The 115,343-nt window shown below is 44.2% G+C and carries 113 protein-coding genes, 4 tRNA genes, 3 rRNA genes and 1 pseudogene (2 of these 121 cut by a window edge); 40 read left to right on the top strand and 81 right to left on the bottom strand.

The annotated features are described in order from the left end of the window. From nuoG to AOT82_RS12200, 8 genes and pseudogenes are all read right to left on the bottom strand, one after another. On the bottom strand, positions 1–790 hold the 5' end (the start) of the coding sequence (gene nuoG / locus AOT82_RS12235) for an NADH-quinone oxidoreductase subunit NuoG (RefSeq protein ID WP_071003283.1). The gene continues 2,279 nt to the left of window position 1, outside the view; 790 of the gene's 3,069 nt are visible here — the first part of the coding sequence; its start codon is at positions 788–790; the stop codon falls past the left edge of the window. A gap of 10 nt (positions 791–800) precedes the next feature. After that, a complete protein-coding gene (gene nuoF / locus AOT82_RS12230; RefSeq protein WP_071003281.1) occupies positions 801–2,225 on the bottom strand; it encodes an NADH-quinone oxidoreductase subunit NuoF in 1,425 nt (474 codons plus the stop codon). After that, positions 2,222–2,731 carry an NADH-quinone oxidoreductase subunit NuoE gene (gene nuoE, locus AOT82_RS12225; protein ID WP_058024550.1) on the bottom strand — a complete coding sequence of 170 codons (510 nt, stop codon included), beginning with the start codon at positions 2,729–2,731 and terminating at the stop codon, positions 2,222–2,224. Before nuoE ends, nuoF begins: the two co-directional genes overlap by 4 nt. Positions 2,732–2,898: 167 nt before the next feature. Further along, positions 2,899–4,674, bottom strand: a complete 1,776-nt coding sequence (gene nuoC, locus AOT82_RS12220; protein WP_071003280.1) for an NADH-quinone oxidoreductase subunit C/D — start codon at positions 4,672–4,674, stop codon at positions 2,899–2,901. 143 nt (positions 4,675–4,817) lie between these two features. Beyond that, positions 4,818–5,486 carry a NuoB/complex I 20 kDa subunit family protein gene (locus AOT82_RS12215; protein ID WP_058024548.1) on the bottom strand — a complete coding sequence of 223 codons (669 nt, stop codon included), beginning with the start codon at positions 5,484–5,486 and terminating at the stop codon, positions 4,818–4,820. Between the two features lie 137 nt (positions 5,487–5,623). Continuing rightward, entirely contained in the window at positions 5,624–6,247 is a 624-nt protein-coding gene (ndhC, locus tag AOT82_RS12210; RefSeq protein WP_071003278.1) for an NADH-quinone oxidoreductase subunit A, read from the bottom strand. A 666-nt stretch (positions 6,248–6,913) separates the two neighbouring features. Continuing rightward, positions 6,914–7,297, bottom strand: a pseudogene (locus tag AOT82_RS12205) (transposase family protein); the annotation flags it as partial. Between the two features lie 8 nt (positions 7,298–7,305). Beyond that, a complete protein-coding gene (locus AOT82_RS12200; RefSeq protein ID WP_071003275.1) occupies positions 7,306–7,746 on the bottom strand; it encodes an IS5/IS1182 family transposase in 441 nt (146 codons plus the stop codon). A gap of 179 nt (positions 7,747–7,925) precedes the next feature. Between AOT82_RS12200 and AOT82_RS12195 the strand changes: the two genes are divergently transcribed. The 6 genes from AOT82_RS12195 (at position 7,926) to AOT82_RS13965 (ending at position 15,271) form a co-directional block, all read left to right on the top strand. Next, on the top strand, positions 7,926–9,959 hold the full coding sequence (locus tag AOT82_RS12195) for a UvrD-helicase domain-containing protein (RefSeq protein ID WP_071003273.1): 2,034 nt from the start codon (positions 7,926–7,928) through the stop codon (positions 9,957–9,959). A gap of 120 nt (positions 9,960–10,079) precedes the next feature. After that, positions 10,080–11,471, top strand: coding sequence for a magnesium transporter (gene mgtE / locus AOT82_RS12190; protein WP_167669402.1), 1,392 nt, complete (start codon positions 10,080–10,082; stop codon positions 11,469–11,471). 126 nt (positions 11,472–11,597) lie between these two features. Next, entirely contained in the window at positions 11,598–12,062 is a 465-nt protein-coding gene (dut, locus tag AOT82_RS12185) for a dUTP diphosphatase (RefSeq protein WP_071003269.1), read from the top strand. 177 nt (positions 12,063–12,239) lie between these two features. After that, positions 12,240–14,096 carry a phosphomannomutase gene (locus AOT82_RS12180; RefSeq protein ID WP_071003267.1) on the top strand — a complete coding sequence of 619 codons (1,857 nt, stop codon included), beginning with the start codon at positions 12,240–12,242 and terminating at the stop codon, positions 14,094–14,096. 74 nt (positions 14,097–14,170) lie between these two features. Further along, positions 14,171–15,073 (top strand): acetylglutamate kinase, encoded by a 903-nt coding sequence (gene argB, locus AOT82_RS12175; RefSeq protein WP_071003266.1) that lies wholly within the window; start codon positions 14,171–14,173, stop codon positions 15,071–15,073. A gap of 24 nt (positions 15,074–15,097) precedes the next feature. After that, positions 15,098–15,271, top strand: coding sequence for a hypothetical protein (locus AOT82_RS13965; protein ID WP_197496697.1), 174 nt, complete (start codon positions 15,098–15,100; stop codon positions 15,269–15,271). A gap of 85 nt (positions 15,272–15,356) precedes the next feature. Here AOT82_RS13965 and AOT82_RS12170 read toward each other — a convergent pair whose 3' ends face one another. Beyond that, on the bottom strand, positions 15,357–15,728 hold the full coding sequence (locus AOT82_RS12170; protein ID WP_071003264.1) for an arsenate reductase: 372 nt from the start codon (positions 15,726–15,728) through the stop codon (positions 15,357–15,359). A gap of 236 nt (positions 15,729–15,964) precedes the next feature. Here AOT82_RS12170 and leuS point away from each other — a divergent pair, with 236 nt between their 5' ends. From leuS to AOT82_RS12155, 3 genes are all read left to right on the top strand, one after another. Further along, complete coding sequence (gene leuS, locus AOT82_RS12165) at positions 15,965–18,652, top strand: leucine--tRNA ligase (RefSeq protein WP_071003262.1); 2,688 nt, start codon at positions 15,965–15,967, stop codon at positions 18,650–18,652. 50 nt (positions 18,653–18,702) lie between these two features. Beyond that, entirely contained in the window at positions 18,703–19,416 is a 714-nt protein-coding gene (locus tag AOT82_RS12160; protein ID WP_083328947.1) for an LPS-assembly lipoprotein LptE, read from the top strand. A gap of 160 nt (positions 19,417–19,576) precedes the next feature. Beyond that, complete coding sequence (locus AOT82_RS12155; RefSeq protein WP_071003260.1) at positions 19,577–20,662, top strand: DNA polymerase III subunit delta; 1,086 nt, start codon at positions 19,577–19,579, stop codon at positions 20,660–20,662. 343 nt (positions 20,663–21,005) lie between these two features. Here AOT82_RS12155 and AOT82_RS12150 read toward each other — a convergent pair. Continuing rightward, positions 21,006–22,081 (bottom strand): IS3 family transposase gene (locus AOT82_RS12150; RefSeq protein WP_379542921.1). Its coding sequence is split into 2 segments (ribosomal slippage): positions 21,006–21,860 and positions 21,863–22,081, totalling 1,074 coding nucleotides; the frame shifts between segments, so codons are not numbered across the junction. 40 nt (positions 22,082–22,121) lie between these two features. Here AOT82_RS12150 and AOT82_RS12140 point away from each other — a divergent pair. The 4 genes from AOT82_RS12140 to AOT82_RS12125 all read left to right on the top strand — a co-directional run bounded on the left by AOT82_RS12140 (position 22,122) and on the right by AOT82_RS12125 (position 26,180). Continuing rightward, on the top strand, positions 22,122–23,432 hold the full coding sequence (locus AOT82_RS12140) for an efflux RND transporter periplasmic adaptor subunit (RefSeq protein ID WP_071003258.1): 1,311 nt from the start codon (positions 22,122–22,124) through the stop codon (positions 23,430–23,432). Between the two features lie 250 nt (positions 23,433–23,682). After that, positions 23,683–25,632 (top strand): MacB family efflux pump subunit, encoded by a 1,950-nt coding sequence (locus AOT82_RS12135; RefSeq protein ID WP_071003781.1) that lies wholly within the window; start codon positions 23,683–23,685, stop codon positions 25,630–25,632. A 194-nt stretch (positions 25,633–25,826) separates the two neighbouring features. Next, a tRNA-Lys gene (locus AOT82_RS12130) sits at positions 25,827–25,902 on the top strand. A gap of 202 nt (positions 25,903–26,104) precedes the next feature. After that, positions 26,105–26,180, top strand: a tRNA-Lys gene (locus AOT82_RS12125). Positions 26,181–26,254: 74 nt separating this feature from the next. Here the strand turns inward: AOT82_RS12125 and AOT82_RS12120 are convergent. Together AOT82_RS12120 and AOT82_RS12115 are read right to left on the bottom strand one after the other, a co-directional pair. Then, positions 26,255–27,043, bottom strand: coding sequence for an MBL fold metallo-hydrolase (locus tag AOT82_RS12120; protein WP_071003256.1), 789 nt, complete (start codon positions 27,041–27,043; stop codon positions 26,255–26,257). A gap of 254 nt (positions 27,044–27,297) precedes the next feature. After that, the gene (locus tag AOT82_RS12115) at positions 27,298–29,385 is read right to left on the bottom strand and encodes a catalase (RefSeq protein ID WP_071003254.1); all 2,088 of its coding nucleotides are present in this window, start codon (positions 29,383–29,385) and stop codon (positions 27,298–27,300) included. A gap of 414 nt (positions 29,386–29,799) precedes the next feature. On the opposite strand from AOT82_RS12115, the gene AOT82_RS12110 reads away from it, so the two are divergent. After that, the gene (locus AOT82_RS12110) at positions 29,800–30,591 is read left to right on the top strand and encodes a dienelactone hydrolase family protein (RefSeq protein ID WP_083328945.1); all 792 of its coding nucleotides are present in this window, start codon (positions 29,800–29,802) and stop codon (positions 30,589–30,591) included. A 98-nt stretch (positions 30,592–30,689) separates the two neighbouring features. On the opposite strand, the gene AOT82_RS12105 is transcribed toward AOT82_RS12110, so the two are convergent. From AOT82_RS12105 to AOT82_RS12055, 11 genes are all read right to left on the bottom strand, one after another. Next, the gene (locus tag AOT82_RS12105; protein ID WP_083328944.1) at positions 30,690–31,349 is read right to left on the bottom strand and encodes a DUF938 domain-containing protein; all 660 of its coding nucleotides are present in this window, start codon (positions 31,347–31,349) and stop codon (positions 30,690–30,692) included. A 67-nt stretch (positions 31,350–31,416) separates the two neighbouring features. Further along, the gene (locus AOT82_RS12100; RefSeq protein WP_071003252.1) at positions 31,417–31,878 is read right to left on the bottom strand and encodes a flavodoxin family protein; all 462 of its coding nucleotides are present in this window, start codon (positions 31,876–31,878) and stop codon (positions 31,417–31,419) included. Between the two features lie 4 nt (positions 31,879–31,882). Further along, entirely contained in the window at positions 31,883–32,296 is a 414-nt protein-coding gene (locus AOT82_RS12095; RefSeq protein ID WP_071003250.1) for an OsmC family protein, read from the bottom strand. A gap of 15 nt (positions 32,297–32,311) precedes the next feature. Continuing rightward, positions 32,312–32,773 carry a hypothetical protein gene (locus AOT82_RS12090; protein WP_071003248.1) on the bottom strand — a complete coding sequence of 154 codons (462 nt, stop codon included), beginning with the start codon at positions 32,771–32,773 and terminating at the stop codon, positions 32,312–32,314. A 291-nt stretch (positions 32,774–33,064) separates the two neighbouring features. After that, positions 33,065–33,178 (bottom strand): 5S ribosomal RNA (gene rrf / locus AOT82_RS12085). A gap of 162 nt (positions 33,179–33,340) precedes the next feature. Further along, positions 33,341–36,199: ribosomal RNA gene (locus AOT82_RS12080) — 23S ribosomal RNA — on the bottom strand. 351 nt (positions 36,200–36,550) lie between these two features. Further along, a tRNA-Ala gene (locus tag AOT82_RS12075) sits at positions 36,551–36,626 on the bottom strand. 96 nt (positions 36,627–36,722) lie between these two features. Beyond that, positions 36,723–36,799 (bottom strand) — tRNA-Ile (locus tag AOT82_RS12070). Positions 36,800–36,872: 73 nt separating this feature from the next. After that, a 16S ribosomal RNA gene (locus AOT82_RS12065) occupies positions 36,873–38,411 on the bottom strand. The 16S, 23S and 5S rRNA genes sit together here with 2 tRNA genes alongside, the layout of an rRNA operon. A 1,008-nt stretch (positions 38,412–39,419) precedes the next feature. Further along, positions 39,420–40,223, bottom strand: a complete 804-nt coding sequence (pssA, locus tag AOT82_RS12060) for a CDP-diacylglycerol--serine O-phosphatidyltransferase (protein ID WP_071003778.1) — start codon at positions 40,221–40,223, stop codon at positions 39,420–39,422. Between the two features lie 148 nt (positions 40,224–40,371). After that, on the bottom strand, positions 40,372–41,259 hold the full coding sequence (locus AOT82_RS12055; RefSeq protein WP_071003246.1) for a 23S rRNA (adenine(2030)-N(6))-methyltransferase RlmJ: 888 nt from the start codon (positions 41,257–41,259) through the stop codon (positions 40,372–40,374). A 140-nt stretch (positions 41,260–41,399) separates the two neighbouring features. Here AOT82_RS12055 and AOT82_RS12050 point away from each other — a divergent pair, with 140 nt between their 5' ends. The 3 genes from AOT82_RS12050 (at position 41,400) to AOT82_RS12040 (ending at position 45,898) form a co-directional block, all read left to right on the top strand. Further along, a complete protein-coding gene (locus tag AOT82_RS12050) occupies positions 41,400–42,155 on the top strand; it encodes a 2OG-Fe(II) oxygenase (RefSeq protein ID WP_071003244.1) in 756 nt (251 codons plus the stop codon). A 61-nt stretch (positions 42,156–42,216) separates the two neighbouring features. Beyond that, positions 42,217–43,434, top strand: coding sequence for a succinyl-diaminopimelate desuccinylase (gene dapE, locus AOT82_RS12045; RefSeq protein WP_071003242.1), 1,218 nt, complete (start codon positions 42,217–42,219; stop codon positions 43,432–43,434). A 277-nt stretch (positions 43,435–43,711) separates the two neighbouring features. Beyond that, complete coding sequence (locus AOT82_RS12040) at positions 43,712–45,898, top strand: TonB-dependent receptor family protein (RefSeq protein ID WP_071003240.1); 2,187 nt, start codon at positions 43,712–43,714, stop codon at positions 45,896–45,898. Between the two features lie 383 nt (positions 45,899–46,281). Here the strand turns inward: AOT82_RS12040 and AOT82_RS12035 are convergent, their stop codons facing one another. From AOT82_RS12035 to AOT82_RS12010, 6 genes are all read right to left on the bottom strand, one after another. Next, the gene (locus AOT82_RS12035) at positions 46,282–46,785 is read right to left on the bottom strand and encodes a GyrI-like domain-containing protein (protein WP_071003238.1); all 504 of its coding nucleotides are present in this window, start codon (positions 46,783–46,785) and stop codon (positions 46,282–46,284) included. A gap of 170 nt (positions 46,786–46,955) precedes the next feature. Continuing rightward, positions 46,956–47,165, bottom strand: a complete 210-nt coding sequence (gene iscX, locus AOT82_RS12030) for a Fe-S cluster assembly protein IscX (RefSeq protein ID WP_071003236.1) — start codon at positions 47,163–47,165, stop codon at positions 46,956–46,958. A 134-nt stretch (positions 47,166–47,299) separates the two neighbouring features. After that, complete coding sequence (locus AOT82_RS12025; RefSeq protein WP_071003234.1) at positions 47,300–47,836, bottom strand: acyl-CoA thioesterase; 537 nt, start codon at positions 47,834–47,836, stop codon at positions 47,300–47,302. Positions 47,837–48,008: 172 nt separating this feature from the next. Continuing rightward, complete coding sequence (locus AOT82_RS12020; protein WP_071003231.1) at positions 48,009–49,409, bottom strand: NAD(P)(+) transhydrogenase (Re/Si-specific) subunit beta; 1,401 nt, start codon at positions 49,407–49,409, stop codon at positions 48,009–48,011. After that, positions 49,406–49,744 carry a proton-translocating transhydrogenase family protein gene (locus AOT82_RS12015; protein ID WP_058024937.1) on the bottom strand — a complete coding sequence of 113 codons (339 nt, stop codon included), beginning with the start codon at positions 49,742–49,744 and terminating at the stop codon, positions 49,406–49,408. The genes AOT82_RS12020 and AOT82_RS12015 overlap by 4 nt, the downstream gene beginning before the upstream one ends. A gap of 97 nt (positions 49,745–49,841) precedes the next feature. Further along, positions 49,842–50,996 carry an NAD(P) transhydrogenase subunit alpha gene (locus AOT82_RS12010; RefSeq protein ID WP_071003229.1) on the bottom strand — a complete coding sequence of 385 codons (1,155 nt, stop codon included), beginning with the start codon at positions 50,994–50,996 and terminating at the stop codon, positions 49,842–49,844. A 478-nt stretch (positions 50,997–51,474) separates the two neighbouring features. On the opposite strand from AOT82_RS12010, the gene yaaA reads away from it, so the two are divergent. After that, positions 51,475–52,287, top strand: coding sequence for a peroxide stress protein YaaA (gene yaaA, locus AOT82_RS12005; protein ID WP_071003227.1), 813 nt, complete (start codon positions 51,475–51,477; stop codon positions 52,285–52,287). Positions 52,288–52,586: 299 nt separating this feature from the next. On the opposite strand, the gene AOT82_RS13700 is transcribed toward yaaA, so the two are convergent. Together AOT82_RS13700 and AOT82_RS13695 are read right to left on the bottom strand one after the other, a co-directional pair. Further along, the gene (locus tag AOT82_RS13700) at positions 52,587–52,985 is read right to left on the bottom strand and encodes an EamA family transporter (RefSeq protein WP_197496695.1); all 399 of its coding nucleotides are present in this window, start codon (positions 52,983–52,985) and stop codon (positions 52,587–52,589) included. An 89-nt stretch (positions 52,986–53,074) separates the two neighbouring features. Continuing rightward, a complete protein-coding gene (locus tag AOT82_RS13695) occupies positions 53,075–53,506 on the bottom strand; it encodes a hypothetical protein (protein ID WP_083328941.1) in 432 nt (143 codons plus the stop codon). A gap of 147 nt (positions 53,507–53,653) precedes the next feature. Here AOT82_RS13695 and AOT82_RS11995 point away from each other — a divergent pair, with 147 nt between their 5' ends. Continuing rightward, positions 53,654–54,109 (top strand): Lrp/AsnC family transcriptional regulator, encoded by a 456-nt coding sequence (locus tag AOT82_RS11995; protein WP_071003225.1) that lies wholly within the window; start codon positions 53,654–53,656, stop codon positions 54,107–54,109. Positions 54,110–54,431: 322 nt separating this feature from the next. Here AOT82_RS11995 and AOT82_RS11990 read toward each other — a convergent pair whose 3' ends face one another. The 3 genes from AOT82_RS11990 to groES form a co-directional block, all read right to left on the bottom strand. Continuing rightward, entirely contained in the window at positions 54,432–55,124 is a 693-nt protein-coding gene (locus AOT82_RS11990) for a hypothetical protein (protein WP_071003224.1), read from the bottom strand. A gap of 156 nt (positions 55,125–55,280) precedes the next feature. Further along, a complete protein-coding gene (gene groL / locus AOT82_RS11985; RefSeq protein WP_071003223.1) occupies positions 55,281–56,930 on the bottom strand; it encodes a chaperonin GroEL in 1,650 nt (549 codons plus the stop codon). A gap of 123 nt (positions 56,931–57,053) precedes the next feature. After that, on the bottom strand, positions 57,054–57,344 hold the full coding sequence (gene groES / locus AOT82_RS11980; RefSeq protein ID WP_058024926.1) for a co-chaperone GroES: 291 nt from the start codon (positions 57,342–57,344) through the stop codon (positions 57,054–57,056). A 457-nt stretch (positions 57,345–57,801) separates the two neighbouring features. Between groES and AOT82_RS11975 the strand changes: the two genes are divergently transcribed. Then, complete coding sequence (locus AOT82_RS11975) at positions 57,802–58,557, top strand: DUF3108 domain-containing protein (RefSeq protein ID WP_071003777.1); 756 nt, start codon at positions 57,802–57,804, stop codon at positions 58,555–58,557. Positions 58,558–58,695: 138 nt separating this feature from the next. Here AOT82_RS11975 and AOT82_RS11970 read toward each other — a convergent pair whose 3' ends face one another. Together AOT82_RS11970 and wrbA are read right to left on the bottom strand one after the other, a co-directional pair. Then, complete coding sequence (locus AOT82_RS11970) at positions 58,696–59,184, bottom strand: hypothetical protein (protein ID WP_071003221.1); 489 nt, start codon at positions 59,182–59,184, stop codon at positions 58,696–58,698. Positions 59,185–59,276: 92 nt separating this feature from the next. Continuing rightward, on the bottom strand, positions 59,277–59,894 hold the full coding sequence (gene wrbA, locus AOT82_RS11965; RefSeq protein ID WP_071003219.1) for an NAD(P)H:quinone oxidoreductase: 618 nt from the start codon (positions 59,892–59,894) through the stop codon (positions 59,277–59,279). Positions 59,895–60,182: 288 nt separating this feature from the next. On the opposite strand from wrbA, the gene AOT82_RS11960 reads away from it, so the two are divergent. The 4 genes from AOT82_RS11960 (at position 60,183) to AOT82_RS11945 (ending at position 68,049) form a co-directional block, all read left to right on the top strand. Further along, on the top strand, positions 60,183–61,754 hold the full coding sequence (locus tag AOT82_RS11960; RefSeq protein WP_071003217.1) for a YihY/virulence factor BrkB family protein: 1,572 nt from the start codon (positions 60,183–60,185) through the stop codon (positions 61,752–61,754). Positions 61,755–61,920: 166 nt separating this feature from the next. Next, positions 61,921–64,737 (top strand): M66 family metalloprotease, encoded by a 2,817-nt coding sequence (locus AOT82_RS11955; protein ID WP_071003215.1) that lies wholly within the window; start codon positions 61,921–61,923, stop codon positions 64,735–64,737. Between the two features lie 327 nt (positions 64,738–65,064). After that, the gene (locus AOT82_RS11950; RefSeq protein ID WP_227517149.1) at positions 65,065–66,636 is read left to right on the top strand and encodes a DUF2254 domain-containing protein; all 1,572 of its coding nucleotides are present in this window, start codon (positions 65,065–65,067) and stop codon (positions 66,634–66,636) included. A gap of 138 nt (positions 66,637–66,774) precedes the next feature. Further along, on the top strand, positions 66,775–68,049 hold the full coding sequence (locus AOT82_RS11945; RefSeq protein ID WP_071003211.1) for a cation:proton antiporter: 1,275 nt from the start codon (positions 66,775–66,777) through the stop codon (positions 68,047–68,049). 88 nt (positions 68,050–68,137) lie between these two features. Here AOT82_RS11945 and AOT82_RS11940 read toward each other — a convergent pair whose 3' ends face one another. The 3 genes from AOT82_RS11940 to AOT82_RS11930 all read right to left on the bottom strand — a co-directional run bounded on the left by AOT82_RS11940 (position 68,138) and on the right by AOT82_RS11930 (position 71,022). After that, entirely contained in the window at positions 68,138–68,623 is a 486-nt protein-coding gene (locus AOT82_RS11940; RefSeq protein ID WP_227517148.1) for a DUF2127 domain-containing protein, read from the bottom strand. 55 nt (positions 68,624–68,678) lie between these two features. Then, on the bottom strand, positions 68,679–69,773 hold the full coding sequence (locus tag AOT82_RS11935; protein WP_071003776.1) for a dihydroorotase: 1,095 nt from the start codon (positions 69,771–69,773) through the stop codon (positions 68,679–68,681). A 175-nt stretch (positions 69,774–69,948) separates the two neighbouring features. Then, positions 69,949–71,022 carry an aspartate carbamoyltransferase catalytic subunit gene (locus AOT82_RS11930; RefSeq protein WP_071003207.1) on the bottom strand — a complete coding sequence of 358 codons (1,074 nt, stop codon included), beginning with the start codon at positions 71,020–71,022 and terminating at the stop codon, positions 69,949–69,951. A gap of 385 nt (positions 71,023–71,407) precedes the next feature. Here AOT82_RS11930 and AOT82_RS11925 point away from each other — a divergent pair, with 385 nt between their 5' ends. Further along, a complete protein-coding gene (locus AOT82_RS11925; protein ID WP_071003205.1) occupies positions 71,408–72,391 on the top strand; it encodes a class 1 fructose-bisphosphatase in 984 nt (327 codons plus the stop codon). A gap of 93 nt (positions 72,392–72,484) precedes the next feature. Continuing rightward, positions 72,485–73,294, top strand: a complete 810-nt coding sequence (locus AOT82_RS11920; protein WP_071003204.1) for a TrmH family RNA methyltransferase — start codon at positions 72,485–72,487, stop codon at positions 73,292–73,294. 46 nt (positions 73,295–73,340) lie between these two features. Here the strand turns inward: AOT82_RS11920 and AOT82_RS11915 are convergent, their stop codons facing one another. Further along, positions 73,341–74,273, bottom strand: coding sequence for a DMT family transporter (locus tag AOT82_RS11915; protein WP_071003202.1), 933 nt, complete (start codon positions 74,271–74,273; stop codon positions 73,341–73,343). 219 nt (positions 74,274–74,492) lie between these two features. Between AOT82_RS11915 and AOT82_RS14290 the strand changes: the two genes are divergently transcribed. After that, positions 74,493–74,840 (top strand): LysR family transcriptional regulator, encoded by a 348-nt coding sequence (locus AOT82_RS14290; RefSeq protein ID WP_197496677.1) that lies wholly within the window; start codon positions 74,493–74,495, stop codon positions 74,838–74,840. Beyond that, the gene (locus AOT82_RS14285) at positions 74,819–75,373 is read left to right on the top strand and encodes a LysR substrate-binding domain-containing protein (RefSeq protein ID WP_197496794.1); all 555 of its coding nucleotides are present in this window, start codon (positions 74,819–74,821) and stop codon (positions 75,371–75,373) included. Before AOT82_RS14290 ends, AOT82_RS14285 begins: the two co-directional genes overlap by 22 nt. A 125-nt stretch (positions 75,374–75,498) precedes the next feature. On the opposite strand, the gene AOT82_RS11905 is transcribed toward AOT82_RS14285, so the two are convergent. The 3 genes from AOT82_RS11905 to AOT82_RS11895 form a co-directional block, all read right to left on the bottom strand. After that, positions 75,499–76,431 carry an electron transfer flavoprotein subunit alpha/FixB family protein gene (locus tag AOT82_RS11905; RefSeq protein ID WP_071003199.1) on the bottom strand — a complete coding sequence of 311 codons (933 nt, stop codon included), beginning with the start codon at positions 76,429–76,431 and terminating at the stop codon, positions 75,499–75,501. A gap of 151 nt (positions 76,432–76,582) precedes the next feature. Further along, positions 76,583–77,332, bottom strand: a complete 750-nt coding sequence (locus AOT82_RS11900) for an electron transfer flavoprotein subunit beta/FixA family protein (RefSeq protein ID WP_071003197.1) — start codon at positions 77,330–77,332, stop codon at positions 76,583–76,585. Positions 77,333–77,809: 477 nt separating this feature from the next. After that, the gene (locus AOT82_RS11895) at positions 77,810–78,373 is read right to left on the bottom strand and encodes a DUF421 domain-containing protein (RefSeq protein WP_083328939.1); all 564 of its coding nucleotides are present in this window, start codon (positions 78,371–78,373) and stop codon (positions 77,810–77,812) included. 272 nt (positions 78,374–78,645) lie between these two features. Between AOT82_RS11895 and AOT82_RS11890 the strand changes: the two genes are divergently transcribed. The 8 genes from AOT82_RS11890 to AOT82_RS11855 all read left to right on the top strand — a co-directional run bounded on the left by AOT82_RS11890 (position 78,646) and on the right by AOT82_RS11855 (position 85,255). Next, positions 78,646–79,974 carry a tyrosine-type recombinase/integrase gene (locus AOT82_RS11890; RefSeq protein WP_071003194.1) on the top strand — a complete coding sequence of 443 codons (1,329 nt, stop codon included), beginning with the start codon at positions 78,646–78,648 and terminating at the stop codon, positions 79,972–79,974. 179 nt (positions 79,975–80,153) lie between these two features. Continuing rightward, positions 80,154–81,509, top strand: a complete 1,356-nt coding sequence (locus AOT82_RS11885; RefSeq protein WP_071003192.1) for a coiled-coil domain-containing protein — start codon at positions 80,154–80,156, stop codon at positions 81,507–81,509. A gap of 133 nt (positions 81,510–81,642) precedes the next feature. Beyond that, entirely contained in the window at positions 81,643–81,870 is a 228-nt protein-coding gene (locus AOT82_RS11880; RefSeq protein ID WP_071003191.1) for a helix-turn-helix domain-containing protein, read from the top strand. 3 nt (positions 81,871–81,873) lie between these two features. Further along, the gene (locus AOT82_RS11875) at positions 81,874–82,182 is read left to right on the top strand and encodes a helix-turn-helix domain-containing protein (protein ID WP_071003189.1); all 309 of its coding nucleotides are present in this window, start codon (positions 81,874–81,876) and stop codon (positions 82,180–82,182) included. After that, the gene (locus tag AOT82_RS11870; protein WP_071003187.1) at positions 82,166–82,441 is read left to right on the top strand and encodes a hypothetical protein; all 276 of its coding nucleotides are present in this window, start codon (positions 82,166–82,168) and stop codon (positions 82,439–82,441) included. Before AOT82_RS11875 ends, AOT82_RS11870 begins: the two co-directional genes overlap by 17 nt. Continuing rightward, complete coding sequence (locus tag AOT82_RS11865; RefSeq protein ID WP_071003185.1) at positions 82,434–82,709, top strand: hypothetical protein; 276 nt, start codon at positions 82,434–82,436, stop codon at positions 82,707–82,709. Before AOT82_RS11870 ends, AOT82_RS11865 begins: the two co-directional genes overlap by 8 nt. Continuing rightward, entirely contained in the window at positions 82,696–82,887 is a 192-nt protein-coding gene (locus AOT82_RS11860; protein WP_071003183.1) for a hypothetical protein, read from the top strand. Before AOT82_RS11865 ends, AOT82_RS11860 begins: the two co-directional genes overlap by 14 nt. Before the next feature lie 109 nt (positions 82,888–82,996). Next, on the top strand, positions 82,997–85,255 hold the full coding sequence (locus AOT82_RS11855) for a YfjI family protein (RefSeq protein WP_071003181.1): 2,259 nt from the start codon (positions 82,997–82,999) through the stop codon (positions 85,253–85,255). A 1,557-nt stretch (positions 85,256–86,812) separates the two neighbouring features. Here AOT82_RS11855 and AOT82_RS11850 read toward each other — a convergent pair. The 5 genes from AOT82_RS11850 to AOT82_RS11830 all read right to left on the bottom strand — a co-directional run bounded on the left by AOT82_RS11850 (position 86,813) and on the right by AOT82_RS11830 (position 91,565). After that, complete coding sequence (locus AOT82_RS11850) at positions 86,813–87,025, bottom strand: cold-shock protein (protein ID WP_071003179.1); 213 nt, start codon at positions 87,023–87,025, stop codon at positions 86,813–86,815. A 369-nt stretch (positions 87,026–87,394) separates the two neighbouring features. Then, positions 87,395–87,727 carry a hypothetical protein gene (locus AOT82_RS11845; RefSeq protein WP_227517147.1) on the bottom strand — a complete coding sequence of 111 codons (333 nt, stop codon included), beginning with the start codon at positions 87,725–87,727 and terminating at the stop codon, positions 87,395–87,397. A gap of 352 nt (positions 87,728–88,079) precedes the next feature. Then, a complete protein-coding gene (gene ilvC, locus AOT82_RS11840) occupies positions 88,080–89,096 on the bottom strand; it encodes a ketol-acid reductoisomerase (protein WP_058025375.1) in 1,017 nt (338 codons plus the stop codon). A 139-nt stretch (positions 89,097–89,235) separates the two neighbouring features. Beyond that, the gene (gene ilvN / locus AOT82_RS11835) at positions 89,236–89,733 is read right to left on the bottom strand and encodes an acetolactate synthase small subunit (protein WP_071003178.1); all 498 of its coding nucleotides are present in this window, start codon (positions 89,731–89,733) and stop codon (positions 89,236–89,238) included. Beyond that, positions 89,733–91,565, bottom strand: a complete 1,833-nt coding sequence (locus AOT82_RS11830) for an acetolactate synthase 3 large subunit (protein ID WP_197496793.1) — start codon at positions 91,563–91,565, stop codon at positions 89,733–89,735. The genes ilvN and AOT82_RS11830 overlap by 1 nt, the downstream gene beginning before the upstream one ends. 837 nt (positions 91,566–92,402) lie before the next feature. Here AOT82_RS11830 and AOT82_RS11825 point away from each other — a divergent pair. Further along, positions 92,403–92,900, top strand: a complete 498-nt coding sequence (locus AOT82_RS11825; protein ID WP_071003176.1) for a hypothetical protein — start codon at positions 92,403–92,405, stop codon at positions 92,898–92,900. Positions 92,901–92,918: 18 nt separating this feature from the next. Here AOT82_RS11825 and AOT82_RS11820 read toward each other — a convergent pair whose 3' ends face one another. After that, positions 92,919–94,742, bottom strand: a complete 1,824-nt coding sequence (locus AOT82_RS11820) for a bifunctional ADP-dependent NAD(P)H-hydrate dehydratase/NAD(P)H-hydrate epimerase (RefSeq protein ID WP_071003174.1) — start codon at positions 94,740–94,742, stop codon at positions 92,919–92,921. A 236-nt stretch (positions 94,743–94,978) separates the two neighbouring features. Here AOT82_RS11820 and queG point away from each other — a divergent pair, with 236 nt between their 5' ends. After that, positions 94,979–96,142, top strand: a complete 1,164-nt coding sequence (gene queG / locus AOT82_RS11815) for a tRNA epoxyqueuosine(34) reductase QueG (RefSeq protein ID WP_071003172.1) — start codon at positions 94,979–94,981, stop codon at positions 96,140–96,142. Positions 96,143–96,281: 139 nt separating this feature from the next. Here the strand turns inward: queG and lysM are convergent, their stop codons facing one another. The 6 genes from lysM to AOT82_RS11785 all read right to left on the bottom strand — a co-directional run bounded on the left by lysM (position 96,282) and on the right by AOT82_RS11785 (position 100,760). Continuing rightward, on the bottom strand, positions 96,282–96,791 hold the full coding sequence (lysM, locus tag AOT82_RS11810) for a peptidoglycan-binding protein LysM (protein ID WP_071003170.1): 510 nt from the start codon (positions 96,789–96,791) through the stop codon (positions 96,282–96,284). Positions 96,792–97,049: 258 nt separating this feature from the next. Further along, positions 97,050–97,286 (bottom strand): acyl carrier protein, encoded by a 237-nt coding sequence (gene acpP / locus AOT82_RS11805; protein WP_071003168.1) that lies wholly within the window; start codon positions 97,284–97,286, stop codon positions 97,050–97,052. 264 nt (positions 97,287–97,550) lie between these two features. Beyond that, positions 97,551–98,279, bottom strand: a complete 729-nt coding sequence (gene fabG, locus AOT82_RS11800; RefSeq protein ID WP_058025367.1) for a 3-oxoacyl-ACP reductase FabG — start codon at positions 98,277–98,279, stop codon at positions 97,551–97,553. Further along, a complete protein-coding gene (fabD, locus tag AOT82_RS11795; protein ID WP_071003166.1) occupies positions 98,276–99,244 on the bottom strand; it encodes an ACP S-malonyltransferase in 969 nt (322 codons plus the stop codon). The genes fabG and fabD overlap by 4 nt, the downstream gene beginning before the upstream one ends. 423 nt (positions 99,245–99,667) lie before the next feature. Further along, a complete protein-coding gene (gene rpmF / locus AOT82_RS11790) occupies positions 99,668–99,850 on the bottom strand; it encodes a 50S ribosomal protein L32 (RefSeq protein WP_057758809.1) in 183 nt (60 codons plus the stop codon). Positions 99,851–100,166: 316 nt separating this feature from the next. Next, positions 100,167–100,760 (bottom strand): YceD family protein, encoded by a 594-nt coding sequence (locus AOT82_RS11785; RefSeq protein WP_071003164.1) that lies wholly within the window; start codon positions 100,758–100,760, stop codon positions 100,167–100,169. A 182-nt stretch (positions 100,761–100,942) separates the two neighbouring features. Between AOT82_RS11785 and AOT82_RS11780 the strand changes: the two genes are divergently transcribed. Both AOT82_RS11780 and AOT82_RS11775 read left to right on the top strand, forming a co-directional pair. Then, positions 100,943–101,686: an elongation factor P hydroxylase gene (locus AOT82_RS11780; RefSeq protein WP_071003162.1), complete on the top strand. Its 744-nt coding sequence runs from the start codon at positions 100,943–100,945 to the stop codon at positions 101,684–101,686. A 232-nt stretch (positions 101,687–101,918) separates the two neighbouring features. Continuing rightward, positions 101,919–102,539, top strand: a complete 621-nt coding sequence (locus AOT82_RS11775; protein ID WP_071003160.1) for an L-threonylcarbamoyladenylate synthase — start codon at positions 101,919–101,921, stop codon at positions 102,537–102,539. 202 nt (positions 102,540–102,741) lie between these two features. On the opposite strand, the gene rplQ is transcribed toward AOT82_RS11775, so the two are convergent. The 26 genes from rplQ to rplD all read right to left on the bottom strand — a co-directional run. Then, complete coding sequence (rplQ, locus tag AOT82_RS11770; RefSeq protein WP_025644362.1) at positions 102,742–103,101, bottom strand: 50S ribosomal protein L17; 360 nt, start codon at positions 103,099–103,101, stop codon at positions 102,742–102,744. A 19-nt stretch (positions 103,102–103,120) separates the two neighbouring features. Beyond that, positions 103,121–104,128, bottom strand: coding sequence for a DNA-directed RNA polymerase subunit alpha (locus AOT82_RS11765; protein WP_071003158.1), 1,008 nt, complete (start codon positions 104,126–104,128; stop codon positions 103,121–103,123). A gap of 81 nt (positions 104,129–104,209) precedes the next feature. Then, on the bottom strand, positions 104,210–104,851 hold the full coding sequence (gene rpsD, locus AOT82_RS11760; protein WP_025644367.1) for a 30S ribosomal protein S4: 642 nt from the start codon (positions 104,849–104,851) through the stop codon (positions 104,210–104,212). A 48-nt stretch (positions 104,852–104,899) separates the two neighbouring features. Then, positions 104,900–105,289, bottom strand: a complete 390-nt coding sequence (gene rpsK, locus AOT82_RS11755; protein WP_025644368.1) for a 30S ribosomal protein S11 — start codon at positions 105,287–105,289, stop codon at positions 104,900–104,902. A 20-nt stretch (positions 105,290–105,309) separates the two neighbouring features. Continuing rightward, complete coding sequence (gene rpsM / locus AOT82_RS11750) at positions 105,310–105,666, bottom strand: 30S ribosomal protein S13 (RefSeq protein WP_025644369.1); 357 nt, start codon at positions 105,664–105,666, stop codon at positions 105,310–105,312. Positions 105,667–105,930: 264 nt separating this feature from the next. Continuing rightward, on the bottom strand, positions 105,931–106,047 hold the full coding sequence (rpmJ, locus tag AOT82_RS11745; RefSeq protein WP_025644371.1) for a 50S ribosomal protein L36: 117 nt from the start codon (positions 106,045–106,047) through the stop codon (positions 105,931–105,933). Between the two features lie 31 nt (positions 106,048–106,078). Continuing rightward, entirely contained in the window at positions 106,079–107,410 is a 1,332-nt protein-coding gene (secY, locus tag AOT82_RS11740; protein WP_197496792.1) for a preprotein translocase subunit SecY, read from the bottom strand. Positions 107,411–107,429: 19 nt separating this feature from the next. Beyond that, positions 107,430–107,870, bottom strand: a complete 441-nt coding sequence (gene rplO / locus AOT82_RS11735; RefSeq protein WP_025644375.1) for a 50S ribosomal protein L15 — start codon at positions 107,868–107,870, stop codon at positions 107,430–107,432. After that, positions 107,870–108,049: a 50S ribosomal protein L30 gene (gene rpmD, locus AOT82_RS11730; RefSeq protein ID WP_071003155.1), complete on the bottom strand. Its 180-nt coding sequence runs from the start codon at positions 108,047–108,049 to the stop codon at positions 107,870–107,872. The genes rplO and rpmD overlap by 1 nt, the downstream gene beginning before the upstream one ends. 20 nt (positions 108,050–108,069) lie before the next feature. Then, on the bottom strand, positions 108,070–108,585 hold the full coding sequence (gene rpsE, locus AOT82_RS11725) for a 30S ribosomal protein S5 (protein WP_071003153.1): 516 nt from the start codon (positions 108,583–108,585) through the stop codon (positions 108,070–108,072). Between the two features lie 2 nt (positions 108,586–108,587). Beyond that, a complete protein-coding gene (gene rplR / locus AOT82_RS11720; RefSeq protein ID WP_058025568.1) occupies positions 108,588–108,938 on the bottom strand; it encodes a 50S ribosomal protein L18 in 351 nt (116 codons plus the stop codon). Between the two features lie 11 nt (positions 108,939–108,949). After that, complete coding sequence (rplF, locus tag AOT82_RS11715) at positions 108,950–109,483, bottom strand: 50S ribosomal protein L6 (RefSeq protein ID WP_071003151.1); 534 nt, start codon at positions 109,481–109,483, stop codon at positions 108,950–108,952. Positions 109,484–109,659: 176 nt separating this feature from the next. Next, the gene (rpsH, locus tag AOT82_RS11710) at positions 109,660–110,058 is read right to left on the bottom strand and encodes a 30S ribosomal protein S8 (protein ID WP_058025570.1); all 399 of its coding nucleotides are present in this window, start codon (positions 110,056–110,058) and stop codon (positions 109,660–109,662) included. Positions 110,059–110,069: 11 nt separating this feature from the next. Continuing rightward, on the bottom strand, positions 110,070–110,375 hold the full coding sequence (rpsN, locus tag AOT82_RS11705) for a 30S ribosomal protein S14 (RefSeq protein ID WP_058025571.1): 306 nt from the start codon (positions 110,373–110,375) through the stop codon (positions 110,070–110,072). A 12-nt stretch (positions 110,376–110,387) separates the two neighbouring features. Then, on the bottom strand, positions 110,388–110,924 hold the full coding sequence (gene rplE, locus AOT82_RS11700; RefSeq protein WP_057758706.1) for a 50S ribosomal protein L5: 537 nt from the start codon (positions 110,922–110,924) through the stop codon (positions 110,388–110,390). A 21-nt stretch (positions 110,925–110,945) separates the two neighbouring features. Next, the gene (gene rplX, locus AOT82_RS11695) at positions 110,946–111,263 is read right to left on the bottom strand and encodes a 50S ribosomal protein L24 (RefSeq protein WP_058025572.1); all 318 of its coding nucleotides are present in this window, start codon (positions 111,261–111,263) and stop codon (positions 110,946–110,948) included. An 8-nt stretch (positions 111,264–111,271) separates the two neighbouring features. Continuing rightward, positions 111,272–111,640: a 50S ribosomal protein L14 gene (rplN, locus tag AOT82_RS11690; RefSeq protein ID WP_010196702.1), complete on the bottom strand. Its 369-nt coding sequence runs from the start codon at positions 111,638–111,640 to the stop codon at positions 111,272–111,274. A 183-nt stretch (positions 111,641–111,823) separates the two neighbouring features. Beyond that, complete coding sequence (gene rpsQ / locus AOT82_RS11685) at positions 111,824–112,099, bottom strand: 30S ribosomal protein S17 (protein ID WP_021813375.1); 276 nt, start codon at positions 112,097–112,099, stop codon at positions 111,824–111,826. Then, positions 112,096–112,293, bottom strand: coding sequence for a 50S ribosomal protein L29 (rpmC, locus tag AOT82_RS11680; protein ID WP_025644397.1), 198 nt, complete (start codon positions 112,291–112,293; stop codon positions 112,096–112,098). The genes rpsQ and rpmC overlap by 4 nt, the downstream gene beginning before the upstream one ends. Next, positions 112,293–112,706, bottom strand: a complete 414-nt coding sequence (gene rplP, locus AOT82_RS11675; RefSeq protein ID WP_025644399.1) for a 50S ribosomal protein L16 — start codon at positions 112,704–112,706, stop codon at positions 112,293–112,295. Before rplP ends, rpmC begins: the two co-directional genes overlap by 1 nt. Positions 112,707–112,709: 3 nt before the next feature. Then, positions 112,710–113,438: a 30S ribosomal protein S3 gene (gene rpsC, locus AOT82_RS11670; protein ID WP_058025573.1), complete on the bottom strand. Its 729-nt coding sequence runs from the start codon at positions 113,436–113,438 to the stop codon at positions 112,710–112,712. Positions 113,439–113,441: 3 nt separating this feature from the next. Next, complete coding sequence (rplV, locus tag AOT82_RS11665) at positions 113,442–113,771, bottom strand: 50S ribosomal protein L22 (RefSeq protein ID WP_058025574.1); 330 nt, start codon at positions 113,769–113,771, stop codon at positions 113,442–113,444. A gap of 10 nt (positions 113,772–113,781) precedes the next feature. Beyond that, the gene (rpsS, locus tag AOT82_RS11660) at positions 113,782–114,057 is read right to left on the bottom strand and encodes a 30S ribosomal protein S19 (RefSeq protein WP_010196682.1); all 276 of its coding nucleotides are present in this window, start codon (positions 114,055–114,057) and stop codon (positions 113,782–113,784) included. Between the two features lie 12 nt (positions 114,058–114,069). Next, positions 114,070–114,897 carry a 50S ribosomal protein L2 gene (rplB, locus tag AOT82_RS11655; RefSeq protein ID WP_058025575.1) on the bottom strand — a complete coding sequence of 276 codons (828 nt, stop codon included), beginning with the start codon at positions 114,895–114,897 and terminating at the stop codon, positions 114,070–114,072. Positions 114,898–114,908: 11 nt separating this feature from the next. Then, positions 114,909–115,259 (bottom strand): 50S ribosomal protein L23, encoded by a 351-nt coding sequence (rplW, locus tag AOT82_RS11650; RefSeq protein ID WP_071003149.1) that lies wholly within the window; start codon positions 115,257–115,259, stop codon positions 114,909–114,911. Beyond that, positions 115,256–115,343, bottom strand: the final stretch of a protein-coding gene (gene rplD, locus AOT82_RS11645) for a 50S ribosomal protein L4 (RefSeq protein ID WP_058025577.1). 515 nt of this gene lie beyond the right edge of the window; the window shows 88 of its 603 coding nt (coding positions 516–603); its start codon lies beyond the right edge, outside the window; its stop codon occupies positions 115,256–115,258. Before rplD ends, rplW begins: the two co-directional genes overlap by 4 nt.

Below are 115,343 nucleotides of genomic sequence, written 5' to 3'. Positions count from 1 at the left end.
AGTAACGGTTTACTTCGCCGTTATAGCGGTTTTCGATGCGGCGCAATTCACCATATCTCTCACCCGGTGAGATATTACAACCTGCTGAGCAACCATGACAGATGCTTGGTGCGTACTGCATATCCCATTTGCGGTTATAGCGTTCAGAATGCGTTTTATCGGTAAATACACCCGTTGGGCATACTTCGGTTAAGTTGCCTGAGAACTCGCTTTCAAACTGACCATCTTTATCACGGCCAAAGTAGACGCGATTGTTTGAGCCATAAACACCCAAATCTTCGCCGCCTGCGTAGTCTTTATAAAAACGGACACAACGATAGCAAGCGATGCAACGGTTCATCTCATGGGCGATAAATGGCCCAAGCTCTTGGTTATGATGGGTGCGTTTGGTAAAGCGATAGCGACGACGGCTATGACCTGACATATAAGTCATGTCCTGCAAATGACAATGTCCGCCTTCTTCACAAGTTGGACAGTCATGTGGATGGTTGGTCATGAGTAGCTCAACCATCGACTTGCGGAATGCTTTGGCTTCATCGTCAGTCACGGAGATGTACATATCATCGCCAGGGGCGACCATACATGACATGACGAGACGACCACGACCTGCTTCCATATCGTCTTTATTCTGGAATTGCTTGACCGCGCACTGACGGCACGAGCCTACTGAGCCTAGGGCTGGATGATAACAAAAATACGGCACATCAATGCCGAGTGATAAGCAGGCTTGTAGTAAGTTGTCGCTGCTATCTACTTCGACAGTGGTTCCATCAATATGTATGACTGCCATGCCGCTCTCCTTATTTCACTGCTGGCTGTTGGTTGGCTGCCGCATCAATCACATCGACACCAACCGCCTGCGCGATTTTTTGATCAAACTCTGGACGGAAATATTTAATCGCACTCATTAGTGGTTCCATCGCACCTGGTGCATGGGCACAAAACGTCTTGCCAATCCATAAGTCACGCGTCAGGCCCTCTAGTTTTTCGACATCGCCCACTTGTCCCTCACCGTTATTGATAGCGGTCAGCAATTTGACGCCCCACGGTAAGCCATCACGACACGGTGTACACCAGCCGCACGACTCGCGTTGAAAGAAAATCTCAAGGTTACGAAGTAACGGCACCATATCTTGCGACTCATCGACGACCATGATAAGCCCAGTACCCATACGGCTACCCGCTTCTTGAATGGTGTCAAAATCTACGACCACATCCAAATAATCGGCGGTTAAAAAGTCCGTCGAGGCGCCGCCCGGTAACCAAGCCTTCAGCGTTTTACCATCTTTCATACCACCGGCTAAATCTTCAATGATTTCGCGAGCCGTATAACCAAAGGGTAACTCCCAGAGGCCTGGATCATTGACCAAGCCTGAACAGCCAAATAATTTGGTGCCTGGCGTTTTACTTTTACCTTTAATCTCGGATAGTGATTGATACCACTCTACGCCGTGATTCAAGATGGCTGGCATATTGCATAAGGTCTCAACGTTATTGACAACCGTTGGTCTGCCCCATGCACCAGAGATTTGCGGGAAAGGGGGTTTGGTACGTGGGTTAGCACGGCGACCTTCTAAGCTGTTAATCAATGCGGTTTCTTCACCGCAAATATAACGTCCAGCGCCAGTATGCACATGCAGATTAAAACTAAAATCTGAGCCTAAAATATTGTCGCCCATGAGATTGTTGGCCAAACATTCTTCGATAGCAGCGACCAAACGTTCAGCGGCCAAGATATACTCACCGCGGATAAAGATATAACCGTCAGTGGCACCAATCGCATGCGCGGTAATAAGCATACCTTCAATCAACTGAAACGGTAAACGCTCCATTAATAGACGGTCTTTAAAAGTACCCGGCTCCATTTCATCAGCATTACAGATAAGATAACGCGGCAAACCGTCCGGCGGCGACATAAACGACCACTTTAGACCCGCGTTAAAACCTGCACCGCCGCGACCTCGGACATTGGCGGCTTTAATCATATTGCCGACGTCTTTTGGCGATTTAGATAGCGCTTCTTTTAGACCAGTGAAGCCTTTTAGAGACTCATAAGTGGCTAAATCAAGCACCGCATCATGATGCGCCAAACGCCAAGTCAATGGCTTGGTTTCGCTAGTGGCTGTCGCTTTATCGCCATAAATTGGAACACGCTGTGCATTTAGCTGGCTTGGCGCTTGGCCTTGACCGCGACGAGCAATCTGCTCTGAAATCGTTAAACTCATGCGTATAGCTCCAATAATTGCGCGACCTCGGAGGGCTGGACAGGGCCGTAAGTGTCTTCATCAATTAGTACCGCTGGCCCCTTATCACAGTTGCCCAAGCAGCAAATTGGCAATAGCGTAAAACGTCCATCAGCAGTTGTCTGACCATACTCAATACCCAGCTGTGATCTGATCTCAGCTGACAACGCTTCATAACCTGTCAAATAACAAGCCACGGAGTCACAGATGAGAATCACATGGCGACCGACAGGCTGGCGATAGATACGGTTAAAGAAAGTGGCGACCCCATCCATGTCTGACATCGGGATGTCTAGGATGTTGGCAATAGCGTTTGCTTGCGCATCATCGACCCAGCCGTTGCGCTTTTGCACAATTTTTAGCGCATCTAATGAGGCAGCACGCGCCTGTGGGTAATGGTGCATAAACTCATGAATGGCAGCGATTTCCTCAGTGGTGAGGATGCTTTCCACATCTACTTTTGGCATTTTGTCGGAAACAATTTTCATAATCTTCTGTCTTTCCTCACTCATCCTGCTCTATCACAAGCCAATATCAGTCTACTTAAAACCGTGGTTATATCGACAAGCGACAGCATTTTGGTGTGCCATCAGGCAATAATATATTGATGAACAAATACTTTTTAAGCAGCGGTTTAACCTTAAAGATCAAAATCTTAACGATCGCAGTCCGCCATCACAATATCAATCGATGCCAAATACATAATGGCATCAGAAACCAGTGAGCCATTAATGACCGATGGCATCTGCTGTATATGAGCAAACGTTGGCGTACGGATACGCGTACGATAGCTCATTGTGGCTTTGTCTGAGGTAATATAATAACTGTTCAGACCTTTGGTCGCCTCGACAATCGTCGTACACTCACCCGCTGGCATTACAGGACCCCATGATACGGAGATAAAGTGGTTAATCAGCGTTTCGATATCGTTCAGTGTACGGTCTTTCGGCGGTGGTACGGCCAGTGGATGATCTGCCTTATAAGGGCCTTGTGGCATGTTGTCCATACATTGACGAATGATACGTAATGACTGACGCATCTCCTCAACTTTGACCATACAGCGATCATAAGCGTCACCGTTGTAACCAACTGGCACTGCAAAATCGTAATTCTCATAGCCCATGTAAGGACGCGCTTTACGCATATCGAAATCCACGCCTGTCGCGCGCAGACCAGCGCCCGTCACGCCCCAAGCCAATGCTTGCTTGGCATTGTACTGAGCGACGCCTTGGGTACGACCTTTGAGCACGCTGTTTTGTAGTGCTGCTTTGACATACTCGTCCAGGCGCTTAGGCATCCAATCTAAGAACTCACGCACCAAACGCTGCCAGCCACGTGGCAGATCAGCCGCCGTACCACCGATACGGAACCAAGCCGGATGCATACGGTAGCCTGTCACGGCTTCGATGACGTCATAGGCTTTTTGGCGATCGGTAAACATATAAAATACAGGGGTCATACCACCTGCATCCTGAATGAATGTACCGACGTATAGCAAATTGTTGGTAATACGGAAAAACTCGCTCATCATCACACGGATAGTCTCGGCGCGAGGTGGGACGGTAATCCCAGCGAGCTTTTCGACTGACATGATATAAGGCAGCTCATTCATCACACCGCCTAAATAATCGATACGGTCGGTATAAGGAATAAATGAGTGCCATGTTTGACGCTCAGCCATCTTTTCTGCGCCGCGATGGTGATAGCCAATATCAGGGATACAGTCGACGACTTCCTCGCCATCCAACTGTAGTACCAAACGAAACGCACCGTGAGCGGAGGGGTGGTTAGGACCGATGTTCAAGAACATAAAGTCTTCATCACGACCTGAGCGCTTCATGCCCCACTCTTCTGGGACAAAACGTAGGTTTTCTTGCTCGTATTGCTGCTTGGCGGTATTCAAGAAATACGGGGTAAATTCAGTCGCACGCGCATGATATTCTTTACGCAGTGGATGACCTTCCCAGTATTTTGGCAATAAAATACGGGTCAAATGCGGATGATCTGTAAAGACAATACCGAACATGTCCCACACTTCGCGCTCATACCAGTTGGCATTTGGCCAAATATTGGTCGCGCTTGGGACATTGAGGTCATCTTCGCTCAGTGCGACCTTGACACGTATATCACTATTGCGCTCAAGCGACATCAGGTGATAAAACACCGTAAAGTCACTGTCAGGCAACCCTGCGCGATGCTGACGCAGACGCTCATCTATCGCTGACAAGTCAAATAGCATGACGTAGGGCTTGGGCAGTTTGCGCAAAAATAAAAGCACGTCTAATAAATCTGCACGCGCCACCCAGACTGTTGGAATCTCATCCACAGTGTGCTGTACGACAAATTTACCAGCATACTTTTGCTCCAGCTCTGTAATGACGGCTGGGACGGGCTTGATCTTAGGATCTGTGTTTTCGACTACCGTGACCATGAATGATGTATTCCTTCATTAATCATAACTGAGCGATGTCAATCAAAGTGAGGCTATGTCAGTCATAACCAAACCATGATGAGCGCATAAAATATTGAGGTTGCTAAATCTAAATGCTATCTAAATTTAGATACTGTCTAAACTTAGATGCTGTCTGGGCTACGCAGGTTTTTTACAGCGATACGATCTGCTTGCTTACGGTCACGCTCAGGCGTCATCTGCGGTTGATAGATACCCTGCTCATTGACATGGATGCCCAGCGGACGACGCTCTTTGGTGATAGATTCTTGTAGCAACATCAAGCCTTGAATCAATGCTTCTGGACGCGGCGGACAGCCTGGCACATACACATCGACAGGGATCACTTTATCCACCCCTTGTACGACCGAGTAGATATCATACATGCCGCCTGAGTTGGCACAAGCACCCATAGAGATGACCCATTTTGGCTCAAGCATTTGCTCATAAAGACGCTGAATAACAGGGGCCATTTTGACAAAACATGTACCAGCAACGATCATGACGTCTGCCTGACGGGGTGAGGCACGGATAACTTCGGCCCCAAAGCGTGACAAATCATGAACGGCGGTTAAGGTAGTGGCGTATTCAACATAACAGCAAGACGTACCAAAGTTAAATGGCCAGAGCGAGTGCTTGCGCCCCCAGTTTGCTGTCGAATGAACGAGGTCTTCGAGACGACCCATAAAGACGTTTTTATTGACTTCATCTTCGATAGGATCATTGACCGTTTGGCGGGTCTGTGCAGGGTAGGTATCTGCATCAGGGTTGGCTTTTGTTAATGTGTATTTCATAACATACAACCTTTATATTAGGCTTGGCGTCATACTCATCTTGTATACGCTGTCGCCAAAAATTTCGTTATTAATAAGGGGCCAATCACAAGCAATCGTTGCAACAAAATGCGATCAGCGAAAGCCAGCAGCACTCACTAGTGCGCAGGCTTGTCGTTTTGTGCAGACGTCGCAAAATCCACAGACGTCACATTACCTGTGGTATTAATATGATCGATGTTTTGTAGATGACGGCGATTGGTCTCAATATTGTTTGAGACATTGATTTGACCGGATGATTGCGCGGGTACTTTACCAGTAGGATCGACCATCAGCTCATGAGCACCATCAAACTTGGTGATATCTGCTAAGTTAAAGCCAGCAGGCGCGGCATATAAGCGTGCCTTTTTACGCAGCTTGTCAGCAGGTGCCCAATTCATCGCACCCAAGCTCAGCTCATAGATCAAACCGATAATCAGAATAGTGATAAAGGTAGCAGCAGCGGCAAAACCAAGCCAGCCGGCCTCTCGTACCGACACAGAATACGCGTAGAGATACAGCGCCTCTAAATCGAAAATCACAAAGAAAATCGCGACCAAATAGAATTTAGCAGACAAACGAATACGGGCGTTGCCAGATCCGACAACACCCGCTTCAAATATCTCTTCTTTTTGTAAGCCTTGAGAGCGACCGCCAAGTAAACGCGGTACCACCAGCATAAAGACAACTAGCCCAATGGCGGCTAAGATAAAAGCAACTGCTGACCAATTAAAAGCAGACATGATAATACGTGCTCCTCACCCAATCGAGTGTTAGACACAGCGCAGGCACTGACCCATTAAGGCCGCCTCACGACAGGTATAACGCAGACGAAAACACAAAGCAGTTGTCATTCACTGACACTGTGTTTAAGTAACTGTCATTGAGTCACATGTTAGGTATTTTGCTGGTAATAACCAATTATCAAGCTTATTAACGACGATGTCAGACCTGACCAACGGTAGAGATTCCGGTATGCACGCGGATAAAGGCTGGTCGCCCAACGCATCTTCTAACAACGTAAGATCAACGTATTAAATCAATATCATATCTGACTGCGTACTTAATTGATTTAATAGCTCATTACACGTGGTTAATAATGACGTGACAACTGGCATAAATTATTTATGTACTATACGCATATCAGTGCCTAAAAGCTAGTTTTTAACTGTATTCGACGGTCATTTTCTATGAAACAAAATGTGTTTTTTTTACCAAAAATTATGATATAGACGTTACCTTATATTAACCCCAAATCCATGCTTTGTTCGATGCGCAAACGCTGTCACGCTATTTACCAGAAATCAAGTGCGCTCATACCCTATTTTCATCACCCAACTCCTCCCCCAAAGTGACCGTTTTTGCTTTATAATGACCCACCTAATTTTACAATAGACCTCTTGCAAAAGTCATAGTTTAAGCTCGGAATTAATGATACCAGCAAACAGCTTCATTCTAAGATCATAGCGCTGACGACGGTTGCGATATTTATGAGCCACGATTTTAAACAACTTGATTAAGCCTATTTTATGCTCAACCACAATACGGAACTTTGCCAGATAGTGATTGGCCTGTTTGCATATCTCCAGTAACTGACCACCACGAGGTTTCTTAAATGGTGTGAAAGTTTGGTTATGTAACTTTGCTATACCCTGATAACCACTATCGGCTAATAGCTTGGCGTCACAAGGTAACCAGTCAGGACAAGTATCTTTATACAGCTTAAAATCGTGGATTGACCCTTTACAGGTTTGCACATCAAGTATCAAACCAGTTTGCCAATGAACGATAACCTGCGCTTTTAAGGTGTGTTGTTTTTTCTTGCCGCTGTAGTAGTCTCTTTGGTTTTTTTTGGACGCTCAATAGGGGTTTCGGTGGCATCGACAATGACGACTGACCAATTGATGTCCTCATCGACACGACTAGGCAACTTTTTAGGCAATTCAAACTTGCCAGAGTCAATCAGTGTGTCTTCTACTTTACGAATGATACGGCTAGCAGAAGACTCATGAATACCAAAGTCCATACTGATATGATAAAGCGTGCGGTATTCACGCCAATAAGTCAGGGCGAGTAGTATCTGCTCCTTAAGACTGAGCACACTTGGTCTGCCTGATTTGGTCTTAGATGCTTCATGCTCTTGCATGGCCTCAAGCATGTCATAAAAGGTGGCTTTATGAATGCCAGTGTAGCGTTTAAAACCAGCGTCACTTTGTTTGAGTAGCTTATCTATGTTTGGCATATCTATTAAGTAAGTAGAGTTCAATAATATACGTTGTGTCTTACAACTACTTTTGCAAGAGGTCTAATATGTCATCATCAAACCTTAAATTCTATTATCCTTATAACAAACATTATTAAGATATCAATTGTGCTATATCAGCGCTACCCTCTTTTTGCTTTTGTCTTACAGGTCACGTTATGAGTCAACTCAATCCCAAACAACAAGAAGCCATGCTCTACGTATCCGGCCCACTACTTGTGCTCGCAGGTGCTGGCTCCGGTAAGACCTCGGTGATCACGCGTAAAATTGCGTATCTGATTCAAGAGTGCGACATGCCAGCCGAGCGCATCACAGCGGTGACCTTTACTAATAAGGCGGCACGTGAAATGAAAGCCCGTGTGAGCAAACTGCTCCCAAGCGAAAAAACGCGCGGCTTGACTGTATCGACCTTTCACCAATTTGGCCTGCAGTTTTTGCGCTATGAGCTGATGCATACGCCACTAAAAGGCAACTTCTCTATCATGGACAGCGATGACAGTAAGCGCCTCTTGATGGAGCTGATGATGCGCGACAACTTGAGTGGCGCTGAAAGTCGTGAGCTGGTTGGTAAAGCCATCAAGATGATCTCTGATTGGAAAAACGATTTGATTGAGCCTGACAAGGCGATGGAGACGTTAGACGATCCAGAAGACATGATTTTTGCGACCTTGTATGCGCTTTATGAGCGTAACTTGCGTGCGTATAATGCCGTCGATTTTGATGACTTGATTGTACTGCCGACCAAAATCTTGCGTGAAAATAGAGAGCTGCGAGACAAATGGCAAAACCGTATTCGTTATCTATTGGTCGATGAGTATCAAGATACCAATACCGCCCAGTATGAAATGATTAAGCATCTGGTTGGTCCGCAAGGTCGTTTTACCGTGGTAGGTGATGATGACCAATCTATCTATGCGTGGCGCGGGGCGAAGCCTGAAAACATGGCACTGCTAAAAGAAGATTTCCCAAAACTAAAAATCGTCATGCTTGAGCAAAATTATCGCTCAACCACCCGTATCTTGACCTCTGCCAATGCCGTTATTCTGAACAACGAGCATTTATTTGAAAAAAAACTGTGGTCAGATAAAGGTCAAGGCGAAAAAATTCGGATTATCAACTGCCGTAATGATGATGATGAATCTGAGCGCGTCGCCAAAGAAATCGTCACGCACAAATTGCGTTTTGGTAATGAGTGGGAGCAGTATGCAGTACTCTACCGCAGTAACTTTCAGGCACGAATGCTTGAGGCACAATTGCGCCAGCTACAAGTCCCTTATAAGCTATCAGGCGGTCAATCGTTCTTTGCGCGTAGTGAAATCAAAGACATCATGGGCTATCTACGCTTGATTTTGAACCCTGAAGATGACAGCGCGTTTTTACGTATTATCAATACACCCAAGCGCGGTATGGGACCTGCTACGCTAGAAAAGCTTGGCTTATTTGCTCAAGAGCATAGTATCTCGCTACTGGCTTCTTGTACTCATGCCGGCTTGGCTCATGTGTTGCCGTCAAAAGCGTATGGCACGATCAAAGAGTTTGGCGAGTTCATCGAGCACTATACACGTGAGCTCGATCAACACCCTGATCCTGTGCCAATCGTACGCCAAATGATTGATGAGACGGGTTATATAGATTTTGTCCGTAGCGATGCCAAAACCCCGCAGCAAGAAAAAAACCGTATTGATAATATCGATATGCTCTATACCAGTATCCAATCTCTCATTAATCGCGCAGAAGAAGACGAAGACCGCACGATTGATACCATCATTCGTAAGCTGGTCTTGCTCGATATGCTCGAGCAGCAGCAAGAAGAAGAGAACACCAACAAAGTCAATCTAATGACCTTGCATGCTGCAAAAGGTTTGGAGTTTGATTTTGTTTATATCATGGGGCTTGAAGAAGAGATGCTACCGCATCGTAACTCTATTATGAGTGAGACGATCGAAGAAGAGCGTCGTCTGATGTACGTAGGCATCACCCGCGCGCGTCGTGAGCTGACTTTGACGCTTGCGGCCCAGCGCCGTGCCGGTGGTCAGATGCGCGTGACCTCAGAGTCCAGATTTTTGGACGAGCTACCTGAAGATCATGTTGACTGGCCCGCCAAGGCCAAAAAGAAAAAAGCCATCAAAGACCCAGAAGCGGTCGCTGATGAGTACTTAGCCAATATTCGCGCTTTATTGGGTAAGCGCTAACATCAATATTGACAGTGCTGATGCCAAAAAGAACTGACTCGGCAAACGCTAACCCGACGTTTTGCCATTTGCTATTATTAACACTTTATAAAAGATATTGGAATCCTTATGCCTACCTCGATGCCCGATCAGGAACGACCATCAGTGCTACCAGGAGATTATAATCCGGCTGAATACAGTGCCGAATATAAACTGCTGTATTTGCAGGATTTGGTTGCTGATAAAGCATATGAGGCGATTACAGAGTTTTTAGAAAAGCAGTCTGAGTATGAAATTGCAAGCCTACTAGAGTCTTTCCCGACTCAAAACCGCCTACTCATCTGGGAGCAAGTACCAGAGAGCATTAAAGGTGAGGTACTTGCTGAGCTCGAGTACGATACCCGCCAGCCATTATTAGAGAATATTTCTTCTCAAGAAATCTCGCTATTTACCCAAGATCTTGATGCCCAAGACATCTCTGAGATTTTGGATACTGTCACTGAGAGCGTACGTACCTCAGTCATGGCAACGCTCGATGAAGAAACGCGCGTCCAAGTCAATAAACTTGATACGTATGATGACTGGGAAGTTGGGAGCTACATGGATCCCGATATTATCCAAATACGGGATGATATCTGTCTGGCGGATGTACAGGATTGGCTACGCGAAAACGAGGATCTGCTCGATGACGAAAGCCAAGAACTGCTTGTTGTCGATCAAAGCCAGCAATTACTTGGGCTATTGAGTCTGGTAGATCTGATTAAACATGATCAAAACACCCTAGTCTCAGAACTGATTGATACGGCTATCACCATCAATGATCGCCTAGATATCCAAGATGCTGCAGCGATTTTTCGTTCAGAAGACATTCGTTTCGCCCCCGTGACAAATAGCTATGGCGAGCTGGTTGGACAGCTAAATGGCGAGGACATCATGGAGATTATCCAAGATGATGTCGATAGCACTATGAAAAATCTTGCTGGTGTCAGTCAAGACGAAGAGCTGTTTGCGCCTATTTTGACCAGTGCCAAAAGCCGTAGTGTTTGGCTGGGTATCAATCTATGTACCGCGCTCTTGGCAGCCGCGGTGATTGGACAATTCGAGGAAGTCTTGGCACAAGTGGTGGCGCTGGCGATATTGATGCCTGTGGTCGCCAGCATGGGCGGTATTGCAGGCTCGCAAACCTTGACCGTCGTTATCCGCGGGATGGCAATGGGTCAAATCGGTGGTTCTAACCGAGTCTGGCTCCTTAATAAAGAGCTGTGGGTTGGCGCGATAAACGGTATCATTTGGGCGATCATCATGGCATTTATTGCCCAATTATGGTTTCATGACATCGAAATTAGTGCTGTCATTGGCTTTGCCATTGCGATCAACATGACGGCGGCGAATGTCTCGGGAATTAGTATACCGCTGTTACTTAAGCGCATGAACATTGACCCAGCCTTGTCTGCCTCGGTGATTTTGACCACCGTGACGGATATTGTTGGTTTTATGTCATTTTTAGGCTTGGCGAGTGTGTTAATACTCTAGTGAATTGCTAAATAATAAAGTATCCAATAAAAACACAGCATTGCTATTCATATATCATTGTTGTTTATAAAATATTGTTAAATAGTCTTAATTTATAAAACTTCTAAATCGTTAAGTGAGTGTGTTATGCAAGCTGTACAAGTGAAAGTAGTCAATCCTAAAATTATTGAAGATGAAGCATTTTCTCTACCGACTCGCGCTACCGATGGCAGTGCTGGTATCGATCTGCGCGCTTGTATTGATGAGCCTTTAACGATCAAAGCAGGCGAAACCCACTTGATCGGTACGGGCCTTGCTGTTTATATTCAAGACCCTAATTATGCCGGTATGATATTGCCACGCTCAGGCCTTGGCCATAAGCACGGCATCGTCTTGGGTAACTTGGTTGGGCTGATTGATGCCGACTATCAAGGTGAGCTGATGGTCAGTATTTGGAATCGCAGTAACGAAGACTTTGTTCTCAACCCAAGCGATCGCATGGCACAGTATATCGTGGTGCCTGTTGCCCGTCCTGAGTTTGAAGTGGTTGCAGAATTCAGTGATGAAAGCGTGCGCGGTGCTGGCGGATTTGGACATTCAGGCCGTCAGTAATTATTCGCTCAATTAATGATCGTTGAGGTGGCGATTTCAGGTTAGCAGTGCCAGTTTAGTGGCTAAAATAATTATTGGGATGGCGACTAAGAGTAATTGTTTACATTAATAGAATGTTACGCTACCCGTTTTGTATTCATAATTACCTATTTACCACGTCAATAAGGAGAATAAGCCATGCCATCTTTTGCGGCGCAGCAATCCTTATTTCGTGCTTATGACATCCGTGGTACAAACACGCATTTCACCGATGAGTTTGTACAAGCGCTGGGCCATCGTTTTGCTCAGCTCTATAGCGCTGAGTCACACCACCTGACACAAGCGCTAACCCAAGATATCGATGCCAATACTGCTGATGTTACTTATTCTCCCGATAGCACCATGAATGTTCAAGAGGATACAGTAGCCGAAACTATCGTGGTGATCGGCTACGATATGCGTCATGGCAGCGAATCGATTGCACGTACACTCTCTACTGTATTAGCCCAACAGGGTTTATGCGTTATCCAGCTCGGTCTTGTTACCACACCCATGATGGCGTTTTGGGCAAAGCAGTATCAAGGTCATGGCATTATTGTAACCGCCAGCCACTCTGCCAAAGACGTATTGGGTATCAAGTGGTTGGTCAATCATAAATCTCCTAGTAGCTTAGAGATACAAGCCCTTTATCAACAATTAATCTCTCATACTCATTACTTATCTAAAAATCAGGTCGAGCAAGCAACCTTAGACTCAGAACCAGACTCACACTATATAAATATTAGCAGCAATACTGAATTGTCTAGAGCTTTGCTTAAAGAGCTGCTTGCCAAGCAAGTAGCAGATGTCTATATCGCGGCTATTGAGCAAGTCTTTTGCCAGTTGACTCAGGATAATCAGACAGCACCTACAAACAACCGAAAAACAGCGTCTAAGCTTGATTTGGTTGTGGTTATTGATTGTATGCACGGTGCCACTGGCAACATCACTCAGCGCTTATTTGACCGTTTTTGCCAGCATGTCATTGTGCTCAATGACACGCCAGATGGCAGTTTTCCTCTTGGTAATCCTGATCCAGCCGAGCCCAACCGTCTAACAGCGCTGCAGCAAGCTGTTGCTTTTCATTGTGCCGATATTGGTTTAGCATTTGATGGTGATGGTGATCGTTTGATGATCGTTGATAATAACGGCAAAGTGGTCATGCCTGATCACCTACTCTACTTGTTAGCACGCATTGCCATAACAGAACGTCCGGATTCTTTGACCAGCTCCTTAGCGTCTGAGGTGCTATTTGATATTAAATGCGCGCATCATCTGCCAAAGCTACTGGCGGATCTTGGCGCGATGCCAGTGATTAGCAAAACCGGTAGCAGCTTTATGCGCCAACAGGTACAGCATCCTGATAGTCAAATTGTCTTTGCAGGTGAGCTATCAGGGCATTTTATTTTTAATGATGGCCGCTTTATCCCTTATGATGATGCCATATATGCTGCATTGCGCTTACTGCATTGGTTTGTCAAGTCTCGTAATATCTTAGATGATAAAAATGCACTATCAGATATTCTCCAACGCTTGCCCGCCATGGTCAGTACAGCAGATCATTATCTGCCGATGCCGCAGACTGCTAGGACAGATTGCTCAATCATGGAGCAATTAACGAGGGTTTGTACCTACTTGCAGCAGCTAGCGAGCGTGACGACTCATGCTGATTCGTTTGATATTTCTGATTACCGACTAGACGCCGCCAATCTACCAACGGCTTTATGTGCGTCACCAGTCTGTACTTGCTCCACTATCAGATCCCATATAGCTGTCGAACAAGCCAAGTCTTTATTGCCAGCAGGCACTAGACTTAGCTGCATTGATGGTGTGCGCTTGGATTTTGCGCACGGATTTGGCGTGTTGCGTCAATCAAATACCAGTAATAGCCTGACTGCGCGCTTCGCTGGTGACAGCATGGATGATCTAAAAGACATTCAAGCGACCTTTGCCGCGTTGTGTCGCCCATTTGATGCAGAGCTGGCAACACAGATTATCGCCATGCCTGCTGAATAACGGCATTAAACCTGTATCGATTAAATATGCTAAAAAGAACAACCCATTTAAAACCCGCCCTTTAGGAGTTAGGAATGACACTTAATTTAGATGACGCCAAAAACACCGCTGAAGTATTAACCACTGCCCTGCCCTATATTCAGCGCTTTGTTGATAAACTCATCGTGGTGAAATATGGCGGCAATGCCATGACCGATCCTGAACTCGAAAGCTCATTTGCTCGTGATATTGTCTTGCTGAAAACGGTCGGTATACATCCAGTCGTTGTACATGGTGGTGGCCCACAAGTTGATAACTTGTTAAAAGAGCTGGGTCGTCAGTCTGATCGTATCGATGGGATGCGTGTGACTGACAAAAGCACGATGGATATCGTAGAAATGGTGCTTGGCGGCAGTGTCAACAAATCGATTGTTAGCTTGATTAACAAGCACGGCGGTCGCGCAATTGGCCTCACGGGTAAAGACGCCAATTTGATTCGTGCCAAAAAACTGATGATGGAAAAAATCGGTAACGACGGTGTCGTGGTGCCTGTCGATTTAGGATTTGTGGGCGACGTAGTCAGTGTCAATAAAGACGTCATCAATATGCTCATCTCCTCTGATTTCATTCCCGTTATCGCACCACTTGGTGTCGATAAAGAAGGCAATACTTATAATATCAATGCAGACCTAGTCGCTGGTAAGGTGGCGGAGTTTTTACAAGCAGAGAAGCTGATGCTATTGACCAATATCAAAGGCGTATTGGGCCGTGACGGCGAGGTAGTGACTGGGCTAACACCCAAGAAAGTCGATGCTTTAATCGAAGATGGGACGATCTCAGGCGGTATGATTCCCAAAATACAGTGTGCGCTTGATGCCGTGCGTAGCGGTGTTAAAAGTGCCGTTATCGTTGATGGCCGTGTGCCTCATGCCACGTTACTGGAAATTTTCACTAACGAAGGGGTTGGTACACTGATTAGCCGTGAGATAGAGGCCTAATTCAGCTAAAAACAGGAATCAGTCATGTCTCTTCCGCTATGGTTTCTGCTATTTATCTTAGAAAGTATCTACTGCTGGTGGGTCATTGGCTATGGCGGCGCAAAGTGGATAGAGGGCTGGAAGTCGTTTTTTATGATTGACTGGTTTGCCCTTGATTGGACAGCGGAGCAAATCCGCCTCTATGTGCTCATTATTTAGGGCTTTAGTGTAATTTGGTTTATTGTTGGCGTTATCAAGCCCGAGCTAAGATTTAATTATTAGCTCAGGCGTTTTATGACCGTTTTTAACCAAACACACGCTCAAACTCCGCTTCATCAAAACCGCACAGCAGTATCGGCTGATCTTTATCTGCTAATTGACCTTCTACAATCGGACGTTTGATCATACTGGTGTTTTCAACCAATAGCTCAATGGCATTGTCCACACTGGCGTCAGCTGCTTGCTTTTGCTCATCGGTCAGCTTGCGCCATGTTGTGCCGCGCTTATTGAGCACTTTATCAATCCCTAACGCATTCACCCAGCGCTGTACTGTATCTTTATCGACACCTTGTTTTTTATAATCATGAAACTCATAGCTAACGCCTAGCTCGTCAAGCTTATTGAACGCCTTTTTCATCGTGCTACATGATTTGATACCGTAAACGGTGATGGTCATGATGACTCCTTATCATTACTCATAAATACTGGTGAACGTTTCTATTATACCGGAGGCTGATTGGATATAAAAAATACCTCACTTTTAATCGTCAAACCTGATGAGCAAATGCATCATATCGTCGCAATTTTTGCCAAATTACGCTATGCTATGGCATTGTCAAATTCCACCTATTTTGATCAGTATTAAACAAATCCGTCTTAAATAAATCAGTATCAACCAATTTCGAGCCGACTATGAGCAACGCCGTGACAGCAGACCAAACCGACAACCATCATTATAACCCGCAAGCGATCGAAGCTGCGCAGCAGACCAAATGGGCCACTGACAAGCGCTTTGAAGTCAGCAATGAGCCAAGCGACAAGCCAAGTCGTTACATGCTGTCGATGTTCCCTTACCCAAGCGGCAAGCTGCATATGGGCCACGTACGTAACTATACGATTTCTGACGTCTTAAGCCGTTATTATCGCCTAAAAGGGTATGAGGTCATGCAGCCAATGGGCTGGGATGGTTTTGGCTTGCCAGCTGAGAATGCTGCGATTGCCAATCAAACGCCACCTGCTGCATGGACGTTTGCCAATATCGACAATATGCGCGCGCAGCTTAAATTGCTAGGCCTGTCTATTGATTGGTCACGCGAGTTTGCCACTTGTAGCCCTGAATACTATCAGTGGGAGCAGTGGCTATTCTTGCAGTTGTACAAAAAAGGCCTAGTGTACAAAAAGCTATCGACGGTCAACTGGGATCCCGTTGATAATACTGTCTTAGCAAACGAGCAAGTCATTGATGGTAAAGGCTGGCGTAGTGGTGCGGCAGTCGAAAAACGTGACATCCCCATGTATTACTTCAACATCACTGACTATGCCGATGAATTGCTCGACGATTTGGATCAACTAGAAGGTCACTGGCCTTCTGAAGTATTGACCATGCAGCGCAACTGGATTGGTCGTAGTGCCGGTATGGAAGTACATTTCCCTTATGAGATTGCTGGCGAAGAAAACACCTTAGATGTGTTCACCACTCGTCCTGATACTTTGATGGGCGTGACTTATGTCGCCGTTGCCGCAGAACACCCACTCGCACAGTACGCTGCTGAAAAAGACGACATGATTGCCCAATTCTGTGCGATGTGCAAAAAAGGTTCAGTGGCTGAGGCCGATCTCGCCAAAGCCGAGAAAATCGGTATGGATACCGGCCTGACCGTCACTCATCCACTGACTGGTGAAGAAGTGCCTGTTTGGGTCGCCAACTATGTACTGATGAGCTACGGCTCAGGTGCAGTGATGGCCGTGCCTGCTCACGATGAGCGTGATTATGAATTTGCGGTAAAGTACAACCTACCGATTAAACAAGTCATCAATACCCCTGATGGCTATTTTGATGATTTAAAAGCAGATGCTAAGGCAAATGATAGTGAAGTCAATCTTGCTTATACCGAGCGCAACACTCTGGTCAATTCAGGTGAGTTTGACGGTTTAGATTTTGAGCAGGCGTTTGATGCCATGCTTGCCAAACTTGAGCCAAAATCGCTTGCCAAGAAAAAAATCCAATACCGCCTGCGGGATTGGGGCGTGTCGCGCCAGCGCTATTGGGGCTGCCCTATCCCAATGATCAACTGTGAGCATTGTGGTACGGTTCCTGTTGAAGAGCAAGACTTGCCCGTTGTGTTGCCAACCGACGTCGTACCTGATGGTCGTGGTAATCCACTCAAGAATATACCAGAGTTTGTCAATACCACTTGTCCTAAATGTGGTAATCCTGCTGAGCGTGAGACCGATACCTTTGACACATTCGTGGAGTCAAGCTGGTATTACGCCCGCTTTGCTAGTCCAACTGACACACAAAACATGGTCAACAAGTCTGCTGCCAATAAATGGCTGCCAGTCGATCAATACGTGGGCGGTGTTGAGCATGCAGTGATGCATCTGTTGTATGCGCGCTTCTTCCATAAGCTCATGCGAGATGAAAACTTGGTCACTGGCGACGAGCCATTTGCCAACCTAATGACGCAAGGTATGGTACTCGCTGGCACCTTCTACCGTGTCAACGCGGATGGCAGTACCACTTACTACTTTGCAGAAGACATCGATATCGACTACAACGACCGTGGACAGCCGATCAAAGCGACCTTAAAGCTGGATGGTCAGCCAGTCACGATTGGCAAAATCGAAAAAATGTCTAAATCAAAAAACAACGGTGTCGATCCACAGCTGACTATTGATAAATACGGTGCGGACACGGTTCGTCTATATACACTATTTACCGCACCTGCCGATCAGACGCTTGAATGGTCAGATGACGCGCTAAAAGGCCCTTACAACTTTGTGAAAAAAGTATGGCGCATCGCTAATGATCACATGCAAGCGCTAACGGCAGCTAATATCAGTATTGATACGCTGAACGGTGCGACATTGAACAAAGAGGGTCTGAGTAAAGAAGCCAAAAACTTACGCCGTAAAACGCACGAAACCATCGCCAAGATTGATAGTGATTTGGGTGATCGTTTAGCACTCAACACTCCAGTATCAAGCCTGATGGAACTTGCCAACGAGTTGACTGCCTTTAACGCCAGTAGCGAGCAAGAGCTACACGTTAAACACGAGGCGTTGACCAATCTGCTGATTATGCTTTCTGTCTATGCGCCGCACGTTGGTGAGCATTTGCTTGAGCAGCTCGGCCTTGATACTTTAACCTTAGATTACCCAACTGTTGATGAAAGTGCGCTGGTACAGGACATGATCACAATGGTCGTTCAGGTCAATGGTAAAATGCGTGGTAAGATGGATGTCGCACCGAACAGCGATCCTGAGCAACTAAAAGAGCAAGCTCGAACGATGGAAAGCGTAGCAAAGTTCATCACAGGCGAGATCAAAAAAGAAATCGTCGTACCCAACAAGCTGGTTAATATCGTGGTTGCAGGCTAGTCGCCTAGGCTTAGTGCTCTAAGCCTTTTTATCATATGAGGATAGCGTTTATGTCGTATAAGCATCGAGCTGAGCAATCACAACCAACGCCAAGCGCACTGCACTTTGGTACAAAACAATCTGGTGGAAAGAAGATTGCGACGGCATTGCTCACAGCATTACCTATGTTTGCGATATTGGGTGCAACGGCAGGTCTAAGTGGTTGCGGTTTTCAGCTACGCGGCTATGATTCGCCAATGCTGCTCAATGCCAACAAAACAGCCATCATTATCGAAGACAATCGCACCTCATTTCCTCTAAAATTGCCATTGACGCGTCGCCTAACCACATTAGGTGTCGATGTCATTGGCAATATGACAGTTGATGATGTGATTCGCAGCAATCAACAAGCTGGTGCTAAACCGATTGCAGCGATCGATATCAGTAACGTGCGTTTTAAACGTTACGAGTTGGTGGGTGTATTGACAGAGATTCGCTTGGTACTCTCTGCTGATGTCAGCTACCAGACAATTGAGAACGGCAAGCCAGTCACGCTTACCAATCCCATTCAAGTCGAGCGCAGCTACCAGTACAATGAAGCATCAGTCAGTACTGATGACCAGCAAGGCGACCAAATTCGTGATTGGCTGTATGACAGCTTGGCACGTCGCATCACGGATCAATATGTGGCGATCTCCTTACCAAAAGTTGCACCTGCTGCCAAGCAGTCTGTACTGATGAATAAAGGCACAACGCCAACGGTTGTTGTCTTACCTGAGAAGTAACTTTTAACAAATATTGTTATTAAGCTCTATCATTTGCAGCCATTTAAGTATGAAGAACAACGAGCGTACGCACTAACTTAGTCAGCTAAGCAAGTTCGACAGCGCTCCCATATTTTTACAAATGCTATCATCTGCTTACCAACCTGTGTCCCACCACGCTATGCAAAACACCTTTATACAAGCTTATCCCAAACTCCTGCAATCTTCGGTTTCAGTTGCGGGCTTGTGGCTGGCGCATGGTGATGAGCCACTGCTCAGTCAATGGCTCATCGATGCACTACGTCCCCATTGGCGCGCGCAAAATTATGCTATCAAACGTATAGAGCTGATATCGGTGAAGAGTTGGCAAGAGGTATTGTCAGAGCTTGGCAGCCAGTCTCTATTTGATGATGCCAGTGCGGTGATCGTGACAGGTAATCACAAGCCTGATAAAGCGGTGATTGCTGAGCTTGAGCGCTTTGCCATTGAAGCGCAAGCAGGTGCGCACAGTCATAGCGTATTATGGCTCACACCTAAGCAAGACAAACGCAGTCAGAGCAGCAAGTGGTTTACCCCTTTTTCACAGTACGGTCATGTCATTGATTGTAATTTATACAACGAGCAGCAGCGCCAGCAGTTATTGCAGATACAGGCGCAAAAGTTCGGCCTACGATTGTCACAAGAAGCGTGGCAACTCCTCATGTCTCACACTGAGCACCACCTACTCAGTGCTTATCAAACGCTATGGCGCCTGTCTTATCTGTTTGCACCGCAATTAGCTACTAGCAATAGTGATAATGATGAAGATAACGAGCACTCTAATAGTTTTACACAGCCAGTAAATAATGTGGCATTGGATATTGCAGACTTACAAGCAGCCTTAGTCAGCGACGCGCAATTTAGTGTGTTTGATTTGTCTGATGCGATGCTCGCGGGTAATAGCACGCAGGTTGCCAAAATCATGTTTCAGCTAAAGTCGACCGATGAGCCTACTACTTTAGTACTCTGGGCTATTAGCAAAGACATGCGTCAAATTATCCAACTGATGGATGGTCAAGACCCTCAAGCATTAGGCATTTGGCGTAGTAAGCAAGGGTTATACCAACAAGCGTGCCGCCGTCAGTCAAAAGAACAAACGAGCGAATGGCCTCCTCTGCTCTATCGCTGTGACCAAGCCATCAAAGGCCTTATTCGCCAACCAGCGTGGGAGTTACTACTGCAAGCGGCATTGGAGCTGGCAGGCAAGCGTTTGTTTACCATACGATAGTACTTCGTGATAGCCAGTCGTCATTCACTATCACGCCCTATGCCTTATTTTACCAAGTAGCATTTTAAAGGCCTCTCCCTTACTACCTCTTATCATATCCATCTTTTCCTCATATTTATCCATTAACAGCCGCTTACTTGCTGTTATGTAAACTGTACTACATAGGCCTTAACCTTTCGTAAACTAATTATTATTCCCTTTCGCACATGAAGTCTCTACTATATCTACACTTGATTTAATTGTGATTGGATTGTTGTCATGCGCAAAATAAGCAGAAAATCTGCTATTAAATGGGGTGTCATTGTAAATACCCCATTCTTAACACAACATCATCGTAGAATTGTTAAGCCACCTGCCTGTACTCAGCAGGTGTCATATCATTAAGTGAATCATGGGGTCTTTCGTTGTTATAAACCTTGATCCAGTCTTCAGTCAGCATATTGACCTCGTTTAAATTGTTGAAAAGGTAGCAATCTAAAACCTCATTGCGATAACTGCGATTAAACCGTTCAATATAAGCGTTCTGATAAGGACAGCCAGGCTCGATATAATCAATATAGATGCCATGAGCTGATGCCCAATCAGTGAATACCCTGGATGTAAACTCACTGCCGTTATCCACACGAATTTGCTTAGGATAACCATGCCACTCAGCCAGCTGATCAAGGTAGCGAATCACTCGGAGTGAGGGAATACTGGTACCAATATCAATGCCTAATACCTCACGGTTATAATCATCAATCACATTAAAGGTTCGAAAGCGAATATTGTTGTGTAGTCTGTCGCTCATGAAGTCCATTGACCATGTATGCCCCAATGCATTTGGCACACTTAGCGGCTGAGGGTTACGTGTTGGTAAGCGTTTTTTAGACTTGCGGCGTAGGTTTAAGTTTAACGCTGTATAAACTCGATGTACGCGCTTATGATTCCATGAATAGCCAAGCTTACGTATACGTTTAAAGCACTTTGGAAAGCCCCAGCGATTGTGCTTGTCAGTAAGCTCATTTAAGACATCAACAATCTCACTATCATCAAATAGCTTAGGCTTATAGTAGTAAGCGGTTCGACTCATGCAGACCACCTGACAACTCACTGCAATGCTGACATCATACTGCGCCTGTAATTCTTGCGCCCAGACTTTGCGCTCGGGTACAGGCGCTATAGCTTTTTTATGATCTCTTCCTGCATTTGCGCTTTGAGGCTTAAATCAGCATACATCTGTTTGAGCCTACGGTTTTCTTCTTCAAGCTCTTTTAATCGCTTAACATCAGAAGCTTCCATACCACCGTACTTGGAGCGCCATTTATAGAAAGTCGAGCTAGCAATCCCGTATTTACGGCACAGCTCTTTAGCAGGTATTCCAGCTTCTGCTTCTTTTAAAATGGATACTATTTGGGTCTCAGTCATTCGTTTGCTCATATCAAAACTCCTTATGGGTATTTTATAAGAAATTCTACGTTTGAGCTGTGTTATTTTAGGGGATAGTTACATCATCACCTTAATTATCGTAGCATTAGGGGCTTTGGCCTATACTTTTTTAAAACCAGAAGAAACCGCACCTAACTATTTAACCGCAACCGTTGAAGTCGGTGATATTGAAAACAATGTCATGGCGTCTGGTAAAGTAAAAGCGTTAAATACCGTTGATGTCGGCGCGCAGGTATCTGGCGAGGTAAAACGCCTGTACGTTGAAGTCGGTGATGAAGTCAAGCAAGGCGATTTGATCGCACAGATTGACCAAGTGACCCAAAAAAACAACCTGAGCAACGAACAAGCCAGCCTTGAGCAAAGTGAAGCCGCGCTACAAAGTGCGCAAGCAGAATCGCTCAGCAAACAGGCAGCACTAAAAAGTGCCTATTCCGATCTTGCTAGCCGCCAATCTGAGCTCAAACAAGCACAGTCTGATTTTGCCCGTTTGCAAGACTTAGTCGCTATCGATGCTATCTCACAACAAGAATATGAAACACAGGCGACCAGTGTCGAGACTGCAAAAGCAGCCGTTGCCAATGCACGTGCGGCTATCGACACAGCTAAAGCCGCGATTGCGACCACAGAAGCCAATATCAACAGTCAGCAAGCAGCATTACGCAAATCACGAACCAACGTCAGTACTGCTGAAGAAGATCTAAGCTATACCACGATTCGTGCACCAATATCAGGTACAGTCGTTTCTATTACGACTGAGCAAGGTACTACGGTCAATGCTAACCAAACGGCGCCCACATTGGTGACGTTAGCAGATTTATCGACCGTACGTATCAACGCGCAAATCTCAGAAGCTGATGTCATTAACGTCAGTGCTGGTATGCCTGCTTATTTCAATATTATCGGTAATCCAGACAAACAGTATGATGCGACATTAACCGCTATCGAACCTGCCCCAGAGCAGATCAGTAGCACCAGCTCGACAGACGCTGCTATCTATTACGTCGGCTACGTAGAAGTACCAAACCCTGACCGCTTGTTCCGAATCGATATGACGGCACAGATATATATCATCGTCAACGAAGCCAAAAATACTCTATTAGTACCATCAACAGTGATACAAGAAAAGCGAGCTAAAGAAAAAGGCAAATCAACAACGGGCAAGTTTGTACGTGTATTAAAAGATGACGGAACCGTAGAAGAGCGTACTGTAGAAGTCGGTATTGATAACCGAGTAAATGCGCAAATCTTAAGCGGTTTGAAAGAAGGAGAAGAAGTAATCATCAGTGAAGAGAGCGGTAAGAAATCAGATAGCGGCCGCGTACCTGGCGGACCTCGAATGTAACTTGTGCTTTGACTATGTTGAGTAAGAAAGGCTTGCTAAACATAGCAGCCCTTTCATAACAACACTATAACGCTTATTAGCCTTTATTAAAGACACTGCTATGACTATATCTCAATCTCCTAAACCGTCGACTGAAGATAGCTCTGAAAGTAGCACGGCTCAAAACTTAGGGTCACACACTTCTGCTAATCGCTCAAACAACTTAGCAAAAACCAATACCGCTACCCACTCTGCATCAGGCAAGCCCATTATGGAACTATCTGGCATTATCAGAGAGTTCCCTGCTGGTGAGCAAACCATTCGCGTCTTGCATGATATCAGTCTGACGATTCACCAAGGTGAGATGGTCGCTATCATTGGACAGTCAGGCTCTGGTAAGTCCACCTTGATGAATATCTTAGGTTGTCTAGATCAAGCCACTGCTGGTGATTATAAGATTTATGGTCAATCCGCCCGTAAGCTTGATGCCGATCAGCTAGCAGAACTGCGCCGTGAGCACTTTGGTTTTATTTTTCAGCGCTATCATTTGCTTGGTGATATCAGTGCCAAAGACAACGTCGCCGTCCCTGCCGTGTATGCGGGCATGGATACCGAGGCACGCACCAATCGTGCTGAGAAGCTACTAACTGACCTCGGCCTTGGCAATAAGGTCAACAATCGTCCCAATCAGCTCTCAGGTGGACAGCAGCAGCGTGTTTCTGTCGCTCGTGCACTGATGAATGGTGGCGATGTTATCTTAGCAGATGAGCCAACTGGTGCCCTAGACAGTAAGTCTGGCGAAGATGTCATGGCGATTTTGCATGACCTCAGCGCACAAGGTCATACCATTATCATGGTCACTCATGATCCAAAACTAGCAGCACAAGCAGAGCGTGTGATTGAGCTCAAAGATGGCCATGTCATCGCTGACTATCAAACTGAGCATTATAAGCATACAGACAAAAAACCAGAATCTATCCTTGGCGAGCATCGCAAAAGTGCCTTTGGTAGTTTTATTGATCGACTGCTTGAAGCTTTCAAAATGTCTTTGCTTGCCATGCGCGCGCATAAGATGCGTACTCTACTAACGATGCTCGGCATTATTATCGGTATTGCCGCAGTCGTATCTATCGTAGGTCTTGGACAAGGCTCTCAGCAGCAAATCCTTGCCAATATCAGCTCGTTAGGTACCAATACCATTACTGTCAATGATGGCTACCCTAGAGGCGATCCTAGACGCCGCTATAATGATGACAATTTGACACCAGAAGATGCAGAGGCGGTCGGCAATCAGCCCTATATTATCAGCGTCAGCCCTCAGGTAAATGCCAGCTCTAGTGTCCGCTATCGTAATATACAGGAGGATGCTACCGTCAATGGCGTTGGTGAAGACTATCTAACCGTCACTGGTGAGACATTAGCACTGGGCCAAGGGTTTGATGCAAAAAGCATTACATTACGTAGTCAAGATATCATCATCGATGACAACGCTAAACAGACCTTTTTCTCAGACATTGATAACCCTGTTGGCGAGGTAATATTGGTTGGTAGTGTGCCTGGACGCGTGATTGGCGTACTTGAAGAGAGCGATGGTGGCTTTGGTCCCAGTGTAACGACGCCTACTATCTATATGCCTTATACGACAGTGATGTCGCGCGTCACCGGTAGTACCAATATCGACCGCTTTGTGGCGTTGTTAGATGATAGTATCTCTTCTAGTGCCGCAGAGACGGCCATCTCTGACTTGATAGAAAGTCGCCATGGCAAAGATGACTTTGAGCTACGAAATTCAGACTCTATCCGTCAAACCATTGAGTCAACGACAGGTACGATGACCCTACTTATCTCATCAGTTGCAGTTATTTCGTTGATTGTTGGTGGTATTGGGGTCATGAACATCATGCTAGTCTCTGTCACCGAGCGCACTAATGAGATTGGTGTTCGTATGGCAGTAGGTGCGCGTCAAAGCGACATCATGCAGCAATTTCTCATTGAGGCCGTTCTAGTCTGTATCCTAGGGGGACTGATTGGTATTGGAATGGCATTTGCCATTGGTGAGCTGATTAATAGTGTGGGCGGTGACAGTTTCAAAGTCATCTACTCACCGACTTCTATTATTGCCGCATTTGTTTGCTCGACATTGATTGGCGTAGTATTTGGATTCTTGCCAGCACGTAATGCTGCCAAACTAGATCCTGTTGAGGCGCTTTCTCGAGACTAATAATTGAGTATTGACTCGCTTTAGCCAAAAATAGAGCAGTCAATATCGATATAATGGCAAAAATTTAAAGAAACTGGAATAAATTGGCAATTTTATAAGAGAATTACACTTTTTTTATCCTGTGGGGTTGTAATTGTCAGAATTATATATATAATGTGCTCTCACGTTTAGGGATACAAACACTTTAAACGTTAGGGCTGTTAGCTCAGTTGGTAGAGCAGTTGACTTTTAATCAATTGGTCCCGCGTTCGAGTCGCGGACAGCCCACCATATTTTAGTTTAACCTTTATTCATCGTTCTACCCTATCCGGTAGTTGTTTAATAAAGTTAAGTTTAAAAAGCTCTTTTTTAAATGAATTACTCTTGTTGGCAATAATATACATTTATTGTTAGCATAACTTTTAGAAAATTCTATTTAAAGAATATTCTCTTGCGAAGCTAAAATTGCAGTGTCATTTTTACACGCTTCTCAGGGCTGTTAGCTCAGTTGGTAGAGCAGTTGACTTTTAATCAATTGGTCCCGCGTTCGAGTCGCGGACAGCCCACCATATTTGAAAAGCCCAGTTACTATCATAGTAACTGGGCTTTTTTTCGGCTGCACTTTCTATCCTTTATTTTATATCTACTTATGATGTCGCCGTTTAAAAAGTCGGAAGCTGCCTTTCTTACGCCATAGCAGTTTATGTCTGATCGTATCTTTAATCGTGCGCGGATACTTGGGGGCTTGGTCGATGAACGCATCAAACTCTACCTCACTCATTGCACGCTCTCGACCATGTGCCATCATTACCATTGATGGTTTTAAATCTCTTATTTTTTTTAACGATTGCTTATAAGCTTTGGGATCATAGACAGGAAATGGCGCCACAAACTTATGGCGCAATTTAATGATGAGATCAGCCGTATATACCTGACGACTGGGCAAATGAAATAAAGACAGATCGCGATCGGTATGCCCAGGCGTCTCTAACACTTGCCATTCATCAAACTCTGGGACAAAGTCACCGTCTGTGACAGTAATGTCTGGCTTTAGGCTTGCCGAATAGTACAGATTTTTGAATGGGCGACCTTGCCGCCGCGCTACATAGTACGCAAGATTCATATCGACAAAATGCATCGCTCGTCCACCAATACCGCCGTACCACTGACTTTTCTTATCAGCAGAGATAATGCGGCAGCCAGTCTCTTGGCGAAACTTGCGCGCACCACCCGCATGATCCGGATGCATATGGGTGACCACCACCACTTTTAGGTCTGTTATCGGCCTATTTAGAGTATTTTTGATATACCCAAGCACCATTGGCACATCGGCACGGCAGCAGCCGTCTAGTAGCATGATTTTATCTGGATACACCGCAAGGTAGCTACTTTGGATATAGCCCTCTAAGCGTACAATCTCACACGAACTCATTTATCATCCCTGATCATTTGATCCTAGTGTCTTTGTATTTTTAGTATAGCGATAATCAATACAAAACAAATCGTTTTCAGTGAACGCTTGTGACTATAGATACGGTTGATAATAGTCGCATAATGCGTAACATCATTAATGACTACGTTTATACTTCCAGTAAAAACGCAAAAAACCCAGCGCTTAGGCTGGGTTTTCTACATTAAGTATTTACTTTATAGATTTAAAGCTGATACCATCAATTATGCTAGCGATTACGCAAGGTCACGAACCTTAGGCTCACGCTCCCATAGACGAGATTTTGCATTTTCTACAAAGCTGTCAAGCTTAGCGAGCGGTGTGACAAACTCATCTTTTTCTACAGGAAGTTTACTTAAGATAAACTCATCCGTTGCACCGCAATAAGCAATCGCTTTGCAATGTACATAAGCATCAGTGAACCAATCTAGCGTTGAGCTATCCTCCGCCAGTTTCTTAGCTTGATCCGGCATAATGATACTCACTACCGCATCGAAGAATACAGAGGGTGCGCCAGCAACACGCTCATCTGCTTGGATACGCGTATTGTCGTCAAGCTTGACTTCTTTGCTAGGAGCAACAATTTTGACCATACCGCCTTGAGCATTAATAGCATCTTCAAACTTCTTAACTTGCTCATGGTTTGATCCTTCAGCCACTAAGATACCAACCAAACGGCCTTTTAGTGATTTAGGCGTACGACCAATCGTTTGCAGAGGCTTAGAGGTGTCCATATCTTGTACTGGTGCTGCTGGTTCTGCCGCTTCTGGTAGCTCCATACCTAAGGCATTGGCAACACGATTAGCTAGATCTTCATCAATATTGATAAGGTGACTGAGCACGCGAGTACGAACATGCGCAGTATCTACTTTACCCAGCTCAAACGCGTAGGCTGATGCAATGTGTGCTTGTTCAGCAGGGGTTTGGCTACGATAGAACATACGTGGCTGACTATAGTGATCAGCGAAGCTCTCAGCACGGATACGACCTTTTACGCCATCGTCCAGTTTTTCATGAAACGAGTTAAAACCTTTTTGAGGACTTTCACGTGGACGGTCTAGATCTAGACTTTGAGGCTCATAAAGCACACGAGTCTTAGGCACTTGCATTTGCATATGACCGTCTTGCTGGTTATTTGCAAACGGACATTTAGGCGCATTGATAGGAATCTGAACAAAGTTTGGTGAGCCCAATCGTGACAACTGCGTATCTAAGTAACTAAATAAACGGCCTTGCAGTAAGGGATCGTTACTAAAGTCGATACCAGGTGGTATATGCGATGGACAGAAGGCTACCTGCTCAGTTTCTGCAAAGAAATTATCTGGGTTACGGTTTAGTACCATTTTACCGATGATTTTAACTGGCACTAGCTCTTCTGGAATCAGCTTAGTGGCATCTAAGTGGTCAAATGGAAACTCATTGGCCTCTTCTTCGGTAAAGAGCTGTACACCAAGCTCCCACTCAAAATACATACCATTTTCAATCGCTTCATACATGTCACGGCGGTTATAATCAGGGTCAGCACCAGATATTTTTACAGCTTCATCCCAAATAAGCGACTGTACACCTGCTACTGGTTTCCAATGATAACGGAAGAAAGTACTCTTACCTTCTTTGTTGAGCAAACGGTAGGTATGAATACCAAAACCTTCCATCATGCTAAAGCTACGCGGCAATGCACGATCACTCATCAGCCAAATCAGGTTATGCATCGTCTCTGGGCTTAGCGAGACAAAGTCCCAAAAGGTATCGTGTGCAGAGGCCGCTTGCGGAAACCCGCGATCCGGCTCCGGCTTGACTGCATGAATGAGATCAGGAAACTTAATGGCATCTTGAATAAAGAAGATCGGCATATTATTACCGACTAAATCCCAATTACCTTCTTCTGTGTACATCTTGACTGCAAATCCGCGTACGTCACGGGGCGTATCCTTTGAGCCTTTATTACCGGCAACGGTCGAAAAACGGGTAAAAAGTGGTGTTTGTTTACCCGTCTCAGTCAAAATTTTGGCCGTTGTATACTCTTCTAATGATTCGGTCAGCTCAAAATAACCGTGTGCCGCACTACCACGCGCATGGACGATACGCTCAGGGATACGCTCATGGTCAAAGTGGTTGATCTTTTCACGTAGTACAAAATCTTCTAATAGCGTAGGACCGCGTGCGCCTGCTTTTAGTGAGTTTTGATTGTCGCTGATAGCCACGCCTTGTTGGGTAGTCAATACTTTGGTGTCATCACCTGCGCGCTGATGGGTTTCGCCCCCATTGCCGCGTTCAGTATTCATATCTTTGGCTGGGTCGGTATGATCGATATTATTATTCATAAAACATCCTATCTAATGAGTAAAATAGTCTCTTCTAAGACCATTAAAAATGTGCTTACACAGGTGTTGTATCCTTTGGGATAATACTGACTTCATCTGTCTGTGATGCTGCATGACCAATTATTAAAAAAGATAAAGGAATAAAAGGCATACGGTTTATCTTACCCAAAAACTAAGTCGCTTATAGTTGCGTATATAGTGAAAGTTGTTGATGTTTGGTTAAAGTTTACGTGCACAGTCACTCAACCGCTTGACGGCTTTTGAGCCAGCCTAAACGTTAACAATCCAATCTTGTAATTTAGTTATTCTTTAAGGTATGCTTTATGGCGTACTAGAGATCATCGATAAATAACATTGGCATGGTTTTTAGCCATATATTTATCTCTTTTTTATATAACTATAAGGCTATCGACTATGTTACCAACTTCGAATTTCTCGTCCAAAAAACCTTACCGCTCATTGTTGGCGGGTGCATCAATGGGGCTCCTGGCATTGACCATCAGCCAAACCGCTGCCGCTATCACGACCAAGAACGTCACTTATACAGTGGATAACCAAGCATACGAGGGCTATTACGCCAAAGCCGATAAGCCCTACGCTCCTTTTATCTTGTTGATTCATGACTGGGATGGTCTAACCGACTATGAGCGCAAACGCGCTGATATGCTAGCGAACGAAGGTTACAACGTACTGGCAGCAGACATGTTTGGGCAAGGCATTCGTCCGACCTCTGTCGAAGAAAATAAGCGTTTAACAGGCGAATTGTATGACGATCGCAACAAAATGCGCCGCATACTACAAGGTGCGTTAAATGCTGGACGACTGGAGGGTAATGATGTGCGCAACGGCACGACCATGGGATACTGTTTCGGTGGTACGGTTGCATTAGAGTTAGCCCGTTCAGGCTTCCCGCAAAAAGCCTTTGTCCCCTTCCATGGAGCCTTTGATACTCCGACCGGTCAAAGTTATGACAAGACCACTGGCGAGATATTGGTATTCCACGGCTCAGCTGACCAGTCTGTCTCTCTAGAGAGCTTTGCAACGCTAGGCAAGACCTTGGAGGCCTCCAACGTACCGCACGAGATGATTACCTATAGCGGCGCACCCCATGCCTTTAGCGTATTTGGCAGTGACAGATATGATGCACGCGCCGATGAGCGCTCTTGGAAACGTTATTTGGACTTCTTAGCAGATGAGTATAAATAATCTAATCGTATAAAAATATCAGTCACCATATAAGCAATGCAAAAAAAAACACCTCAACGAATCATCGGTGAGGTGTCTTTTTTTGACGTTCTAATCATTTAATACTTCTGAAAGACCAACAGCTGATTATTGGCAGGCATCGCGTACGTTCTGCTAAGCGTTAGATGATGCATATTTGCTAAATTTACAATGTCTTCTTTATGACGGATACCACTGTCAGAATTACCTTGCCTTAACATCGCATCAAATCGCTGGTTGCCCGCACTGGTATAGTTACCATGTTCGTTAAATGGGCCATAGACAATCAGCTTACCATCCACAGGTAACGCATCACCAGCCAGTAAAAATAGCCGCTCAACTAAAGCCCAGCTAATGATATGTAGCGTATTTGCCGTAAATATCGCATCATAGGGCTTGGCTATATTGCTATTTACTGACTGACTATTAATAGGTACAGAATCGTAAGCCAAATCAAACGCTAATGGTAGAGGTAGATTGGGCGCAGGATAAGCATGATACCAAGCCGCTATATGACGGTGGTTGCTCGTGACATCGCTGGTTTGCCACTGTATCTTAGGTAAGCGAAGAGCAAAGTAAACACTATGCTGACCCGTTCCAGAGCCAATCTCTAGCACGTGCTTAAAGCCTTGTAGCTCGTTTTGCAATACTTCTAGGATAGGCTGCTTATTGTTCTCGCACGCTTGAGAGAATGGCAACGCGTCGATATCCACTTGGCTGTTTAGATGATCGATTTGCATGGATACTCTCCTCAGACTGCCCGTTACATTTGCAGTATCTTTCGCGAATTATTGGCAAAATATGCTACTAGTAAATACCCGCTTCAACGCCAGCGGCTAACGTCATGGCAAGCTCTTTTACTTGGTCAGCAAAGCTGTCTTGCCACTCGCCTTGTAGTATCAGTGCCTCTTGAATCCACGACCAACGCAGCCCCGTCGTGATCGTCTTTATTGCAAGCTTGGTACCCGTACCATCATGCCCTGCACGTATATATAGTGCAAATGGCATGCCTTGCTTCTCTTCTAGCACAGGATAATAACAGCGATCAAAGAAGTCTTTGGTCAGCCCTGCCATATATGCCAGATTTTCAGTCGTGCCTAATAGCAAAGCATCAGCAGCCAACACATCTTCAGGCTGCGTGTCCTGCGGCGACTTCAAAATGACATTGATATCTAGATCAGGATGATTGGCACCACCATACGCCGCTTGCGCCAACTTCTCAGTATTGGGTGACGGCGCATGAGCGACAATCAATAACGTTTTTGCCATAGCATTAAAGGCCACGAGCAATACGGAACGTTAAGTTCTGCGTGATATCAGGGTGGAGGCTTTTGGCGACTGGACAAGTCAATGCGGTGTTATAAAAGATCGTTTGCGTTCTATCATCAAGCTCCTTATTAAAGGTCACGATGATATGGATCTCGCTCACGCGTCTTGGATCAGCGGCCATGACTTTGGTCATTTCAGCTGTGGTGCCTGCAAGGTCAATCTCCATGTCACGGGCTTTGATACCAATGATCGTTAGCATACAGCTTGCCAAGCTCGTCGCTAATAGATCAGTCGGTGAAAAAGCCTCACCCTTGCCTTGATTGTCTGTTGGGGCATCGGTGATGATTTCATTATTTGATTGAAAATGAATGGCGGTGGTGCGCAAATCGCCTTGGTAGGTTACTTTTGATGTAGTCATAGGTTCTTTCCTAAGCTAAAATTCAGAAGTATACAATCCACTATAAGGTTCAACTAGTGGTTTTATAATGAAACACCAAACTATATTATCAGTATAAGGTAGGTTTTTATACTTCATAAAATCTGAAATTTTAAATAAGGACTTATTAGAAACTGTTAATTCCCATATAGCACTGTATTGGAACCATGGATCTAATAATATTTGCATAGTATTTTCATTGATTAACCTTAGTCTTTCTATCCAGCAAAACTGTTCTGTTTCAAATTTTGTGAGCTTATTATTTCCCTCATAACAGTCCCAAAGAGTTAAATGCTTACCAGCTACGATTGCATATTTGTTATTTGGATCAATTAAAGCACAAGATGGACCACCGTAAAAACTATCAGTAAACAAGATATCCCTGCTTTCTTTATCGATGAGATATGCATCTCCATAGCTGTCATATAAATACAATTTATCCGTTTCTTCTAATATCATTAGATTATCTCAATAAACTTTCAGTTGACCATCTATAGTTATAAATTATTATCAATAATAAGCCAATAAAAAGACCCTCTTTCGAGTGAGCGGGGGCTTTTAGGTATAAGAGGCTAGTGATGATTTGGGCAAGGAAAGAGTTGAAGAACTGCTTTGATGCGAGCGAAAGATAAAACCATTTAAATAAAGAGATTTTCTAGGGAAGTCAGATAAGTCTAGGGAAGTCAGATAAGTTTAAGATAAAAAAAGCCCCAACATACATCAGTATGTTGGGGCTTTTTAGGAATAGAGAGCTGACGATGACCTACTCTCACATGGGCGAACCACACTACCATTGGCGCAACGATGTTTCACTTCTGAGTTCGGGAAGGGATCAGGTGGTGCCATCGCGCTATTGTCGTCAGCAAAGGGGGTTAGATATGAGTCTGTTCGTGTGACTTTTGATAAGTACCACTTACCCTAACTGAATCAAGGTTAACGGTGATATCGAAATGTTCTGTCTGTTTCTATAGCCTGGGCTATACAAGATAGATTAATTAGACTTGATACAAACCACTTGGGTGTTGTATGGTCAAGCCAAACGAGCAATTAGTACAGGTTAGCTACACACATCACTGTGCTTCCACACCCTGCCTATCAACGTCCTAGTCTTGAACGGCTCTTTAGGGAAATCTAATCTTGAGGTGGGCTTCCCGCTTAGATGCTTTCAGCGGTTATCCCATCCGAACGTAGCTACCGGGCAATGCCATTGGCATGACAACCCGAACACCAGTGGTTCGTCCACTCTGGTCCTCTCGTACTAGGAGCAGATCCTCTCAAATTTCCAACGCCCACGGTAGATAGGGACCGAACTGTCTCACGACGTTCTAAACCCAGCTCGCGTACCTCTTTAAATGGCGAACAGCCATACCCTTAGGACCTGCTTCAGCCCTAGGATGAGATGAGCCGACATCGAGGTGCCAAACACCGCCGTCGATATGAACTCTTGGGCGGTATCAGCCTGTTATCCCCAGAGTACCTTTTATCCGTTGAGCGATGGCCCTTCCATACAGAACCACCGGATCACTAAGACCTACTTTCGTACCTGCTCGACTTGTGGGTCTCGCAGTTAAGCGCGCTTTTGCCTTTATACTCTTCGACCGATTTCCGACCGGTCTGAGCGCACCTTCGTACTCCTCCGTTACTCTTTAGGAGGAGACCGCCCCAGTCAAACTACCCACCATACATTGTCCTCGGTATTGTGATACCTGAGTTAGAACCCCAACATGACCAGGGTGGTATTTCAAGGATGGCTCCACCAAGACTGGCGTCTCAGTTTCAAAGCCTCCCACCTATCCTGCACAAGTCAGGTCAAAGTTCAATGTAAAGCTGTAGTAAAGGTTCACGGGGTCTTTCCGTCTAGCCGCGGGTACACAGCATCTTCACTGCGATTTCGATTTCACTGAGTCTCTGCTGGAGACAGCGCTGCCATCATTATGTCATTCGTGCAGGTCGGAACTTACCCGACAAGGAATTTCGCTACCTTAGGACCGTTATAGTTACGGCCGCCGTTTACTGGGGCTTCGATCAAGACCTTCGCTTACGCTAAGCCCATCAATTAACCTTCCAGCACCGGGCAGACATCACACCCTATACGTCCACTTTCGTGTTTGCAGAGTGCTGTGTTTTTAATAAACAGTTGCAGCAGCCTGGTATCTGCGACTGCCAGCAGCTCAAGGAGCAAGTCCTATCACCACCAACAGCGTACCTTCTCCCGAAGTTACGGTACCATTTTGCCTAGTTCCTTCAGCAGAGTTCTCTCAAGCGCCTTGGTATTCTCTACCTGATCACCTGTGTCGGTTTAGGGTACGATTCGTTTATAACTATTGCTTAGAAGCTTTTCCTGGAAGCATGGTATTTGCCACTTCGCTGTACATGTACAGCTTGCTATCAGATCTCGGTATAGAATAGCCCGGATTTACCTAAGCTATAAACCTACATCCTTTCACCTGGACAACCAACGCCAGGCTGACATAACCTTCTCCGTCCCTCCATCGCATTATAAACAAGTATCGGAATATTAACCGATTTCCCATCGACTACGCCTTTCGGCCTCGCCTTAGGGGTCGACTCACCCAGCCCCGATTAACGTTGGACTGGAACCCTTGATCTTCCGGCGTGGATGCTTTTCACACCCATTATCGTTACTCACGTCAGCATTCGCTCTTGTGATACCTCCAGCATGCTTTACAACACACCTTCACAGGCTTACACAACGCTCCCCTACCACTTGAAAACAAATTCAAATCCGCAGCTTCGGCTCCTAGTTTGAGCCCCGTTACATCTTCCGCGCGGGCCGACTCGACTAGTGAGCTATTACGCTTTCTTTAAAGGATGGCTGCTTCTAAGCCAACCTCCTAGCTGTCTATGCCTTCCCACCTCGTTTCCCACTTAACTAGGAATTTGGGGCCTTAGCTGGCGGTCTGGGTTGTTTCCCTCTCCACGATGGACGTTAGCACCCACCGTGTGTCTCCCGGATATCACTCATCGGTATTCGGAGTTTGCATCGGTTTGGTAAGTCGGTATGACCCCCTAGCCGAAACAGTGCTCTACCCCCAATGGTGTTCGTCCGAGGCGCTACCTAAATAGCTTTCGGGGAGAACCAGCTATCACCGAGTTTGATTAGCCTTTCACCCCTATCCACAAGTCATCCCCTGGCTTTTCAACGACAGTGGGTTCGGTCCTCCGGTGCCTGTTACGGCACTTTCAACCTGCTCATGGATAGATCACTCGGTTTCGGGTCTATACCCTGCAACTAGTCGCCCTATTAAGACTCGGTTTCCCTACGGCTCCCCTAAACGGTTAACCTTGCTACAGAATATAAGTCGCTGACCCATTATACAAAAGGTACGCGGTCACCCAACAAGTGGGCTCCCACTGCTTGTACGCACACGGTTTCAGGTTCTATTTCACTCCCCTCACAGGGGTTCTTTTCGCCTTTCCCTCACGGTACTGGTTCACTATCGGTCAGTCAGGAGTATTTAGCCTTGGAGGATGGTCCCCCCATCTTCAAACAGGATTTCTCGTGCCCCGCTCTACTTAATATGTTAACGCTAATGTTTCGAATACAGGACTATCACCTACTATGGTCAGCTTTCCCACGCTGTTCTTCTACATTAGCATTAATCGGCTTCTCCCCGTTCGCTCGCCGCTACTAGGGGAATCTCAATTGATGTCTATTCCTAAGGGTACTGAGATGTTTCACTTCCCCTCGTTCGCTTCTTATACAAAGTATAAGATACCTAGCTTATGCTAAGTGGGTTTCCCCATTCAGAAATCTCCGGATCACAGGATATTGCCGCCTCCCCGAAGCTTATCGCAGGCTGTCACGTCTTTCATCGCCTCTGACTGCCAAGGCATCCACCATGTGCGCTTCATTACTTGACCATACAACCCCAAGTAGTCTTTCGACTTCTATGTGTCATACAATCTAATTATGATAACGATATCACCTATGTTTATACGCTTGATTCAGTTCTCTTTACTTTTTTAATAACTCACCCCTGGGATAACAAACAATGTCGTTAAGAGGTGAGTTATTAAGGTTAAGATGGGCGCGTGAATACGCTCATCCTAACCCAGACTCATATCTATGTTTTTAAATAGTTCCTATGCTCTCGTCGAGTCATAAGTTTCTGTATAAAACAGAAAGAAGTAATCGTGTCTTTATTCAAGATGAATCACTTGTTTCTATTTGATACCTATTTTATTTAGCACGCTAAGCTTAGCCGTATGTAGTGGTGGAGCCAAACGGAGTCGAACCGTTGACCTCCTGCGTGCAAGGCAGGCGCTCTACCAACTGAGCTATGGCCCCTGAGCGAGGATACAATCGAAGCACTGCTTCGATCCGAGCACAAGAGGAAATCCCTTAAAGCGGATTGACTTAGGGCTCTTTCACCTACATTAATAATGGTGGGTCTAAGTGGACTCGAACCACTGACCCCCGCGTTATCAACACGGTGCTCTAACCAGCTGAGCTACAGACCCTAATACGTCCTAAAACGTAAGCTTAAACTAAAGAACAACTTGTTGTGAATTCTTGCTGAGCGAATGCTGTCTATAAGGAGGTGATCCAGCCGCAGGTTCCCCTACGGCTACCTTGTTACGACTTCACCCCAGTCATCAACCACACCGTGGTGATCGCCCTCACTAAGTTAGGCTAACCACTTCTGGTGCAATCAACTCCCATGGTGTGACGGGCGGTGTGTACAAGGCCCGGGAACGTATTCACCGCGGCATTCTGATCCGCGATTACTAGCGATTCCTACTTCATGGAGTCGAGTTGCAGACTCCAATCTGGACTACGATAGGCTTTTTGAGATTCGCATCACATCGCTGTGTAGCTGCCCTCTGTACCTACCATTGTAGCACGTGTGTAGCCCTGGTCGTAAGGGCCATGATGACTTGACGTCGTCCCCGCCTTCCTCCAGTTTGTCACTGGCAGTATCCTTAGAGTTCCCACCCGAAGTGCTGGTAACTAAGGACAAGGGTTGCGCTCGTTGCGGGACTTAACCCAACATCTCACGACACGAGCTGACGACAGCCATGCAGCACCTGTATCACAATTCCCGAAGGCACTCTCGTATCTCTACAAGATTCTGTGTATGTCAAGACCAGGTAAGGTTCTTCGCGTTGCATCGAATTAAACCACATGCTCCACCGCTTGTGCGGGCCCCCGTCAATTCATTTGAGTTTTAACCTTGCGGCCGTACTCCCCAGGCGGTCTACTTATTGCGTTAGCTGCGTCACTAAGTCCTCAAGGGACCCAACGACTAGTAGACATCGTTTACGGCGTGGACTACCAGGGTATCTAATCCTGTTTGCTACCCACGCTTTCGAGCCTCAGTGTCAGTATGATGCCAGGAAGCTGCCTTCGCCATCGGTATTCCTTCAGATCTCTACGCATTTCACCGCTACACCTGAAATTCTACTTCCCTCTCACCTACTCTAGCCTAACAGTTTCAGATGCAGTTCCCAGGTTAAGCCCGGGGATTTCACATCTGACTTATCAAGCCACCTACGCTCGCTTTACGCCCAGTAATTCCGATTAACGCTTGCACCCTCTGTATTACCGCGGCTGCTGGCACAGAGTTAGCCGGTGCTTATTCTGCAGCTAATGTCATCGTCCCCGGGTATTAACCGAAGAGTCTTCTTCACTGCTTAAAGTGCTTTACAACCAAAAGGCCTTCTTCACACACGCGGCATGGCTGGATCAGGGTTCCCCCCATTGTCCAATATTCCCCACTGCTGCCTCCCGTAGGAGTCCGGGCCGTGTCTCAGTCCCGGTGTGGCTGATCATCCTCTCAGACCAGCTACAGATCGTCGCCTTGGTAGGCCTTTACCCCACCAACTAGCTAATCCGACTTAGGCTCATCTAATAGCGCAAGGTCCAAAGATCCCCTGCTTTCTCCCGTAGGACGTATGCGGTATTAATTCGAGTTTCCCCGAGCTATCCCCCACTACTAGGTAGATTCCTAAGTATTACTCACCCGTCCGCCGCTCGACGCCTGATAGCAAGCTATCATCGTTTCCGCTCGACTTGCATGTGTTAAGCCTGCCGCCAGCGTTCAATCTGAGCCATGATCAAACTCTTCAGTTTAATCTATCTGAAGCCTTTACCTATAAATAGGAAGACGACTTCTAATCTTGGCTCATTTAATCTGGCAAAATCGCTCGTAATTATGTTCGTAATGAATTAACTTTGAGTTTTTCTGCTGTCTTAAATGATAATTTTTATAGTTGGTGTTCTACCAAAAAGATAGTCGATCAACTTTATTTTTTAGCATTCTGAATCAGCAAAAATCCACACAAGTTGTTCTTTAGTTATGCTTTTAAATAGTCTCAATCACTGTCGTCCAGTCATCGATATATAGGGTATTACTAATGCTATCTGCCTTTTCCGTCTCCGGTTAAGCTATCTAGCGAGCCGACTATCTTATCATAATGATTTGAATTGTCAAGACTTTTTATAATTTGTTTCGCCAGGTTAACTGCGTTATTAATGTGTAATCTACACATCTCTCACTGCCAGTCCGTCTGATGAGGGCGTATTATAGACCCTTTATTTATTTAGTCAAGAAGTATTTTTAATTAGTTCGAAATAACTTAATCGCTTAAGCTTCCTCACCACTTCCCTTTCGACTGGGACGCATTATACGCAGGTTTGAGGATGGGTCAAGGATTATTTCGAGGGTCTTGCTCACTGCTTTCGCAAACATCAAATTGTAGAGATATTCCAATGGTTTATACACTTCAATAGTTTTATCTATTTTACAATGGTTATGCAAAACAGGGTTTGAACTAGTTATCTAGGACAGCCCCTTCGTTTGGATGTACATTTTGTTCAGAAACATAATAAATGGCTATTATGCAAGGATAAAACGTATCTGATAGTAGAATATTCTTCAATATAGTTGATCCAATTTAAGAGTGGTAAAAGGCAACCGAGTGCAGATGTATACGTCATACTTCAAGCGAGGTTAACGCTGTAACGCTTTTTTAGTGGATTGACTATAACACCATGTTTTTATAGTAAATAAAGTATAAAAAAAGGGACTCACCTATTGGCAAGTCCCTTTTTTTATCTCAGTAACGTTCATATTTACGCTTACATCTTTGCTTTGATCGTAGTCACAATACCAGATAACGCATAAATGATACCGATTGCCAAGATACCAACAGGTATATCATAGAGCACGATACTCATGACCAGTACACCAATGATAAGCACCACAAAGGGTACTTTCTTTTTATCAAACTCTTTAAAGCTGTAGTACTTAACATTACTGACCATAAGCAGACCACAAATGACCACCCACGCTGCGAACAAAAACATGATCGCCGTATCGTACTGACCAATCCATTCGTTATGATCAACTGCCACCATAACAGCAGAGGTTACTAGAATGGCGGCAAGCGGACTTGCCAAACCAACGAAGTATTTTTTATCGACAATGCCAACCTGCACGTTGAAGCGTGCAAGACGAAAAGCAGCACAGGCAGTAAAGACGAACGCACAACCAATCCCAATACGACCCAGCGGCTCTAGGGCAAAGCTATAAACCAACATAGCAGGGGCCACACCAAATGCGAGCATATCTGCTAATGAATCATATTGCTCGCCAAAAGGGCTTTGGGCATTCAGTATACGCGCAACGCGGCCATCAGCCCCATCAAGAATCGCGGATAAAAAGATAGCCAAAGCCGCCTTGTAAAATTCGCCTTGCGTACTTGCCAAAATTGAATAAAATCCTGATAGCAGTGACAAAGTGGTAATCAAATTAGGCGCTAAATAGACACCGCGACTGACCACACGCTTACCTTCCGCAACCTCTGCCTCGACGACCTCAAAGGTCAAACCATCATAATTGTCATTGTCCGCTAGACGAATATTAAACTCATGCCCATCCATGTATGGAGGCTGGGTCACTGCATTATCCTGCAACGCTCCCTCTTTTGGTGACATGTTATTTGGTTCGCCTTCAGGTGGCTGCATATTCGTCATCTTGATATCCTTATTGGCCAATGTTGCTGTTCACTGACATCATCTACTGACGTCACTATTCACCAACCAGCCAGCGTACATTGGTCGCACTGTCAGGTGTTAAGTCTGGCGCATCTTCTACTTTTAGTACTGGCTGCAAGAAACGTAATATCTCGCGAGCATGGTTATCAAACTGCCATGGCGGATTGATAACCAGTAGACCTGTACCGTTCAGACCGACGGCCACATCATTAGGATAAATATTTAGCTCACAAACCAGCTGACGACGCATCTCGGTACGCTTGAGCTTTTTATAAAACAACTCAACCGCTTCGATATTTTTGATTGGGAACCACAGGGCATAAGTACCTTGTGGCCATTTTTTATAAGCCGAGACTAATAAATCGATCAGACGCGTAAAGTCTTTATGCTCTTGCTCAAAAGGAGGATCAAGAAAAATAAGACCGCGGCGCTCGGCTGGCGGAATAACAGCGGTGATACCTTCAAAAGCATCACGATGCTGAATACCAATTGGCAGCTTATATAGCTGATAGTTCAGTGCATCATATTCAGTCGCTTTGGCTTCAAAAGCTTCGGCGCGCACGCCAACATCAGGTTTTTTAGCGGCGGTTTTTTCGACATGATGAGCAATCCACCACGGCGAACCCGGATAGACTTTATTGTCGTAAGTGAATTTGGCTTGTTTAATGCCTTCCATGTAATCTTTGACAGCGGCTGGTGCTTTTTCGGTATCTGCTTTCAAAAAAGCCTGAATACCGCCTTTGGCCTCCCCTGTCTTGCGCGCTTCTTCACTGCTTAGTGAATACAGTCCGCGGCCTCCATAGGCGTCAAGCACATAAAACGGTTTGTTTTTCTGCCCCAATTGATTGAGCAGTTGTACCAATAAAATGTGTTTAACCACATCAGCAAAGTTACCAGCGTGGTAGGCGTGTTTATAGTTCATAATCTCAAAAGTTTAAATAAGAAAAATTGCATCTATGGTAGCATAGGCGGAGTAAAAGATAATGTGGTTTTAGTAAGCCTTTCAATAAAAACGCATTGAATGGCGGTATATTGACCATTGATTGATAAGAATGAGATGAAATGACGCAGATTATTAGCAACCTGAACAAGACAGCGTTGGTCGTTGATCATCCGATAGGACAGGACAATCCTCCGTTACTATCTCCAGACAGTCATAACGACGACCAAGACGCGCCTACCCAGAAGATGCTGCAACTGTCTGATTTTGCAGTCAGCTGGGAAGATAGGCTGACGGATAAGCAGCTTGATACCTTTGTCACTGATGGCTGGCTCACTATTGATAATGTATTTAATAAGACCGCATTACTTGCGCTACAGGCTGAAAGTGGTTTTATTGACTATCGTGATGCGGCGCTAACCGCTGGCATTCGTATCAGTGATATTCGCGGTGATAGAATACGCTGGATCACCGAGAACTTTTTTGCAGGCTACTATTATCTGCAAAGTATTAACGCCCTCGCCGCTCTGTTTAATCGCAGCTTATTCGCGGGTATTCGTCATAGCGAAGCGCATTATGCGTGTTATCCAACTGGCTTTGGTTATCAATGGCATAGCGACAACCCTGCTGGACGCGATGAACGGGTGATCTCAGCCGTGTTTTATCTCAATGATGATTGGGGAGCGACTGACGGCGGTGCGCTAGAAATCGTTGATAAGCATGGCATGCACCATGAAGTTATGCCAGTTGCCAATAGACTAATCATTTTTGATAGCGACCTACAGCATCAAGTGCAGATCGCGCATCGTCAGCGTTACTCTATTGCTACGTGGATGCGCCGTGACGGTCTTGTACCCTTTGTCGAAGTAGACGCTTAGCACTTATTACTCATTATCTATTTATATTTAACATTTTCATTATTATACAAAAGGCTTACCCATGTCTGACTCTCACAATCAAGCAAATGCTCTTAAGCAAACGACTCATCAGCAAGCAACCTTAGACTTAAGTATCGCGCTACTCGAACGCCCATCTGTCACACCAGACGATGATGGTTGCCAAGACATATTGTCAGAGCGTTTGGAGCAAGCAGGCTTTGACTGCGAGTTTATGTACTATGGTGACAGACAAGCAAAGGGTGAACATGCTGAAGTTAAAAACTTGTGGGCACGCCGTGGCACGACGGATCCCGTAATTTGCTTTGCCGGTCATACAGACGTGGTACCAACGGGTGATGAAAAAAACTGGACGTATCCACCATTTACGCCAACCATTGCTGATGGCTATCTATGGGCGCGCGGTGCCGCCGATATGAAGACAGGCATTGCTGCCTTTACTATCGCCGCCGAACGCTTCGTTGCCAATCATCCTGAGCACAATGGTTCGATTGCTTTTTTGCTCACTTCAGATGAAGAAGGTCCATCAATCAACGGTACGGTCAAAGTCATCGAAACCTTAGAGGCTCGTCAAGAAAAAATTACTTATTGTCTTGTGGGTGAACCATCGAGCACGGATACGTTAGGCGATATTATCAAAAACGGTCGTCGTGGCTCGCTAGGCGCAGAGCTGACGGTCACAGGTAAGCAAGGTCATGTTGCCTATCCACATTTGGCCTGTAATCCTATTCATGCAGCGATGTCTGCCCTTGCTGAATTGACATCTACCGCATGGGACAACGGCAATGACTACTTCCCAGCCACCTCATTGCAGATATCAAATATCAATGGCGGCACAGGTGCAACCAACGTCATTCCTGAAACGCTAAACGTTGTCTTTAACTTTCGCTTTTCGACTGAAACGACTGAGGAAGAACTCAAAGAAAAAACTCATGCTATCTTTGACAAATATTTTACCGACAGTAAGGCCAGTTACAACATCAATTGGAAGTTATCTGGTCAGCCATTCTTGACCCCTGAAGGGAAGCTGGTTTCAGCCTGTCAAAATGCGATCAAGTCAGTCACAGGTACAGACACGACGCTATCGACATCAGGCGGTACGTCCGATGGACGCTTTATCGCGCCGACTGGTGCGCAGGTTGTTGAATTAGGCGTACGTAACGCCACCATTCACCAGGTCGATGAAAAGGTTGAAGTTGATGATTTGGGCAGGTTAGCGCAGATTTATGAGGGAATTTTGAAGAATTTGTTGCTTGATTAGGCTCTACCGTATCAATGACGTTAATAAAACAGCAACAATAAAGGCAGCGCTTAAATGTTTAGCGCTGCCTTTATTTGTTTTAAGTATTATTGTAGCCTAATAAATAACCTGTATTAACAGTCACTTAAGATGATAACCACTAAAATTTGGGTAGATCCATTAAAAATAGGATATATAAATGTTGCTTACTGCTTGCAAACGATAATCATTATTGTTAATATTCGTTTTTACAAAAATGCAGCATTAATTTTTATGTTTTCGTTTTGGAGCCCGTGCGATGTCTCATCCTTATAAGTCTGTTACTATATTTTTATTGTCCACTTTAGCCTTGTCCATGCAGGCAGTTTATGCGCAAAGCGTTGATACCCAGCAAGGTAATCTCGAAGAATCAGCAGTCTCGGTAACCTTAGACGAAATTACTGTTATCGGTAGTAAAGACAATGTGCCCTTGATGACGGGTTCTGGTTATTACGTCGATAACGAACAGTTAGAAAATGAGTACATTACAGATATTAACCAAGTTTTAAAGACCGTGCCAGGGGTTTACGTCTCTGAAGAAGATGGGTTGGGCTTACGTCCTAACATCAGTATTCGTGCTGGTATCGGTGGACGTAGTAGTAAAGTGCATTTAATGGAGGACGGTATTCCTATCGCACCCGCTCCTTATGCTGCCCCTGCCGCCTACTATCATCCGACAGCGCTGCGTATGTCAGGTGTTGAGATTCTAAAAGGCGCGCCGCTGCTACGTTATGGGCCGCAAACGACTGGTGGCGTTATTAACTATTTATCAACCCCTATTCCTGCCACTAATGGCGGTCAAGCGATGACCTCAATCAACGACCGTGGCGGTGTGGATGTTCATGCTTATGCTGGTGGACGCGAAGGCGACTTTGCAGGCTCAATTGAAACTGTGCAACAACGAGGCAAAGGCTTTAAAGAAATTGATGGTAAAGACATTGGCGACTATGACAATCAAGATTATGTCCTAAAGGGTCGTTATCAGATCAATCCTGCGCATAGTTTGTTTGCCAAAGCACAGTATTCTGATAGATCTAGTGATGAGACTTACTTAGGTTTAACAGATGCTGACTTCAATAAAAATCCTAACAGACGCTACCCGATGTCTGCGCTTGATAACATACAAGACGAACATACCGGACTTAACTTGACGCACAACTGGATCACGGATAATAATAGCGAGCTACGTACTACCGCTTATTACAATAAAACCCATCGTAACTGGTATAAGCTCAATGATAACAAAATCAATGATTTTTATGAAGGCAATATCACCCAAGGGCAGCTAGATGGTACCGAGGATTTAGCAGGTATCGAATTAAAAGCCAATGATCGCACTTATTATAGTACCGGTGTTCAGACGAACTTCAATACTGACATTTTAAGTGCCTATGGCGATCACAATATTGATGTAGGTGCTCGCTATCACCGTGACAAAGTTGAGCGCTATCAGCCAAGCGATATTTTTAATCAGGTAGACGGTAATTTAATTTATCAAAGCACCAAAGTCCCTAATGGCAGTAATAACCGCGAAGAAAGAGCCAACGCAACTAGTCTTTGGCTAACTGATAAGTGGCAAGTGACTGACCCCTTACTTCTAAACCTAGCCATGCGTTACGAGTATATTGATACTGAAGAGACACGCGGTGTTGATACTGATAATCAAGCACGCGTGAGCAATACTCAGTCTATATTTTTGCCAGGTTTATCCGCAAGCTATCAACTCAATGATGAAGTACAGCTTATAGGTGGGGTCCACAAAGGCTTCAGCCCATTAGGTGCTGGAGTGTCCGAAGATGACAACACGGATCCTGAAGAAAGTATCAACTATGAAATCGGTACGCGCTATATTGATGGTAACAATTATATTGAGGCCGTTGGGTTTTATAGTGACTTTGATTCTGTAATCAGAAACTGCACAGAAAACGTGCCTTGCGGCAGTGGCTCAGATGCCATAACGTCAGGTACCGAAAAAGAGAGTGGTTCTGCGGTGATCGCAGGGCTTGAGTTAATGGCTGGCACTCGCTTTGATGGAGATGGATTCAGTATTCCGCTGCATGCCACTTATACTTACACCCAAGCTGAGCTTGCCGAGGACTACAAAGACACTTTAGATGGCGATCGCTTAACGCTAGTGCCCAAAAATCAAGCCAGTGTACGCGCCGGAATCGAGATGGATTCAGGTTGGGATACTTACTTGACTGCCAAATATGCTGGCGGCATTTGTGAATCAGTGGGCTGCAATCGTACTAATGAGCCGCGTAGCGAGACTGACTCGTTATTCACTTTTGATGCTATTACCCACTACCCTATCGGTTATGATGCTAAGGTCTTTGGTAAGGTTGAAAACATCGCTGACAAACAAGTTATTGTGAGCCGTACGCCATACGGTGCTAGACCAAACCTACCACGTACCTTTACCATTGGCGTGACTAAAGCTTTTTAACTAGCATTGAATAGATAACCTTGATACATTACTCCTAATGGAAAAATCCCCAGCTATAATAAAAATATAGCTGGGGATTTTTTATGACTGTATCAATAAGCATAAATAATGCTTCGTCGGCCTCATTGATCCAACTTACCTGAATAAATGCTTCTATCGTAGAGTAGCTACCTATTAAACAATACGCGCATAAGCTACACGCCTAAGCATCTTAAAAATCACTCATCTGATAGCTCAATTGATGCCGCGGCGCAGATTATTAGACCTCTTGCAAAAGTACCAGTTCATTGACTTTTACTGACGGAGTTACAAGGGCTAGCGATGACTTATCCAAGAGGTCTATTATAGTAAAGTAGACTTCTTATAGTGTTGATATGATAGCCTCACTCAATACCAATATAAAGATCCAATTGCCCATATTCTAAATTACCACCGATATAATGCTCAAAGTCTACATCAAAGTTGCGAGTGTGTTCACAGTTTGGATCATTAAAGTACTCCCATGCCTTTTCCCATGCATTCATGACGGTATTAGGCATATGGCCTTCTTCAGAAAATACCAAGTACTTTCCTGCAGGAATGGTGACTTCTACCACATTACTAGTGCTGGCGGTACGCTCACTGTCTGATTGGTCGTCCTTCTCACTGGCTGTTTTCCAGCTAGCGACAACATCAAACGCGCCTGCTAAATCATCACTCTCATAGTTATGATAAATACCGTAAATATCTTTGCCTTCAGGCAACTGTCCTGCGTAATTCTGGTAAAACTTCTGCCACAATCTACCAAGCTTGGCAGTGTCGTGGCTAACCTCAGCGTGATTGGTGGTACGAATTCTAATACCCTTACACGCTATCGCTTCGGCTAACTTTTTAATTTGAGACGTCATGACGCTGCCTGCCCTGTTGCTCTCTGTTATTGTTATTAGATGTATAGTCGAACCACTATTAAAGTGTTACAGCGTTAGACTCGTTTAGCCTACTACTGTAGTACTTGCACTCGTCTGCCTTGTACCACTTTTAATATTGATTGACTATACTGTTAAAAAAGAAAATCACCTTAATCGGCTTCATCGATCCAATTCATTTGAATGGCTTCTAAAATACCTTCGTTTGAGCGCTGCGGGTCATCATCAAAGCCTTCAAGCTCAGTCACCCAGCGATGCAAATCCGTAAAACGAATGTACTGCGGGTCGACCTCTGGAAACTTCTCATAAAGCTCAATGGCGATATCGAGGCTGTCTGTCCATTTTAATTTTTGTGGCGTCATAACGGTACCTTTTTTTAGTCGTTTTAGAAATAGTAGTGTCGCCTTAGTACTGACGATTTGATGGACTCTATCCTACCAAAATTCAGCAAATGATTATAGCCAAGTTATTATAGGGTGCTATTTTTCAATATGTTTTATGCTGACTTGGTCGATTTCACAGCGACTTGATGCTCATTCCATGTGTTAATCACATCCGTCAACCGCTCCCCTGTCATGTCCAATACTTCTGGCGTACGCATACCTGTATCATCGGTAAAAACAAACTTGGTCATACCAACTCCCATCAGCTGATTTTTGACAAAAAAGCGATGCTCAAAATACACGTATTTTTTATCCCAGCCTGCGACTGCACTACTAAGCGTCATTTTATCCAAAAATTTGATTTGCTTAAGATAAATCATCTCTTGCATGGCAATGACCCAGTTCAAAGGCTTGATGCCTTTTTCATGACAGCGTGCCATCACCCAGCGTGTCACGTTTAGCTCAATGAATGAGAGGTAACGATAATTGGGCAAGTGATCACGAAACCCCATGTCATGCGGTAATACCCGATAATGGCGAACAGTCGGCGCGGTCAATGTCTCTAGACTAATCGTTTCGTTCGCCGATTGATGCTTGAGCTGCTGCTTAAGCAAACTGACCATAATAAAAAAGCGCAGTAACATATTCATAAATAGTGCTCTTACTTTGTTGTGTTTATGAGTGAAGGTTGAACGGCTCAACGATATTTTCTTATCGTTGTTTCCGAAACGTTGATCACTTTAACGTAAAAAAGCCACCTAAGTGACTTTTTTATTTAAGAAAACATACTCAAAACTTATGCTAAAAAGCTGATTTTAGCGATTAATGACCGCCGCCATTAATACTACGTACCATCTCTTCGACCATCTTTTTGGCATCGCCAAAGATCATCATGGTTTTGTCCATATAGAAGAGGCTGTTATCAAGACCTGCATAGCCGGTGCTCATCGAACGCTTGATGACCATCACCGTTTGCGCTTTGTTGGCTTCTAAAATGGGCATACCAAAGATAGGAGATGTCGGATCGTCTTTTGCTGACGGGTTGACGACGTCGTTGGCACCGATAACTAAGACCACATCGGTACTGGCGAAGTCTGAATTGATCTCATCCATCTCAAGAATATCATCATAAGGAACGTCAGCTTCAGCGAGTAGTACGTTCATATGACCTGGCATACGACCAGCAACGGGATGGATGGCAAAGCGAACGTTGACACCTTCGTCTTTTAATAGCTCGTACAATTCTTTTACCGCATTCTGCGCGCGTCCTTGTGCCATACCATAACCTGGTACGATGACCACGTTGCTGGCATTAGACATAAGGAACCCTGCATCTTCTGCTGAGCCTGATTTGTATGTTTTTGGTGCGCCATCATCATCGCCTGCAGCGGCCGCTGACGTGCCCATACCACCAAACAAAACGTTTAGTAGAGAGCGGTTCATGGCTTTACACATGATATAAGACAAAATCGCACCTGAGGAGCCAACAAGCGAACCTGCGATAATGAGCATCGAGTTGCCCAGCGTAAAGCCAATACCTGCTGCCGCCCAACCTGAAAATGAGTTCAGTAGCGACACGACCACTGGCATATCACCGCCGCCGATAGGCGCAATCCACATCCAGCCAAAGATAACCGCAATCACTGTCATCGCATAAAACGCAGGCAAGGAATCCGTGACAAAATACACGCCGCCAAACCCAATCATCGCTATAAATAGCAAGGCTTGAACAGGTTTTACCCAGCCGCCAGTGACTGTTTTTGCCCAGCTTTTTGCTGCCAGTTTACCAAAAGCAAAGACAGAGGCAGAAAAAGTAATCGCACCGATAAAGCAACCGATAAATAGCTCAACACGGGCAACCGCGCCATGTTCTTGCTCAGTGTGTAATACCGTCGCAAGGGCAATCGCAACCGCTGCCAAACCGACGAATGAATGCATCAACGCTACGGTTTCTGGCATCTGCGTCATGGCAACGGTTTTTGCCTTCCACATACCAACCAGCGCACCTAAAATCATCGCGCCAATAATGAGCCAAAGGACAGGGCCTTCTGCTAAAAAGAACGTCGTCACGACGGCAATCGCCATCGCTACCATACCAAAGCGGTTGCCACGAATCGCTGTCTTTGGACTCGACAATCCGCGTAACGTTAAAACAAAAAGGATCGCGCCAACCAGATAGAACCAATCCGCATTTGCCGCAATCATTGTTGATAAATCATTCATGCGTCGCCTCCATTATCAGTGCTTGCTGCTGGGGCTTTTTTTACTTTGGGTTTGAACATCGCGAGCATACGTTCAGTCACCGCAAAACCACCAAAGATATTGATACTGGCCAAAAATACCGCAAAAGCACCAAGCAAACTGGTCGGGGTAAACATCGAGCCGTCGATATGGACAGTCTGTAGCATCGCACCGACGATTACGATACTTGATAAGGCGTTGGTCACCGCCATCAATGGCGTATGTAGCGCTGGGGTCACGCCCCAGACGACGTAGTATCCGACAAAGATAGCGAGTACAAATACGGTAAAAATCGCGACAAATGGTGTGCTACTCATGGCTGCACCGGCAGGCGCTGCCGCTAAAATGGTGGCGATCATCTCATCCTCCTAAAAATTTATTCTTGTCTGGCAAATGTATGGCGACCAGCGAGGGCTAGCGTTTGGCCAAGCGCACTTGGTTGTCGTGGGTCACTGCCAGTGCACCCTGAATCTCATCTTCCATATCTAAGTTAAGCGAAAGGTCGTTTGCTGCTGCATCGTCGCCAGCAGGTGCAATCAAAGTCGTGATAAAGTTAACCAAGTTATTGGCGTATAGATCTGACGACTGTGCGGCTAGCATAGATGGGATATTGGCGGCACCAACGATACGTACGCCGCTTTCTGTGGTGATGGTCTCATTTGGCACACTGCCTTCGACGTTACCACCGGTACCAGCAGCCATATCGATCAGGACAGAACCTGCTTTCATTTTGGCAAGGGTTGCCGCGTGCACTAGACGCGGGGCATTACGCCCAGGAATCTGTGCTGTGGTAATGACAATGTCAGCATTGCTGAGTGCCTTGTCGACGACTGCAGCTTGGTCTTTGATATATTGCTCTGATGGCGTCCACGCATAGCCGCCCGTCGCTTTGGCTTTTTGTGCTTCGTCATCACTCATCGGCACATCCAGCCATTTACCACCAAGTGATTCGACCTGCTCTTTTGCCGCAGGGCGCAGATCACTCGCTTCTACAACCGCGCCTAGACGCTTTGCCGTTGCAATCGCTTGCAGACCTGCCACGCCTACGCCCAAAATAACCACTTTGGCTGGCTTGACTGTACCTGCAGATGTCATAAACATAGGAAAAGGACGTGAATATTCGTTAGCCGCCAGCAATACCGCTTTATAACCAGCAAGGTTAGCCTGCGATGACAATACGTCCATGTTTTGCGCACGTGATAATGTGCGCGGTAATAACTCCATTGCAAAAGCCGTCGCACCTTTGGCTGCATAAGTGTCAAGCTGAGTGTTGCGATACGGGTCTAGCATACCGACGACGATTTGGCCTGCACTCAAATGCTCTGCCACTTCGGCGGGCAAGTCGTGAATGGTGGTAATAATTTGAGACTGGGCAATCACCTCGGCGCTGCTGCTGGCAATGTCGGCTCCTGCCGCCTGATACAACGCATCAGCATAATACGCTGCTTGGCCTGCACCTGACTGAATGACGACTTCAAACCCAAGCTTGCGCAATTTTTTGACTGCGTCTGGGGTTAGTGCGACACGGCTTTCACTCGCGATATCTGCACTGATTACACCGATTTTCATATCGTCTCCTTACTTATATAGAATGACTTACCCTTAATACCCTCAACGCATTTTCAAAAGCATAGGGGACAAAAATCCTTAACCATGATTTATCCAATATCATAAATAAAGACTATCAATTTAATAAATGATGTATTGTTTACCATCATGCCTTTTTATTATAGAGATATAATCTGCCAACTTTCATTGTCTAATGATGACCAACAAGTAAGATAAAAAGTTAGGTATTGATACCATCTGCATAACTTTTGTTGTTATATTAAAGTTTTTTATTTTTTCAAAAAACCTCTACCCCTTATATAACAAGGTCTCGCTTCGATAGAAGCTAACTGTATGGACATTTACGCATTGCCATATCCCCTTAAAAAAAACATAAAACACTCAAGGTCAAGTCAAGTTAAACCCGCAGCTGTCGTATAATAAGAATGCTTGACACCTGAACAGGTCGGTCATTGACTCACGATAATAAGGACTCACCATGTATTTTTTACTCTCTCCTGCCAAATCTTTGAATGAAACAGACGCTATACCAGTGAACTTGGGCAATTACTATAGTCAGCCTGAACTGATCGCGCACTCACAGTCACTCATGAAAGTATTGAAGTCCAAAGAGCCCGTTGATCTGCAAGAGCTGATGGGCATCTCTGATGATCTTGCGCAACTCAATGCCACGCGCAATCAACAATGGCATTGGAGCGAAGATAAGCCGTTTACTGATGATGAGTCTAGTAATGCAGCAAAGCCGGCGGGCTACTTGTTCGACGGTGATGTTTATACCGGTCTTGATATGTATCACATGGATAAAGAAACCGCTGTCTATGTCAATGAACATTTGGGTATTTTGTCAGGTCTTTATGGGGTATTAAAACCGTTGGACTTGATTCAGCCTTATCGTTTAGAGATGGGTACAAAGCTAAAAAACGCGCGCGGTGATAATCTTTATAAGTTTTGGGGAGAAGAAATAACTGACGTTATCAATGCTCGTATGGCAGATAGTGAGGACAAGGTCTTGATCAATCTGGCGTCGAACGAGTATTTTAAAGCGGTGAAAAAGAAAGCACTGAAGGCGGATATCATCACGCCACGGTTCGAAGACGAAAAAAATGGCACATATAAAGTCATTAGCTTTTATGCCAAAAAAGCACGCGGACTGATGGTCAAGTACGCAGCAGACAATAAGCTGACCAGTGCTGAGCAGCTAAAAGGCTTTAACTTAGCGGGTTATTATTATTGTAAAGAGGCGTCTGATGATAAGACGTGGGTGTTTAGACGCGATGCGGCGGATCAGTAACTTGTTATAAAAAACGGCTGGTAATGCCGAGACCTTGGCTAGATTTTCAGCAACGGTTGGGGTGATTTTAGCCTCAGCCTTTCAGCGTAGTACCACATTTTAATGTTCAACAGAACCTAAGGCTTGCACCTAATGAGCCACCATCAATAAATAAAAATTAGCCCCATTTAGTTTATCGCCTAATAACCATGGCGCATTATTAACGACCTTTTTCAATAATCTTTCAGCCGTGAGCTAACCTGCAATTTTCTTCATCTTTCATTGGTTGCAAATCGTATTCGCCATGACACTTCTATCATTTATTTCACTCGATTGGACAAAATGACGCCAATGGTACTAAGTGCGATTCCGCATATCATGATGACTGATAGAGACTCTTTGAGTATCAACGCCGCGAGTATAGCGGTTAATCCTGGGGACAAAGAGCCAAGTAATAAGGTACGAATGGAGCCCAGCTGTTTGACCGCATAAGAAAATGCAAGGGTTGATACCACCCCTACGCCAAGTCCTTGTATTAGGATGAAAGGCAGCACCTCATCAAAGGATACAGAACCTATATTGGTGTCCATCATGCCAGATAAAACCATCACCAATGTCAGAAAAAAAGAGGTATAAGAGAGCACGATCGCGATAGCTATTGGAGTTAACGTGGTGCTTTTTAACCCTAAGGTATAACCCGCCCAAATCAGGCTTGCCATCAACAGTAACCCCACCCCATACAGAAGACTATTAGGTATTGCCTGTGTATGCCCGCCAATCATAGTCGCGATACCAAAGAGAATAAGGATTAACGCGGCAAATTTTTTCTTAATGATATTCGTTGACGATAAAAAATAAGAGACAGTAAGGCAGCAAAGAAAACTGGTGTCCCTGTCAAAATGGTACCCATGTAAGCTGCTGGTACCGTACTTGCACCAAAAGCCGCCAACAAAAGAAACGGCACCCCGCCAAATAAAATAAATAGGATATCTGGCAGTCTGATATTTTTGATTTCATGCCAACTAGAGAGCGCCCAAGGGGTCAACAAAACGAGCGGTACACTAAAGCGAATGAGCATGACATCCGCAATGCTGAGCGACGACGCCCCAACCGCTCGCACAGTCAACGCAAATCCTGACCAAATCAATAAGACGACGCTCATCGCCACATAGCCTTTGGTCAGTGGCGACATTATAAACAAAGGGTTTTTGCGCGACGAGGGGTGGAATATCGTATTCATAGTCGTGTCTTATGCAGGTATACAAAGACCAATTATCGATTAAAATACGCGCTTTTATCTCTATTTATTCATTGCATTTTTTCAGAAATTTGGTGGATAATGCTAATTAAATCAAAATTCTTGGCTTAAAAAGCCAAAAGGCAAATTATGGACAAAATCGACCGTCATATCTTAGAAGTACTCCAAAAAGAAGGGCGCTTATCTACGGCAGAACTGTCCGAACGCGTAGGGCTGTCGCCATCGCCTTGTGCAAGGCGCCTAAAGCGCTTGGAGGATGAGGGGTACATAGAAAACTACCAAGCGAACATCAATAAAGCCAAAGCGGGTATTATGCTAAGCTTCTTTGTGGAGGTCCGTCTGAACAATCACCAAGAAGACTCTATTGCCGCTTTCGAGAATGCCCTGTCCAATATGGACGAGGTCATCAATGGGCATGTAGTGTCAGGCTCTTACGATTATTTGTTAGAAGTGGTCAGCCCAAATCTCGATGGTTATGAGCGATTCACACGTAAGCTACACAAACTTGCTAGCGTCAAAGATATACACACGCATTTATCAGTAAGAAAGGTCATCAATAAGACGACTTTACCTATTTTCGTATGAAATTCTTTTATACCGACTAAGAGAATAATGTCTCGCTCGATAATTGTTGAGTAGAAAGACCTATAATGAGTTCATTTGAATTTGATAGAATATTGCTATGATAAAGAAGTGTCTAACGATAAAACGTGGGTGGTTAGGCACGATGCAGCGGATCAATAGAACTCAAAACCGTATTAAACTCATAGAAGACTCCCGATAGGCTGAGCTTATCGGGAGTTTTCTGTGAGTTTAAAAATTGCTTAGTGTCATGAATGTAGAAATTTTAAATGTTATCTGAGACACGATCCAATGCAACATGACGCTTAGGCTAGCAACATTCTAGTCACCCTGTTATTAATGAAATAGCTTTTTTTCTAACTTTATTAAAACCACCAAAATAAGAAGGGTGATATAGTCGTATCGTCTTTTCTGGCAAATATTGAGATTTTACTTTGGCTATCGCTCGCTTTTCCAGCGTTGAATCTACAGGTATAAATTCAGCGTCTTCAAAATGATGTCTTATTTTAGAATCTCGACTTGGACCAGTTAAAAAAATAACGATGTCTGGCTCAAATAGTTCAACTTCTGATCTAACAACTGAAAAAAACTCTTTCTCGATTTTTTCTACTTCAGGATCAGTTCCAGTACCTTCCAGTCTCCCTATCTTATTTATGTTATTCCAACTAAAATATATTTTTTTATCGGGGTTAGCATTTCGTATCTCCTTGTCAAAGAGTCTAAAAGCTTTCCAAAAAGAGCTTCTACCGTAGCCCTTGTAAAACTTTTCTAAGCAGAAAAAACTGTAATATCTAGAAGAAGCTTCATCAATAGTTTTCAACGAACCATTCCCATTTAACCAACCTTTCGTTTCTTGACCAAAAATCATAACTCGAATATCTGCAGACTCATACCTTTTATTATCAAAAGATAATATAAGTGGGTTTGCATACTGACTTAGTTTCAAATTTTGGAGATTTTCGCTAAGATCTTGCCATTTATTATGATAAATACTTAGTAATTTTTCATTAATATTCATAAATCCCCTTATTTTTCTCTGAACTTAAATTTACCTTTTAAGCTTAACATATTAATAATTACTACAACTCATAAAAAATTTTAGTGCAAAAAAAACCCTGCATACAGCAGGATTTTTTAATTTATTGCAATTTGTTAGACAAAGCGTAACGGAATATTACATCATACCGCCCATTCCACCCATACCGCCCATTCCACCAGCAGCGCCCATACCTGCCATTGCGTCTTCTTTCTCTGGCAAATCAGTAATCATGGCTTCAGTCGTTAGCATGAGACCTGCTACTGACGCTGCATTCTCTAGCGCTGAACGTGATACTTTTGCTGGATCAAGGATACCCATCTCAAGCATATCGCCGTACTCACCAGAGGCAGCATTGTAGCCGTAGTTGCCCGTGCCGTTTTTCACTGCGTTAACCACAACTGATGCTTCTTCGCCAGCGTTGGTAACGATTTGACGTAATGGTGCTTCCATCGCGCGGCGTAGGATGTTGATACCAGCGTCTTGGTCGTCGTTGTCGCCTTTTAGCTCAGACAATGCATTCATCGCACGAACTAATGCAACGCCGCCGCCAGGTACAACGCCTTCTTCAACCGCGGCACGAGTGGCATGTAGCGCATCGTCAACACGGTCTTTCTTCTCTTTCATTTCAGTTTCAGTCGCTGCGCCAACTTTGATTACTGCTACGCCGCCTGCCAGTTTTGCAACACGCTCTTGTAGCTTTTCTTTATCGTAATCAGAAGTAGACTCTGCGATCTGACGGTTGATAGACTCAACACGGTTTTCGATGTCAGCTTTGTTACCAGCGCCATCAACGATCACGGTGTTTTCTTTACCAACAGTGACTTTTTTCGCAGTACCCAATTGCTCAAGGGTCGCCGTCTCTAGGCTTAGTCCAATCTCTTCAGAGATTACCGTGCCGCCCGTTAGCGTTGCGATGTCTTCTAGCATGGCTTTACGACGATCGCCAAAACCTGGTGCTTTAACGGCACAAGTTTTTAGGCCGCCACGCATGTTGTTTACAACTAAGGTTGCCAATGCTTCGTTTTCTACGTCTTCAGCGATGATTAGCAATGGCTTGCTTTGCTGCATGACTTGCTCAAGTAATGGCACGATCTCACGGATATTGCTGATTTTTTTGTCAACCAATAGGATATATGGGTTTTCAAATTCAGCAGTCAGGCTGTCTTGCTTGTTGGCAAAGTATGGGCTGATATAACCACGGTCAAACTGCATACCTTCGACCACTTCTAAGGTATCTTCAAAGCTTGACCCTTCTTCAACGGTGATAACGCCTTGTTTACCCACTTTTTGCATCGCTTGCGAGATCAATTCACCGATTTTGGTATCTGAGTTGGCAGAGATAGACCCTACTTGCGCGATGGCTTTTTCATCATCAGCGGGCGTTGATAGGTTATGGATTTCTTGAACTGCTGCGCGAACGGCTTTGTCGATACCGCGCTTAAGATCCATTGGGTTCATGCCAGCAGCGACTGATTTCATGCCTTCTTGCAAGATTGACTGAGCCAATACGGTCGCAGTGGTCGTACCATCACCAGCGACATCATTAGTGCGGCTAGCAACTTCACGAACGAGCTGAGCACCCATGTTTTCAAATTTGTTTTCAAGCTCGATTTCTTTGGCAACTGATACACCATCTTTGGTGATGGTTGGCGCGCCAAAAGATTTATCGATAACGACGTTACGACCTTTAGGGCCTAGGGTGACACGTACTGCGTTTGCTAGAACGTTGACACCGTCCATCATTTGTTTACGGGCATCTATGCCGAATTTTACGTCTTTTGCCATGTTAAATTACTCCACTATTATAAGTATGAGAATACAATTGAATGATTTGATAGTTGCTTATCAAAAGCGGTTATCAGAACCTGTGGTCAAGATGTGCTGAGTATAAAACGATACTCGAGAGGACTAGCCTTCTAGCACACCTAGTACATCAGACTCTTTCATAATCAATAGTTCTTCACCGTCAACCTTCACGGTTTGACCAGCATATTGACCGAACAAAACTTTGTCGCCAGCTTTTACATCTAACGCACGAGTTTCGCCATTGTCACGAACTTGGCCATTACCAACTGCAATGACTTCACCTTGTGAAGGTTTCTCTTGAGCAGAACCCGGCAATAAAATACCACCAGCAGTTTTTGTCTCTTCTTCTATGCGGCGGACGACGATACGGTCATGTAAAGGACGAATATTCATCGATATGACTCCAAAAATTGGTTGTTTGAATAAAGGGTTTATTTGAATTAATAGTCTCAATACCAGTATCTATAAGAGTCGCCATTCAATCATAGCAATCTAAAGATACGCTTTGAGCTTGTAACAAAAAGTGGGGGCAAGATAGGTTGGCTTCAAGTGTAAAGCCCAAAAATTTACAAGATTATTCTGACGGAATTTGATAGAGATGAGGCTTAATAGAGGCCATACGTTTTATTTACCCTCTATTGCTGGCTTTACAGCACGTTACCCTCGATGGTCGTATCAGATGTCATAGCAACATTCGCTACAATCGTCACACGTGCCGGTCGATTGTTACTCTTGAAAATGTAACAGAGTATGACCATTATAAGCGTTGTGAACATAATAAGAATGACGATAGATGCTGCTATATCAGCATCTTATTAACTACTAAGAGGTATCTATGAGTTTTTTATCAATGCATAATAAATCACTGCCCAACGCTTCTAATAATACGAAACGCAGTCCATCTAAGTTTTTATCTGCCTTAATCACAGGTATCAGTATTTCTACCATTGGAGCCTTGAGTATGACCGCACCCACCCTCGCTAGCGCCAAAACCGTCCGACCCTCTAGTGCCAATTATAGCTTTACGGTAGAAGACAAATACAAAGGCACCGCCACCCGTACGCTAGGCAAATCGGGCAATACTTGGAAGTATAATGTCAAAGCACGGGTGGCAGGTGTTGCCAATGCGTCGCAAAGCAGTACCTTTACCATCAAAGGCAATAACGTCATTCCGACGCAGGCCAGCACTACTTATAAACTGCTGGGTCTTGGCCGTACGCACAAGCTAAGCTTTAACCCAAGCAGCAAAAAAGTCACCAGTACCTATAAAGGCAAAACTATGACCATGGATATGGCGCAGCAAGCCTTTGATGACTTAAGTCTTGAAGTGCAAATTCGTCAAGATTTACTAAACGGTAAGTTCTCTGGTAACTACTACATGGCCAAAAAAGACAAGGTAGAAAAAACACCATTTAAAAAATCGGGCAATACCAAAATCACGGTGCCAGCCGGTACCTTTGATACTGTCCGTATTGACCGTATTCATGACGACAATGACCGCTCAACCAGTTTTTGGTTAGCGCCGAGCTTGGATTATTTGCCCATAAAAGTCAGTCAGATTAACGATGGTAAAAAGATGGATCTAGAGCTGACTAAGGTCAATTAATTTTCAGCTTATCGCTCACTTGACGCTGAGCGAGTCTTATAAAAAAAGCGGTACTCCACATGAGAGTGCCGCTTTTTGTTATTCAATCTTTTTGTGATCTAAGATCTTTTATGCCAACAGCAGAGGTAAAAAACCAATCTAGCGAGAGCGCGGCTGCTTGACGACATTATTCATCGACGGCAGGCGTTTTAGTAAAATAAACAGCCAAACATTGATGGCAAACAACAATACAAAATCAATCAGATATACCGCTATTTCCACCCAGCTGCTGCCATACGCGCGCGTAAACAGCACCACGCCACTTGCGCCCAAATATACTAGAGTAAACATACTACCGACCAATAACGCATAAGGCGAGCGCCCGCGCACGATCCATGGCGTCAGTATAAAAGCTGGCAAAAGCCATAGTGCTTGCCATGCGATACCGCCCACAATATCAGGGCGACTGGCATTAAACACATTGATCAAGATGGGCAACCCAAGCAGTCTATACACCAACCAAATCAGCCACGTCATCATCAAGCGCTGACGCATGGGCGTAATAGGTTTTTGCGGGGTGGCCGCGCGCCCAGACTCTACAGTTGGCGCATTGCTATGGGTGTCGCTATCAGATCGGTCGGTAGCCATTATAGATACAGGTTTCCTCATTCACAGCAGCGGCAGTTGGGGGCTACTGACAGTATAGTAGAAGATAAAAGATAGTAGAAAACAAAAGCCGTTTATCGTTGCCAATTGGCCTGCGCCAATGCGCGAGCACTAATCGCCAAACGCCGACCTTGAGCGATACCTAACTCGCGCTCATCATCAGAGACTGGCTGGTCATGTAATGCACCGCTCACATGACTGGCACCATAAGGCGTCCCGCCGCGATGCGTCCGATTTAATGCAGGCTCAGCATACGGTACCCCAACGATGACCATCCCGTGATGCATCAATGGTAACATCATCGTCAGCAATGTGGACTCTTGGCCACCATGCATAGAGCCTGTCGCTGTAAATACCGAGGCTGGCTTATTTTGTAGGTTTCCCGCCAGCCAGAGCGTGACCGTATTGTCCCAAAAATACTTCATGGGCGCGGCCATATTGCCAAAGTGCGTCGGGCTACCCAATGCCAGACCGCTACAGTCTTTTAGATCATCCATCGTACAATACAAGTCACCTTCATCAGGTATTGCAGGCTTGCTCAATGTGGTTTCAGGTGCCACCGTCGGGACAGTACGAATACGTGCGGTCATGCCAGCATCTTCGATCCCTTGAGCGATAGCATATGCCAATGTCTTTGTCGTGCCATAATTTGAATAATAAAGCACCAAAACGTAAGGGTTGGCCTGACTCATTAACCGTCCTTCCTCATAAAATCATTGATAGTATTATTTATATATCATTATTTATCGATCAATAACGATACCGCCCGCGATAGGCGATGCGATGATGTGCTCATTATGCCCCAGTCATTCACCGACATGCAAACCAGCTGACGACTATTTTACGACCACTTACGCCAGCCACGCCTACTTGATGCCTTATCAAATAGCCGCTGTGCATTTTGACACAATTAAACCGCAGATGTGAGCAGCGCATGTTTGTTACACTATTATCACTCTTACTTTTGCTAACTGGTCGACATGGAAAAATTCTCACAAAAACTGCCATTTCTACAACAACGCTGGTTTCAATTCTTGCGATTTTTGGTTCGACATTTTTTTGAAGACAACTGTCAGCAAAAAGCAGCATCGCTAACCTACACGACTATGCTGTCGATTGTGCCTGTGCTAACAGTATTATTGATGATTTTATCTTCGGTACCAGCACTCGCCTCTGTAAGAGCACAGATATATGAGGTCATTTATAGCAACCTATTGCCGCAATCGAGCATGCAAGTCAGTGAGTATATCAATGACTTCGCCGAAAAATCATCGAACCTTACCATCATCGGCGCCATGGTGCTATTTTTTACCACCATCATGACCTTGACCACCATTGAGCGTGCCTTTAATCAAATCTGGCGGGTGGAGAGCCGCTCAGGTGGTATAAAGAGTCTGCTGCGCTATTGGACAATTGTGACCTTAGGGCCTATGGTGCTGGGTACGGCGTTTATCGCTTCAAGCACGGTACAAAGCTTGAGTTTTTTAAATCGCCAAATAGCAGGCTACGGTATTGATTGGGGGTTTTGGGTACAGGCCGTATCGATTGGTATCACTGTCGCAGGTTTTATTGGCATGTATTGGTTCATTCCTAAGGCGCGTGTACCGCTAAAAAATGCAGCGATCGCGGGTGTGTTTGTCGCAATAGTCTTTGAGCTGATGAAGCATCTGTTTGGCACAGTGATGGCAAACTTTACCAGCTACGAGGCCATTTACGGAGCCTTTGCCGCCTTGCCTATCTTTTTGTTATGGATATACCTGTCTTGGAATTTGATTTTGTTAGGCGTTGAGATCAGCTATACCTTAACCATTTTTGAAACAGAAGAGGTCTATCCTCGCCATCCCCTACTTAGCTTGCTGGACATGCTAAACTTGGTATATACCCATCATTTAAAAGGTGAGTCCGTCAGTGAGCAAGCCCTGCGCAATGTGTTGGGCCGCAAAGAGCTACCCAAATGGTACACCTACATCAACTACCTCCAAGACAGCAACCTCATCACCATGACCGAAGATGAGGACTATGTACTCAAAAAAGACTTGAGCAAGATGACATTGTGGGATTTTTATCGCACTCTGCCCTATCCTTTGCCGATCAAAGACGAGCTCGATGAGATGAGAGTAGAAGAGCAAAAGCCATGGCTCAGCCTCCTAGTGGATCGATTTGAGCATACGGAAGCCTATGCCAAGCAGCAGCTAGACTTGCCGTTGAATATTATCTTTACCAACGCCAAACCGCGCAAAAACCCTGATGACAAAGGCACGAATAAAAACACCCCACACCCTTTGTTTAAAAAACCTGAATTTAGAAAAACATCGCAAGCCGCTCCTAACAGCTTAGCTCAACAGTCAACTGATACAACAGCGACCCCGCACTTTGATCCAGCCGCTTATGACAAGGACAGTAAGGTTGAGTGTGATGCGCATGATAATGAAATCATCATTCCTATAGACCCAAAAACGGCGCCGTCTCCACAAACCAGCAGATGGGGACACAAAAGCACAATCATCACCGAAGCGGACAACCCTAAACACGGCTCTAGCAATAAAAATTAGTTTGCTAAAGTAGATAAAAGAAAGCTGATTGGAAACAAGAAAACAAATGTAGTACAGTTTATTAATATAGCTGTTATATTCCCAGCAACACATTTGTTGGGGTATTCTTTTGACACATAGCACAGTATTTCCATTAAAAACCATAAGTATCGGCATCATCTCTATAATGCTATCTGCATGCGGTGAAGGTAGTGATGATAATACACAGCCTGCACCATCTGATAAGCCGCCTGTAATGGTTCCACCTGATACAAGTGAGCCATTAACGCCACTGGAACCAAGCACGCCAATCAAATATCCAGAACCACAAAAAGACCGTGCTGGTTATTATCAATTAGGCTTCTTTGACTATGACGGTGCCGGTGAAACACGAGAGATCCGCTCTGACTTGACTGGCTCTTTTCAAGCCATGATTCAATTTGGGCAGAATCATACGGTAGATCCTCAGGGCAACGAAGCAAAAAACATGCCACGCCTAACTGCAGAAAAAGAGGCGTTATTACTGGTTACGCCTACGCTTGAGATGGGAGCAGTCAATCAGCTGGTTGCTGAGATTTATCAAGATGGTCTACTATTACGCAGGGTCAATTTAGACGACCCGACCCAAATCCCACCATCTGACCAAAACAACAGCGATGATAGACCACGGGTCGCCTATAGTAAGCGCGCTTGGTCAACCAAACTCAACTGGGATGAAGTACAAAGCGGCCTTAAGATTCGTATTGTCGATGAACAAAATCGTAACGGTGAATTACTAGAGAATAAAATAGACTTTGCGGCGCCAGGTGAGCTGGTCTTAACCAATATTCGTCTTGGTCTTTTGAGCCCAGTGACTGTAAACAACAATGGTCATTATATGCTGCTACAGCCAGAAAAGGCGGGCGCAGATTATTTCCAGACCATTCCAGCAGCAAAGATGACCGTCGCTAAATACGATGACGTCGTGCTTGATCGGGTGATGGTAGCGAACGGTACTATTTATGATACGGCTTCAGGTAGCAGCTCAGATGGCAGCGTATACAGGGGTGATATGCGCGAAAACACAGGCAAATCAACCTTTGGCGTCGGTATTAACCTTGCCAACTGGGGCGTCACTAGCGCATCGATGTTAAGCCAAGAGCAGCCGCAGCTCACCCAAAATGTCAATGCACACCATGCCCGTGGCAAATACGCCAACGGTACATTCAACCACGGCTTAAGCGGTGGCAATGGTATGCTGACTTTGATTGACTCGGTCGGTAATGAGTTTAGTCATGAAATTGGCCATCATTATGGATTGGGGCATTATCCAGGTAAAGTTGGTGATAAAAAATTCTGGTCAGAGCACCATGCCGATAGTGGTTGGGGTTACATGCCCCTTAGAAATAGAATGCGTGGTAACTTTGAATGGTGGCGAAAAGATGTCGGTGCCGGTACTGAAGACTCACCTACTTTCTTAGGTCAATACGGCTATGGTCGTGACGCTATGTCTGGTGGCTCTAATAACAGTGACATCTCGCGCTATACTCATTACACCGGCTATAGTACAAAAACCAAAATCCAGCCAGCATTTGATCGTTATATGTTTGCCAGTGACTCACCGACTGGCTATAAAAAATGGGATGCTGAGCGTCAAAGAATGCAGATCGCACAACCAAAAGTACCACGATCTAATAATGTTTGGTACAACAGCGCCGATGGCAACTATTTAAGACCGCGTTTGCAAGGCGTGCCTGTTTATACTATTTTAGGTGGTTATGACCCTGTCACCCAAAAGGGTATTATCTATCCAGCAGCTCGTGGTAACTGGGGTAACGTCTTTGATTTACCGGCGGCGAGTAGTTCAGCTGACGTCGCTAGCTGCTGGCTGACCGTTACTTACAGTAACAACATGGTCAATAACATTGCCCTTGCCCCTCATCGCATGAATGGCAATAGCAATGCCAATAAATTTCACGTCAATTTAGCGATTTCTGAAAACCCTAACAAAGTCGATTTGTATTGTAAAAAAGCCAACGAAGCACAGGTATTATTATCATCAACCGCTATTGGCCCCTATAGCGATATCATTAAGCCAGCCGTTACCTTTGGTAAAGAGCATGGCTTTAGCGCCTTAAGAAAAATCGAATTACCACTATTAGCGCAGCAACTTATCGATCAATCGGCCAACCCGACTATCAATTTGGACGCCGAGGGTGAGCTGATATACCACTCTTATAAAGATGATCGTGATGCGCTCAGTCAAGCATTCAGCCCGCTTGCCTTTCAGGTACTCGAGCGTTATGAGCAGCAACAACAGACCATGCATCGCCTAAATCGTTGGGTCAATGTGTATCGTGATGATTTAATCGAGGGCGGGCCGGAGGTCATCACTGCCTTTCATAAGTTTGTCAACGAATTAGAACTGCAAGATGATCAGCCTCTAGCAAATGTCAGCCCACTCATGAATGGTAACAACTGTCTTAAGGTTGAAACATTAGAAGATGGTAAGCTCAATACTTTTATCAGCGGACCAAGTGCTTGCACAGGAGATGACTCTGAGCAATGGATTCAAGACAGCAAAGGTCGTATCCACAATAAAATGTCACTAGATCAGTGCCTAATGCCGAAAGGTGGCAATGTCATTAACCTAGCCCCTTGTGATGATCAAGCAAGCTTGCAAGTTTGGCAAATGGATGTATCCGCCAACGCCATCAAGCAAGGCAATCAATGCTTTGACTTAGAAAGTGGCTATATAAGTAATAATCGCGCTCGACTCATTCGCTATAGCTGTACAGGTGGCGGCAACCAAAGATGGACGATGCTTACGCAAAACTCTAGTTTGATATTATCTGGCGCTGGCAAAAATCTACCGCTGATAATAGAGAGTATGCAAAAACAAGCAGTGACGACAGACATCATGCAAATGCAGTTGGCAAGCACCAATAGTAATCATCAGCAACCCTCTACACTAGCAAAAGTAAGCAACGCGATAAGCACTTGGTTTTATAGTCTCATCAGCTAATTGAAAATACCTAATAATGATAAAAATAAGCTCCTATGATAGGGGCTTATTTTTACTAAATTTTTCATCGTTATTATTTATATGATAAGGTAATAAATAGTCAAAAGATTACTCCAGCGTTACGCTTAAATTTATCACCATTTTATTTTGAACCGGCTATAGTGCGTAGACGCAGCACGCAAGGACAATGAATCCCTGTAGGACGGTACCTGTTTTAAAATAGATTCACTATAGACGATCTCGTCAGTCATTTTTGGAGCGCGAACATTGGACAAACACCCTGAAAATGGCTTTTTTAAACGACTACTCTTATTTTCAGGGCAGAGGATGAAGGCGTTTTCGCAGCTTTGGTCGTTACAGACATTGGCTGACCTGCCCGATCGTTTAAGAAACTTGTGGCAGGAGTTGATCGGCTCTTACTGGTTTATTCCGACTGCTTGCGTCATCGCCGGCATCTTACTGGCGCCAGTATTGGTGACGATAGATCAGCACTTTGACCGCGAGACCGTTCGAGAGATTACCTTTGCTTTTACGGGTGATGACGATGCGGCGCGCGCTATCATGACCGCTATTGCTGGCGCTGTATTGGGCGTTGCTGGTACGACGTTCTCAATTACCATCGCCGTCCTTTCGATGGCCTCCTCCCAGTTTGGCCCACGGCTATTACGCAACTTTTTGACAGACACACCAAACCAGTTTGTCTTAGGGGCGTTTATTGGTACCTTTAGCTATAGCTTGTTGGTACTCAAGTCGATTCATAAGTATGATGTGGCCTTTGGCGTACCGCAACTGGCGGTGACCTTTGGGATTATCATGGCGATCATCTGTGCGCTGTTATTGGTCTATTTTGTCCAGCATATGGTCCACGCTATTCAGGCCTCGCACGTCATTCAAAACGCCAGTAACGATGCCATTAATAATATTCACTACTGGTATGGGGATTATTGTGATATTCAGCATCAGCGCGATGTCGAGCAGCACGATGTCGAGCAGTTTCGCCAGTGGCAGGCAACGCCGATTTATCCGCCGCAATCCGGCTACCTGCAGCACATTTATTTGGAGTCATTAATCACACTGACTCAAGAGTATGGCGGCGTGGTGCATCTACAGAGTAACCTCGGTGATTATGTCACTGACAACAACGTCATTGGGCATTTTTATCAACGTCCGACAGACCATCCTAATAATCGGCAAAAAACCGCAACGCCGCAGCTGGCCGTGTTGCCACGTACCCCTGATGGTATGTTTTGGCAGCGCTTTGCCGGTTGTATTCGTATCGAGCAGCGACTGGCACACTCCAATGATATCGCCTATAGTCTGGGGCAGATGACCGAGATTGCGGTGCGCGCCCTCTCACCTGGTATCAATGACCCAAAAACAGCCGTCAACTGCGTACAATCGCTCACCAGTTGCCTGAGCATTATGATGCGTCGTCAGCCGCCTAGCCCCTATCATTTTTATATACCTGCCGAGCACCGTGACAAACCGCCGTATACTGCCACACCAAAACAAGTGGTGGCGCAGCAGCGCGTGGCTATCTTGGCCGTGGTGACTTATACGCCCAAAATATCAGAATTCATCAATACCTCACTTGGAGAGATTCGGCGCTATGCCGCAGCTGATGCCATGGTCCTAAAGGCGCTGTGTCAAGCGATGGTCAATCTCAACTATGCATGTATCAATCAAGCACAGCAGCAGACCTTGCTGCATGAGCTACAGCTAATTGAGCGCGCAGGAGAAGAAAACCTAAGCTACCAAGAACTGATAGATGACCTTGTCGCTATGTGTGAGCAAGCCAAGCAGTTTATTCTTGATGAAGACGCACAGCATCAACATTTTAATTATGTCAGCGAATTTGCTGCCAATATCCGTGAAGCACTACAGTCACAGTCGAGTTAGTAATATGACAATTGGATCGCATAGCATATTGGTAATACACAGTCCCTATCATTTCAATATTTATAGCTCAAAATCTTTACGTAACTCTCATAAGTCATAGGCTTAGGGTTAATTTTATATTCATACGAGATCTGCTTTATGGCATCTGCAACCAGCCTAACCATACTTGAAATCAGCGCCATATTTTTATCGATTACGGCCTCACTGACCTATGTCAATCATCGCTTTATCGGTCTGCCCACGACCATTGGCGTCATGGTCATCTCGATTGTCCTATCTATCGGTGCGATTTTTTTGGGATTTTTGGGGTTTGATCAGCTCATTGATTATGAAGTCAGTCTATTAGAGCAGCTTGATTTTACCGAGGTGCTATTGGACGGTATGCTCTCGATGTTGCTATTTGCAGGTGCCTTGCATGTCAATATTGGTGATTTGAGGCGCTATAAACTGCCTATCGGTATCCTAGCTGGACTCGGTACTATCGTATCAGCCATGCTCATTGCCACCGCTGTTTATTTTATGCTGCCTATATTCGGTTTTGGACTACCGTTTCTTTGGTGCCTACTTTTTGGAGCACTCATCTCCCCTACTGATCCCATTGCCGTCATGGGGATTCTTGCATCAGCAGGCGCGCCAAAAAGCATTGAGACTGTCATCGCTGGTGAGTCATTGTTTAACGACGGTATCGGCGTTGTGATTTTTGTTCTATTACTGGGGATTTTATCTAGTGGCGATATTCCAACCATTAACTATGTGGCGCATACCTTGGCTGTCGAGGCGGGTGGCGGTGTGATGTTTGGTTTGGTATTGGGTGCGATTTTGTACTATTTGCTAAAGAGCATCGATAGTTATCAAGAAGAAGTACTTTTGACATTAGCAGGCGTCATCGGCGGCTATGCGCTTGCTAGTCATTGGCATTTGTCAGGGCCGCTCGCTATGGTCATGATGGGACTGATGGTGGGTAACCGCGGGCGGGCGCTTGCGATGAGTGATCAGACGCGTCATTACATTGATCTGTTTTGGGAGCTGGTTGATGAAATCTTAAATGCTATTTTATTCGTCCTTATCGGTCTAGAAGTAGTGATGATTGCTTATTCGGGCAATTTATTTATTGCAGGTGGTCTAACTATTGTTATTGCTCTAGTAGCTCGTTTTATCGTGGTTGGGATGACGACCAAGACCTTTCATCGCCAGCTTGATTTGCCCACTGGTGCATGGAAAGTACTAACATGGGGTGGATTGCGCGGCGGTATCTCAGTCGCTTTAGTATTACAGCTACCCATCGGTACCGAGCGCGATATTTTATTGGCACTCACTTATGCGGTAGTGATATTTTCTATCTTGGTACAGGGCCTCAGTGTTGGCAGAGTCGCCAAGAGCATTCGTAAGGATAAAGAAATAACAGAGGCATAAACCACAAATACAGCACGTATAAAAAAGCCAGCCTGAGACATGATGTCTTAGGCTGGCTTCGGCTGGCTTTTTTGAGCAGTTTCAATGGTTATATCAAACCCTTTCTTTTCATATTACGATAAACCACGATAATAATAAGCAGATTAGAAACCAATATTCCCAGTTTAAACCAATCAAATGGACTGGTTATCAGATAATAAACCTCTATAGGAATAAAGACACCATAGCCCAGCACACCAAACCAATACGCCCATGTCTTATCGCGCCATAATCCATAGGCTTCTAGGAAGCGCAAACTGGCATAAGCAAATATCAACAATAAAAACACTGGCCAGTTTTTGCTGGCCTGTTGGGCAATACTTACTACACTGTCGATTTGCGGTGCAAGTAGGTGGCCAAAGGTATGGCGCCAAGAGCCAGTCGCGGTCGTCAGCCAATGCTCAAGATCGGTATGCCACGACCACAATGCACCTGCACCTAATAATGCCCCCACACCTTTGACGACTTCATAGATGGCCACTGCTTTGATAGACTCACTGGCTGTGCTGTGCGTTTTTTCTAGAGGGTCAATCATTTCACCCCCTTTATCCTTCGAGGATAGCGGTAGACTATCATCCTGTCGGGGCAAATTAGCCAAAGAACGTCTCCACAACACGTCCTTGCAACTGCTGATTAAAAAATGGTGTGTTTTTACCATTCGATAGCATAGATTGCGCAGTCACTTGCCACTCAAAATTCGGGTCAACCAATACCGCGCCGCCGATCGCTTCATACTGCTCATGAATACCCGCAATCTTTGCCGGATTAAGACAGATTTTATCAACCAGCTCTGAGAGTGTTAGTACCTCATCATTGACCAGCTGACAGGCTAGCGCCATAAAAGTATCAAAATTCGAGATACCTGGCGTACTCTCAGCAAATGGCGCTTTTTTCGCCGTACTGTTCAGTGGCTCGTGATGACTACAGATGGCATCGATAGTGCCATCTTTTAAGCCACGGCGGATTGCCTGCTGGTCGGTATTACTACGTAGCGGTGGCAAGACATATGCCTGAGCATTAAAGCCTTCAAGATTGTCATCAGTTAAATACAGCTGATGCATCGCAACATCACACGTAACAGGCAAGCCTTTATCTTTTGCCCAGCGCATGAGCTCAATCGAAGACTTGCAAGACAGCTGGCTGAAGTGAGCGGCTATCCCCGTCTCTTCAACCATCAACAGCTGCTTAGACAGTGCAACCGTTTCCGCAATCCAAGGAATCCCTTGTAAACCATGATAAGAGGCGATATAACCCTCATGCGCCACGCCATCTCCAGACAGACTTGGCTCATCAGGATAAAAGAATACTTTCATACCAAAAGTCGCCGCGTACTCTAGTGTTCTTAGCAATACTAAGTCATTGCGAAAAGGTCTACGCGCATTGGATACTGCGATACAGCCGCCCTTTTTAAGCCCTGCAATATTAGACGGTCGTTCGCCCTCTAACCCTGTGGTCAATGCGCCCAAAATATGCAAGTAAATACCGCCATCATTCAAGGCGCGCTCACGCAAGCCCTTTAAGAGGGAGCCATTTTCTAAAATAGGATTGGTGTCAGGTGGCGTGACTACATGCAAAAACCCGTTACCACGAGCTGCCCTACCTTCTGATTCCAGTGTACCGTGTTGCTGTTGGCCCGGCTCACGTAGGCGTGCGCACAGATCGACCAATGGTGGTAATAGCCACATCTCATGTTCAGCATCAAGCGTAGACAATTTTTCTTTGGCAGTTTGTGACAGCGTGTCTTTGAACGCTTTTGGTAAATGGTCAAAGATGGGTGCATCCGTATTAAGCATGGTAGACATAACGTTATTACCGTATCAATAAAATGAAATAAATGAGAATAAGTCGCGCGGCAAGCTGTTACTTGCCAGCCGCTTGATGAGCACGTTGACCTTCCATCGCAAGCGACAAGACCGCCATTCGTATGGCAATACCGTTATTTACCTGCTTTAAGATCACCGATTGCGCGCCATCAGCCACACTAGAGGCAATCTCAACACCGCGGTTCATTGGCCCTGGATGCATAACTAGCGCATCAGGCTTGGCCAATGCCACTCGCTCTGGCGTGATCCCATAATGCTTATAGTATTCACTTGACGATGCCAATAGCGGCGAACCGATACGCTCATTTTGTATTCTTAATCCCATAATCACATCACAATCAGTGACACACTCATCCATATTTTCATATACTTTTACGCCAAAACGCTCAATACCTTTCGGCAATAAAGTACGCGGCGCACACACACGGATATCTGTCACACCTAGGGTTTGCAAGGCGCTAATATCAGAACGGGCGACGCGTGAGTGCTTAATATCACCAACGATTGCGATAGAAAGCTCTTCAAATGGGCGCGGTGCCTCACGGTGAATGGTCAACATGTCGAGCATTCCCTGAGTAGGATGCGCATGCCAGCCATCACCACCATTGATGATAGCAATATCAGGGGTCACTTCTGTCGCCATAAAATGCGCGGCACCTGATGCTGAATGTCGAACTACAAAAATATCTGCGGTCATCGCCTGTAGATTCCACAAGGTATCGCGTAGACTCTCGCCTTTTTTGGTACTAGAGCGTTCGATATCGATATTGAGTACATTAGCACCCAAGCGTTTTTCTGCTACTTCAAAAGTCGTCCGGGTACGAGTCGATGGTTCAAAGAACAAATTCATGACCGTATAGCCATCTAACTCAGGACGATTGATGAGCTGCCCGTTTTCATCAAAGAAAGTCTCTGCTTTTGCGATAATAGCTTTGAGCTGTGCTTTATTAAGACCTTCAACACCCAAGAAATGCCTGATACTGCCATCGGTGTTGAGCTGCGGACGACTCAATGAGGTATTGAGTCTTTGATGAATTGTATTGGGATCAAATTTTGCATAATCAGTCGGTGAGACTGGTTGGGTAGCGCTACTATCGAGAGAATTTGACATAATGGCGAGTCTTTATTGTGGGTTTATATGAGTCTGTCGTAATCGCTTATTCATCTTTGTTCAATCATTTAGCACCGATAGGCACAGAGACGAGGACATTTTGACGCTTATTTGCTACAATTTACCGTAGTCAAACTCGACCAAAAACCGCCTCAGCAGACAATCAGAAAGCGTAAATAGACATGCTATATTCTCATAGAGAATAATTCTGACAAATCTATAAATGAATAACAATAGATATAGTGTAGCCGATTTTGTGGTCAGGACAAAGATACCGTATAAGCTATTTAAAAATTCACCCCTTTAAGGTGTGCCAAATGCCGTCTATGACCTGACTCTAAGACCATCCATTTTTTACTTTCCATACCCTCTATTAGGAAGCGTTATGACGACCTTAGCAGATTATCTAAACCAACATGCCTCTAGTCCTGCACTCAACGACGTAATTACCACGGTCACTAATGTTGGTAAAACCATCTCACAACTACTTAGAAAAGGTGCTCTGGCAGATATTTTAGGCGAGGCTGGCAATCAAAACGTCCAAGGCGAAGATCAGAAAAAACTAGACGTACTGGCCAATGACTTACTGCTAGATGCATTGGCAAAGAATACCCATTGTGCCGGCGTTGCATCAGAAGAGCTTGATGATGCCACCCCTGCTAATGACGATGGCAGTCTATTGGTTTTGTTTGACCCACTAGATGGCTCATCAAATATTGATATCAATATGGCAGTAGGTACGATTTTTTCTGTTCTGCCGTACGAGCGTCAAGGTCAAACCAGTGAAAACAGCGACTATCTACAGGCAGGTAACAAACAGCTAGCAGCAGGGTACTTGTTATATGGCACCTCTACGGTACTGGCGTTGACCATCGCAGATAAGGTCGTGATGTTTAGCCTAGATCCAGATACTGAAGACTATGTGCTAATAGAAGACAACGTGCAAATCGATGCCGATACGAGCGAATATGCGATCAATAGCTCAAATTATCGCTACTGGCGCGCACCGATGCAACAGTACATCGATGAGTTAATCGCTGGCGAGACAGGCGTACGTGGACGCGATTTCAATACGCGTTGGGTCGCCGCTATGGTTGGTGACGTCCATCGTATCTTATGCCGCGGTGGTCTCTTCACTTATCCGTTTGATACCAAATACGCGCATAAAGCAGGTAAACTACGCTTGATGTATGAAGCCAATCCAATGAGCTTATTGATTGAACGCGCGGGTGGCGGTGCGACAGACGCTGTCAATCGCATCTTAGATATCGAGCCCACTGACATTCATCAGCGTGTTCCTGTGGTGCTCGGTAGCAAAAACGAAGTCAATTATGTTAGAGACTTACACGTCAATTATTCTGAGCAGTAATTGATATAAGTACTTTCTAAAAATAACCAGCTTACAGCGAGATTATAAGCTCGATGCTGGTTATCCCTCCTACTCTTCTCTAAGCGACCCACTATGGTACTAAATCCCACCGAGCTGATTACCTCAGATAAGAACACCACCGTCAAGCTTGTAAAAGCCCTATTGGCACAAGCACGTCAACGCAAAAAGCATGGTCAGACCGTCATAGAAGGTGTTCATCTGATAGATGCTGCGCTGCGTAGCGACTATCCTTTTGCCCAGATACTACTGTCTGAGTCAGCGCGTAGTCATCCTGAAGTTCAGCAGGTATTAACTCGCCTGCCGACTTATACGCCTATTCTTATTTTATCCAATTCACTGTACGAGAGTATTCGTAGCTTAGGTACTGGTATCGATATCATGGCGATTATCAACGTACCAACGCCTAGCTTGTCAGTGATTGATGAAGATTGCTTGATCTTAAATGATGTACAGGACAGCGGAAATGTCGGCACACTCCTGCGTACAGCAGCAGCCGTTGGTATTCGCAACATCTTATGTACCAGTGCTACCGCGCAAGCTTGGTCTCCCAAGACGCTACGAGCAGGTATGGGTGCACAGTTTGCCCTGACTATTTATGAAGGCTTGAGTACGCAAGATATTTTAGATCACGTAAAAGTTCCACTGTTGGCGACCAGCTCACATACCGATACTATCATTTACGATCACGATTTATCTGCGCCTGTGGCGTGGATTATGGGTCATGAAGGTCAAGGCGTCAGCGATGATTTGATGCAATGTGCCACCCCTATCGCTTTACCGCAGCCAAATGGGCAAGAGAGCTTAAATGTTGCGATTGCAGGATCTTTATGTCTGTACGAAACCTTGCGCCAACGCAGCTATCGAGAGCTTTCTTCATTTTAAGCACTGATTATTATTGTATTTTTTAAAAAGAAGCCAAGCCGCCGAGTTATAGCGCGACTTTCGCTTCTTTTTTTGTCGCTTCTTTTTTTGTAGGCGTTATAGCGGCTTGTTTCTTTTTACTGAGTTGAATCATTACGACCCCAGCGGTAATCAATACCAGCGCTACTATCTCTAAAATAGTAATCTCTTCGCCGATGAAGGCAGCAATGACAACTGCAACGATTGGCGCAATATACGTCGCACCCGCCGCACGCACTGAGCCGAGTTTATCAATCGTAAAGTAATACAAAATGTACGCAGCGCCCGTCCCCAACAAACCTAGACCCAGCACCGTTCCCCACAATGCTTTGCTATCGTCAGCAATCGCACCGATACCCTCAAAGCTTACCAACAATGCCAGCGTCACGACAGCAAGGAATGTTTGCCACGTTGCCAATGCCAGCGGAGGCAGCTGTAATGGCGAGAGGTATCGACGGGCATACACAAAAGAAGCCCCGACACTCATCGACCCTGATAGCATCCAGACCACTCCTATGCCAGATACCCCATCGGAACCTTGCCACGGGCGCGCCGCTAGCACAATACCAACAAAGCATAATGCCACACCACATGCCATACGCCTGCTCGGGCGCTCTTCTGGTAAAAATAATAGTGTGCCCAAAAAGGTAAAAATAGGAATTGAACCGCTTAATAAGCCTGCGATACCGCTAGGTAGCACCGCTGTCCCTGCAACAAAGCCATAATAATAAAACGAGGTTGCCAGCACTGACATGACCATAAAGTGTGGCAGGTGGCGCAGCTGCGTACGTGTAATCACTTTACTGTGCCACGCAAACACGGCTAGCGGCAAAAAACCAAACAATACACGTAACAACACTGTCTGCGCAGGTGAAATATAGACGGTTGCCCATTTCATAAACATAAAATTTGAGCCCCAAATAACGCCCAATACCACCAAACCTGCATACGCTTTTAACATGTGACGCTCCTTAGACATACCGAAAAATTTAGGTAATAGCAGCGATAAAGAAGATAGGTTTTTAGAAGATGGCAAATTTTCTAGGGTTATCTTCTGCTTTATTGTCTGCTTTGTCTTAAGTGTAGCGAGCTTTTAAAAAAACCTAACACGATAATAAAAGATGCTAGACTGTAGAAAATCTATTATCAAAATTTTAATACAATAAGTGAGGTCTGTATTATGTCCAATCCGCATACCTTGCCACCTATGAATGCGCTGCGGGCTTTTGAAGCCGCAGGTCGCCATCTTAATTTTCGGCGGGCAGCAGACGAGCTGTTCGTCACGCAAGGCGCTGTCGCACAGCAAGTACGGCTATTAGAAGAACATCTTAACGTTGCATTATTCATAAGACATGCAAAAGGGGTAACCCTCACGCATCGGGGTAAAACCTACCATACGGAAATCAAGCACGCCTTCGAAACCATAAAAAATGCGACCACTGCGCTGTATAACGCGCCTAAAACCGTGACTATCAGCACCTCGCCAACTTTGCAAGCAAGCTTTTACTGCCACGCTTACCTCATTTAATAACCGCCGTTCCTGATATTGAGCTGCGTACCATCGCCACTGAAACGATTGCTGATTTTGACCGCGATGAGGTTGATATTGCGATTCGGTTCACCAAACCGCCACTGCCTACTCATCTTGAAAGCGCCAAGTTGTTTACCCAAGTCTCCTTGCCTGTTGCCAGTCCCACATTGATAGGCAACCAATCTTTGCCGCTGTCCTTAGCGCAATTACAAGCCCTACCCTTATTGCACGAAGCCCACAATCATTGGTCAGATTTTTTAGGGGTTACCCATGCCCTATCAGGCATCGTATTTAATCAAATGACATTGGCACTCGATGCTGCGGTTGCAGGTCAAGGAGTAGCGCTTGCACCTAAAGCCTTTATCAAAAAGGAATTGCAGACAGGATTGTTGATACCTGTTAATGATAAGACCTTGACGCTTGAGTCCAGTTATTACTTAGTGCGTAAGCGCACCGCCTTACCGCGTCCTAGTGTAGATGCCGTATGGCAATGGTGTCTTGATCATTTAGTAGACAAAGAGACACCTTAATGTTTATAAAAAAACGCTCAACACAAAAAAATCCCGCTATCCAACCAGTGATGGTGAGGATAGCGGGATTTGAATGATGCTAATGATTAAATAATCCTTAGCATCAACAGCTGTTATTAACTGTCTTAGATTTTGCTGGTCAATTCAGGTAGTGCCTCGAACAGATCCGCTTCTAAGAAGTAGTCCGCGATGCTGGCAATCGGCGCTTCTGGGTCATTGTTGATCGCAACGATGACTTTAGAATCTTTCATACCAGCCAAATGCTGAATCGCACCTGAGATACCAGCGGCGATATATAGCTGCGGTGCAACGATTTTACCGGTTTGACCAACCTGCATATCGTTTGGTACATAACCTGCGTCGACAGCGGCACGTGATGCGCCAACAGCAGCGCCTAGTTTGTCAGCCAATGGCTCAATATATTTGGTGAAGTTTTCACCATTTGCCAAGGCACGACCACCAGAAACCACGATACCAGCTGAGGTCAATTCTGGACGATCAGACTTAGCCATTTCTTCGTTCACGAAGCTAGCTTTGCCAGTTTCTTGTACATTATCGATCGTTTCAACAGTCGCTGAACCACCTTCGCTTGCTACTGGATCAAACGCGGTCGTACGTACGGTTAGCACAACTTTATCTTCAGAGGTTTTGACGGTTGCCGTTGCATTGCCTGCATAAATTGGACGCTCAAACGTTTGCGCATCTACTACGCCTGAGATCTCTGACAACATGCTGACGTCAAGTAACGCGGCAACGCGTGGCATAAAGTTTTTACCAGTCGTAGTCGCAGCTGCTAGGATATGGCTATAATCACCAGCGACATCAGCAACCAATAATGCAACGTTGCCTGCCAATTGATGCTCATAGACCGCGTTATCAGCTAAGAGTACTTTTGTCACGCCTTCTGCTTTTGCTGCTTCATCAGCAACGGCCTGCGCGCCACTACCTGCCACTAATACATGGATGTCATCACCGATTTGCTTAGCAGCAGCGATGGTGTTCAAAGTTGCCTTTTTTAGACTGGCATTGTCATGTTCTGCATATACCAAAATTGCCATGGTTTTAATCCTTTATTTATTCGTATTATCTATTCATGCGGTTGTTTGTGTACAAAGCCCTTTGAGCAACTATCGTTTAATATAAATAAAGCAGTCAAATTCTTAGCTTTGTACAGGATATGCCGTAGCGAAGTATCTAATCATTGAAAAATTAAATGACTTTTGCTTCATTTTTTAGCTTATCGACCAACTCATCAACTGACCCTACTGTAATACCAGCTTTGCGCTCAGCAGGTGGCATGACTTTAATAATTTCTTGCTTAGACGCCATATCGACACCGAAATCTGCTGGCGTTTTCTCATCAACCGGCTTTTTCTTCGCTTTCATGATGTTAGGCAGTTTCGCATAACGTGGCTCATTCAAACGTAGATCAGTTGTGATGACTGCTGGCAAATCAAGGGCAACTGTTTGTAGACCGCCATCGATTTCACGCGTTACGTTGACTTTGTCGCCTTCAACCTTCACTTCTGAGGCAAACGTACCCTGACCGATACCCATCAATGCCGCTAGCATCTGACCCGTTTGGTTGTTGTCGTCATCAATCGCTTGTTTACCCAACAAGATAATATCTGTGCTTTCTGTTTCAGCGATATTTTTTAGAATCTTGGCAACTTGTAGTGGATACGGTTTTTCGTCACTCACGACTAAAATACCACGATCAGCACCCAATGCTAGAGCTGCACGAATTTGCTCTTGTGACTCTTTTGGACCGATAGACGCGACGATGATTTCATCAATGACGCCAGCTTCTTTTAGACGAACGGCTTCTTCTACTGCGATTTCGTCAAAAGGGTTAATCGACATTTTGGTGTTTGATAGATCAACGCCAGAGTTATCGGCTTTTACACGTACTTTTACGTTATAATCAATGACACGCTTGACCGCTACTAATGCTTTCATACGTTCCTCGTTTATTAATGTTATGAATTAAAAAATATCAGTTAAGAACCAAATTTTCGTTGTGGTTCAAATCGTCGTTCAAAATACTACTCAAGGTTATTACTATATCAACAGATGTATAACTAATTAAGAAAAATACGCCAATATTCGAAATTATATTAGCATTGCACTTCTTACGGATAAAATCTGCTAAAGCTAAGCCAACCGTTCTTATCAGACCTATGTATCTTGCGTCAGCCTGCAGATAAGGTCAAGACAACGCCGTGAATAATGCGTCATAAATTTGTCACTATTCTATAATAAATAGTTATAAGCACGTAATCTAGTGATTTTCCTTTGATAATAGCCTTAAGAGTCCTCCTCTTTATAGCACTCTCAATGGTATGTTTATTTAATATTTTGTTATTATTTATTTCCTAGGGTTTAACTAATAGTAGTCGTGAAAAACCTAATAGCTATATGTCGCTGTCTTTATAGCTATATGTCGCTGTCTTTGTTAGAGCTCATTAACAACTCACTGTCACGTATGTCATCAAACAATGCCCAGTCAGGAGTTACATCATTGTTTTTGATGACGCTCATGTCTCCTGTCGTCTCCATAATGACCGCAAATATTTCAGTTTTGGCTTTGATGCCATTCTTGCGCAGCACTTCCTGAACATCGCTGGTCGTAAGATTCGCTTCTTTTAAGTTATCTGAGAAGTATTCGCCATGTGCCATGAGTATGATGGCACGATTGTCTATCAGCGCTTTTAGAGGTTTAATCTTGCGCCTCACTATTGAGATAGCACCTTGAATCAAAAACAATACCGCAACCGCAAACAGTCCTTGCAACAGAGACGGCTTGTCAGCCAATACAGTCGATGCCAATATACTGCCAATACCAACTGTCATGGCAAAATCATGGCTTGACAGCTTTGAGAAACTACGTAGACCCATCAATCGGGTACAGAGCATCAAACCTATATAGAAACCCACCGCAGATAAAGAAATGCCTAACAGCTGTTGCCAGTCGATTGAAAACCAAGTTTCCCATTTCATAATAGAGCCTTATTTATTATTGAGTCAGTACCTATTATGAACTGATGATTATTAAGAAAATCAATCAAACGCTACTTCAGATAAAATGATATAAAAAAAGCAACCTGATAAGAGGTCATATTTTGATAAAGCCTGATAAAACCTGATAACCCCAAACCCTTTATTTTACTAGCCTTTACTGCTAATATATCACTTGTGATAACGTTAGTGCAAACGTAAAAACGGCTACCAAATGGCTACCAAACTGGCTACCAAATAAAGGTAATAAGACAATGGCTAAAGCAGACCTAACAACTGATACTCAAATCAAGAAAGCAATCAAAGACACTATCAAGACTGCTAAGACAGCCAACTACCCTATTTCAGGCTATAAAGGCTTAGAGCTACGCATAAGACCGCATAAAGATAGCCAAGACGCTACCGCCGACTTTAGACACCGTTACACCCACCCCATTACAGGCAAACGCCCATACATGACGCTAGGACAGTACCCAGCGTTGAGCCTTGCCGATGCCCGTCAATACCACAGCGACAACATGCAGTTATTAGCTAAGGGTATAGACCCAATAGAGCATAGAGCCGATGCCAAGCAAAAAGAGATAACAGACCGCCAAAACACCTTGCAGCACTTCATCAATGAATGGCGCGATATTCAAGACAGCAAAAACCTATCTACAGGCACTATTAACAAGAATAAAGAACTGCTAAAACCGATTGAAAGTCAGCTAGGGCATATGAGAGTTACAGACATAACACCTAGTATCGTTATCAAGTTTATTAATGGTATTCAAAAAAAGCACACTTACAAAGGGTTAAGAGTAAGAACATTACTAAAAAGTATCTTACAGATTGCCAAAGCTCATATGATTATTGAGTACAACCCAGCAAGCGAGCTACAGGGAACGCTTAAAAATCACAAGGTCAAACACCGCCCAGCATTAAGCAATGACGTTACCGCATTTGCCAAACTGCTAAACGACATTGACCAGTTAGATGATGCACGCCAGCTATATAACAAAAGCATATTACAGCTACTGTCTTTAACGTTTGTCCGCATTGGTGACGCTTGCGCCATGCAGTGGGCAGACATTGACCTGAACGCCAAACAATGGCATTTAGAGCCGCAAAAGAGCAAAGGACGGGGCGACATGGTGGACAGCATAGTCATACCATTAGCACCGCAAGCTATGGCTATATTAGAGCGTATGCAGCCACTGACAGGCGAACAAAAACATGTATTCCATAATAGCAGACGCAAAAAAGCGCCCTATCACCACATGCAAGAAGTTAACAAGGTGTTAAACAGTGAATTAATGAATGACGGCAAAGGTTACAAACACATTCACAGCCCCCACGGTTTTAGAGCCAGTGCAAAAACCATGCTAATGGAGCGACTGGGCTATGATGAGCTAATCACCGAACTCGCACTAGGTCATGCAATGCTGAATAAGTACGGCAAAGCATACAACCGCATGACGGCAATAGAGGATAGAACGCGCATGATGACCAAATGGGCGAACTATTTAGACGATATTAAGGCTGGCAAGTTTGATAACGTTATTCATGCTGATTTTAAGAGTAAAAAAGAGAAACAAGCCTAAAACAGCACTGCCATAACTGACAAAACCCCCATATTAGACAGTTTTTAACCAGTTTTGACAGCTCAAGGGCTGTCATTCCACTTGTGAGGCTAGGTAGTCATGAACCGAACGACAGCAATTTACACCCTTATGCTGTCAGCGCCTCACTCCTACTTTTTTTAAGGGTGTAGGGTGTAAATATGAGTGTTTTAATTAAAGAGTTAGAGGCTAGAAAGGACGATTATATTCTAGTAGCAGATGTTATAAATACTATGGCAAATGCGACCAATAGCACACCTGATGAGGTAGTCAAATATCTTGATGCTCATAATATTGACGAACATCTAACCCTACTTTATATGGACGAAAGTTATAATTTTGAGCCTTATAATGGTTATTTTCTAGGTCTAGGTAATGACGCCAATATAACCTACTTTCAAAAATCCGATGTAATGGCATTTGAGCCAATCACAAAACACGGTATTTTCAAGGGAAGCCAAGCCGCTAACGATATGGTTCATGATGTGTACGGGCGGACTTACGACATTACTCAACACAAAAAAAATCGTGAAGATGACTACTTAACGTTAAGTGAGACAATTCAGCTAATCAATACTAATATTAATCCTAATAATGAAAGTGGACTATCTGTTGATAATACTAAATTGAGAGACTTAGCTAGGAAAAAGAAAATTACACCTTGTTTTTATTACCATGGCTATGTGGGCGAATTAGATTATCAGGGAGTTTTACATACAGAAGTTATTGCTGCTTACTTCACTTATAGGTTATTAACTGAGGAAATTTGTGGTTACGATGACTATATGAAACTACCAAGTGACGGGGTCAAGATTTATAGAGTTATTGAAAGGAAAACCGCAGAATTTGCAGATTATGATGATGGATTGTTTTTATTCTATGAAAACCCCAACGGGCTGAACGATGCTGAAAAAGGTAGGCTATCACATATTGAAGCGGACGAAATCAGATTTTCGAAGCGTGAACTGGACGGCTATATAGCCTCACTTGCGCCCGTTTCTGTCAGCGATGAGCCTACAGCACAAGACAGCGAACTACTCACAAAATTAGAAAGCGCCCAAGCTGAGAATGACAAACTCAACGCTAGATTGAACAAAGCTAGTGATATTTACAGGCAGAACCAAAACGAGATAAAAGAACTCAAGGCACAGCTTGAGAAAGCAGAAGCTGATATTAAAGAGTTCAAAGAGCAGCTAAGCAATAAAATAGATGCGCCTGATAGCATTGATGAATTAAAAGGAATTGCTAAGCTAAATATTGAAAAGCCTATTTTCATAAGTAGCGCCAAAGCAATCGCTGATTATCTTTGGTCATTGGATAAAAGCGAGGCTATTAGAACGGGCGACATGGTGCAGCAAGTCAAAGCAATTATGATTAAGGTTAATTATGACTTACTACCTAGCGAGGACGAAACTATAAGAACATGGCTAGCAGAAGTTGCGCCGCCTCATGCTAAAAAATCAGGTAGAACCCCAAAGAATGCGCCCAGCGAAATCACCCTAACCATGAAAAAATAATATCCTTAAACGCTATCAATCCTCGTTAACCCCCGTAACCGCTAGGTTTAGGGGGTTTTTGTTATCTAAAAACAAATCTAATCTGTTAACTCCAGACCACGCCAATCAATGGCAATCATTAGGAGTTAATAGCATGACCCCAGCAACAGACAACACACAGACACCCCCAGCAATTCACCCAGACGGGCAAATGCGTATCAAACAAGCCGCCGCTATCTTAGGCATTCATCATCAAACGTTACGCCGTTGGTGGAAAGCTGGCAAGTTTATCAAGCCGTCAAACGTCAATGGCATTTTGCTATTCAAGAACAGCGACATTCTGGCATTTATTGATAGCCAACATACTGACAGTGAGGTGTAACCGATGACCACTACAGCAACCGCACCCGTTACCAATGAGCAAACACCCAAGACCCAAATCGACATTATAAGAGCGCACTTAATGACAGGCTCATCAATAACCACTTGGGACGCTTATCGCCTTTACCGCATTACTTGCCTTGCCCAACGCATACATGAGCTTAGAAAGTCGGGGTTAGTCATTCAAAGCGAGATGGTGACGCACAATGACAAGCGTTTTAGCCTGTATTGGCTCGATGAGGCAACCTTGCTAGAACTTGAGCACACCGACAGCAACGACAGCAAAGGAGCAGCACATGCCCCAGTCCAATGATGTTTTAGAACCGCGCCTAGTAACTGTGGATAGCCTTTACTTACGTCTTATGAATGACCGCATACAGGACATTTACCGCGATACTGACCACTTAGCCACCGCGCTAGATGCTATCAATACAAAAGACGATGTTAGTCAAGGCGTACTTGTGGCAGTCAAAGCCGCACTTTATGCCAATAGCGAGCTGGCAGGTATTGTTAGTGACATGTTTTGTGAACACGCATTACCGTACCAAACGGAGGCAATAGACCATGAATGATAACGATTTTATAAACGAAGTCATGGACGGGCTGAAAAATGAGGGCATGTTGATGATACCTGATGACTTTATAGACCAGCTCATCATTACCTTGCACGCCAATGTAACCATTATTAATACCATGACAGAACTTGCAGAGCTTGAAATCAAGATGTTAGGCAGCTTGTTACCTACAGGCAGCCGACAAGTAGAGTCGCTAAAAAATCTATCTGTAAAAATAGCAGAAATCGCTTTTAACGTGGAGGACGTAAGAAATGAGCAACGATAACAGAAATGACCTAACAACCGACCACGGAGCACACAATCGCAATGAGCCACATAAACGCGGCTTACTACTGAGATTTATCATCTTTATGGCATGGGTGATAGGTATTGGCTTGCTACTCTCACTGGTAGCATGCCAGCCAAACAATCCAAAGGTTTTTATTGTTGAGGAGGTAGCATAGTGAAAACCTACCCACCAAAGCAAAGCCGTAAGCACGCCAAGCGTAAAAGCTACTACAAAAAGTATAGAGCCACACGCCAGCCGAAACAGACGCAAGCAAGGGGTAAAAAATGACTACCACACAGCAAAACGCCCATGCGACCAACACGGGCGTAACTACTGTTTTGGGCGACCACAGCCCAGCAACGGAGCAAACATTACAAGGTGACAAACTGCTAACTGATATTTATCACCTGTTAGAACCCAATAGTTTGTTAGACATTCAACATGAAATCGCACCGACCACAGGCGAACATGCAGGGGTAAAGCAGCAAACTACGGGAACAGTAGGAGTAATATTACATAATAGAGTTATAGAGGCAATCAGTATTGTTTGCTTTACGCCAAATGATAGCAGCTTGCCGTTTGTCACTGACACAAGCCAATCATGCGCGTTATTTCTTGGCACACCTAAAAATGATTATGAACTTGTCATCGTTGATAATTATCAAGATGGTGTAATGCTCGCTAAGCATTTTGCACATGAGAAAATCATAGTAGCAGTGAGTCCAACGCCGTACCTATTCCTTGATACGGTTAAGCACTTTGCACACGACACCCAAGTAACGATATTCCCAAGCATTGAGCACAAGGACAAGGTTAAAAAACAGTTTGCAGGGTGCAACGTCAAAGTAGTTATAGCCCCATTGGGTGTGATAACTCATCTTGAGTGTGGCAAAAGTTATGCTGAAATCTTATCTTTTGATGATACCCAGATAATCGACTTGGAGCTTGCAGACTGGGCAAAGCCAAAGCCAATCAATCACACCTTGCCACCAGTGACCAGCATAACCAAGAACATGCTACCTGAACCGCTTTACAACTATGCAATGAACAGCGCCGAACGGCTCAACGTATCGCTGGAATTTGTAGCAGTGCCTTTGCTTGTGGCATTGGGTAGTGTTGTTGGTACAAAGGTAGCTATCATGCCTAAACGCTATGACGACTGGGACATAGTGCCAAACCTGTGGGGTGCAGTCATTGGGCAACCCTCAAGTAAGAAAAGTCCCTCAATCGCCGCCGCAATGAAACCGATTGATAATCTTGCCAGCAAAGCACGGGCAGCTCATGAACTCGCTAAACAAGAATATGAAACGCAAAAGCTTATCAACGACAGCAAAGCAAAGGCAGACGATGACGCACTCAAGAAAATGGCTAAGCAGCTCGCTACCCAAGCCGATGACACGGACAACCCTATAACACCTGATGACTTGCACCAAAAGGCAGCCGCCATAGCAGAGAGTAAGGCGCAAGATAACAACGTCCCTACACCACGCCGACACATGGTAGGCGATATTACTATGGAAAAGCTGGGCGAAATTGAGAACGAGAACAATAATGGCGTACTACAGTTTCGTGATGAGCTGTCAGGCTTTTTAGCCAGTCTTGATAAGGAGGGCGAACAAGAAAAACGCGCGTTTTATTTAGAGGGCTTTAACGGTACAGGCAGCGCAATGGTGGACAGAATAGGGCGCGGCTCGCTATTCATTGAAAATCATTGTTTGTCTGTCATTGGTGGCTTGCAGCCTGATAAGCTCGAAATGTATTTAGAGAAAACCATGCGAGGGTTAGGCAATGACGGACTCATGCAACGCTTTCAAATGATGGTTTACCCAGACCCAATAGCACGGGCAAAGGAGAACGATATAGCCGTGGACAAGGACAGCCGTAACGCCGTTTATGCCTTGTTTGAGTCAATGGACAACCTTTATACTGATAGCCTAGTCAGTTACGGGGCACATGAGCCAAACGAATATTACAAGCGCCCATACTTTCGTTTTGATAGTAATGCCTATCCTGTGTTTATGGATTGGTATAACAACTTACAGAACAAAGCTGATGAGGCAGAACATGACGTAATAACCCAGCACTTGCTCAAGTATGGCAGACTGATACCAGCGTTAGCCCTCATCTTTCATCTGGTGGACTGTATCGAAATAGGCAGACGTTTAGGAGGGGTTAGCCTTGACGCACTCAAAGCAGCGATTGCATGGGGCGATATGTTGGAGTCGCACATGCTGAGAGTTTATAGCTGCATTACTGATAATTCACACCTCAAAGCGTCTTTACTATCAAATAAAATATTAGAGATGGTTAAAAAAGGAGGTGACAAAACCGACAAAACCAACTGGCTAAGTTATGGCTTTACGGCTCGAAGTCTTAAGCGCAAGAACTGGAAAGGGCTAAATGATGACAATGCCATACAGACCGCGCTTGATGTGCTGATAGAATATGACTGGCTCAATTACAAGCAGGTGGAAAGCACGGGACAAGGGGGCAGACCGACAGAGCGTTACTTTATCAATCCAAACCTAAAAACATTTATTTAGTTTCGTCAGTTTTGGCAGTGCAATATCAGGGCATTATTAATAAATAGCGCCCTTTTTTGTGTCTTTTGAGGGGTTATGTCAGTTTTGGCAGTGCAAAGTTAGAGGTAGTAGCAATAATTTTATGATTAATTGGTGTATGAACGTCTTTTTATAATGCTCAACAACCTAAGGAAACCCTAAGGTTTTAGATAAACAGACACCGTGCCGCATGTTGTCATTTGTTTACATTCAAAACAGTTTGATGACATGCCAGCATGTTAATAAATGTTAAGGTTTAAAACTAAACAAGTGGTACTCAATGGACAGACCAAGCCCTTTTATAGTGTAAAGAAACTAAGGTTTTCGGACACGTTAGAACCTAATCAAAACTGGCGCTCAAAATTAATCTACCCTGCCTTGCATGTTGTCATTTGTTGACATTGGTAGCTAGTATCGACTACAGAAAACTACAGGTTAGAACCTCATAAAACCTCACTTTGAAAGCAGACCAGTACAACGGCAAACTACTAATTTTTACTATATTGGCAGGCAGTACCGACTTGTCAAAACTTGTCATTTAGTACCTGATAAAACCTGAACCCAAAACCCTATAAAACCTTACATTCAAAACCAAATCACACGCCGCTAATGCTAACATTGAAAAGGCAGCCACCCATCATTGCGAATATCACAAAGCCATGCAGCATAAGGGCTTAGCTAATTAACGGACAAGTATCGCGCGCGTACGCGAGGCAAGCGCCAATTACAGGGTTTTCGGAGTCCATAAAGGGATAGTTTTTCGGAGTGATTTAAAAGGACTGGGGTAGTTTTTGGAGTCCATAAAAAGGACTGTTTTCGGACTGTTCTAAATCAACTAAGGGTAATTCTTTGAGTCCATAAAAGGGACTTTATGCACAGGTATCGTAAGGGACTTTTCGGACATCGTAAGAGGGGCTAAAAATGTATTGTTGGACACGTTAAGGGCTAGTTTATGGAACAGTACGCGCACGAGGCATATTCTGCCCGTGATTGGTAGTTTCAAGACAAGTAACACGAGGCAGCATAAGCGACTTTTCGGACAGGTAAACGCCTTTTTATAATGCGTAGAAACCTATTGAGCAGATAACCCCCAATGGGGGTGAATTACCAAACGCACAGAAACGCACGAAATACGCACGCATTTAAGTGCCATTATTGAGCGCGTGCAGCATTCCACAATTCAACCCCATGCAAACAAAAAGCAACCCCTAAAACTTTCAGAAACGCTCAGGCGTAAAAGTTACTTAAGCCGCGGTCACTACTCACAAAGCCATGAACCATTACACCGCCCTATGGCTACCAATAGCTAAAATTTAAAGCAACTGGCTACCAAAACGGCTACCAAATCTTAACGTCATTTATAAACAACTAATAAAATCAATAACTTAAGCATAAAAAAAGCAACCTGATAAGAGGTTGCTTTTTTTTAAAGTCTAAACAGTATTTTTATTGTTTTTATAAACAAAAATTTTATGCATAATCGTCACTCTCACTGTCATCAAGCCTACTAAACATCAGTGTGCCCAAACAGCAAAGAGATTATAGTGCTTCGATTTGCTCAGCTTGTGGACCTTTTTTGCCCTCACCTAAGATGAACGACACTTTTTGGCCTTCGGCTAGCGTTTTGAAACCGCTACCTTGGATAGCGCTGTAGTGAGCGAATACGTCTTGTCCGCCGTTGTCTTGAGCGATAAAACCAAAACCTTTAGCTTCATTAAACCACTTTACAGTGCCTTCAACTTTATCTGACATAAATTTTCCTGACTCTTTAACTGTTGGCGAGACTTGTATCATCACCGATTAATTGATATATACCCATGCATCTTTTGCTGAACGCTACGGTTCAAAATTGCAAATAATCTAAGAGAAAACCTGAATTTTTTACCTCAAATACTTTGAGTACAATCTGATTATAACAGTTTTCTATACAGGTAACAGTCTAAATTGATGTTTTTTGTAAATAAATTCCAGCTATTAAAACCCATCAAAATAGCTAGCATTTTTGCCGTTATCATATTGATATTGAATAAATTTTTAACATATGAATATTAGGCTACAATTACGAAGCCATCGTTAAATACGACAAGAAAGACCCTTATAGGCCAAAAACTCATTCATTACCTATTGCAATATCGGTAACCATGGTGAACTTAATACAAGCAAACATAGCCCAAAAAATATCAACGAAAACGACTGACTATAAGCAATATATTTGGCCGGTATGACCAAGTCTTTAGGAGAGTCAGGGATACCTTTGCGCTTTAGTAGTCGCGTACCGTAGACCCAACCAAAGGTCGTGTAAATGCCATAAGCGGCAGGTACAGCAATCGCGAGCGGTGCCAAATCAATCACGTATAGGACAACAACAGAGATAAAGAACCAGATGGTATCTAAGATTGAGCTGATTTGGAAAAACTTAGATTTAGGCAGTTTACCATCGGTTTTCTTAAGCATTTCTCCTTCTATCCAAATTAAAACTGCTACGACAGCGCTAAGAGTAATATACACGAATTGCGGCGTTAGCCAGTCTGGATAAGATATTTGCACAACATACAACCTGTAATCTATAGAAAATATGAATGAGGACTCATCTACTTTGATCAATCAAAGATAAATAAGCACAGTAAAAGCCCACTGGCTAATGTGAAGATGCCTGCCTATATTGGGCAGTTTTTACTGGTTTTCAACCAACACATATAGCGGTGTAACCCTATGTCAAAAGTAGGATATAAAAAACCCCGTGCTATCAGGTGATAACACGGGTTACTTAATAAACTACCAAATACTCTATTTAAGTAGTATCGAATTAGTTTTTGTCTTTATCGATGATTTTGTTACCACCAATCCAAGGCATCATAGCGCGCAATTTGGCACCTGTGGTTTCGATCTCATGCGCTGCATTGTTACGACGACGAGCTGTCATTGATGGATAGTTGGTTGCACCTTCAGAGATGAACATTTTTGCGTACTCACCAGACTGGATGCGTTTTAGCGCGTTACGCATGGCTTCACGTGACTGCTCATTGATGACTTCAGGACCAGTGACATATTCGCCGTATTCAGCGTTGTTACTGATTGAATAGTTCATGTCAGCGATACCGCCTTCATACATTAAGTCAACGATAAGCTTTAGCTCATGTAAACACTCAAAGTAAGCCATTTCTGGCGCGTAGCCTGCTTCAGTAAGGGTTTCAAAGCCCATTTTTACCAATTCAACCGCGCCGCCACAAAGAACCGCTTGCTCACCGAATAGATCGGTTTCAGTCTCATCTTTAAATGTGGTTTCGATGATACCTGAACGACCACCACCAACGCCAGCAGCGTAGGATAATGCTAATTGCTTAGCTTGACCTGAAGCATCTTGGTAGATGGCGATTAAGTCAGGAATACCGCCACCTTTGGTGAACTCTGAACGTACGGTGTGACCTGGTGCTTTTGGTGCTACCATGATAACGTCAAGGTCGCTACGTGGCACTACTTGGTTATAATGGATAGCAAAACCGTGGGCAAATGCAAGGGTCGCGCCTTCTTTGATGTTTGGCTCAATGACATCGTTGTAAAGCTCTTTTTGGAACTCATCAGGTGTCAAAATCATGATAACGTCAGCAGCTTTTACCGCTTCTTCGACTTCAGCAACTTTTAGGCCTGCATTTTCAGCTTTTTTCCATGAGCCTGAGTTGGCACGTAGACCAACCGTTACATCAACGTCTGAGTCTTGTAAGTTAAGCGCGTGCGCATGGCCTTGTGAACCATAACCGATAATGGCCACTTTTTTACCTTGGATAATGGATAGATCACAATCTTTGTCATAAAAAACGTTCATAAATAGAGTCCTTGTCCTCAATCATGGCTTACCATGGATAGTAGACGCTTATACTGTAATCAAGATAGTGATTAAGATAAGCGCTTTGTTGATTTAAATAAATAGTTCTTCAATAAAATAGGATATTTGGGCATTAATTCTAGGTGCTAAGGGTTTTCTCACCGCGGGCAATACCAATCACACCCGAGCGAACCACTTCCATAATACGGTCACGTCCAAGCACATCGATAAAACCGTCAAGCTTGGCTTTGTCACCAACGATTTGAATCGTATATAAGTTGGCATTCACATCGACAATCTGCGCACGGAAGATATCTGCGCTGCGTTTCACCTCTTCACGTACGCTGCCAGTTGCTCGTACTTTGATGAGCATCAATTCACGCTCAACGTGTACATTCTCTGTCAGATTATGCACTTTAACTACTTCAATCAATTTATGCAATTGTTTGGTGATTTGTTCAATTCTTTCTGGTGAGGTAATGGTCGTTAAGGTCAAGCGTGAAATGCTTGGGTCATCAGTAGGCGCGACGTTGAGCGTTTCGATATTGTAGCCACGTTGTGAGAACAAACCGACTAGACGCGACAACGAACCCGCTTCGTTTTCCATCAATACCGAAATCAGATGTTGTTGTTGCATTAGGTACGCTCCCCTTTTGTTAACCACATATCACGCATGGCTTGTCCAGCGATTTGCATCGGATATACATGCTCATTACGATCGACATAAACATCGATAAATACCAACTTGTCCTTCATGGCCATCGCTTCAGCCAACTGCTCTTCCATCGTATCAGGGTCAGTAATCTTGATACCAACATGACCATAGCTTTCAGCCAATTTGACAAAATCTGGCAAGGAGTTCATATAAGACTGTGCATGGCGTCCTTCATATAGCATGTCCTGCCACTGCTTCACCATACCTAGCTGTGCGTTATTTAAATTTAGAATTTTAACTGGCAAGTCATACTGCAAGCAAGTTGACAGCTCTTGGATATTCATCTGAATAGAGCCTTCGCCTGTGATACACACCACATCACGCTCTGGATTAGCAAGCTTGGCTGCCATGGCATACGGCAAGCCAACGCCCATCGTACCTAGGCCGCCTGAGTTCAGCCATTGGCGAGGCTCATTATAAGTATAGTAAAGGGCTGCAAACATCTGATGCTGACCGACGTCACTTGTGATAATAGCGTTACTGTTAGTCACTTTATCTAGAGCTTGTACGACACTTTGTGGCTTAATGCCATTATCTGTGCTGGTGTCATAACGCAAACCATGGCGCTTACGCCACTCATTAATTTGTGACCACCAATCGAGCAATGCGTGTTGCTCTAATTGCTTATCTTCTCCAACGATCTCTAGCATATCGGTTAAGACAGATTTTACATCGCCAACGATAGGAATATGCGCAAGGATGGTCTTTGAAATCGACGCAGGATCGATATCGATATGGATAATCGTCGCGTTCGGACAGAATTTTTTGACATTATTGGTGACGCGATCATCGAAACGCGCACCCACTGCCAAAATAACATCGGCATGATGCATAGTCATGTTGGCTTCATAAGTACCATGCATACCAAGCATACCTAGAAACTGACGATCAGAGCCAGGAAATGCACCAAGACCCATCAATGTATTGGTCACTGGTAAATTAAGACGGTGAGCCAGATCAGTCAACTCTTCGTGAGCATTGCTCCAAATAACGCCGCCACCTGCATATACGACAGGACGCTGGGCAGATAATAGTGTCTCGACCGCTTTTTTGATCTGACCACTATGGCCTTTGAGTGAAGGCTGGTAAGAGCGTATAAATACCTCTTCTGGATATTTATAGGCAAACTTTTCACTAGGCGCAGTCATGTCTTTTGGCACATCAATAACGACAGGACCTGGTCGGCCAGACTGTGCAATGTGAAATGCCTTTTTGACAATCATCGGAATTTCGCTAGCATGGCGCACTTGGAAGCTATGCTTAACGATCGGACGTGATACCCCCACCATATCCGTTTCTTGGAAAGCGTCTTCACCTATTAGGCTACTTGGCACCTGACCTGAAATCACGACCATTGGTACTGAATCCATAAAAGCTGTCGCAATAGCGGTAACCGTATTGGTTGCACCAGGTCCTGAGGTTGCCAGTACAACCCCCGTCTCACCAGTAACTCGTGAATAAGCGTCTGCCATGTGTCCTGCCGCCTGCTCATGGCGCACCAAGATATGCTCAATGGCTTCTTGCTGAAATAGCGCATCATAGATGTGTAGAACGGCACCGCCTGGATAACCAAAGATATATTTGACACCTTCGTCTGTCAGCGCTTGTACCAGCATTTCAGCGCCCGATAGCATCACAGGCTGTGAGCTGCCTTCTGCAAGACGTTGTTGTTTTTCTTCAAAATTTTTGGCGGCATTACCCGTTTGGGTATGTCCCGTCATATTCGGACTTTGCGTGGTTTGCGTCACTGTCATCACCTTTTTTTGCGGCGAGAATTCGCAGTATGTTATGACTGAAGATAACCCCTTATAGGTATTATTTTCACGCTCATAAGATGGGTGCCAATTCTTGTCCATATCAAGAATATTTGCCTATCATATTTAAGCAACGTTGCTTTTTAAGACAGCAAATTACTCAAACATAGCAATGTATGTAAGGTCAGTTTTGTGATGGATGTTTATCGATATACAGTGACAAGATGCGGACGCACCTATGAAAGAAGCTTATTATTGAGTCTTTCTATAAATAAGTACTGATAATAAATTCATGGGTGCAAAGACGTAGAGATAACAGGATATTTATACCCAAATACTATGCATAAGTTACTAAAACTTATAACAGAGGCTTTGGCGTACTTTTTTATAACCAGTACTGTATCGTATTTTGCACAATTGCCAGAATTACATTTAGCACAGTTCAAATAATAAGTTTATCTTAGTCATTGTAGACAGATAAGTCCGGAGACAATGTATAGTTATGAGTAGCCAATGCTACGTGTGCTATATCATCATCACAAAGAAAATAACACTGCATAAACTACCGATAAGTAGCTCGTAGTAATCATTTTCAAGTGCCACGGCAATATCATAAAAGCCGTTCACTGACCAATCAACTTCTATTATATTCGATGGTTTGCCCGCTATTGTCAAGAAAAACTTCTAAAGCCTATCCCAAACTATTAGTTATTAAATAATATACATTGATAAGTATTATTTGCTAGAATCGAAAGTCAGTATATTACTACTGTCAACCAAGCATTCAAATGTTATATTTATACGAATCTGCTTTTATCAAACAAAAGGATTGCTGCTATGGCATATGCGTCTAAAATAGCGACTGCTGCTAAATGGCTAACGAGTACCACCTGTATGCTAATGCTATCCATGAATGCCAGTCAGGCTATTCAAGTTTATAAATCCATTGGTGCATATGGCGAAGTTAAATATAGTCAGCACGCGCCGCAAAATGGTAAAAACGTTGAGTTGATTGAATTTCGTAGTGACGGTAGACAAAATAACGCCGGACAAATGGCTGGCAAAACAGACCCCAGCCAAAGCAATAATACTCAAACGGCAGAAGAACAGCGCGTAGCCGCACTTGAAGCACGTATCAAAGAGCAAGAAGCTCAAGCCAATGCCCAGCGCTGCCAATCGCTACGTAACAATTTAACGAATCTAAACGTTGGCGGACGTATCTATGAGATGGATGCAAATGGCAAGCGTCAGTACTTAGATGGCCGTGAGATTGAGCTAAAGCGTGAACGCGTACAACAGGCGATCGACCAGTATTGTAGCGGCTCTACAACCTAGTCGACCCAATAGTGAGGGTTAGTCGACCATCACTAGCTGCATAACATGGCGAATGGCTGCTGGCATATCTTGCGCTTGTAGCCCTCGTTGTCCAATCAATAGCTTATTGTCACGATGATATTCATTACCTTGATTAACCAGTGTGTCCCCTGAAAATCCATGAATAAGCGCTGCCTGAGATAAACTGTACGACTCTGCTGCTAAGTCTTGTTGTGCTAATAATCCAGCAATCACTCCAGATAGAATATCGCCCATGCCAGCAGTTGCCATACCAGCATTGCCCGCATCACAGACATATACTCGCGCTGGTCCTGATTTTTGCTCCAAAACTAGCGACCCTGCTCCCTTTAATACCCAGTCACCACCATAAACTGCAGCGCATTGTTTTATGGATCGCAATCTATCACTTTCTACCTCGCTTATTTTTTGATCGAGCAATCTAGCCGCTTCGCCGCTATGCGGTGTTAAGCAAACCTGATGGCTCATGCTATATTCACGCAGCGCTGTCACCAATTGGTGATTGTCCGCTTGTAACGATGCCAAATGGTAAAGTCCATCTGCATCGATCACTATTGATTTTTCATGAGCTATGGCAGCCTGTATATAGTCGATAAATAACATTTTTGCTTTTTCGTCACGGCCCAATCCCATACCAATCGCGATAACACTGGCTTGTTTGATAAGTGCCTTTACGCCATCTGTATCGTGCAGATTGATAGTCATCGCATCAGGCAATGAAGTTAATAATGCACCATGAAAAGCCTCATGACAGGCAACAGTTATTTTACCAGTGCCAGTTGCCATGGTGCTTGAGGCAGACAGTATCGCAGCACCGCCCATCCCTTGAGAGCCATCAACGCGATTTCCACCAATGATTAGCGCATGACCGTAGCTACCTTTGTAACTGTTTTGGCGGCGCGGCTTCATACTATGTGCAGCCGTCAGCAGTATGGCAACAGGTTCAAATGCTTCAATAGTATTTTGCTTGGTATTTTTATCAGATATTTTGTGAGGTCTAGCTGTTTGATAAGGTATTAACGGTATATCGATTATGTCTCCGCTATAATCCGTACCGTCTTTGGTGTGCAAACCAAATTTGCGCGCAATCAGACATAAGGTGACATCAGCTTGTACTGCTATACGATCAAAGACCGCACCAGTAGAAGCCACCAATCCACTTGGAATATCGACGGCGACTGCTAGTGCGTTTTGTTGCTGAGTAGTACGATTAAAAGCGCTAATAGCCTCTTTATAGACACCTTCTGGCGCACGATCTAGCCCAATCCCAAACAGTGCGTCAATATAAATGTCAGCTAATAAAGCCATTTTCTCTGACTCATTGTGACTGCTATGAATCTCTTCGAAGCGTTGATAATGACAGTTGGCAGATATTGCTATCTGTCGCGCTTTGTCAGCATCAGTTATATGGTCACTATTGTGGTCTTTCTTATTAGAGATGGCCGACTGAGTACGAGTATCAAAATCATTGACATCAAAACCGACAGTGACCACTTCTACTTGCCAGCCTGCTTGCTGCAAGTAATAAGCAATGAGCCAACCGTCCCCGCCATTATTACCCTTGCCTACCCAGACACTTACTCGGCGCAAACGCTCCGCACGATGATAAACGTTGGTATTAGCAGAATGATTAGCATTGAGACATTTTTGTTCATAAAGCAATTCTATCTGCTGTGCCATTTGCCAAGCTGCTTGCTGCATTAAGCCAAAACTATCATATCCTTGAGCAAACCACGCTTGCTCCATGGTATAAATTTGCTCACTACTATAAAGCGCAATAGGTTTTGTATTTTTTATAGGTGATAAATTGGTAAAATTTTTCATTTATTATCCTCGGCCATGTTTTTCTGACATTTTTATAGTGTTGAAAGTCTAGTTTCTAAACTTTGGTATCAGCTTAGCAAAAGCTCATGTCTACTTATGTATCAATATGAATGTGAGTTTATTTTCTTTTCTACTTGCGCTCTATGCTCACTGTCTTATCATAATGGTGCTCACACTGCCACTGATTGTGAGAAAATACCATTCTAAAAATAGACCGCCAATAAGCACCTATCTCTATGCCTACCGATAAAAACAAGATTGCCGTTAGTAACTCGATAGTCTTTGCAACAACAGCAGATGTTAAACAATGGATCAAAACGCAAGCGCAAACATTAGGATTTGCTGACTGTGGGTTTTTATCTGTCCATCATTCACTGTTTACTAAGCAAATCGAACAGCTACAAAAATGGCTCGATAAAGGCTATGAGGGTCAATTGCAGTTCATGCATAACAACCATCATCTGCGCGCTCATCCTGAGCAATTGGTAGAGGGTGCAAAAACCATTATCAGTGTGCGAATGGATTATCTCACTCAGGCACCAACACCGCGTGCTGTCACAGACAACGACCATCCCAACCAAGGCATCATTGCGCGTTATGCAAGAGGTCGTGATTATCATAAGACAATGCGTAGCCGTTTAAAGCAATTGGCTCTGAATATCGAGGCCATGCTTCCTGAATGGCAACATCTCGATATTGGTTCAGATAAAGAGTTTGTTTTTAGACCCTTTAGTGATTCTGCGCCTATCTTTGAGCGGCCTATTGCCGATGCTGTTGGTCTGGGCTGGACAGGTAAGCATACGTTATTAATCAACAAACAAGCTGGCTCATTTTTTGTGCTAGGTGAGCTGTTTTTAAGCTTAGAGCTGCCCGATGACCAGCCTGTTAAAGAGCATTGTGGCAGTTGTAGCGCTTGCATTGATGTATGCCCTACCCAAGCGATTGTAGCGCCTTATGAGCTCAATGCCTCTGCCTGTATCTCTTATTTGACGATTGAACACGATGGTATTATTGATACCAAGTATCGACGCGCGATTGGCAATCGGGTGTTTGGCTGCGATGACTGTCAGCTGATCTGTCCATGGAATCGTTATGCCAATCTGACTACCGTTGAGGACTTCGCACCAAGGCATGGTCTCGATAACAGCAGTTTGCTTGAATTATGGCAATGGCAAGAAGCAGATTTTTTGAACAACACACAAGGAAGCCCGCTCAGACGCACAGGCTATATCAATTTCTTACGTAATATTGCTATTGGTCTTGGCAATGCCAATGCCAGTTTGGACGTGGTTGAACAGTTAAAATCCAAGCTCACTATACACAATGCTATGCTCGACGAGCATATCGAGTGGGCCTTGGATGAGCAGCAAAAAAAGCTGAAAGACAGCACCCAAGTCTAAATACTTCAAGTATTCGCCACTATTAGAACTTCATATCCATTGCTATATCATTTTAAATAATAAAAAAGCCTCTTATAAAAGAGGCTTTTTTATCATCGATTTTTTGTACAAATTATTTATTGCTTATACCATCAATTTGTTATGGCTTAGGAATGCGTAACACTTGACCTGGATAAATCTTATCTGGATCAGATAGCATTGGCTTATTGGCTTCAAATATCTTCATATAATCGCCAGACTCACCGTAAACATCTTTAGCAATCTTAGATAAGCTATCGCCAGATTTTACCGTATACATCGTTGACTCAGGTGCATCTTCTTCGATATCGATATTATCAATAACCTTTGCAACATTTTGTACGTTACCAATAGCAATAATTGCTTTTTCACGATCAGCTTGAGTTTTCGCGTTACCGCTGATTTCTGCTGTATCTGTAGAGCCGTTATATTTGATTTTTAAATTACTGATGTTTAGATTCTGTTGTTGTATACGACGCAACAAAATATTAGCAACGGATTGTGCTGAAGGTTCGCTACTTTGTACTGGTGTATTGGCATCTGCCTTGGTCTCTGATTTGGCATCATGTTTCTCGTCATCACGATTAAAAATTTTATCGCCGATATCTTTTGCAAAACTGAACATACCCATATAATTGCTCCTTGGAATATTGTTATTTATTATTCATATTTATTTTCGGTGGTGTGTTATTGAACATCACCGTGCTTTGTACTGTCTACCATGATGAGTATAGACAAACGAACCAAACGTGAATAGTAATAGTATGTTGAGTAATGTTAATTGACGTAGCTTATGTTAATGCAACCGATCAATTAAATCACCCTCATAAAAAAACCGCCTATCTATTAAGATAAGCGGTATTATAAAATTTGCTAAACAAATGGCAAATTATAGCTGGGCTTGTACGTAATCAATTGCTTTTTGAACAGTAGTCAATTCTGCAGAGTCTTCGTCAGGAATAGTGATACCAAAATCACTTTCAAAAGACATCACCAATTCAACTAGGTCCAACGAGTCCGCACCTAGGTCTTCCATGAATGAAGCATCGTTATTGATGTCTTCAACGTTCATACCTAGTTGCTCAGCAACTGCTGATTTTACTCTTAGCTCGATATCATTACTCATATAGATTACTCCATTATCATCTATTATTTTTAATAAACTGCTATTGTGCCTTATTTAAGCTCTATAGCATGATATATAAAATGTATTTGCCAGATCAGCATTGCTGTCTGAGTACTCTATGACTTGTTACACAGTCTGTCTAATAAAGCCCTGTTATCATACAGGGCTTTGACTCAAAAGTATTCGTAATTATAGCACCCTTTATTATAGTTTACACTCGTTCACACAGTTTTTTATTATAACTATGTAACGTTCGTGTATTGACTACATATACATGCCACCATTGACCGGAATGACCGCGCCGGTGATATAGCTGGCTTCATCACTGGCTAAGAAATGTACTGCTGCTGCGATGTCTTCTGGTTGACCAAGACGGCTGATAGGAACGGCATCTAGCATAGAATTCAATAGGCGCTCGTCGAGCTCATCTGTCATATCAGTCTCGATTAAACCTGGTGCCACGCAATTGATAGTCACTTGGCGTGAACCGATTTCACGTGCAAGCGTACGACTGAAACCTTCTACACCAGCTTTAGTCGCGGCATAGTTAGATTGACCTGCATTACCCATTTGAGCAACAACAGAGGTGATATTAATAATACGACCACGGCGCGCTTTCATCATACCGCGTACTGCGCGTTTGCTCATGCGGTAAACTGAGGTCAAATTCGTATCGATGACATTTGACCAGTCATCGTCTTTCATACGCATTAGCAGACCGTCTTGCGTGATACCTGCATTGTTAACCAATACTTGTACCGCTCCATAGACGCTTTCGATCTCTTCAAACAATTTATCAATTTGAGTAGTATCACGTACGTCTAAGACGCGACCGATACCACCACTATCATGAAGATAGTCATCAATAAGTTCAGCACCTTTTTCAGTGGTTGCTGTTCCAATGACAAAATGTCCTTCTTTAGCAAAGCGTTTGGCAACTGCCTTTCCGATACCGCGACTCGCGCCAGTTACTAATGTAATCGTACGGCTCATGATAACACCTCTAATAATTTCTCTAGACGGGCAGGCTTGTCTGTAGGATAGCTTGCGATTGGCTGCGCTTGACGCTTAGCCAAATTGCTTAATACGTTGCCACTGCCACATTCGATTAATAGATTAATTTGCTTATCGGCCAGTTCCTGCATGGTTTTTGACCACAGTACTGGCTCACTCAGCTGTTCAGTCAATGCTTGTTTGATACCTACTGCACTGGTTTCAACACGCGCATAGCGATTTTGAATCACAGGAATGGTCGCTTGATCAAATTGAATACCTGCTAATATCTCAGCTAAGGCATTACTTGCAGGCTCCATTAATGCACAATGAGATGGCACACTCACTTTTAAGGGCACAGATTTTTTGCCCGTATTTTTGACTTTGTCGATGACAGCGTTAACGCCAGCTGCGTTACCCGAGATCACTACCTGTCCTGGGCTGTTGAAGTTAGCAGCGCCAACAATGGCACCCTCGACATGCTCTGTTGCTTGCTCACACAGATTTTCGACTCGGTTGTCTTCTAGTCCTAACACGGCAGCCATAGCAGTATCGACACCTACAACGGCCTCTTGCATCAACTGACCACGCTTATGCACTAGGGTGACGGCATCACCAAGCGATATCACATTGGCAGCACACAGGGCGCTGTACTCGCCCAGAGAGTGACCAGCTAAATAGCAAGGCGTCTCTTCTATTTTTTGTTGTAAGACACGCCAAATGGCAATGCTAGCTGTCAGTAGCGCTGGCTGAGTATACTCGGTTTGATTGAGTTTTTCTTCATCCTGACAGATTGCCCACAAATCCTCACCAAGCGCCTCACTCGCTTCGGTAAATGTATCGCGTATCTCTGGGTAGATTTCAGCAAGCTCACTCGTCATCGCGACTGCTTGAGATCCTTGTCCAGGAAAAATGACCGCGATACGAGCGGGTTGCTTTTTTACCATATCGGGTACAGAAGCCATAACCAATATCCCTTATCTGATTAGAAATATCCCTAAAATAATGGGGTGTATTATATTATTAGATGTGATACAAAGCCGCTAGTTCAATTATTTATCTAAGAAAACGGATTGCCAGTAAACTATACACTGACACACACTATTATTATAGCGGATGCAGACCAAACAACGATAGGAAAACACAGTACCAATCAAAAGCACTAACGATTGAGTACGCGTTTCTATCTGCTAAAAACAAAAAGTCATCTAAGCAATGAGTTTAGTGATAAATAACAAAAAGCCAAGTTATCCAGCCACATAATATATGATAGCGAAATAACTTGGCTTTTTTTAGCTCAAAGCTTATTGACTAATGATAGCCAGGTAAATACAACAACAGTCACCAGTACTGTCACTATTTTACCTAGCTATCATACGGCCAATGTCTTAGGCATCTTGACTAACTTTGAATAGCTGACGACCACGGTAGAAACCATCTTTAGTCATGTGATGACGACGATGTTTTTCACCAGTAGTAGCATCTACGCTTAGTTCAGCAATTTCCATACGGTGATGTGAACGGCGCATGTCACGACGAGAACGGCTTTTACGACTTTTTTGAACAGCCATGATATAGCTCCTATACTTAAAAGGGATAAGCTTGAAATTCAGCTTAGTCGATACTGACAGAGGCTATATAATCACAACAACCTAAGTCTGAAGCATCATTAGTTAAATAGATTGTTACTTACATAAAGCGCTAACTATGTCTGAAATTTATGAAAAATTTACCTAGTCAGCTTCTATCAGCACGCAACAGGTTGCTCGAATGCAATAAACCGGACATTATACGCATGTTTATTAGATTAATAAAGCCCTGCCTTGCACTCTTCTGTACAAAGCAGATAGAAGGCTTCTCAAATACTTGAATAAATAAATTTGGCTCTTATAGCTTACCTTTTAAGGAGGCTAAAGCAGCGAATGGATTTTCATTCTCTTCTTCTTCTGGTATCTCGCCAAACTGCTCAACTGACATTTCACAATCATCATGCTTCGGCGCCATTGGTATTTTGAGCAATATCTCATCTTCTACCAGTTTTTTAAATGGTAATAGACGCTCCGGAGACTGCTCAGTGACGATTTCATCAAGTAATAAATAATCTTGCTCTTCATCAATCAAGCGTACTTGGCTATCATTCTCTAGTAATGCAATATTATAATCATCAGATAAGTCTATCGCAATTGGTTGTAAACAGCGTTGACACGTTAGCCAAACATCACCTGTCAACGTAAATGCCAAATGCAAAACATTATTACGGCGATAGAGTTCAGCATTTAGTTGAGTGTTTGACTGATCATGCTCGGCGCTCAACGTCGCGGCAAGACGTTCAAAAGAGTTTGGATCAACTTCTCCTGACCACTCAAAACCCGTGTCTGCCCATTTGTCCAAAGAAATGTGCTCAGGCATGCTAGTAGATACAGGCGCTTTTTTATTGTCAGCGTAAGGTGCTGACGGTTTAGTTTCTGGAGTGCTTGACATGCGCGGCCTCATTCATAAAAACGGTGTATAATATTGCCTGCCATACTAACGGAAAGTGCCATATTCTGCTAGCGCTAGTATGTTAAGATTTTTTGATAGCAAATATGTTCAAGCTTTTTTACTACTTACTTTTTTACCTAAAATTTTTTGCCTTTAATATTTATTAAGTCAATGTCTTCTCTATGAATCTACCTGATAATAAAATTAATTTTTCTGATTTACTTTCTCCTGCTACAGCAAGTTCGTTGCTGCAATATCTTACTCAACTAGATCGTCATACTGAAAATGCTCTTAGCAATAGACTGTGCCTCGATGAAGATGAGTATTTAAGAGAATGGAGAAGTCAGTGGCAAAAGTTATCTACTACTCAGCCTGACAATACTTACTCAGCAGGATTGATAATTGATAGCGAACGATTAGCCACTGATTGGCTCATACAGCTATTTAATACTTTATTTACTAACCAGCAAGTGATATTGGTTCGTAGTGAGGGTGAGCCAGAGTATTTCCCTGCTCAAGACAATGAGCCTGCCAGAATTGAATTCGCTCATGGATTTTTTGCCAGTGCCCTGCACGAGATCAGTCATTGGTGCCTGGCTGGTGACGCTCGTAGACAATTACCTGACTTTGGCTACTGGTATGCTCCAGACGGTCGGACAGAAGCTCAGCAGCAAGCATTTGAGCGCGTAGAGATCAAACCACAGGCATTAGAATGTTTATTCACCTTAGCGTGTGGTCGAAACTTCCAAGTCTCACAAGATAACTTGTTTGCCGACTTCGACACTAGCAGTAGCACCTTTGCTAGTGATGTCTACCAGCAAGTAGAAAGCTATATAACCAAACCTTATACTCTGCCGCGTGACGCTAAGACTTTACTGACTGCTTTAATTAGCGTTTGTACTCCTTCATCTGAAATCAACGCTTAATTCAAATTACTAAGTGTTCCTACTTATTAACGATTTTCTACGGTTGGTAACGCCTTGCCACTAAACTTATATTTGCTTTAAGCTATACTGATAACTAAAGTAGTATATTAAAAATACAGATTTGCTTAATTTTTAAAATAACTTTTTTAATATGTCTAATGATTGAACTACATCTAATTAATGAAAAAATTGTCTCAATTAAAAACCAATAATTATAAAATAAGGAACCATTATGGAAGTTTTCTATATTCATCCCGATAACCCTCAGCCACGTCTCATTGAACAAGCCGCTGACTTACTGCGCAAAGACCAGTTAATCATTTACCCAACCGATACCAGTTATGCTTTTGGTTGTCGACTAGGTGCAAAAGACGCTTTGACTAAGCTCAAGCAAATTCGTGAGCTTGACGATAAGCATCAATTTACACTGTTGTGCCGCGATCTAAGTGAGATTGCCACTTATGCTACGGTCGATAATGTCCAATTCAAACAACTAAAAGCGCATACTCCTGCGCCGATTACTTTTATTTTGAATGCCACCAAAGATGTCCCAAAAAAGCTCGCTCATGCTAAGAAAAAGACCATCGGTATTCGCGTACCGAGCAATCCTATCGCACAAGCACTATTAGAAGCGATGGACGAGCCTATCTTGACCAGCTCACTTATTTTACCTGATCGTGACGATATTTTAGATGATCCTTTCGATATCGAAGAGCTATTAGATAATCAAGTTGATGGTCTGATAAATGCTGGTATTAAGACTACTAAGCTGACTACTATCGTCGATATGACCAGTAGTCAACCTGAGGTTATCCGGCAGGGCGCGGCGGATGTCAGCGACTTGTTACTATAAAGGCTTTACGTTATTTGTATTTTCAACTGCTCACTAAACGTAGGGTGCGTTCCATATGCCGATTGCCTTTAAGAACCACTTAAATATTAAAGCATAAAATGCAACTTACAAACAATGTAATAGTTTTAGATCTAAATTTCAGACATAAAAAAAGCGCCAATAAATTGGCGCTTTTTTGTATAAAACCTAAACGGCTTATAGACTAGTCGCGGTCAACTAATTCTACATAAGCCATAGGTGCGTTATCACCATCACGGTGACCACACTTAACGATACGCAGATAACCACCTGGACGCGTTTGGTAACGAGGACCTAACGTGCTAAATAGTTTACCTACCATAGCTTTGCTGCGCATACGGCTAAATGCCAAGCGACGGTTAGCAACGCTATCTTCTTTTGCTAGAGTAATTAATGGCTCGGCAACGCGGCGTAATTCTTTAGCTTTTGGTAAAGTTGTTTTAATCAGTTCATGCTCAAACAATGAGTTGGTCATGTTCTGGAACATTGCTTTACGATGACTGCCGGTACGACCCAGCTTGACTCCACTCTTACGATGGCGCATAGTCAAATATCCTTAATGTTTAACGGCTGCGATAAGAGAAGCGATCATCAACCCGCAGGTCAGCTGGTGGCCAGTTATCTAGGCGCATACCAAGCTCTAAATCTTTAGACGCCAAAACGTCTTTGATTTCGGTTAATGACTTCTTACCAAGATTTGGGGTTTTTAGAAGTTCAGTCTCTGAACGCTGTACCAAATCACCGATATAGTAAATGTTTTCAGCTTTTAAGCAGTTGGCTGAGCGAACCGTTAGTTCAAGATCGTCCACAGGGCGTAATAGCACAGGATCGACCTCTTCTTTCTCTTTCACAGGCTCAGGCGCTTCTTCAGCTTCTAAATCAACAAAGATTGAAATCTGTTGTTGTAAAATAGTGGCCGCTTTACGAATTGCTTCTTCTGGATCTATAGTGCCATTAGTTTCAAGCTCAATGATAAGACGATCAAGGTCAGTACGCTGTTCAACACGAGCGTTCTCTACTTGATAAGCAACCCGCAGTACTGGGCTAAAGCTTGCATCAAGCTTTAAGCGGCCAATCGCTTTGGTATCACCATCTTCACGGCGCTGATTTGCTGGCTCATATCCACGACCCATCACTACGCGCAGACGCATCTTAAGATGACCGCGCTCACTCAACGTACCCAATACTAACTCTGGGTTAATAATGTCTACGTTGTGCGGCAATTCAATATCTGCAGCAGTAATGGTGCCTGGACCTTGTTTATCCAAGGTCAAGAATACTTCATTTTGGTCATGAAGTGTAATTGCCAAGCCTTTTAGATTCAAAAGCAGGTCAAGGACATCTTCTTGCAGACCCTCTAAAGTTGAGTATTCATGGTCAACACCATCAATCTCAGCTTCGATGACTGCAGCACCAGGTAATGAAGATAACAAGATGCGACGCAGGGCATTCCCTAAGGTATGACCAAAGCCGCGTTCTAACGGTTCGAGCGTGACTTTCGCAATCGTCTCGTTAACCGTATCCACGTTAATGGCATTCGGCGTTAGAAACTCAGTTGCATTTAGCATCATGATGTCACCTCGATTTGTTTATCTGGATTAATTAACGTTAATGGCTCAATGCTATAAGCATAACATTGAGCAGTACGTTACTTACTTAGAGTATAGCTCAACGATCAAGCTTTCGTTGATTTCAGCAGGTAGATCAATACGATCTGGAGCATGTTTAAACGTGCCCTGTAGTTTGCTGTTGTCAACATCAAGCCATTCTGGAATACCACGTTGTGATGCTAGTTCCATAGCGTTTTTAATACGTAGCTGTTCGCGAGACTTCTCTTGAATAGCAATGACATCACCATCTTGCAACTGGATTGATGGAATGTTCACACGAACAAACTCATCACGGCCAGCTTTTTTTACCATAACAGTGCGATGGCTGACTAGCTGACGTGCTTCAGCGCGAGTTGAGCCAAAGCCCATGCGGTATACCACGTTGTCCAAACGACTCTCAAGCATAGCTAGTAGGTTCTCACCCGTAGCACCGCGCTTACGCGCCGCTTCTTTGTAGTAGTTTGCAAATTGACGCTCAAGTACGCCATAGATACGCTTAACTTTTTGTTTTTCGCGTAGCTGTAGAGAATACTCTGAGCTCTTGTTACGGCTTACACCGTGCTGACCGGGTGGACGACCAGCTTTCTTTGTTTTAACATCATACGGCTTAACACCAGACTTAAGGCCTAAGTCAGTGCCTTCGCGACGTGATAATTTGAGTTTTGGTCCAATATAACGGGCCATTGTTCTGTCTCCTTTAAGCTCTTATTATTAAAAGCTTCGTCTCTAATATTAGACGCGGCGCTTTTTCGGCGCACGGCAACCATTGTGTGGGATTGGGGTTACATCAGAGATGCTGTTAATTTTATAACCCAATGCACCTAGTGCTCTTACCGCAGACTCACGACCCGGTCCTGGTCCTTTGACCAAAACGTCGACATTCTTAACACCATATTCTTGAGCCGCTTTACCAGCGACTTCAGCTGCAACCTGAGCGGCAAATGGTGTAGATTTACGTGAACCACGGAAGCCTTGTCCACCTGAAGTGGCCCAAGCCAATGCATTACCTTGACGATCGGTAATCGTTACAATGGTGTTATTAAAAGACGCATGGATATGGGCAACGCCCTCCGATACTGAACGACGAGTCACCTTTTTGCGACTACGAGTGTCTTTAGCCATCTTTTAGCTTCCTAAGTTAATTATCTTTTGAGAGGGCGTGTCGGACCCTTACGAGTACGAGCGTTGTTTTTGGTATTTTGACCACGAACAGGTAGGTTACGGCGATGGCGAATGCCACGGTAACAACCTAAGTCAACCAAACGCTTGATATTCATTGACACTTCACGACGAAGATCACCTTCAGTCATGTATTCTGCAACTTGTGCACGGATAGCATCTAACTGTGTATCATCTAACTGACTAACTTTAGTTGTAGGGGCAATGCCAACTGCTTCTAGAATTTTCTGAGCAGTGGTACGACCTATACCAAAGATGTAAGTTAGTGAAATCACAGCATGCTTATTATCCGGAATGTTTACGCCGGCAATACGAGCCATTGATTTCTCTCCATTAAAGAAAAATATGCATTATTTATTATAAATAGCGCATTTTTCAGATTTGTTGCTGTTAATACCTCACTTCTATCTCTCTACTTTGAAGCTTTTATTATCATTAGCAGATAATAAGAGTGCTACTAAAGCAGAAGTATACAATTTTTTGGTATGAACTACGGCAAGTGGCGGATGATATCGCATCCGCCACTTTTTTTCAAGTATTAATTTAATAAACTGTTTAGGCTTAACGCCATGATCAGTTTTTAATTAACCTTGGCGTTGCTTGTGGCGCGGTTCAGCTGTGCAGATAACATGTACACGACCTTTACGGCGTACAATCTTGCAGCTACCACAAATCTTTTTTACTGAGGCTTGAACTTTCATGGAATGCTCCTTGAATAACCACCACACTCGCTTATGGCTGAGTGGGTGATTGAATTAACGTCTGATCATGGTATTGATGGGTCATCAAATGCGCTTGAATTTGCGAGATGAAGTCCATTACCACAACCACCATAATCAGTAGCGACGTACCACCAAGTTGGAACGGCACACCAAATGAGGATTGAACGACCATCGGCATCAAACAAATAACCGTTATGTACATCGCGCCAATAAAGGTTAGTCGATTTAACACATGGTCAAGATAACGCTGAGTTTGTTGTCCGGGGCGAATACCTGGAATATACGCTCCACTACGTTTAAGGTTCTCTGCTACTTCACGTGGACTAAATACTAGTGCCGTATAAAAATAACAGAAGAAAATAATCATTGCGCCAAACAGTACTAAATACAGCGGTTGCCCTGGAGACAATACCAATGCCATATTTTGTAGTATTTTTTGTACGAAGGTAGGATCTGTTGATTGACCAACCCACTGTCCTAAACTCGCTGGAAACAGTAATAAGGAGCTAGCAAAAATAGCGGGAATAACCCCTGCCATATTTAATTTCAGCGGCAAATGTGACTGCTGCTGAGCATAAATTTTGCGACCTTGTTGCTGCTTTTGCGCATAGTTTACTGGGACACGGCGCTGCGCACGTTCGATATAAACGATACCGGCGGTTACCGCAATGCCTAATATTACAAAGATAAAGAGTACAATCAAGTTCATCTGACCTTGATTGACCTGTTCGATCGATTGCGAAATCATACCTGGCGTACCGGCGACAATGCTTGCAAAAATAAGCATTGAGATACCGTTACCTACGCCGCGCTCTGTAATCTGCTCACCAAGCCACATCAAGAACATAGCGCCTGCAACCAACGAGGTTACAGCAGGAATATAAAAGGTCAGACCGGAAGATAAAGTCAGATTCTGACTGATCAAACCGGCACACATCCCTAATGACTGCACCAAAGCCAAAGCAAGCGTCCCTTGACGGGTATACTTGTTCAGCGTACGTCGACCTGCTTCACCCTCTTTTTTGAGAGCTTCAAGCGAAGGTACGACTGCCGACATCATCTGTACAATAATTGACGCTGAGATGTACGGCATGATACCTAGTGCCATAATTGACATACGCTCAAGCGCACCACCTGAGAACATATTAAACATGCTCAAAATAGTGTTTTCGTTGCGCGAGAACAGATCAGCCAGATTAACCGGATTAATACCCGGGACTGGAATGTGCGACCCTAAACGATAAACAATCAATGCGCCGATTAAGAATAATAAACGCGACCATAGCTCATCATACTTACGTATAAAAGCGAAAGGATTGAGCGGAATACCACTTGAGGTCATTGATTGTTTTGACACGTTACTACTCCTCGATGCTACCACCAGCAGCTTCGATTGCTTGTTTGGCGCCTTTAGTTACTTTGATACCTTTAAAGGTATAAGCTTTAGTAACTTCGCCTGATAGCATAACACGGGCACGTTTCATGTCGTGACGGATAAGGTTAGCTGCTTTTAGAGTCTCTAAGCTAATTACATCGCCTTCAACTTTATTCAGCTCAGACAAACGTACCTCAGCGGTAGTCATTGCCATTTTACTGGTAAAGCCAAATTTTGGTAGACGACGATATAAAGGCATTTGACCACCTTCAAATCCTGAACGAACGCTAGAACCTGAACGTGATTTTTGACCTTTTACACCGCGGCCACCTGTCTTACCAAGACCTGAACCGATACCACGACCACGACGTTGGGCAGTTTTCTTCGCGCCAACACCTGGTGATAATTCGTTTAATCTAAGTCCCATTACGCTTCCTCCACTTTTACCATGTAGTTGACGCGATTGACCATACCACGAGTTGAAGGAGTATCTTCAACGACCACACTATGACCAATACGGCGTAAACCCAATCCTTTCAAGCTAGCTTTGTGGCTCTTGAGGCGATGGGCACCTGATTTAAATTGAGTGACTTTCATTTTTTTCATCGTAACTCACCTAGTCTAAGTTAACCCAAAATTTCGTCTACAGATTTACCACGTTTAGCTGCCATCCTCTCTGGAGTTGACATATCACGTAAACCGTTAAACGTTGCACGAACAACGTTAGCAGTATTGGTAGAACCATAACATTTAGTCAAAACATCTTTGACACCAGCAACTTCTAATACAGCACGCATTGCACCACCAGCGATTACGCCAGTACCTTCAGATGCAGGTTGCATGTAGACTTTACTAGCACCATGACTTGCTTTGATCGGATGATACAAAGTTGCATCATTTAGCTCAACAGTAATCATATTACGTTTGGCAGCTTCTAGTGCTTTTTGGATAGCAGCAGGCACTTCACGCGCTTTACCACGACCAAAACCAACACGACCATTACCGTCACCCACTACAGTCAACGCAGTGAAAGAGAAAATACGACCACCTTTAACAACTTTTGCAACGCGATCAACGGTAACTAAGCGTTCTACTAGACCGTCAGTCTGTTCATTTTTATCATTTTTATCATTTCTAGCCATGATTAAAACTCCAATCCGTTTTCGCGAGCAGCTTCTGCTAAAGCTTTAACTCGACCATGATATTTGAAACCACTACGGTCAAAGGCAACTTTAGTAATGCCAGCTGCTTTTGCACGTTCTGCGATCATTTGGCCTACAGACGTTGCTGAATCAGCGTTACCAGTCGCGCCTGAACGCAAGCTGCTGTCTAAGGTAGATGCCTGAGCAATCACTTCACCACCATTTGGAGAGATAATCTGGGCATAAATATGTTTTGACGTGCGGTTAACCGTTAAGCGATGAACGCCTAGATGACGGATATGTGCACGTGTTTTCTTAGCTCGACGCAGACGAGCTGCTTTTTTATCAAACATTTCAACTCACCTTATTTTTTCTTAGCTTCTTTGCGAATCACATGCTCGTCACTATAACGAATACCTTTACCTTTATAAGGCTCAGGTGGACGGAAACCACGGATATCAGCCGCTGCTTGACCAAGCTGCTGTTTATTGTTTGATTTCAAAACAATTTCAGTTTGCGTTGGGGTTTCAGCCGATACACCTTCAGGTAGCGTGTATTCTACTGGATGAGAGTAGCCAACGTTCAAGGTTACTTTGTTACCAGCAACTTGTGCGCGATAACCAACACCAATCAATTGAAGACGCTTTTCAAACCCTTCATTTACGCCAGTAACATAGTTGTTAACAAGAGCGCGCATGGTGCCAGTGTGCATCATAGCTTCTTGTGAATCGACTGCAGGTGAGAAAATGATAGCATCATCTTCCTGTTTCAGCTCGACCAATTCATGCAGGTGTAAAGACATAGTACCGTTCTTGCCTTTAACTTCGACCTGCCGATCGTTCAAAGTAACGCTTACGCCATTTGGCAGCGTTACTGGGGCTTTAGCCACACGAGACATAGGAATATTCCTTAAAAAATTTAACTTGCTTTTATTAGCGAAAAAACTAACAGGCTAAAAAGCGTGTTAGTTTAGCATAGTTGATTGTGTTAGACACCTATCAATTTGAAATAATTAAACACTCCTCAATCGATAGAAGCCTAACAACCATCAAATAGACTTCATCGTCGTATAGCTTACGCTACAAATGCAACGATTTCACCACCGATACCAGCAGCGCGTGCAGCACGATCGCTCATGATACCTTGGCTTGTAGATACGATAGCAACACCCATACCTTGCTTAACAGTAGGGATTTCGTCTTTACCGCGGAACTGGCGTAGACCAGGGCGGCTATAACGTTGAATAGTTTCGATAACCGCACGGCCTTCGAAATATTTTAATTCAATAGTAAGGGTTGCTTTGTTGTTTTCTTCTTCAGTAACAACAGCGCTCGCCACATAACCTTCGCTAACTAGCAAATCAGCAATTGATTTACGTAATTTAGAGCTCGGCATTGCTACCGATACTTTGTTAGCCATTTGTGCGTTACGGATACGGGTTAGCATATCCCCAACGGTATCTTGCATACTCATATAGTTACTCCTTACCAGCTTGCTTTACGAACACCAGGCACATCGCCTTGCATGACACGCTCACGCAGCATATTGCGTGATAAGCCAAACTTGCGGAAGTAACCGTGAGGACGACCGGTGATAGCACAACGATTACGCAGACGTACTGGTGATGAGTTGCGTGGAAGAGCTTGTAGCTCTAACATCGCGTCCATACGCTCTTCGTCTGATGCGTTGATATCACTGATAGTTTCTTTTAGCTTGATACGCTTTTCAGCATATTTAGCAACCATTTTTTCGCGCTTTAATTCGCGGTTAATCATGCTCTTCTTTGCCATAACGTCTTTACCTTATTTAAATGGGAAGCCGAATGCTTTAAGCAACGCACGACCTTCTTCATCAGATTGAGCTGACGTGGTGATTGTCACATCCATACCACGGATACGGTCAATCTTGTCAAAATCTACTTCTGGGAATACGATCTGTTCTTTGATACCCAATGAGTAGTTACCACGTCCGTCAAAGGCTTTAGGTGAAAAACCGCGGAAATCACGAATACGAGGAATTGCAATGGCAACGAGACGATCTAAAAATTCGTACATTTGCTCACCGCGTAGCGTTACTTTACAGCCAATTGGCCATTCTTCACGAATCTTAAAGCCAGCAACTGATTTACGCGCTTTGGTGACAACAGGTTTTTGACCAGCAATCGCGGTCATGTCAGCTACAGCACCTTCAAGCAATTTCTTGTCTTGAGACGCGCCGCCTACACCCATGTTAAGTGTGATTTTAGTGATTTTAGGCACTTGCATCACATTGTCCAAACCAAGATCTTCTTTGATTTGCTGCTTTAATTTATCGTTATATAAAGATTTTAATCTTGCCATTACCATTACACCCTTAGTGTCTTACGCAGTCGCCACTACTTCACCGTTTGAACGATAGACGCGTTGTTTCTTGCCATCTTCGCCAAACTGATAAGTAATACGGTCTGCTTTTTGGGTTTGCGCATTTAAGATTGCGACATTTGAGATATGCATAAAAGCTTCTTGCTTAAGAATGCCACCTTCAACGCCAGTCGCCTGATTTGGCTTCTGATGTTTAGTAACAATATTAACGCCTTCAACTTTAATACGATCGTTTTTTACAGCTTGTACAGTACCTTGCTTGCCTTTGTCTTTCCCAGCAATCACAATAACTGTATCGCCTTTACGTAATTTTGACATGGATTACCTCACAATACTTCTGGTGCTAGTGATACAATTTTCATAAACTGATCACCACGTAGTTCACGAGTTACCGGTCCAAAAATACGAGTTGCAATCGGCGCTTTATTTTGGTTCAACAATACCGCAGCATTGTCATCAAAACGTAACACAGAACCATCTGGACGACGAACGCCTTTTTTGGTGCGTACAACTACTGCATTCATCACGTCGCCTTTTTTGACACGACCACGAGGAATGGCTTCTTTAACCGTTACTTTAATAATGTCGCCAACTGATGCATAACGACGATGAGAACCACCCAGTACTTTAATGCACTGAACTCGCCTTGCACCGCTATTGTCTGCAACTTCCAGCATTGACTCAACCTGAATCATAGCGTTACTCCACACGTATGAGCAATAAAAACCAGTTGCTGCCGCTAGCACAGAATGAGCAAGGCGGCATTTTAATATAAATAGCCGCAGCTTACTCTTAATGTGAGTGATATGCGACGGGCGCAATCAGCATCCTTAAAAAGGCGGCTATTTTAACAGCTTCTGGCTTTTAATGCAATTTACTTAGATTTTTTCTACTTTTTCAACCACATCAACTAAAGTCCAAGACTTAGTTTTTGAGATTGGACGCGTTTCTTTGATGCGGACAAGGTCGCCTTGTTGACAAACATTGTTCTCATCATGTGCTTTGATTTTAGTAGAACGACGAAGCTGTTTGCCATACAAAGGATGGCGAACCAGACGCTCAATCAAAACCGTGATGGACTTGTCCATCTTGTCGCTGACAACTCGTCCTGTCAATACGCTAGCATTGGTAGCTGTTTGATTGTTATCGCTCATGAGTCGCCTCGTTGTTTCTCGTTAATCAAAGTCTGAAGCTGAGCAATCGTACGACGATTGGCACGTACTTCATGGGTATTACCCAACTGACCAGTTGCTTTAGCCATACGAATACGGAAAGCATCAAGCTGCTTTTCATCAAGTAACTGGGTCAGTTCTTCTAATGATTTATCACGTAATTCACTGATCTTCATTACATTATCGTCCGCTTAACAATGGTAGTTTTAAAGGGCAGTTTTGCTGCAGCAAGCGTTAATGCATCGCGAGCAAGCTCTTCAGATACCCCTTCAATTTCATATAGCACTTTACCAGGCTTGATTTCGCATACCCAGTACTCAACTGGACCTTTACCTTTACCCATACGTACTTCTAATGGTTTGTTGGTAATAGGCTTGTCTGGGAATACACGAATCCAAATCTTACCGCCACGCTTGATTTTACGAGTGATGGTACGACGTGCTGCTTCGATTTGACGGGCTGTCATACGACCACGCGTCAATGATTTTAGACCAATTTGTCCGAATGCAACGGTGCTTCCACGATGAGCTAGCCCAGTGTTACGACCTTTATGCATTTTACGAAACTTGGTACGTTTTGGCTGTAACATAGTTTAACCTCTGTCTGAGTTTCGACGGTTTCCGTTTCCGCGACCACGGCGTTTTGGCGCACGAGTCTGCTCTTCTTTGACGGGATTATAAACACTGTTCATACCGTCAAGGATCTCTCCGCGGAAAATCCAAACTTTAACACCGATGGTGCCGTAAGTTGTCTCTGCACGAATTGACGCATAGTCAATATCAGCACGAAGTGTATGCAAGGGCACACGGCCTTCACGATACCATTCGCTACGAGCAATCTCAGCACCGCCAAGACGACCAGACAGCTCAACTTTAATACCTTTAGCACCAGAACGCATGCTATTCTGTACAGCGCGTTTCATCGCACGGCGGAACATAACACGACGCTCAAGCTGGCTTGCGATACCCTCTGCTACCAAACGTGCATCAAGATCAGGTGACGTGATTTCTTCAATGTTGACCTGAGCAGGTACGCCCATAATTTTGGTCAATTCTTTTTGAAGTCTTTCGATATCTTCGCCTTTCTTACCGATAACGATACCAGGGCGCGCAGTGGCGATGGTAATCTTAGCAGCGCCAGTAGGACGCTCGATCATGATGTTGCTAATCATTGCGTTATCTAGCTTTTTACGTAGATATTCACGGACTTGAATATCGTTGATTAGGTATTCTGAGTATTGTTTAGGATCAGCATACCAGTTTGCGTTATGCTTTTTTACAACACCAAGACGAATTCCGATTGGATGTACTTTTTGACCCATAACTTATTCTCCTACCTTTATAGTGATGTGACAAGTACGCTTGCTGATACGATCAGCGCGACCTTTGGCACGTGGTAGGATACGTTTTAGCGTAATGCCTTCATCAACATAGATAGTAGCGACTTTTAGGTCGTCAATATCTAGGCCGTGATTATGTTCGGCATTGGCGATGGCTGAGTTAAGACATTTCTTAACAAAGATAGCGCCTTTTTTATTGCTATACGTTAGGATATCCAAAGCACGCTCAATAGATTTGCCACGAACTTCATCAGCAACGAGTCTAACTTTTTGTGCCGATATGGCGGCACCGCGTAATTTTGCAGTTACTTCCATGGTAAGCACCTTATCTCTTAGCTTTTTTGTCAATGCCATGACCACGATACGTACGAGTCGGGGCAAATTCACCTAGTTTATGACCAACCATCTGCTCACTGACGATAACCGGTACGTGAGTACGGCCGTTGTGGACAGATAAAGTCAGGCCAACCATTTGTGGTAGGATCATCGAGCGGCGCGACCAAGTTTTAATTGGCTTGCGTGAGTTGGTGTCTAATGCATTCTCAACTTTAGCAAATAAGTGCGCGTCTATGAATGGACCTTTTTTCAATGAACGAGGCATGAAATTCTTCCTTTATTTCTTCTTGGCGCGGCGGCGGATGATCATGTTGTCAGTACGCTTATTATGACGCGTTTTAAGTCCTTTAGACTTCTGACCCCAAGGGCTAGTTGGATGGCGACCTTTGTTACGACCTTCACCACCACCATGTGGGTGATCAACCGGGTTCATCGCGACACCACGAACTGAAGGACGAACACCACGCCAACGTGAAGCACCAGCTTTACCAAGTGATTTCAAGTTGTTTTCAGTGTTAGAAACTTCGCCAATAACAGCACGGCAGTTTACGTGTACACGGCGAGTTTCGCCTGAACGTAGACGTAAAATAGCGTAGATACCGTCACGGCCTAATAACTGAACGCTAGCACCCGCAGAACGAGCCATCTGTGCACCTTTACCGATTTTAAGTTCGATATTATGAATCACAGTACCCAATGGGATGTTTTTTAGCGGTAGGCAGTTACCTGGACGTATTGGAGATGTTTCGCCTGACATTACTGTATCGCCAACTGCTTGTTTTTTAGCAGCGATGATGTAACGACGTTCGCCATCAGCATACTTAAGTAATGCAATATGTGCAGTACGGTTAGGATCGTATTCAATACGCTCTACCACAGCAGGGATATTGTCTTTAGTACGTTTGAAGTCGATAATGCGATAATGTTGCTTATGACCACCGCCAATGTGGCGAGTAGTAATACGACCATTATTGTTACGACCACCTGACTTACTTTTTGATTCTAGAAGCGCTGCATAAGGACGACCTTTATAAAGGTGTGGATGCACCACTTTTTCAACAAAACGACGGCCTGGTGATGTTGGCTTTGCTCTTACGATAGGCATGAGTGTAATCCTTATTCGTTATTCGCTGTTTCACTAGTAGAGGCAGTCGTGTTTGCGACTTCTTCACCAGCATCAGCCATTTGTACATCTTGACCAGCTTTTAAGGTAACATAGGCTTTTTTATAGTCGTTACGACGGCCGATGCTTTTACCAAAACGCTTTGTCTTACCTTTAACATTCAAAGTGTTTACTTTAGTAACTTCAACACCTTCAAACATCAACTCAACTGCTTTTTTGACTTCAAGCTTAGTAGCGTTAGAGTCAACTTTAAATACCTGCACACCAAGTGAGTCGCCAAGCATTTGAGATTTTTCTGAGAATACAGGCCCTCTTAAGACCTGATAAAGTCTTGCGTTGTTCATGCTAGTGCTTCCTCAAATTGTTTCGCAGCTTCAACTGACATGATCACTTTATCAAATGCGATCAAGCTCACTGGATCCACTTCG

The sequence above is a fragment of the Psychrobacter sp. AntiMn-1 genome, assembly GCF_001854065.1.
Lineage (GTDB): Bacteria > Pseudomonadota > Gammaproteobacteria > Pseudomonadales > Moraxellaceae > Psychrobacter > Psychrobacter pacificensis.
This window is presented reverse-complemented; position numbering and strand designations above follow the sequence as displayed.

Excerpts from the sequence above, each read along its gene's own strand:
- nuoF (WP_071003281.1), bottom strand. The coding sequence starts at position 2,225 with ATGAGTTTAACGATTTCAGAGCAGATTGCTCGTCGCGGTCAAGGCCAA.
- nuoE (WP_058024550.1), bottom strand. The coding sequence starts at position 2,731 with ATGAAAATTGTTTCCGACAAAATGCCAAAAGTAGATGTGGAAAGCATC.
- nuoC (WP_071003280.1), bottom strand. The coding sequence starts at position 4,674 with ATGGTCACGGTAGTCGAAAACACAGATCCTAAGATCAAGCCCGTCCCA.
- AOT82_RS12215 (WP_058024548.1), bottom strand. The coding sequence starts at position 5,486 with ATGAAATACACATTAACAAAAGCCAACCCTGATGCAGATACCTACCCT.
- ndhC (WP_071003278.1), bottom strand. The coding sequence starts at position 6,247 with ATGTCTGCTTTTAATTGGTCAGCAGTTGCTTTTATCTTAGCCGCCATT.
- AOT82_RS12200 (WP_071003275.1), bottom strand. The coding sequence starts at position 7,746 with ATGCCAAACATAGATAAGCTACTCAAACAAAGTGACGCTGGTTTTAAA.
- AOT82_RS12195 (WP_071003273.1), top strand. The coding sequence starts at position 7,926 with ATGAGTCAACTCAATCCCAAACAACAAGAAGCCATGCTCTACGTATCC.
- mgtE (WP_167669402.1), top strand. The coding sequence starts at position 10,080 with ATGCCCGATCAGGAACGACCATCAGTGCTACCAGGAGATTATAATCCG.
- dut (WP_071003269.1), top strand. The coding sequence starts at position 11,598 with ATGCAAGCTGTACAAGTGAAAGTAGTCAATCCTAAAATTATTGAAGAT.
- AOT82_RS12180 (WP_071003267.1), top strand. The coding sequence starts at position 12,240 with ATGCCATCTTTTGCGGCGCAGCAATCCTTATTTCGTGCTTATGACATC.
- argB (WP_071003266.1), top strand. The coding sequence starts at position 14,171 with ATGACACTTAATTTAGATGACGCCAAAAACACCGCTGAAGTATTAACC.
- AOT82_RS13965 (WP_197496697.1), top strand. The coding sequence starts at position 15,098 with ATGTCTCTTCCGCTATGGTTTCTGCTATTTATCTTAGAAAGTATCTAC.
- AOT82_RS12170 (WP_071003264.1), bottom strand. The coding sequence starts at position 15,728 with ATGACCATCACCGTTTACGGTATCAAATCATGTAGCACGATGAAAAAG.
- leuS (WP_071003262.1), top strand. The coding sequence starts at position 15,965 with ATGAGCAACGCCGTGACAGCAGACCAAACCGACAACCATCATTATAAC.
- AOT82_RS12160 (WP_083328947.1), top strand. The coding sequence starts at position 18,703 with ATGTCGTATAAGCATCGAGCTGAGCAATCACAACCAACGCCAAGCGCA.
- AOT82_RS12155 (WP_071003260.1), top strand. The coding sequence starts at position 19,577 with ATGCAAAACACCTTTATACAAGCTTATCCCAAACTCCTGCAATCTTCG.
- AOT82_RS12135 (WP_071003781.1), top strand. The coding sequence starts at position 23,683 with ATGGAACTATCTGGCATTATCAGAGAGTTCCCTGCTGGTGAGCAAACC.
- AOT82_RS12120 (WP_071003256.1), bottom strand. The coding sequence starts at position 27,043 with ATGAGTTCGTGTGAGATTGTACGCTTAGAGGGCTATATCCAAAGTAGC.
- AOT82_RS12115 (WP_071003254.1), bottom strand. The coding sequence starts at position 29,385 with ATGAATAATAATATCGATCATACCGACCCAGCCAAAGATATGAATACT.
- AOT82_RS12110 (WP_083328945.1), top strand. The coding sequence starts at position 29,800 with ATGTTACCAACTTCGAATTTCTCGTCCAAAAAACCTTACCGCTCATTG.
- AOT82_RS12105 (WP_083328944.1), bottom strand. The coding sequence starts at position 31,349 with ATGCAAATCGATCATCTAAACAGCCAAGTGGATATCGACGCGTTGCCA.
- AOT82_RS12100 (WP_071003252.1), bottom strand. The coding sequence starts at position 31,878 with ATGGCAAAAACGTTATTGATTGTCGCTCATGCGCCGTCACCCAATACT.
- AOT82_RS12095 (WP_071003250.1), bottom strand. The coding sequence starts at position 32,296 with ATGACTACATCAAAAGTAACCTACCAAGGCGATTTGCGCACCACCGCC.
- AOT82_RS12090 (WP_071003248.1), bottom strand. The coding sequence starts at position 32,773 with ATGATATTAGAAGAAACGGATAAATTGTATTTATATGACAGCTATGGA.
- pssA (WP_071003778.1), bottom strand. The coding sequence starts at position 40,223 with ATGGATGGGCATGAGTTTAATATTCGTCTAGCGGACAATGACAATTAT.
- AOT82_RS12055 (WP_071003246.1), bottom strand. The coding sequence starts at position 41,259 with ATGAACTATAAACACGCCTACCACGCTGGTAACTTTGCTGATGTGGTT.
- AOT82_RS12050 (WP_071003244.1), top strand. The coding sequence starts at position 41,400 with ATGACGCAGATTATTAGCAACCTGAACAAGACAGCGTTGGTCGTTGAT.
- dapE (WP_071003242.1), top strand. The coding sequence starts at position 42,217 with ATGTCTGACTCTCACAATCAAGCAAATGCTCTTAAGCAAACGACTCAT.
- AOT82_RS12040 (WP_071003240.1), top strand. The coding sequence starts at position 43,712 with ATGTCTCATCCTTATAAGTCTGTTACTATATTTTTATTGTCCACTTTA.
- AOT82_RS12035 (WP_071003238.1), bottom strand. The coding sequence starts at position 46,785 with ATGACGTCTCAAATTAAAAAGTTAGCCGAAGCGATAGCGTGTAAGGGT.
- iscX (WP_071003236.1), bottom strand. The coding sequence starts at position 47,165 with ATGACGCCACAAAAATTAAAATGGACAGACAGCCTCGATATCGCCATT.
- AOT82_RS12025 (WP_071003234.1), bottom strand. The coding sequence starts at position 47,836 with ATGAATATGTTACTGCGCTTTTTTATTATGGTCAGTTTGCTTAAGCAG.
- AOT82_RS12020 (WP_071003231.1), bottom strand. The coding sequence starts at position 49,409 with ATGAATGATTTATCAACAATGATTGCGGCAAATGCGGATTGGTTCTAT.
- AOT82_RS12015 (WP_058024937.1), bottom strand. The coding sequence starts at position 49,744 with ATGAGTAGCACACCATTTGTCGCGATTTTTACCGTATTTGTACTCGCT.
- AOT82_RS12010 (WP_071003229.1), bottom strand. The coding sequence starts at position 50,996 with ATGAAAATCGGTGTAATCAGTGCAGATATCGCGAGTGAAAGCCGTGTC.
- yaaA (WP_071003227.1), top strand. The coding sequence starts at position 51,475 with ATGTATTTTTTACTCTCTCCTGCCAAATCTTTGAATGAAACAGACGCT.
- AOT82_RS13700 (WP_197496695.1), bottom strand. The coding sequence starts at position 52,985 with ATGGCAAGCCTGATTTGGGCGGGTTATACCTTAGGGTTAAAAAGCACC.
- AOT82_RS13695 (WP_083328941.1), bottom strand. The coding sequence starts at position 53,506 with ATGAATACGATATTCCACCCCTCGTCGCGCAAAAACCCTTTGTTTATA.
- AOT82_RS11995 (WP_071003225.1), top strand. The coding sequence starts at position 53,654 with ATGGACAAAATCGACCGTCATATCTTAGAAGTACTCCAAAAAGAAGGG.
- AOT82_RS11990 (WP_071003224.1), bottom strand. The coding sequence starts at position 55,124 with ATGAATATTAATGAAAAATTACTAAGTATTTATCATAATAAATGGCAA.
- groL (WP_071003223.1), bottom strand. The coding sequence starts at position 56,930 with ATGGCAAAAGACGTAAAATTCGGCATAGATGCCCGTAAACAAATGATG.
- groES (WP_058024926.1), bottom strand. The coding sequence starts at position 57,344 with ATGAATATTCGTCCTTTACATGACCGTATCGTCGTCCGCCGCATAGAA.
- AOT82_RS11975 (WP_071003777.1), top strand. The coding sequence starts at position 57,802 with ATGCATAATAAATCACTGCCCAACGCTTCTAATAATACGAAACGCAGT.
- AOT82_RS11970 (WP_071003221.1), bottom strand. The coding sequence starts at position 59,184 with ATGGCTACCGACCGATCTGATAGCGACACCCATAGCAATGCGCCAACT.
- wrbA (WP_071003219.1), bottom strand. The coding sequence starts at position 59,894 with ATGAGTCAGGCCAACCCTTACGTTTTGGTGCTTTATTATTCAAATTAT.
- AOT82_RS11960 (WP_071003217.1), top strand. The coding sequence starts at position 60,183 with ATGGAAAAATTCTCACAAAAACTGCCATTTCTACAACAACGCTGGTTT.
- AOT82_RS11955 (WP_071003215.1), top strand. The coding sequence starts at position 61,921 with ATGCTATCTGCATGCGGTGAAGGTAGTGATGATAATACACAGCCTGCA.
- AOT82_RS11950 (WP_227517149.1), top strand. The coding sequence starts at position 65,065 with ATGAAGGCGTTTTCGCAGCTTTGGTCGTTACAGACATTGGCTGACCTG.
- AOT82_RS11945 (WP_071003211.1), top strand. The coding sequence starts at position 66,775 with ATGGCATCTGCAACCAGCCTAACCATACTTGAAATCAGCGCCATATTT.
- AOT82_RS11940 (WP_227517148.1), bottom strand. The coding sequence starts at position 68,623 with ATGATTGACCCTCTAGAAAAAACGCACAGCACAGCCAGTGAGTCTATC.
- AOT82_RS11935 (WP_071003776.1), bottom strand. The coding sequence starts at position 69,773 with ATGTGGCTATTACCACCATTGGTCGATCTGTGCGCACGCCTACGTGAG.
- AOT82_RS11930 (WP_071003207.1), bottom strand. The coding sequence starts at position 71,022 with ATGTCAAATTCTCTCGATAGTAGCGCTACCCAACCAGTCTCACCGACT.
- AOT82_RS11925 (WP_071003205.1), top strand. The coding sequence starts at position 71,408 with ATGACGACCTTAGCAGATTATCTAAACCAACATGCCTCTAGTCCTGCA.
- AOT82_RS11920 (WP_071003204.1), top strand. The coding sequence starts at position 72,485 with ATGGTACTAAATCCCACCGAGCTGATTACCTCAGATAAGAACACCACC.
- AOT82_RS11915 (WP_071003202.1), bottom strand. The coding sequence starts at position 74,273 with ATGTTAAAAGCGTATGCAGGTTTGGTGGTATTGGGCGTTATTTGGGGC.
- AOT82_RS14290 (WP_197496677.1), top strand. The coding sequence starts at position 74,493 with ATGTCCAATCCGCATACCTTGCCACCTATGAATGCGCTGCGGGCTTTT.
- AOT82_RS11905 (WP_071003199.1), bottom strand. The coding sequence starts at position 76,431 with ATGGCAATTTTGGTATATGCAGAACATGACAATGCCAGTCTAAAAAAG.
- AOT82_RS11900 (WP_071003197.1), bottom strand. The coding sequence starts at position 77,332 with ATGAAAGCATTAGTAGCGGTCAAGCGTGTCATTGATTATAACGTAAAA.
- AOT82_RS11895 (WP_083328939.1), bottom strand. The coding sequence starts at position 78,373 with ATGAAATGGGAAACTTGGTTTTCAATCGACTGGCAACAGCTGTTAGGC.
- AOT82_RS11890 (WP_071003194.1), top strand. The coding sequence starts at position 78,646 with ATGGCTAAAGCAGACCTAACAACTGATACTCAAATCAAGAAAGCAATC.
- AOT82_RS11885 (WP_071003192.1), top strand. The coding sequence starts at position 80,154 with ATGAGTGTTTTAATTAAAGAGTTAGAGGCTAGAAAGGACGATTATATT.
- AOT82_RS11880 (WP_071003191.1), top strand. The coding sequence starts at position 81,643 with ATGACCCCAGCAACAGACAACACACAGACACCCCCAGCAATTCACCCA.
- AOT82_RS11875 (WP_071003189.1), top strand. The coding sequence starts at position 81,874 with ATGACCACTACAGCAACCGCACCCGTTACCAATGAGCAAACACCCAAG.
- AOT82_RS11870 (WP_071003187.1), top strand. The coding sequence starts at position 82,166 with ATGCCCCAGTCCAATGATGTTTTAGAACCGCGCCTAGTAACTGTGGAT.
- AOT82_RS11865 (WP_071003185.1), top strand. The coding sequence starts at position 82,434 with ATGAATGATAACGATTTTATAAACGAAGTCATGGACGGGCTGAAAAAT.
- AOT82_RS11860 (WP_071003183.1), top strand. The coding sequence starts at position 82,696 with ATGAGCAACGATAACAGAAATGACCTAACAACCGACCACGGAGCACAC.
- AOT82_RS11855 (WP_071003181.1), top strand. The coding sequence starts at position 82,997 with ATGACTACCACACAGCAAAACGCCCATGCGACCAACACGGGCGTAACT.
- AOT82_RS11850 (WP_071003179.1), bottom strand. The coding sequence starts at position 87,025 with ATGTCAGATAAAGTTGAAGGCACTGTAAAGTGGTTTAATGAAGCTAAA.
- AOT82_RS11845 (WP_227517147.1), bottom strand. The coding sequence starts at position 87,727 with ATGCTTAAGAAAACCGATGGTAAACTGCCTAAATCTAAGTTTTTCCAA.
- ilvC (WP_058025375.1), bottom strand. The coding sequence starts at position 89,096 with ATGAACGTTTTTTATGACAAAGATTGTGATCTATCCATTATCCAAGGT.
- ilvN (WP_071003178.1), bottom strand. The coding sequence starts at position 89,733 with ATGCAACAACAACATCTGATTTCGGTATTGATGGAAAACGAAGCGGGT.
- AOT82_RS11830 (WP_197496793.1), bottom strand. The coding sequence starts at position 91,565 with ATGACAGTGACGCAAACCACGCAAAGTCCGAATATGACGGGACATACC.
- AOT82_RS11825 (WP_071003176.1), top strand. The coding sequence starts at position 92,403 with ATGGCATATGCGTCTAAAATAGCGACTGCTGCTAAATGGCTAACGAGT.
- AOT82_RS11820 (WP_071003174.1), bottom strand. The coding sequence starts at position 94,742 with ATGAAAAATTTTACCAATTTATCACCTATAAAAAATACAAAACCTATT.
- queG (WP_071003172.1), top strand. The coding sequence starts at position 94,979 with ATGCCTACCGATAAAAACAAGATTGCCGTTAGTAACTCGATAGTCTTT.
- lysM (WP_071003170.1), bottom strand. The coding sequence starts at position 96,791 with ATGGGTATGTTCAGTTTTGCAAAAGATATCGGCGATAAAATTTTTAAT.
- acpP (WP_071003168.1), bottom strand. The coding sequence starts at position 97,286 with ATGAGTAATGATATCGAGCTAAGAGTAAAATCAGCAGTTGCTGAGCAA.
- fabG (WP_058025367.1), bottom strand. The coding sequence starts at position 98,279 with ATGAGCCGTACGATTACATTAGTAACTGGCGCGAGTCGCGGTATCGGA.
- fabD (WP_071003166.1), bottom strand. The coding sequence starts at position 99,244 with ATGGCTTCTGTACCCGATATGGTAAAAAAGCAACCCGCTCGTATCGCG.
- rpmF (WP_057758809.1), bottom strand. The coding sequence starts at position 99,850 with ATGGCTGTTCAAAAAAGTCGTAAAAGCCGTTCTCGTCGTGACATGCGC.
- AOT82_RS11785 (WP_071003164.1), bottom strand. The coding sequence starts at position 100,760 with ATGTCAAGCACTCCAGAAACTAAACCGTCAGCACCTTACGCTGACAAT.
- AOT82_RS11780 (WP_071003162.1), top strand. The coding sequence starts at position 100,943 with ATGAATCTACCTGATAATAAAATTAATTTTTCTGATTTACTTTCTCCT.
- AOT82_RS11775 (WP_071003160.1), top strand. The coding sequence starts at position 101,919 with ATGGAAGTTTTCTATATTCATCCCGATAACCCTCAGCCACGTCTCATT.
- rplQ (WP_025644362.1), bottom strand. The coding sequence starts at position 103,101 with ATGCGCCATCGTAAGAGTGGAGTCAAGCTGGGTCGTACCGGCAGTCAT.
- AOT82_RS11765 (WP_071003158.1), bottom strand. The coding sequence starts at position 104,128 with ATGATGCTAAATGCAACTGAGTTTCTAACGCCGAATGCCATTAACGTG.
- rpsD (WP_025644367.1), bottom strand. The coding sequence starts at position 104,851 with ATGGCCCGTTATATTGGACCAAAACTCAAATTATCACGTCGCGAAGGC.
- rpsK (WP_025644368.1), bottom strand. The coding sequence starts at position 105,289 with ATGGCTAAAGACACTCGTAGTCGCAAAAAGGTGACTCGTCGTTCAGTA.
- rpsM (WP_025644369.1), bottom strand. The coding sequence starts at position 105,666 with ATGGCTCGTATTGCCGGCGTAAACATTCCGGATAATAAGCATGCTGTG.
- rpmJ (WP_025644371.1), bottom strand. The coding sequence starts at position 106,047 with ATGAAAGTTCAAGCCTCAGTAAAAAAGATTTGTGGTAGCTGCAAGATT.
- secY (WP_197496792.1), bottom strand. The coding sequence starts at position 107,410 with ATGACCTCAAGTGGTATTCCGCTCAATCCTTTCGCTTTTATACGTAAG.
- rplO (WP_025644375.1), bottom strand. The coding sequence starts at position 107,870 with ATGGGACTTAGATTAAACGAATTATCACCAGGTGTTGGCGCGAAGAAA.
- rpmD (WP_071003155.1), bottom strand. The coding sequence starts at position 108,049 with ATGAAAAAAATGAAAGTCACTCAATTTAAATCAGGTGCCCATCGCCTC.
- rpsE (WP_071003153.1), bottom strand. The coding sequence starts at position 108,585 with ATGGCTAGAAATGATAAAAATGATAAAAATGAACAGACTGACGGTCTA.
- rplR (WP_058025568.1), bottom strand. The coding sequence starts at position 108,938 with ATGTTTGATAAAAAAGCAGCTCGTCTGCGTCGAGCTAAGAAAACACGT.
- rplF (WP_071003151.1), bottom strand. The coding sequence starts at position 109,483 with ATGTCTCGTGTGGCTAAAGCCCCAGTAACGCTGCCAAATGGCGTAAGC.
- rpsH (WP_058025570.1), bottom strand. The coding sequence starts at position 110,058 with ATGAGTATGCAAGATACCGTTGGGGATATGCTAACCCGTATCCGTAAC.
- rpsN (WP_058025571.1), bottom strand. The coding sequence starts at position 110,375 with ATGGCAAAGAAGAGCATGATTAACCGCGAATTAAAGCGCGAAAAAATG.
- rplE (WP_057758706.1), bottom strand. The coding sequence starts at position 110,924 with ATGGCAAGATTAAAATCTTTATATAACGATAAATTAAAGCAGCAAATC.
- rplX (WP_058025572.1), bottom strand. The coding sequence starts at position 111,263 with ATGTCAAAATTACGTAAAGGCGATACAGTTATTGTGATTGCTGGGAAA.
- rplN (WP_010196702.1), bottom strand. The coding sequence starts at position 111,640 with ATGATTCAGGTTGAGTCAATGCTGGAAGTTGCAGACAATAGCGGTGCA.
- rpsQ (WP_021813375.1), bottom strand. The coding sequence starts at position 112,099 with ATGAGCGATAACAATCAAACAGCTACCAATGCTAGCGTATTGACAGGA.
- rpmC (WP_025644397.1), bottom strand. The coding sequence starts at position 112,293 with ATGAAGATCAGTGAATTACGTGATAAATCATTAGAAGAACTGACCCAG.
- rplP (WP_025644399.1), bottom strand. The coding sequence starts at position 112,706 with ATGTTACAGCCAAAACGTACCAAGTTTCGTAAAATGCATAAAGGTCGT.
- rpsC (WP_058025573.1), bottom strand. The coding sequence starts at position 113,438 with ATGGGTCAAAAAGTACATCCAATCGGAATTCGTCTTGGTGTTGTAAAA.
- rplV (WP_058025574.1), bottom strand. The coding sequence starts at position 113,771 with ATGGAAGTAACTGCAAAATTACGCGGTGCCGCCATATCGGCACAAAAA.
- rpsS (WP_010196682.1), bottom strand. The coding sequence starts at position 114,057 with ATGCCTCGTTCATTGAAAAAAGGTCCATTCATAGACGCGCACTTATTT.
- rplB (WP_058025575.1), bottom strand. The coding sequence starts at position 114,897 with ATGCCTATCGTAAGAGCAAAGCCAACATCACCAGGCCGTCGTTTTGTT.
- rplW (WP_071003149.1), bottom strand. The coding sequence starts at position 115,259 with ATGAACAACGCAAGACTTTATCAGGTCTTAAGAGGGCCTGTATTCTCA.